General features: G+C 54.9%; 83 protein-coding genes and 2 pseudogenes (1 of these 85 cut by a window edge). 52 read left to right on the top strand and 33 right to left on the bottom strand.

The annotated features are described in order from the left end of the window. Nucleotides 1–86: 86 nt before the first annotated feature. Together DD597_RS04440 and DD597_RS04435 are read left to right on the top strand one after the other, a co-directional pair. Nucleotides 87–326: a DinI family protein gene (locus tag DD597_RS04440; protein WP_003857390.1), complete on the top strand. Its 240-nt coding sequence runs from the start codon at nt 87–89 to the stop codon at nt 324–326. A 149-nt stretch (nt 327–475) separates the two neighbouring features. Further along, a complete protein-coding gene (locus DD597_RS04435; protein WP_023324586.1) occupies nt 476–1159 on the top strand; it encodes an SOS response-associated peptidase in 684 nt (227 codons plus the stop codon). A gap of 59 nt (nt 1160–1218) precedes the next feature. Here DD597_RS04435 and DD597_RS04430 read toward each other — a convergent pair whose 3' ends face one another. Together DD597_RS04430 and DD597_RS04425 are read right to left on the bottom strand one after the other, a co-directional pair. Next, a complete protein-coding gene (locus tag DD597_RS04430; protein WP_003857394.1) occupies nt 1219–1710 on the bottom strand; it encodes a DUF523 domain-containing protein in 492 nt (163 codons plus the stop codon). Between the two features lie 108 nt (nt 1711–1818). Continuing rightward, nucleotides 1819–2622 carry a helix-turn-helix domain-containing protein gene (locus DD597_RS04425; RefSeq protein WP_039268873.1) on the bottom strand — a complete coding sequence of 268 codons (804 nt, stop codon included), beginning with the start codon at nt 2620–2622 and terminating at the stop codon, nt 1819–1821. Between the two features lie 109 nt (nt 2623–2731). Between DD597_RS04425 and DD597_RS04420 the strand changes: the two genes are divergently transcribed. Next, nucleotides 2732–3523, top strand: coding sequence for a sulfite exporter TauE/SafE family protein (locus tag DD597_RS04420; protein ID WP_032645704.1), 792 nt, complete (start codon nt 2732–2734; stop codon nt 3521–3523). 130 nt (nt 3524–3653) lie between these two features. On the opposite strand, the gene dcp is transcribed toward DD597_RS04420, so the two are convergent. Beyond that, nucleotides 3654–5687: a peptidyl-dipeptidase Dcp gene (gene dcp / locus DD597_RS04415; RefSeq protein WP_129255978.1), complete on the bottom strand. Its 2034-nt coding sequence runs from the start codon at nt 5685–5687 to the stop codon at nt 3654–3656. A 143-nt stretch (nt 5688–5830) separates the two neighbouring features. Between dcp and ydfG the strand changes: the two genes are divergently transcribed. Next, a complete protein-coding gene (gene ydfG, locus DD597_RS04410; protein ID WP_015570609.1) occupies nt 5831–6577 on the top strand; it encodes a bifunctional NADP-dependent 3-hydroxy acid dehydrogenase/3-hydroxypropionate dehydrogenase YdfG in 747 nt (248 codons plus the stop codon). A gap of 90 nt (nt 6578–6667) precedes the next feature. After that, complete coding sequence (locus DD597_RS04405) at nt 6668–7354, top strand: GntR family transcriptional regulator (RefSeq protein WP_003857403.1); 687 nt, start codon at nt 6668–6670, stop codon at nt 7352–7354. A 35-nt stretch (nt 7355–7389) separates the two neighbouring features. Here DD597_RS04405 and DD597_RS04400 read toward each other — a convergent pair whose 3' ends face one another. Beyond that, nucleotides 7390–7821: a universal stress protein gene (locus tag DD597_RS04400; RefSeq protein WP_003857404.1), complete on the bottom strand. Its 432-nt coding sequence runs from the start codon at nt 7819–7821 to the stop codon at nt 7390–7392. Nucleotides 7822–8108: 287 nt separating this feature from the next. Here DD597_RS04400 and ydfZ point away from each other — a divergent pair, with 287 nt between their 5' ends. Further along, nucleotides 8109–8312: a putative selenium delivery protein YdfZ gene (gene ydfZ, locus DD597_RS04395; protein WP_003857405.1), complete on the top strand. Its 204-nt coding sequence runs from the start codon at nt 8109–8111 to the stop codon at nt 8310–8312. Between the two features lie 44 nt (nt 8313–8356). On the opposite strand, the gene DD597_RS04390 is transcribed toward ydfZ, so the two are convergent. The 5 genes from DD597_RS04390 to DD597_RS04370 all read right to left on the bottom strand — a co-directional run bounded on the left by DD597_RS04390 (nt 8357) and on the right by DD597_RS04370 (nt 14183). Beyond that, on the bottom strand, nt 8357–9820 hold the full coding sequence (locus DD597_RS04390) for a mannitol dehydrogenase family protein (protein WP_047055550.1): 1464 nt from the start codon (nt 9818–9820) through the stop codon (nt 8357–8359). 223 nt (nt 9821–10043) lie between these two features. Then, the gene (locus tag DD597_RS04385; RefSeq protein WP_058659950.1) at nt 10044–11423 is read right to left on the bottom strand and encodes an MFS transporter; all 1380 of its coding nucleotides are present in this window, start codon (nt 11421–11423) and stop codon (nt 10044–10046) included. Nucleotides 11424–11496: 73 nt separating this feature from the next. Next, complete coding sequence (locus tag DD597_RS04380; RefSeq protein WP_023314072.1) at nt 11497–12516, bottom strand: Zn-dependent oxidoreductase; 1020 nt, start codon at nt 12514–12516, stop codon at nt 11497–11499. Between the two features lie 14 nt (nt 12517–12530). Beyond that, a complete protein-coding gene (gene manD / locus DD597_RS04375) occupies nt 12531–13745 on the bottom strand; it encodes a D-mannonate dehydratase ManD (RefSeq protein WP_129255977.1) in 1215 nt (404 codons plus the stop codon). A 111-nt stretch (nt 13746–13856) separates the two neighbouring features. Beyond that, nucleotides 13857–14183, bottom strand: a complete 327-nt coding sequence (locus DD597_RS04370; protein ID WP_003857412.1) for a YnfA family protein — start codon at nt 14181–14183, stop codon at nt 13857–13859. A gap of 150 nt (nt 14184–14333) precedes the next feature. On the opposite strand from DD597_RS04370, the gene DD597_RS04365 reads away from it, so the two are divergent. Together DD597_RS04365 and speG are read left to right on the top strand one after the other, a co-directional pair. Further along, nucleotides 14334–14672: a DUF1283 family protein gene (locus DD597_RS04365; protein WP_023300007.1), complete on the top strand. Its 339-nt coding sequence runs from the start codon at nt 14334–14336 to the stop codon at nt 14670–14672. Then, nucleotides 14672–15232: a spermidine N1-acetyltransferase gene (gene speG / locus DD597_RS04360; protein ID WP_003857416.1), complete on the top strand. Its 561-nt coding sequence runs from the start codon at nt 14672–14674 to the stop codon at nt 15230–15232. The genes DD597_RS04365 and speG overlap by 1 nt, the downstream gene beginning before the upstream one ends. Before the next feature lie 17 nt (nt 15233–15249). Here the strand turns inward: speG and DD597_RS04355 are convergent, their stop codons facing one another. Then, entirely contained in the window at nt 15250–15960 is a 711-nt protein-coding gene (locus tag DD597_RS04355; RefSeq protein ID WP_003857419.1) for a YnfC family lipoprotein, read from the bottom strand. Between the two features lie 192 nt (nt 15961–16152). Between DD597_RS04355 and DD597_RS04350 the strand changes: the two genes are divergently transcribed. From DD597_RS04350 to DD597_RS04320, 7 genes are all read left to right on the top strand, one after another. Further along, nucleotides 16153–17007: a benzoate transporter gene (locus tag DD597_RS04350; protein WP_003857421.1), complete on the top strand. Its 855-nt coding sequence runs from the start codon at nt 16153–16155 to the stop codon at nt 17005–17007. A 102-nt stretch (nt 17008–17109) separates the two neighbouring features. Continuing rightward, the gene (locus DD597_RS04345) at nt 17110–17415 is read left to right on the top strand and encodes a DUF1161 domain-containing protein (RefSeq protein WP_003857424.1); all 306 of its coding nucleotides are present in this window, start codon (nt 17110–17112) and stop codon (nt 17413–17415) included. Nucleotides 17416–17545: 130 nt separating this feature from the next. After that, the gene (gene ynfE, locus DD597_RS04340; protein WP_047653699.1) at nt 17546–19984 is read left to right on the top strand and encodes a selenate/tellurate reductase subunit YnfE; all 2439 of its coding nucleotides are present in this window, start codon (nt 17546–17548) and stop codon (nt 19982–19984) included. Between the two features lie 10 nt (nt 19985–19994). Beyond that, nucleotides 19995–20612, top strand: coding sequence for a DMSO/selenate family reductase complex B subunit (locus DD597_RS04335; RefSeq protein ID WP_017384545.1), 618 nt, complete (start codon nt 19995–19997; stop codon nt 20610–20612). 1 nt (nt 20613) lies between these two features. After that, nucleotides 20614–21468, top strand: a complete 855-nt coding sequence (locus DD597_RS04330; RefSeq protein ID WP_045343453.1) for a dimethyl sulfoxide reductase anchor subunit family protein — start codon at nt 20614–20616, stop codon at nt 21466–21468. 44 nt (nt 21469–21512) lie between these two features. Next, entirely contained in the window at nt 21513–22127 is a 615-nt protein-coding gene (dmsD, locus tag DD597_RS04325) for a Tat proofreading chaperone DmsD (RefSeq protein WP_015570619.1), read from the top strand. Nucleotides 22128–22236: 109 nt separating this feature from the next. Beyond that, nucleotides 22237–22548 (top strand): YebG family protein, encoded by a 312-nt coding sequence (locus tag DD597_RS04320; protein ID WP_032634159.1) that lies wholly within the window; start codon nt 22237–22239, stop codon nt 22546–22548. A gap of 175 nt (nt 22549–22723) precedes the next feature. On the opposite strand, the gene catA is transcribed toward DD597_RS04320, so the two are convergent. Both catA and DD597_RS04310 read right to left on the bottom strand, forming a co-directional pair. After that, nucleotides 22724–23401 (bottom strand): type A chloramphenicol O-acetyltransferase, encoded by a 678-nt coding sequence (catA, locus tag DD597_RS04315; protein WP_022651054.1) that lies wholly within the window; start codon nt 23399–23401, stop codon nt 22724–22726. An 85-nt stretch (nt 23402–23486) separates the two neighbouring features. Continuing rightward, nucleotides 23487–23934 (bottom strand): annotated as a pseudogene (locus DD597_RS04310) (LysR substrate-binding domain-containing protein); the annotation flags it as partial. Nucleotides 23935–23996: 62 nt separating this feature from the next. Here DD597_RS04310 and DD597_RS25095 point away from each other — a divergent pair. The 6 genes and pseudogenes from DD597_RS25095 to osmV form a co-directional block, all read left to right on the top strand. Then, nucleotides 23997–24188 (top strand): annotated as a pseudogene (locus DD597_RS25095) (alpha/beta hydrolase); the annotation flags it as partial. A 257-nt stretch (nt 24189–24445) separates the two neighbouring features. Continuing rightward, entirely contained in the window at nt 24446–25195 is a 750-nt protein-coding gene (locus tag DD597_RS04300) for a YoaK family protein (RefSeq protein WP_050871162.1), read from the top strand. Between the two features lie 250 nt (nt 25196–25445). Next, on the top strand, nt 25446–26156 hold the full coding sequence (gene osmY, locus DD597_RS04295) for an osmoprotectant ABC transporter permease OsmY (protein ID WP_003857442.1): 711 nt from the start codon (nt 25446–25448) through the stop codon (nt 26154–26156). Nucleotides 26157–26174: 18 nt separating this feature from the next. Beyond that, complete coding sequence (osmX, locus tag DD597_RS04290; RefSeq protein ID WP_129255976.1) at nt 26175–27074, top strand: osmoprotectant ABC transporter substrate-binding protein OsmX; 900 nt, start codon at nt 26175–26177, stop codon at nt 27072–27074. Nucleotides 27075–27082: 8 nt separating this feature from the next. Continuing rightward, nucleotides 27083–27730, top strand: coding sequence for an osmoprotectant ABC transporter permease OsmW (gene osmW, locus DD597_RS04285; protein WP_022647970.1), 648 nt, complete (start codon nt 27083–27085; stop codon nt 27728–27730). Then, nucleotides 27730–28878, top strand: a complete 1149-nt coding sequence (gene osmV, locus DD597_RS04280; RefSeq protein WP_062932622.1) for an osmoprotectant ABC transporter ATP-binding protein OsmV — start codon at nt 27730–27732, stop codon at nt 28876–28878. The genes osmW and osmV overlap by 1 nt, the downstream gene beginning before the upstream one ends. Nucleotides 28879–28962: 84 nt before the next feature. Here osmV and DD597_RS04275 read toward each other — a convergent pair whose 3' ends face one another. The 3 genes from DD597_RS04275 to DD597_RS04265 form a co-directional block, all read right to left on the bottom strand. Continuing rightward, entirely contained in the window at nt 28963–29217 is a 255-nt protein-coding gene (locus DD597_RS04275) for a hypothetical protein (protein ID WP_045332233.1), read from the bottom strand. 64 nt (nt 29218–29281) lie between these two features. Next, the gene (locus DD597_RS04270) at nt 29282–29749 is read right to left on the bottom strand and encodes a DUF6392 family protein (protein WP_045332231.1); all 468 of its coding nucleotides are present in this window, start codon (nt 29747–29749) and stop codon (nt 29282–29284) included. Continuing rightward, nucleotides 29746–31422, bottom strand: a complete 1677-nt coding sequence (locus DD597_RS04265) for an S-type pyocin domain-containing protein (protein WP_129255975.1) — start codon at nt 31420–31422, stop codon at nt 29746–29748. Before DD597_RS04265 ends, DD597_RS04270 begins: the two co-directional genes overlap by 4 nt. A gap of 231 nt (nt 31423–31653) precedes the next feature. On the opposite strand from DD597_RS04265, the gene clcB reads away from it, so the two are divergent. Continuing rightward, nucleotides 31654–32964: a voltage-gated ClC-type chloride channel ClcB gene (gene clcB, locus DD597_RS04260; protein ID WP_129255974.1), complete on the top strand. Its 1311-nt coding sequence runs from the start codon at nt 31654–31656 to the stop codon at nt 32962–32964. On the opposite strand, the gene bioD is transcribed toward clcB, so the two are convergent. The 3 genes from bioD to DD597_RS04245 all read right to left on the bottom strand — a co-directional run bounded on the left by bioD (nt 32899) and on the right by DD597_RS04245 (nt 35971). Further along, nucleotides 32899–33594: a dethiobiotin synthase gene (gene bioD / locus DD597_RS04255; RefSeq protein ID WP_015570628.1), complete on the bottom strand. Its 696-nt coding sequence runs from the start codon at nt 33592–33594 to the stop codon at nt 32899–32901. The genes clcB and bioD overlap by 66 nt on opposite strands. Before the next feature lie 129 nt (nt 33595–33723). Beyond that, on the bottom strand, nt 33724–34944 hold the full coding sequence (gene mlc / locus DD597_RS04250; protein WP_003857451.1) for a sugar metabolism global transcriptional regulator Mlc: 1221 nt from the start codon (nt 34942–34944) through the stop codon (nt 33724–33726). A gap of 121 nt (nt 34945–35065) precedes the next feature. Beyond that, nucleotides 35066–35971: a LysR family transcriptional regulator gene (locus DD597_RS04245; protein WP_003857454.1), complete on the bottom strand. Its 906-nt coding sequence runs from the start codon at nt 35969–35971 to the stop codon at nt 35066–35068. Nucleotides 35972–36092: 121 nt separating this feature from the next. Here DD597_RS04245 and DD597_RS04240 point away from each other — a divergent pair, with 121 nt between their 5' ends. From DD597_RS04240 to DD597_RS04220, 5 genes are all read left to right on the top strand, one after another. After that, entirely contained in the window at nt 36093–37346 is a 1254-nt protein-coding gene (locus DD597_RS04240) for an MFS transporter (protein WP_003857455.1), read from the top strand. A 74-nt stretch (nt 37347–37420) separates the two neighbouring features. Beyond that, the gene (locus DD597_RS04235; protein ID WP_129255973.1) at nt 37421–38905 is read left to right on the top strand and encodes a carboxypeptidase M32; all 1485 of its coding nucleotides are present in this window, start codon (nt 37421–37423) and stop codon (nt 38903–38905) included. Nucleotides 38906–39054: 149 nt separating this feature from the next. Continuing rightward, complete coding sequence (asr, locus tag DD597_RS04230) at nt 39055–39360, top strand: acid resistance repetitive basic protein Asr (RefSeq protein WP_003857459.1); 306 nt, start codon at nt 39055–39057, stop codon at nt 39358–39360. Nucleotides 39361–39452: 92 nt separating this feature from the next. After that, nucleotides 39453–39536, top strand: coding sequence for a hypothetical protein (locus tag DD597_RS25305; protein WP_057979992.1), 84 nt, complete (start codon nt 39453–39455; stop codon nt 39534–39536). A gap of 103 nt (nt 39537–39639) precedes the next feature. Next, nucleotides 39640–40461 (top strand): serine protease, encoded by an 822-nt coding sequence (locus tag DD597_RS04220; RefSeq protein WP_003857461.1) that lies wholly within the window; start codon nt 39640–39642, stop codon nt 40459–40461. Between the two features lie 5 nt (nt 40462–40466). Here the strand turns inward: DD597_RS04220 and mdtI are convergent, their stop codons facing one another. After that, nucleotides 40467–40796, bottom strand: coding sequence for a multidrug/spermidine efflux SMR transporter subunit MdtI (mdtI, locus tag DD597_RS04215; RefSeq protein ID WP_003857463.1), 330 nt, complete (start codon nt 40794–40796; stop codon nt 40467–40469). Continuing rightward, nucleotides 40783–41145 (bottom strand): multidrug/spermidine efflux SMR transporter subunit MdtJ, encoded by a 363-nt coding sequence (gene mdtJ, locus DD597_RS04210; protein WP_003857465.1) that lies wholly within the window; start codon nt 41143–41145, stop codon nt 40783–40785. Before mdtJ ends, mdtI begins: the two co-directional genes overlap by 14 nt. 421 nt (nt 41146–41566) lie before the next feature. Here mdtJ and DD597_RS04205 point away from each other — a divergent pair, with 421 nt between their 5' ends. Next, nucleotides 41567–42607, top strand: a complete 1041-nt coding sequence (locus tag DD597_RS04205; RefSeq protein ID WP_032609090.1) for an AI-2E family transporter — start codon at nt 41567–41569, stop codon at nt 42605–42607. On the opposite strand, the gene DD597_RS04200 is transcribed toward DD597_RS04205, so the two are convergent. After that, nucleotides 42604–43551, bottom strand: coding sequence for a zinc-dependent alcohol dehydrogenase family protein (locus DD597_RS04200; RefSeq protein WP_058658193.1), 948 nt, complete (start codon nt 43549–43551; stop codon nt 42604–42606). The two genes, DD597_RS04205 and DD597_RS04200, sit on opposite strands and share 4 nt — an antisense overlap. Next, entirely contained in the window at nt 43544–44578 is a 1035-nt protein-coding gene (locus DD597_RS04195; RefSeq protein WP_003857470.1) for an LLM class flavin-dependent oxidoreductase, read from the bottom strand. The genes DD597_RS04200 and DD597_RS04195 overlap by 8 nt, the downstream gene beginning before the upstream one ends. 207 nt (nt 44579–44785) lie before the next feature. On the opposite strand from DD597_RS04195, the gene yajD reads away from it, so the two are divergent. From yajD to pqqF, 9 genes are all read left to right on the top strand, one after another. Beyond that, nucleotides 44786–45133: an HNH nuclease YajD gene (yajD, locus tag DD597_RS04190; RefSeq protein ID WP_003857471.1), complete on the top strand. Its 348-nt coding sequence runs from the start codon at nt 44786–44788 to the stop codon at nt 45131–45133. Between the two features lie 259 nt (nt 45134–45392). Further along, nucleotides 45393–46658, top strand: a complete 1266-nt coding sequence (locus tag DD597_RS04185) for a Y-family DNA polymerase (protein WP_129255972.1) — start codon at nt 45393–45395, stop codon at nt 46656–46658. 104 nt (nt 46659–46762) lie between these two features. Then, nucleotides 46763–47782 carry a dipeptidase gene (locus DD597_RS04180; protein WP_048210390.1) on the top strand — a complete coding sequence of 340 codons (1020 nt, stop codon included), beginning with the start codon at nt 46763–46765 and terminating at the stop codon, nt 47780–47782. A gap of 138 nt (nt 47783–47920) precedes the next feature. After that, nucleotides 47921–47992: a pyrroloquinoline quinone precursor peptide PqqA gene (gene pqqA, locus DD597_RS04175; RefSeq protein WP_002905689.1), complete on the top strand. Its 72-nt coding sequence runs from the start codon at nt 47921–47923 to the stop codon at nt 47990–47992. A 55-nt stretch (nt 47993–48047) separates the two neighbouring features. Then, on the top strand, nt 48048–48965 hold the full coding sequence (gene pqqB / locus DD597_RS04170; protein ID WP_003857504.1) for a pyrroloquinoline quinone biosynthesis protein PqqB: 918 nt from the start codon (nt 48048–48050) through the stop codon (nt 48963–48965). Nucleotides 48966–48967: 2 nt separating this feature from the next. Continuing rightward, entirely contained in the window at nt 48968–49723 is a 756-nt protein-coding gene (gene pqqC, locus DD597_RS04165; protein WP_003857506.1) for a pyrroloquinoline-quinone synthase PqqC, read from the top strand. A 2-nt stretch (nt 49724–49725) separates the two neighbouring features. Continuing rightward, the gene (pqqD, locus tag DD597_RS04160) at nt 49726–50004 is read left to right on the top strand and encodes a pyrroloquinoline quinone biosynthesis peptide chaperone PqqD (protein ID WP_003857508.1); all 279 of its coding nucleotides are present in this window, start codon (nt 49726–49728) and stop codon (nt 50002–50004) included. Then, complete coding sequence (pqqE, locus tag DD597_RS04155) at nt 49991–51133, top strand: pyrroloquinoline quinone biosynthesis protein PqqE (protein ID WP_022651046.1); 1143 nt, start codon at nt 49991–49993, stop codon at nt 51131–51133. Before pqqD ends, pqqE begins: the two co-directional genes overlap by 14 nt. A 5-nt stretch (nt 51134–51138) precedes the next feature. Beyond that, a complete protein-coding gene (gene pqqF, locus DD597_RS04150; RefSeq protein WP_129255971.1) occupies nt 51139–53415 on the top strand; it encodes a pyrroloquinoline quinone biosynthesis protein PqqF in 2277 nt (758 codons plus the stop codon). A gap of 86 nt (nt 53416–53501) precedes the next feature. Here the strand turns inward: pqqF and DD597_RS04145 are convergent, their stop codons facing one another. Both DD597_RS04145 and DD597_RS04140 read right to left on the bottom strand, forming a co-directional pair. Further along, nucleotides 53502–55931 (bottom strand): glucose/quinate/shikimate family membrane-bound PQQ-dependent dehydrogenase, encoded by a 2430-nt coding sequence (locus DD597_RS04145; protein WP_129255970.1) that lies wholly within the window; start codon nt 55929–55931, stop codon nt 53502–53504. Between the two features lie 347 nt (nt 55932–56278). After that, nucleotides 56279–56698, bottom strand: coding sequence for a translesion error-prone DNA polymerase V autoproteolytic subunit (locus DD597_RS04140; RefSeq protein ID WP_003857514.1), 420 nt, complete (start codon nt 56696–56698; stop codon nt 56279–56281). Between the two features lie 325 nt (nt 56699–57023). On the opposite strand from DD597_RS04140, the gene DD597_RS04135 reads away from it, so the two are divergent. Then, nucleotides 57024–57224, top strand: a complete 201-nt coding sequence (locus DD597_RS04135) for a hypothetical protein (protein WP_003857516.1) — start codon at nt 57024–57026, stop codon at nt 57222–57224. A 46-nt stretch (nt 57225–57270) separates the two neighbouring features. On the opposite strand, the gene DD597_RS04130 is transcribed toward DD597_RS04135, so the two are convergent. After that, nucleotides 57271–58137 (bottom strand): aldo/keto reductase family oxidoreductase, encoded by an 867-nt coding sequence (locus DD597_RS04130; RefSeq protein ID WP_003857518.1) that lies wholly within the window; start codon nt 58135–58137, stop codon nt 57271–57273. 145 nt (nt 58138–58282) lie between these two features. Between DD597_RS04130 and DD597_RS04125 the strand changes: the two genes are divergently transcribed. Further along, nucleotides 58283–59944: a methyl-accepting chemotaxis protein gene (locus DD597_RS04125; RefSeq protein ID WP_023314051.1), complete on the top strand. Its 1662-nt coding sequence runs from the start codon at nt 58283–58285 to the stop codon at nt 59942–59944. Nucleotides 59945–59976: 32 nt separating this feature from the next. On the opposite strand, the gene smrA is transcribed toward DD597_RS04125, so the two are convergent. Together smrA and DD597_RS04115 are read right to left on the bottom strand one after the other, a co-directional pair. Next, nucleotides 59977–60540, bottom strand: coding sequence for a DNA endonuclease SmrA (gene smrA, locus DD597_RS04120; RefSeq protein ID WP_003857522.1), 564 nt, complete (start codon nt 60538–60540; stop codon nt 59977–59979). 348 nt (nt 60541–60888) lie between these two features. Then, nucleotides 60889–61794, bottom strand: a complete 906-nt coding sequence (locus DD597_RS04115; protein ID WP_003857524.1) for a LysR family transcriptional regulator — start codon at nt 61792–61794, stop codon at nt 60889–60891. Between the two features lie 175 nt (nt 61795–61969). Here DD597_RS04115 and DD597_RS04110 point away from each other — a divergent pair, with 175 nt between their 5' ends. The 6 genes from DD597_RS04110 to uspE all read left to right on the top strand — a co-directional run bounded on the left by DD597_RS04110 (nt 61970) and on the right by uspE (nt 68845). Next, nucleotides 61970–63280 carry a M20 family metallo-hydrolase gene (locus DD597_RS04110; RefSeq protein ID WP_003857525.1) on the top strand — a complete coding sequence of 437 codons (1311 nt, stop codon included), beginning with the start codon at nt 61970–61972 and terminating at the stop codon, nt 63278–63280. Further along, nucleotides 63280–64725 carry a M20 family metallopeptidase gene (locus tag DD597_RS04105; protein ID WP_023296514.1) on the top strand — a complete coding sequence of 482 codons (1446 nt, stop codon included), beginning with the start codon at nt 63280–63282 and terminating at the stop codon, nt 64723–64725. The genes DD597_RS04110 and DD597_RS04105 overlap by 1 nt, the downstream gene beginning before the upstream one ends. A gap of 44 nt (nt 64726–64769) precedes the next feature. Beyond that, nucleotides 64770–66296, top strand: coding sequence for a p-aminobenzoyl-glutamate transporter (gene abgT / locus DD597_RS04100; protein WP_022651040.1), 1527 nt, complete (start codon nt 64770–64772; stop codon nt 66294–66296). A gap of 9 nt (nt 66297–66305) precedes the next feature. Beyond that, nucleotides 66306–66821 carry a methylated-DNA--[protein]-cysteine S-methyltransferase gene (gene ogt, locus DD597_RS04095; RefSeq protein WP_003857532.1) on the top strand — a complete coding sequence of 172 codons (516 nt, stop codon included), beginning with the start codon at nt 66306–66308 and terminating at the stop codon, nt 66819–66821. Nucleotides 66822–67004: 183 nt separating this feature from the next. Then, complete coding sequence (gene fnr, locus DD597_RS04090) at nt 67005–67757, top strand: fumarate/nitrate reduction transcriptional regulator Fnr (RefSeq protein WP_000611906.1); 753 nt, start codon at nt 67005–67007, stop codon at nt 67755–67757. 137 nt (nt 67758–67894) lie between these two features. After that, nucleotides 67895–68845, top strand: coding sequence for a universal stress protein UspE (gene uspE, locus DD597_RS04085; RefSeq protein ID WP_003857535.1), 951 nt, complete (start codon nt 67895–67897; stop codon nt 68843–68845). Nucleotides 68846–68883: 38 nt separating this feature from the next. On the opposite strand, the gene DD597_RS04080 is transcribed toward uspE, so the two are convergent. From DD597_RS04080 to pntA, 3 genes are all read right to left on the bottom strand, one after another. After that, the gene (locus tag DD597_RS04080; RefSeq protein WP_045336534.1) at nt 68884–69996 is read right to left on the bottom strand and encodes a mechanosensitive ion channel family protein; all 1113 of its coding nucleotides are present in this window, start codon (nt 69994–69996) and stop codon (nt 68884–68886) included. Nucleotides 69997–70103: 107 nt separating this feature from the next. Further along, the gene (pntB, locus tag DD597_RS04075; RefSeq protein ID WP_003857541.1) at nt 70104–71492 is read right to left on the bottom strand and encodes a Re/Si-specific NAD(P)(+) transhydrogenase subunit beta; all 1389 of its coding nucleotides are present in this window, start codon (nt 71490–71492) and stop codon (nt 70104–70106) included. A gap of 10 nt (nt 71493–71502) precedes the next feature. Next, entirely contained in the window at nt 71503–73032 is a 1530-nt protein-coding gene (pntA, locus tag DD597_RS04070) for a Re/Si-specific NAD(P)(+) transhydrogenase subunit alpha (protein WP_003857543.1), read from the bottom strand. Nucleotides 73033–73567: 535 nt separating this feature from the next. Here pntA and ydgH point away from each other — a divergent pair. The 3 genes from ydgH to folM all read left to right on the top strand — a co-directional run bounded on the left by ydgH (nt 73568) and on the right by folM (nt 76842). Beyond that, the gene (gene ydgH / locus DD597_RS04065) at nt 73568–74512 is read left to right on the top strand and encodes a DUF1471 family protein YdgH (RefSeq protein WP_000769339.1); all 945 of its coding nucleotides are present in this window, start codon (nt 73568–73570) and stop codon (nt 74510–74512) included. A 185-nt stretch (nt 74513–74697) separates the two neighbouring features. After that, the gene (locus tag DD597_RS04060) at nt 74698–76080 is read left to right on the top strand and encodes an amino acid permease (protein ID WP_003857548.1); all 1383 of its coding nucleotides are present in this window, start codon (nt 74698–74700) and stop codon (nt 76078–76080) included. 39 nt (nt 76081–76119) lie between these two features. Further along, nucleotides 76120–76842 (top strand): dihydromonapterin reductase, encoded by a 723-nt coding sequence (gene folM, locus DD597_RS04055; protein WP_129255969.1) that lies wholly within the window; start codon nt 76120–76122, stop codon nt 76840–76842. On the opposite strand, the gene DD597_RS04050 is transcribed toward folM, so the two are convergent. After that, nucleotides 76839–77174, bottom strand: coding sequence for a GlpM family protein (locus DD597_RS04050; protein ID WP_003857551.1), 336 nt, complete (start codon nt 77172–77174; stop codon nt 76839–76841). The two genes, folM and DD597_RS04050, sit on opposite strands and share 4 nt — an antisense overlap. A 127-nt stretch (nt 77175–77301) precedes the next feature. Here DD597_RS04050 and rstA point away from each other — a divergent pair, with 127 nt between their 5' ends. The 4 genes from rstA to tus all read left to right on the top strand — a co-directional run bounded on the left by rstA (nt 77302) and on the right by tus (nt 81460). Beyond that, complete coding sequence (gene rstA, locus DD597_RS04045) at nt 77302–78021, top strand: two-component system response regulator RstA (protein WP_003857553.1); 720 nt, start codon at nt 77302–77304, stop codon at nt 78019–78021. 392 nt (nt 78022–78413) lie between these two features. Further along, complete coding sequence (iraM, locus tag DD597_RS04040) at nt 78414–78833, top strand: anti-adapter protein IraM (protein ID WP_058659747.1); 420 nt, start codon at nt 78414–78416, stop codon at nt 78831–78833. A 324-nt stretch (nt 78834–79157) separates the two neighbouring features. Then, nucleotides 79158–80456 carry a two-component system sensor histidine kinase RstB gene (gene rstB, locus DD597_RS04035; RefSeq protein ID WP_003857557.1) on the top strand — a complete coding sequence of 433 codons (1299 nt, stop codon included), beginning with the start codon at nt 79158–79160 and terminating at the stop codon, nt 80454–80456. A gap of 74 nt (nt 80457–80530) precedes the next feature. Continuing rightward, nucleotides 80531–81460, top strand: coding sequence for a DNA replication terminus site-binding protein (gene tus / locus DD597_RS04030; protein WP_023314048.1), 930 nt, complete (start codon nt 80531–80533; stop codon nt 81458–81460). Here tus and fumC read toward each other — a convergent pair whose 3' ends face one another. Further along, the gene (gene fumC, locus DD597_RS04025; protein WP_045897796.1) at nt 81461–82855 is read right to left on the bottom strand and encodes a class II fumarate hydratase; all 1395 of its coding nucleotides are present in this window, start codon (nt 82853–82855) and stop codon (nt 81461–81463) included. A gap of 182 nt (nt 82856–83037) precedes the next feature. Beyond that, a protein-coding gene (fumA, locus tag DD597_RS04020; RefSeq protein ID WP_023314046.1) for a class I fumarate hydratase FumA crosses the window boundary here: on the bottom strand, nt 83038–83088 show its 3' portion. Its footprint extends 1596 nt past the window's final position; 51 of the gene's 1647 nt are visible here — the last part of the coding sequence; the start codon falls outside the window, past its right edge — the gene reads right to left on this strand; its stop codon occupies nt 83038–83040.

Genomic DNA, 83088 nt, shown 5'->3' with positions numbered 1-83088 from the left:
CCACAACAAGGGAAGACCCACCCATATACAGTAGTATTTTACGTTCAGGCTGAATCACATGCGTAATATCCATAAGGTAAACAATCATGTTTGTGGAACTGGTTTATGACAAGCGAAACGTACAGGGGCTGGAGGGAGCCAGGGAAATCATCCTGGCCGAGCTGACTAAACGCGTGCACCGGATTTTTCCTGATGCCAGCGTGACGGTTAAGCCAATGCAAGCGAACGGCCTGAACAGCGACGCCAGCAAAAGCGACCGTGAAAAGCTCAACCGCATGCTCGAGGAGATGTTCGAAGAGTCGGATATGTGGTTGATACAAGAGTAACCGGGCGCAAAGCCCGGCTCTGTTTTCAACTAACAATACCCCTGTGTATTCAGGCCGCGATTTTCCAGCATCGGTTCAATCTCAGAAGCATGCCCACGCGACTTTTTCTCCCTGCCCTATACTTTCAGTCTGACTGACTGGAGGTTTCTATGTGTGGACGTTTTGCACAAGCCCAAACCCGTGAAGAATATCTGGCTTACCTGGCCGACGAAGGCGAACGCGATATCGCATATGACCCTGAACCCATTGGCCGCTACAACGTTGCGCCCGGTACCAAAGTGCTGCTGTTAAGCGAACGTGACGAACAACTGCACCTCGATCCGGTATTCTGGGGCTACGCGCCTGGATGGTGGGACAAAGCACCACTGATTAACGCGCGTGTAGAAACCGCAGCCACCAGCAGAATGTTTAAACCTCTTTGGCAGCATGGCCGGGCGATCTGCTTTGCCGATGGGTGGTTCGAATGGAAAAAGGAAGGCGACAAGAAACAGCCGTATTTTATTCATCGGGCCGACGGGCAGCCGATATTCATGGCGGCGATCGGCAGTACGCCGTTTGAGCGCGGCGATGAAGCCGAGGGATTTCTCATAGTGACCTCTGCTGCGGATAAAGGCCTCATTGATATACACGATCGACGGCCGCTGGTTCTGTCGCCAGAAGCAGCAAGAGAATGGATGCGACAGGATGTTGGCGGGAAAAAAGCGGAAGAGATCATTGCCGACGGTACAGTACCCGCCGACGAGTTTATTTGGCATGCTGTAACTCGCGCCGTGGGGAACGTGAAGAATCAGGGGGCGGAGTTAATCGAGGTGGCTCATAAAATGGAAAAATGAGCTGCATACCCATTATGACCAGGAAGCGATGCCGCTCGGCGTTAATCCTGGAGAACCGTTCATTCCCTTTCTTCAATCCAGTTCACAAGCTCCGCAAACTGAGTTTCTGAAAATACCGCAATACCATGCTCGGAGAGTAATGACGCTGCCACTCCCATACCCGATTTACGCTGATTACTGAAAGAACCGTTGTAGATAAACTGAGTTCCGCACGTTGGACTACCATCAGTTAACAAAGCAGCAGTACATCCTGCTTCTTGTGCTGCTCGCAGAGCCAGCCAGGCTGCAAGTTGATAATGCCCGGTAACATCTGTTCCGGTGTTTTCAATTATTCTGGCTTGTCCACGCATTACGTCTTTACCCTCAGCAGACATAATCTCAGCGGGTGGTCTCGGAACAGGTAGCCCCGCAGCCAACTCAGGGCAGTGGATCACCAGGCGCTGCTCCTGTTGCCAGCGAGCAAGTTGATGAGTCATCTGCGCTTTCTCTTTCCCGTTATAACGGACTTTAAGGCCCATCAGGCAGGCACTGACCAGTATTTTATTTATCATTATTTAATAGTATTAAGATCCAAAACGCCTACGATTTTAACACCTTAACCCTTCTCATGAATTAAAGAATTTGACGTGGCAGCGTCTTTAGCTGGTACATAGCTGACGCTATGATCGGTGCCCTGTCCCGTGGAACTTTTTGAATAATGCCGGGTGATAATACGAAGGTGGCTGTCCTGTGACACGGCGGAACATCGTTGCGAAGGATGATGCATTATCGTATCCAAGAGTCAAGGCTACTTCATTTACGGGTTTTCCCGTTATCAACAATGCCAGCGCGCTAACCACGCATGCTCGTTGGCGCCAGACAGAAAATGACATGCCCATTTGCTTAAGGAAATGGCGACGAAAGGTGCTGTCGCTCATGAACAGCGCATTTGCCCAGCGCTCTGCTGGATCATGGATTGAGGGATTGAGTAAAAACGCCTGACAAAGAGCCAGTAGGGCCGGATGTCGCGGCAGCGGAATATCGAATTCGCGAACCGGCATAGCCGCCAGCTCCAATATCATCAGATTTATCAGTGCACGGTCACGCGTGCTTTCATACAGTGGCGGTAAATCCACTGACTCAAGCAATAGCTGACGTAATAATGGCGATACGCTAATAACTTCACAACGAGGATATTTTAAGAAGGCATTCACGAAATCTGGTTCTATATACAGACTGCGAGTAGTCACGCCAACAAATTTGACGGCGTGCATAGTTTCGGGTGGGATCCAAACAGCATGTTGTGGAGGAACAATCCACTCTCCATCCTGGGTTATGACATGCATTAATCCGGTCGCGCCATATAGCAGCTGCGCGCGGCGATGTTTGTGCTGTGGCAGCATAAATCCCTGCACATAGTCATTGCCTATCGCTACCACTTCACGATCTAGCTGCTCGACCTCTTCAATCTTTACGTTGCGCACACCCGTCTCCTTATGACCGATTTACAAAGGTAATTGAGCGCGGCGCGAATGGGAAGCAGGACGCTACCGGTATAAGCTGCGAAATCATTTTCAGGTCGAGGGTATGATTTTGAATGATATCGCAATCATTGCGCTGGCAGGCTTTACTACCGGTATTACCACCGTGCTTTTTGGCTTTGGCGGCGGCTTTGTCGTAGTACCATTCGTTTATCAACTAATGCTACGGCAGACCGAACTGGCACTAAACGCCATGCATATCGCGGTTGCTACCTCTACATCGGTGATGATATTTAACGCGGGCTGGGTCACCTATCGAAACTGGCGAGCTTGCGAGCTTTCATCGCAAATGTTATTCCCGTTACTATGGTTTATAGCCATTGGGGCTATCATGGGTTCCTGTCTGGCAGGAATATTTAGTGAGAGTGTTGTTCGCGCGCTGTTCATTTTCTACATGCTGGCAACAATCAGCGATTGTTTGTTGCGTAAGGGTTTTCTCGGAGGAAGTTCTCTGCGTCGCTTGTCATTTCCTGTAGTAACGGGCGGCGGAGTGACCATTGGTATGATAGCCGCATTGCTTGGCGTGGGCGGAAGCGTAATGACGGTACCCCTGTTACGGCGCCATGGTTATGCGATGCGTGAATGCATTAGTGCTTCTAATCCGCTTTCCCTGCCCGTCGCGCTATGTGGTGCCGTGACGTATGCAGTTATTGGCTGGCAAACTATTCCTGTGAATGGATTTCTCGGTTTTATCAATCTGAAAATTTTAGGTATGTTGGTACTAACAGGCTGGGCAGGAATAGTTTTTAGCCGTCGGGTTATACCTGCTGTACCTGATATTTGGCACGCACGAATCTATGTCATGCTGCTGTTCCTGGTGTTACTGGCGATGCTATTTCAGTAACCCTCTTTTATCGCAGCGACTAATGGCCCGTAATTATACCTGTCTCAATGTACCTTTCAGACACAAAGCGGACCAAAGCGTACAAAAAACCGGGCCTCGCGCCCGGTTCTGTTTAAACACTAAAAAAGCCTTACGCACTCAATCCGCGGTTCTCCAGCATCGGTTCGATCTTCGGATCGTGCCCGCGCCAGTTCCGGTAAAGTTCAGCTAGATCAGTGCTGTTGCCGCGGGACAAAATCGCCTCGCGGAATGTCTGTCCGTTTTCGCGGGTCAAACCACCCTGCTCGACAAACCACTGATAGCCATCGTCCGCCAGCATTTGCGTCCACAGGTAAGCGTAATACCCCGCCGCGTACCCGCCGCCGAAGATATGGGCGAAATAGCTGCTGCGATAGCGCGGCGGTACGGCTGGAAGATCCAACCCCTCTTTTTTCAACGCGGCGGCTTCAAAGGCTTCCACGTCTTCAACGGGCTCCTGAATGCCGTGCCAGTTCATATCCAGCAGCGCGGCGCTCAATAGCTCCGTCATGTCATAACCCTTGTTAAACTGGGTCGCAGTGAGCATTTTTTCTCGCAGCGCATCCGGCATCGGTTCGCCGGTTTGATAATGACGAGCAAAGTGCGCAAAAACCTGCGGATGGCTGGCCCAGTGTTCGTTGATCTGCGACGGAAATTCAACGAAATCACGCGGCGTGTTGGTGCCTGAAAGCGTGGCATAGCGCTGGCTGGCAAACAGACCATGCAGGGTATGGCCAAACTCGTGGAACAGGGTAATCACATCATCCCAGGAGATCAGCGCGGTCTGCCCGTTCGCCGGTTTTTGATAGTTGCAGACGTTATAAATCACCGGACGCGCAGCAAACTCGTAAGACTGCTCAACAAAATTCCCCATCCACGCACCGCCCGCTTTGGAATCACGCGCGAAAAAGTCGCCGTAGAACAGCGCCATGCCTTCACCCGTGTGGTCGAAAATCTCCCACACGCGAACATCCGGGTGATAAACCGGAATATCGAAACGCTCGACAAAACGGATACCGAACAGCTGCGTGGCGGTCCAGAATACGCCATCTTCAAGCACGGTATTGAGCGCGAAATAGGGTTTGATCTGCGACTCATCCAGCGCGTATTTCGCTGAGCGCACGCGTTCGGCATAAAACGCCCAGTCCCAGGCCTGCACCGTAAAACCGCCCTGCTCGTCGTCGATGACTTTCTGAATATCCGCCTGCTCCAGCGCAGCCCTGCCGCGCGCCGCAGGCACTATTCCGCGCATGAATTCGAGCGCGGCTTCCGGCGTTTTCGCCATTTGATCGGCAATGCTCCAGCTCGCATAGTTGTCAAAGCCGAGCAGCTGCGCCTGTCTTGCCCGTAACGCGGTAAGCCGACGGATCAGCTCGCGCGTATCGTTTTCGTCGCCTTTCTGAGTGCGTTCCCAGCCCGCGCTGAACAACTTTTTACGGGTCTCGCGCAACGCCAGCGCCGCCAGCGCGGGCTGTTGCGTGGTATTCAAAAGCGGGATCAGCCAGCGCTCCTTCAGCCCTTTTTCTGCGGCAGCGTGAGCCGCGGCAGCCATCTCCTCCGCACTGAGCCCGTCAAGCTGGCGAACATCGTCCACCACCAGCCCTCCCGCCTTATTCGCCGCGAGCAGGCGCTGGTTGAACTGGCTGGTCAGGGTGGCGGCTTCGGTATTCAGAGATTTCAGCTCGGCTTTTTCATCGGCGTTCAGACGCGCGCCCGCAAGAACAAAGTGCTGATACGTCTCCTCCGTCAGTCGGCGGGATTCGGCATCCAGCGCCTCGCGATCCTGCCAGACGGCTTCCACGCGGGCGAAAAGCGTATCGTTTAGCCAGATATCGTTCGCCAGCCCGGCCAGTTCGGTGGAGAACTGCTCGTCCAGTGCCTGAAGATAATCGTTGGTGTGTGCGGACGTCATGGCGAAGAACACGCTGCTGACGCGCGACAGCATGGCCCCGCTCTTTTCCAGCGCCAGCACGGTGTTATCGAAGTCCGGCGCGGCGCGCTGCGCGATAATCGCGTCAATGTCTGCACGCTTCAGGCGCATTGCTTCATCAAACGCCGGGCGATAATGGCTGTCGTTGATCGCATCAAAACGTGGCGCCTGATAAGGCAACAGGCTAATTTCAAAAAAAGGATTGTTGACCGACATCGTTTACTCCTGAGCACGGTATTTCTCCCCAGAGTAGGCCAGCCTGCGCCGGCCTGCAATGGCGTCATACAAATGTTGCCTTAACGACGTGCCGGAGAGCGTGCTATGTTAGTACAACACAAAAAGCGTTGAGGAACAGTGAGATGATTATTTTAGTTACCGGGGCGACAGCGGGTTTTGGTGAAAGCATCACGCGTCGCTTCGTCGCCAACGGACACAAAGTGATTGCAACGGGGCGTCGTCAGGAGCGTTTGCAGGAGCTAAAAGACGAGCTGGGTGACAGCATTCTGACCGCACAGCTGGACGTCCGCAACCGCGCCGCCATTGAAGAGATGATTGCCAACCTGCCTGCCGAATGGCGTGAAATTGACGTGCTGGTCAATAACGCTGGCCTGGCGCTGGGTATGGAGCCTGCCCACAAAGCCAGCGTGGAAGACTGGGAGAACATGATCGACACCAACAACAAAGGCCTGGTGTACATGACCCGCGCCGTGCTGCCGGGCATGGTTGAACGTAACCGTGGTCATATCATTAACATCGGTTCCACCGCCGGAAGCTGGCCTTACGCGGGCGGCAACGTCTATGGCGCGACCAAAGCCTTTGTCCGCCAGTTCAGTCTGAACCTGCGCACCGACCTGCACGGAACCGCGATCCGCGTGACCGATGTTGAACCGGGTCTGGTAGGCGGAACCGAATTCTCCAACGTGCGTTTCAAAGGCGATGACGCGAAAGCGGATAAAACCTATGAAAACGCGAATGCGCTGACGCCGGAAGATATCACCGAAACCGTCTGGTGGGTCGCGAATTTGCCGAAGCATGTCAACATCAACACGGTTGAGATGATGCCCGTCAGCCAGACCTATGCCGGACTCAGCGTGCATCGCGGGTAATTCACCCTTCCCGGCCTGCGGGCCGGGTATGTGATGGCAGGGAAAAGAATGGTAGTATGTTCAGGTTAACTCTCTGAGAAATCACAACCCATGGCCGCTGAATCGCAACTTAATCCTACCCAGCCCGTTAATCAGCAAATATATCGCATCTTACGCCGTGATATTGTTCGCTGCCTGATCCCACCGGGAACGCCACTCTCAGAAAAAGAGGTTTCGGTACGTTTTGACGTTTCCCGTCAGCCCGTGCGCGAGGCGTTTATTAAACTCGCAGAAAACGGCCTTATTCAGATCCGCCCACAGCGCGGCAGCTATGTAAATAAAATTTCGCTTTCGCAGGTACGGAATGGCTGTTTTGTTCGCCAGGCCATCGAGTGCGCCGTGGTGCGTCGCGCCGCGTCGCTCATCAACGATAACCAGTGCTACCTGCTGGAGCAAAACCTGCATCAGCAACGAATCGCCATCGACCGCAAACAGTTAAACGACTTTTTCCAGCTGGACGACGAGTTTCACCAGAAACTGGCGCAGATCGCCGAGTGCCAGCTCGCGTGGGATACCGTTGAAAACATCAAAGCGACCATCGACCGCGTGCGCTACATGAGCCTCGACCATGTTTCTCCGCCAGAGATGTTGCTGCGCCAGCATCATGATATTTTCAGCGCGCTGGAAAAACGCGACGTGGAAGCCGTAGATAAAGCGATGACGCTTCACCTTCAGGAAATTAGTGAGTCAGTTCAGTTAATTCGTCAGGAAAACCGCGAGTGGTTCAGCGAAGAATAAAACCTCGCCGCCCCCTTTCGGTTGCGGCGAAGTAATTAGCGGACCACTAACACCGGAATAGTGGCGTAGCGCAGGATAGTTTCAGCATTTGAACCCAGCAGATGGGTTGTCATGCTCGGATTTCTTGATCCAATAACAATAACGTCATATTTCCCCTCTTTGCTGAGCTTGATGATTTCATCGCGTACGTTGCCGAAGCGAACTTCACAATCAATATTTTCCGGGGACATATCAAAGAGCCGTTTCAGCGCCTTCATCTTCTTATCAGACTCGGCGGTCATATACTCTTCGAACTTCTTAATATCGGCATTGAACCCCCGCAGTAATGAACGGCTGCTGTTAGGGAGAATGTTGACCAGGGTGATCGTCGCGCCTTCCGCCTTCGCGAGGTTGACCGCATGGCGTACCGCTTTATCGCTCAAATCCATTTCAAACACGTCAACAGGCATCAAAATTTTCTTATACATAAGCCTGACTCCTTTTCCGATGAAGGGTTATTTTCTGTCTCCAGAATGACATTGTGGATATAAACAAAGCCTAAACACTTGCATCCGGAAACTATCAATTAAGGAAAATAACTGTCCGCTTTGTAAAGTGGTGTCCTTAACCGTCAACGCCTGCATGAAATAAGAAAAAAGTGTGAGCTTGATCAAAAGCAAATAATTTCGTTAAAGAGAGGCGTATTAATAGTGCCCCGTGAACGGCAGCCGTCGAATTAGCGCCGTAGCGGATAAGTACGAGAGGAGAAAATACCATGATGACATACGACCGTAACCGAAATGCAATCACTACTGGCAGCCGCGTCATGATTAGCGGCACAGGTCAGTTCGGCGTGATTAAAGCGATCCACAGCGACGGCCTTAATGCCGAGCAGGTGCGTCGTGGTAAAACGGTTGAAGTGGAAGGATGCGAAGGTAAGTTCGAACCGATTGAGCTGATTCGCCTGGGGATGCACTAAGCTGCGCCCCGACATGCCGCCGAGGACGGCGGCATGTCATAGCGTTAAAGCCGGGTGGCGTACTCAGCAACCGTGGCCTTCGCGCCTTTTTGCAGCAACGTCTGATAAGCCTGCATGACCGACGCCACAAACACCGCGTCCTTCGGCAGCTCGTTACCGAAAATAGCCTCAATGCCCAACAGCGCATTAACGCGGCTTTCGCCTTCAGCGCTACCGTTTACCGCCGCCTGAATCACCGCCAGCTGCGGGTCACTCACCTCAATCGGGTTACCCTGCTCATCCACACCGCCGACATAACGCATCCAGCCCGCCACACCGAGGGCCAGCAGCGGGAAGGGTTTCTGGTGGACCAGGTGCCAGCGCACGGAATCGAGCATCCGCTGCGGCAATTTCTGGCTACCGTCCATGGCGATTTGCCAGGTGCGGTGACGCAGGGCCGGATTGCTGTAGCGCGCGATCAACAGGTCAGCATAGTGAGCTAAATCCACCCCCTTCACTTTCAGAGTCGGCGCCTGCTCTTTCAGCATCAGCGCATGCGCGGCTGCGCGATAATGTTCATCTTCCATGCAGTCGTTAATGTGCTGATAACCGGCAAGGTAGCCGAGATAGGCCAGGAACGAGTGGCTGCCGTTAAGCATTCGCAGCTTCATCTCTTCAAACGGAATGACATCAGAAACCAGTTCCGCACCGGCCTTTTCCCACTTTGGACGTCCGGCGACGAAATTATCTTCCACCACCCACTGGCGGAACGGCTCGCAGGCGACACCTGCCGGATCGCGTACGCCGGTCAGCTGTTCGATTTTATCCAGCGTGTCAGCCGTGACGGCGGGCACAATACGGTCCACCATGGTTGACGGGAAGGTGACGTTCGCTTCAATCCAGTCGGCCAGTTCGCCGTCAACAGCGCGCGCGTAGGCGCAGGTGACATTGCGCATCACGTGGCCGTTCTCCGGCATGTTATCGCATGACATCACGCTGAATGCTGGCAGCCCCGCCGCCTTACGCCGCGCCAACGCTTCAACCACGACGCCCGGCGCAGATTTCGGCTGATGGGGGTTTTGCAGGTCGGCAACGATTAACGGATGATCGAACATCAGTTGTCCTGATGCCGGGGAATGGCAATACCCTTTCTCGGTGATGGTCAGGGAAACAATGGCGACCTGTGGCTCGCACAGCGCCGCCAACACGGTTTCCAGCCCGTCGACCTGCGCATGCAGCGCGTTTTTGACGACGCCGACCACGCGCGCTGTCCACGCATCGGCAGACATCTCTGCCACGGTATAAAGGTTATCCTGTGCCTTCAGATCGGCGATCTGCTGTTCGCCGCCAATCAGGTTAACTTCGCAGTAACCCCAGTCGCTGCCCTGTTCAGCGGCGAGTATATCGGTGTACACCGCCTGGTGCGCGCGGTGAAACGCGCCAAACCCTAAATGAACAATGCGTGCCTTGAGGCTGTCGCGATCGTACTGAGGACGCGTTGCCTTCGCCTGTAATAACTGGTTTTCCATGATTGAGACTCGTTAATTAATGAAAGCTGTGATCCGCTGCCGCTTCCTTTTAAGAGCGGCAGCGCCTGCTGACTACACCAACTAGAATGGCAGTCGGAGTCAAAAAACGCTGCCATTAACCATACTGATACGTCGTTTTCAGATCTTGATTTACATTAACTTTTCGCCATGTGGTGTGACATCAGTAAAAAGTTGTGTGACAGGTAACACAAGATGTAAACCACTAGCGGCGTGAAGAGAGCGCGCCGTAGGCTACCGCTTCTTTATGCGGCGCTTCGGCTGCATCTTCGGCTTCACTCAGATCGCGGTCGCGCACTTCCGGCATCAGCAAAGCGGAGACCAGCCCAATCAGCGAATACGCTACCAGCATCGCCACAATCGGCCACCAGGACCCGGTCATGTTGCAGAAGATCCCCGCCAGCACCGGACCAAAGCCAACGGCTACCAGCCCGCCCGCCTCTTTCGAAATGGCCATACGGGTAAAGCGGTTCCGCGAACCAAACATCTCTGCCATGGTGATGTTTTCCAGCGCAAACAGCCCGAGGACCGCAAAGTTATGAATAACGATGATAGAGAGCATAATCACGCCCGGCGCGTAACTCTTATCGACGATAATCGACAGCATCGGGTAAGCCAGAATAATGGCTGAAATGTTAAGGAGGATATACGGCAGACGGCGCCCCACTTTATCGGACAGCCAGCCCAGCAGCGGGATGGTGAGGAAGCCGAGAATCGAACTGATCATCAGCGCATCGGTTGGGATCGCCTTATCAAATAACAGCGTCTGCACCAGATACCCGGCAAGGAAGGTCTGGATAAGCCCAGAGTTACCGGCCTGGCCAAAGCGCAGCCCCGTCGCCAGCCAGAACGATTTGCTCTTAAACATCGCGCCTAATGAGGTATCCTGCGCCGCCGCTGGCGCAACGGTTTCGGCGTCGTTAACCTTCTCAAACACCGGGCTCTCTTTAAGGTTCATACGCAGCCAGATGGCGAAGATCATCACCACCACGCTGGCGAGGAATGGCACGCGCCAGCCCCAGGCAATAAGTTCTTCACGATCGAGGGCAAAGAACATCACGGCCCAGATCGCCGTGGCGCTCAGCGTTCCGCAGTTGGTGCCCATGGCCACCAGCGAGGAGATGATGCCGCGTTTACCCTTCGGCGCGTACTCCGCCAGCATGGTGCCCGCACCGGAGATTTCTGCCCCCGCGCCCAGCCCCTGAATAATACGCAGCGTAACCAGCAGCACCGGTGCGAAAATCCCGATCTGCGCGTAGGTCGGCAGCACGCCGATTAAGGTGGTGCAGATCCCCATCATGGTGATGGTGATAAACAGCACTTTTTTACGGCCAATTCTGTCGCCCATTCTGCCGAAAATAAATGCCCCGACGATACGCGCGATGTAGCCTGCGCCGTAGGTGCCCATCGCCAGGATCAGCGCCATGGCCGCCGATTGCTCAGGGAAGAAAATTTCATGAAACACCAGCGCGGCGCCAAGGGAGTAGAGCTGGAAATCCATAAATTCCAGGGCGGTGCCCAGCCAGCCAGATACGGCGGCTTTCACCAAATCTGACGTACTTCTTTGAGGTTGTGCTTGAGTCATAATGGCTATCTCTGAAAGGTAAGATGCGTACCACTTAGAGCCTGTCTTCGCAGGCTCTTTACCGCGTGAATTATTATTGGTCGAACGTGAGCAAGACTTTGCAGCACTGCCGCTGGTCTTTTTCAAACAGTTCGATGGCGTCTGTAACGTGGTGATAGTCAAATGTATGGGTGACCAGTTTTTCAGGGTCGATCAGCCCTTTTTCCAGCCAGTCAATGACCACCGGGAATTTGTTGGCATTCAGGCGCGAAGAGAAGATCGACAGCTCTTTGCCGGTGATCCCCTGCTGCACGATCTGGCTCGGGTCGCTGGAAAATCCCATCAGCACGATGCGCGCCGCCGGAGACGCCAGCGTAATCGCTTCCTGCAAAATGGACGGATGACAGGCAGCATCGATGATTAATGTCGGCTTGATGCCTTTTTCATCCAGCGCAGTCTGTAACGACTGCTCGCCGTTGTTGAAGACCCAGTCTGCGCCGCTGCGTTGCGCCATCTCCAGCCGCTCATCAATGCGGTCTACCACGATGACCTGCTTCACCTTGTAAACGCCCTTCAGCGCCTGCACGGTGACCAGCCCCATCGGGCCTGCGCCGTAGATCAGCGCCACGTCCTGTTCGGTGGGTTTCGCCTGCCCCGTCACGTTGGCGGCAATGGTGAATGGCTCAACCATCACCGCGTGTTTGTCAGGGATCGCATCCGGAATGTGCCAGGCATTTTTCGCCGGCACGACGGCGTATTCGCTGAAACCACCGTCGCGATGGACGCCCAGCACCACCAGCGAGGTGCAAACGTTCGGTTTACCAACGGAACAGGGGTAGCAGTGCCCGCAGCTGATCACCGGATCCACCGAAACGCGCTGGCCGAGTCGGGTGCCCTCCACGCCTTCGCCAACCGCGTCTATTTCGCCAAAGAATTCGTGACCGATTACCCGCGGATATTTTGCAAACGGGTTATGCCCGCGATAGATATGGCTGTCTGAACCGCAGATACCGGCGAGTTTAATTTTGACGCGGACGTCGCCTGCCCCCGGCAACGGGAGAGGACGCTCCGCAATCTCCAGCGCATTCGGCTCTTGGATCACTACGCTTTTCATCATTCGCTCCTCGTTTACCAGTTCCAGAGAGTGCCGTCTTCCAGACGGGCCACCGGCAGATAAGCCGGATCGTACGGGTATTTCGCTGCCAGCTTCTCATCAAACTCAATGCCCAGCCCTGGCTTGTCGCCCGGGTGCATATAGCCGTTATCGAAGCGCCAGCTGTGCGGGAACACTTCCAGCATCTGCTCTGAATAACCCATATACTCCTGCACACCAAAGTTCGGTACCCACAGGTCAAAATGCAGCGCCGCGGCGTGGCAAATCGGCGACAGATCCGACGGGCCGTGTGAGCCGGTACGCACCTGGTAGAGTGAGGCAAAGTCCGCAATGCGACGCATCCCGGTGATGCCGCCCGCATGGGTTATGGTGGCGCGGATATAGTCAATGAGCTGCTCTTCAATCAGCTGCTTGCAGTCCCAGATGCTGTTGAACACTTCCCCCACCGCAATTGGCGTGACGGTGTGCTGGCGGATCAGGCGGAAACACTCCTGGTTTTCAGCGGGAGTCGGATCTTCCATCCAGAACAGGCGGTAATCTTCAATACTTTTGCCGAACCGCGCCGCTTCGATGGGCGTCAGACGGTGGTGCATGTCGTGAAGGAGATGTTCACTGAAACCGAACTGGCTGCGCACTGCGTCGAACAGTTTGGGCGTGAAGTCGAGGTATTTCTCGGTGGACCACAGCTGCTCTTCCGGCCAGGCGCCCTTGGTCGCAGGTTCATACGCCAGCCCTTTGCCTTTGGCCATGCCGTAGGTGGTTTTCATTCCCGGCACGCCGCACTGCACGCGAATTGCCTTGAAGCCCATCTCTTTATGACGGGCATAATCTTCCAGCACGTCGTCAATGGTGTGCCCGGTGGTGTGACAATAAACCATCACCCCTTCCCGGGAAGCCCCGCCCAGAAGCTGATAGAGCGGCATGTTCGCGGCTTTCGCCATAATGTCCCATAGCGCCATATCCACGGCAGAAATCGCTGACATGGTGACCGGACCACGACGCCAGTAAGCGCCTTTATAGAAGAACTGCCAGATATCTTCGATGCGGTGCGCATCGCGGCCAATCAGCTGAGGGCACAGGTGATCTTTCAGGTAAGAGGCAACGGAAAGTTCGCGTCCGTTCAGCGTGGCATCACCCAGGCCGACAATGCCCTCATCGGTCGTAATTTTAAGGGTGACAAAGTTACGCCCCGGGCAGGTGACAAATACTTCAGCCCCGACAATCTTCATAATCCATTTCCTTACATCGCTCGTTGTGATGCAGGAAATTTACGCAACTACACTACTACCATACAAGTATAATGATCGTAAAATCAGCGGGCGATCACACTATAAGGACGCTTATGCGCGTCCCCAACCGGCCACGATGATCAACATGCCGCACAGGGCAATCAGCGCGCCTGCCCAGTCATACAGGCTTAGCCGGACGCCATCGACAACGCGCAGCCACAGCAGCGCGGTACAGACGTACACTCCGCCGTAGGCCGCATATACCCTCCCGCTGGCGGCCGGATGCAGGGTGAGCAGCCAGACAAAAAGGGCCAGGGACACACCCGCCGGGATCAGCAGCAGCGCGGAAGCGCCCCGCTTTAGCCAGAGCCACGGCAAAAAGCATCCGATGATTTCGCACAGCGCGGTCGCGAAAAAAAGCAGCGTCGTTTTGAACATTTTTCTCGTTTCGTGAGGATTGATTTAGACATCATACGCGATAATGTTCACATCGTTCCCATACCTGCCGCGCGGGTATGACACCCTTTCGGATTGGTGTAGAATCCAACGGGGTAATCCGATTGTCTGCACCCGTTTAAAGGAAACGCTATGACTACATTAAGCAAACGCCTTTGTCTGACAGCCGCACTGGCACTGTCCTCGTTCGCCTTCGCCGCAACGGCATCAGCCGAAACCAGCAAACTCATCATTGAGTCTGGTGACAGCGCGCAAAGCCGCCAGAATGCTGCCATGGACAAAGAACAATGGAATGACACCCGCAGCCTGCGTCAGAAAGTGAATAAGCGCGTGGAGAAAGAGTGGGATAAAGAAGACGTCGCGTTTGATGCCCGCGACAAATGCCAGCAAAGTGCCAACGTCAACGCTTACTGGGAGCCTAACACCCTGCGCTGTCTCGATCGTCGCACTGGCCGCACGGTAGCACCGTAATGTCGACGCCGTGTGACGTTAAGCTCCGTCCGCTGGAGCGCGAAGATTTACGCTTTGTTCACCAGCTCGACAACAATGCCAGCGTGATGCGCTACTGGTTTGAAGAGCCTTATGAGGCGTTTGTCGAGCTGTCCGATCTCTACGATAAGCATATCCACGATCAGAGTGAACGCCGGTTTGTGGTGGAGTGCGAAGGTGAAAAAGCCGGGCTGGTTGAACTGGTTGAGATCAACCACGTTCACCGTCGGGCGGAATTTCAGATCATTATCTCACCGGAGCACCAGGGGAAAGGTCTTGCGTCGCGAGCGGCAAAGCTGGCGATGGATTACGGGTTTAACGTCCTGAATCTTTACAAGCTTTACCTTATCGTCGACAAAGAGAACGAAAAAGCGATTCATATCTACCGTAAGCTGGGCTTTATGGTGGAAGGTGAACTGATCCATGAGTTCTTTATTAACGGCGAATACCGTAACACCATACGCATGTGCATTTTCCAGCATCAGCATCTGGCCGGGCATAAGTCCTCCTCCGCCAGCCTGCTTAAACCCACCGCGCAGTAACCTGCGCGGTTTTATTCTCAATAATATTCAATGCTGTTTTTGATGGTGTACTTGCGCTCAACGGCAGGTTTGACGCTGTCATCTGTTATCACCAGCTCACAGTTCACCGGGTTGTTGTGGCGATCGTAATCACAGCTCTGCTTTACATTGCCCATCGGTTTATCGTTCAACAGGCTTACCGCCGTATAATCCATGCGCTTGCGCAGATCTTTCGAAGGCACCGACTTGACCGATAAACGCTGGTCGCCGGAAACCGTAGTTTTACCCAGCGGGTAGCCGTCGGCGTCATACTGGTACTTCACTTCCATCTCTTTACTGTGCGCTGCAACCACAAACCCGTTATCGTCGGTGTCCCACGTCAGGCCGGCAGACGGCAGTTCCGCCAGCTGGCATTTCCCCTGCAACTTTACCTTCTGCTGCTGGGTTTCCGCATCGACGTAGTAGTTAGCATCCAGCACCAGCGCAACGCCCGTATTCGCTTCGAGATCGTGCAGTTCAAGCGTATCGAAACACCCTTCCGTTGACATCGTGCCGGTCACACGTTTAGAGACTTCACCCTTATCGTTAAACAGCGTCTGGGTAAAATCCTTCACCGGCCCGCGCAGAGGATCAAAGTCAAACTCGTTCGAAAAGCTCGCCATCTCTGGCGTAAATGACAGCGGCGCGGTGTTGTTGTCGCATCCCACCAGTACCGTTGCCAGTAGCGTTATCGCTGCGTATTTGTTCACATCATTTACCGTTCAGAGAGAGATACAATCATATTAGCAAATACAGCAACTTACATAACAGCACTTCATTTGACTCTTCGCGCTGTATAAATCCGTCGTTTGCATTGACGAGACCTGCCAAAGTGGCTACTTTGGGCGCGGAAGATTCCACACTATTATAAAATTAGATTCTTAAATTTTCGGGTTAACATCATGATTTACGATTGTTTTTTATACTATGACGAAGATATGTTGCTCGACATCAGATTACATACTCTCGCTGATGTCGTTGACCGTTTTGTCATTGTAGAAGCAACACACTCTTTTACGGGCATACCGCGAGAATTGCATTTCGATATTACGAAGTTTGCCAAATTCAAAGACAAAATCATTTACGTGCCTTTTGACGCGCAGCCTATTTTAAACCGGGCGGATAATAACCAGGTTGATGCATGGGCAAATGAAGCAGCGCTTCGCAACTCCATTATGAACGGGTTAAAAGACGCGGCAGACGACGATCTGATTCTGGTGTCAGACGTTGACGAAATCTTCTCTCCCGACACGGTCAGGGCCATTAATCCGCGCGCGCTCTGCACGACTATTCATCAAAACGTATTCAACTATCAGTTTAATCTCCAGGTTCACAACACGGATGGTACGCCTAGAAAATGTACTTTGCCGCGCGCGACGTCCTATTACAACCTTAAGCATTTCTTCCACGGTGAGCCTGAATCTTTCCGAAACTGGAAGCGTGCGCGCAAAGATAAAAACTGGTCATGGTTTAAATGGAACTGGCTAAAAATCAATAATAAGATTGTGAAAGATGGCGGCTGGCATTTCTCCTGGGTAATGACCCCAGAAAGAATTTCTGAAAAAATGTCTACCATTTCTCATACCGAATACGATCTGCCGGAATTCAATAACCCGGAACATATTATGAAGGTTATCACCAACGCCGAAGATATCTGGGGACGAGACCGAAAACTGGTCAGGCAAGAGGTATCAAAACGCACCCTGCCTTCTTATCTGGTAGACAATCAGCACCATTATTCGCAATTTATTTTATGACGCAGGCAGGGCTCCAGGACAATTCAGAAAGACAGACCCAAAAACAAAAGCTTACCCTAGCCCTGCTATGCTTACAGTCTACACAGTGAAAAGGAGCTACAGATGAAACGGTTACCCTGGATTACCGCCCTGCTGTTAATGAGTGCTTCACCCGCTCTTCTTGCGGCCCCGGACTCCTGCGAGCGCGTGAAAAGCGACATTCAGCAGAAGATTATCAACAACGGCGTACCGGAGTCTGGCTTTACCCTGAACATCGTCCCGAACGATCAGGCCGATCAGCCGGATGCGCAGGTCGTTGGGCATTGTGCCAACGATACTTTCAAAATTTTGTACACCCGCACCAGTAGCGGCAACTACCCGGTGAGCGGCGCAGGTACGCAGGAGAATGCGCCCGCTGAGCCGCAATGATTTCCCCACTCAATTCACCTGATTTGACGAGGATTAATATTTAATACCTCTAAATAAGTAACACTCCCCCCATCATTAGCCCGGTTGTAGTCACGGGTGAAAATAATTATTAACAATGATGGGGTGAGTCATGTCCGAAGTTGAACATCACGGCGGGATAAGCCGTCGAACTCTGGTTAAATCTACTGCCATAGGATCTCTGGCGCTTGCCGCCGGTGGGATCGCATTACCTTTTGGTCTGAAAAGCGCCGCCGCCGCTGTGCAGTCCGCTATTCAGCCCGCAGAAGACAAAGTCGTCTGGGGCGCCTGCTCGGTAAACTGCGGTAGCCGCTGCGCGCTGCGTCTGCACGTTCGCGATGACGAAGTCTATTGGGTTGAAACGGATAATACCGGCGAGGATGTTTACGGCAACCATCAGGTTCGCGCCTGCCTGCGAGGCCGTTCAATTCGCCGTCGCATCAATCACCCAGACCGTCTGAACTATCCGATGAAACGCGTGGGCAAACGCGGAGAAGGCAAGTTTGAGCGTATCACCTGGGAAGAAGCGCTGGACACCATCGCCGCGAGTCTGAAAAGCGTGGTCGAAAAATACGGCAACGAAGCGGTCTACATTAACTACTCCTCCGGAATTGTAGGCGGCAACATCACCCGTTCCTCCCCTTACGCCTCGCTGGTCGCGCGCCTGATGAACTGCTACGGCGGCTTCCTCAGCCACTACGGCACCTACAGCACCGCGCAGATCGCCTGCGCAATGCCCTACACCTACGGCAGCAACGACGGCAACAGCACATCGGATATCGAAAACACCAAACTGGTGGTGATGTTCGGCAATAATCCGGCGGAAACGCGCATGAGCGGCGGCGGGATCACATACTTCCTTGAGCAGGCGCGCGAACGGTCAAACGCGCGGATGATCGTTATCGATCCGCGTTATACCGACACTGCCGCAGGGCGTGAAGACGAGTGGATCCCGATTCGTCCGGGCACCGATGCCGCGCTGGTGGCAGGTATTGCGTGGGTGCTGATTAATGAAAATCTGGTCGATCAACCTTTCCTCGATAAATACTGCGTGGGTTATGACGAAAAAACCCTGCCGGAAGGCGCACCGGCTAATGGTCATTACAAAGCCTATATTCTCGGCCAGGGTGATGACAAAACCGCGAAAACTCCGGATTGGGCGTCTCGCATAACGGGCATCCCTGCCGAACGCATCATTAAGCTGGCCCGTGAAATCGGTTCGGCGAAACCGGCCTACATTTGCCAGGGCTGGGGCCCGCAGCGTCAGGCAAACGGGGAGCAAACGTCCCGCGCCATCGCCATGCTGCCGATCCTGACCGGCAACGTCGGCATTAACGGCGGTAACAGCGGCGCACGCGAATCGACCTACACCATCACCATCGAACGCATGCCGCTGCCGGAAAATCCGGTGAAAACGCAAATCTCCTGCTTCAGCTGGACGGATGCCATCGTGCGTGGACCGGAGATGACCGCCCTGCGCGACGGCGTACGCGGCAAAGATAAGCTCGATGTGCCGATCAAGTTCATCTGGAACTACGCGGGTAATACCATCATCAACCAGCACTCCGATATCAACAAAACTCACGACATTTTGCAGGATGAGAGCAAGTGCGAAACGATCGTCGTCATTGATAACTTCATGACCTCGTCTGCGAAGTATGCCGATATTGTTCTGCCGGATCTGATGACCGTCGAGCAGGAAGATATCATCCCCAACGATTACGCCGGCAACATGGGATACCTGATTTTCCTCCAGCCGGTTACCGCCCCGAAGTTCGAGCGCAAGCCCATTTACTGGATCATGAGCGAAGTGGCGAAACGCCTCGGACCGGATATCCATCAGAAATTCACCGAAGGCCGTACGCAGGAGCAGTGGCTGCGCTACCTGTACGCCAAAATGGTCGCCAAAGATCCGCTGCTGCCGTCCTACGACGCGCTGAAAAAAATGGGTATTTATAAGCGCAAAGATCCAAATGGACATTTTGTGGCCTATAAAAAATTCCGTGACGATCCGGATGCCAATCCGCTGAAAACCCCGTCGGGCAAAATCGAGATCTACTCCAGCAAGCTGGCGGATATTGCGGCAACCTGGGAACTGCAAAAAGACGAAACCATCACCCCGCTGCCGGTCTATACCTCAACCTTTGAAGGCTGGGACGCGCCCGAGCGCAGCAAATTCCCGCTGCAACTGTTCGGTTTCCACTTTAAAGCCCGTACCCACTCCAGTTACGGCAACGTAGATGTGCTCCAGGCCGCCTGTCGCCAGGAGGTGTGGCTTAACCCTGTGGATGCAGAGCAACGAGGTATCAAAAATGGGGATATGGTGCGCGTCTTCAACGACCGCGGCGAAGTGCGCATTGCTGCGAAAGTCACCCCGCGCATCATGCCCGGCGTAAGCGCGATGGGCCAGGGCGCCTGGCATGACGCCAACATGAACGGCGATCGTGTCGATCACGGCTCCTGCATCAATACCCTGACCACGCACCGCCCGTCACCGCTGGCGAAAGGCAACCCGCAGCACACGAACCTGGTGCAGATCGAGAAGGCATAAGGATTAACCGATGACAACCCAGTATGGATTTTTTATTGATTCCAGCCGCTGCACCGGGTGCAAAACCTGCGAGCTGGCCTGCAAGGATTACAAAGACCTGACCCCGGACGTTAGCTTCCGTCGTATTTATGAATATGCGGGCGGCGACTGGCAGGAGGATAACGGCGTCTGGCATCAGAATGTCTTCGCCTATTACCTGTCGATTGCCTGCAACCACTGCGAAGATCCGGCCTGCACCAAGGTCTGCCCGAGCGGGGCAATGCACAAGCGCGACGACGGTTTTGTGGTGGTGGACGAGGATGTCTGCATCGGCTGTCGCTACTGCCACATGGCCTGCCCGTACGGCGCGCCGCAGTACAATGCCGCCAAAGGCCACATGACCAAGTGCGACGGCTGCCACAGCCGGGTGGCGGACGGCAAAAAGCCCATCTGCGTCGAATCCTGCCCGCTGCGCGCGCTGGACTTTGGCCCGATTGAGGAGCTGCGCAAAAAACACGGCCAGCTTGCTGCCGTCGCGCCGCTGCCGTCTGCGCACTTCACAAAGCCGAGTATTGTGATTAAACCTAACGCCAACAGCCGTCCGACGGGTGACACCACCGGCTACCTGGCAAACCCGAAGGAGGTGTGAGATGGGAAGTGGATGGCATGAATGGCCGCTGGTGATCTTCACCGTTTTCGGGCAGTGCGTGGCCGGCGCGTTAATCGTGATGGGCTTCGTCTGGCTTAAGGAAAATGATGACAAGGCCAGAATGCGCATCGTGCGCAGCCTGTTTTTTCTCTGGCTGGTAATGGGTATTGGGTTTATGGCTTCGGTGCTGCATCTTGGCTCCCCGCTGCGTGCCTTCAACTCGCTTAACCGCGTGGGCGCGTCAGCGCTGAGTAATGAGATCGCGGCGGGTTCGATCTTCTTTGCCGTGGGCGGTTTCTGGTGGCTGGTGTCGGTTATCGGTAAAATGCCTCCAGCTTTGGGCAAAATCTGGCTGGTTGTCAGCCAGCTTCTGGGTATCGTTTTTGTCTGGGCGATGACCCGGGTCTATCAGATAGAGACTGTCCCGACCTGGTATACGGGTTACACCACGCTGAGCTTCTTCCTGACGATGGTCCTTGCTGGTCCTCTGCTGGCCGCGCTGCTGCTACGCGTCGCAAACGTGACATTCAAAGGTACTCTTGCCGCGTCTGTCAGCGTACTGGCAATTATCGTCTGCGTGGCGGTCGTCGTGTTGCAAAGCAATACGCTGGGGACGATACAGAGTTCCATCCAGCAGGCCAGCGCCCTGCTGCCAGATTATGGTTCGCTTCAGGTATGGCGCATCGCGTTGCTGGCGGCGGGTTTAGGCTGCTGGATCTGCCCGCTTATTCGTCGTCAGGAGCCAAAAACGCTCGGCCTGTTTGCAGGTGTCGTTCTGGTGGCGCTGGGTGAACTGATTGGCCGTGGGCTATTTTATGGTCTGCATATGACCGCAGGGTTAGCAATTGCAGGTTAACACAGGTGCGCGGGGCTACCCGCGCGCAAGTAAGGAAAGTTGTAATGAATGATGTCTCACACCGCGAATCGTTCGCGTTCAGCGCCCGGGTACTGGGCGCGCTGTTTTATTTCGCCCCAGACAGCGAGCAGACCGCGCCGCTGGTGAGTGCCCTGACCGCAGGTGACTGGGTTCAGGACTGGCCGCTGGCGGAGGAAAACCTGCTGCCTGTCGCCAGTATGTTTAAGACCCCATCGGATGAAGCGTTGAAAGACGCCTGGCAGCGTCTGTTTATTGGCCCGTATGCCCTGCCCGCCCCCCCGTGGGGCTCGGTCTGGCTTGATCGCGAGTCAGTGCTGTTTGGCGATTCGACCCTCGCGTTGCGTCAGTGGATGCGTGAAAACCATATCGCCTTTGAGATGCAGCAGAATGAGCCTGAAGATCATTTCGGAACGTTGCTGATGCTGGCGGCATGGCTTGCCGAGAACGGTCGCGAAACAGAACGCGACCAGCTTCTTGCCTGGCATCTGCTGCCATGGAGCACGCGTTTCCTTAGCGTATTCGTTGAAAACGCGGCCCATCCGTTCTACACCGCGCTGGGTAAACTTGCCCAGCTGACGCTGGCGGAATGGCAGTCCACTTTGCTGATCCCGATTGCCGAAAAAACGCTGTACCGATAACAGCACCTGGCTTGTCCACCCGTTGTGCAGGCCAGGCTCGCACATTTTTGCTGCAACACAACGTCACAACTGCTATACTGTATATAATTACAGTATACGGGGGTGCACAATGGCTGTTGAAACAAAATTTGTTGTCGTAAGAAAAGGTGAAGAAAAAATGACATTTGCCAGTAAGAAAGAGGCTGACGCTCACGACAAACTGCTCGATATGGCAGAAGCGTTTACCGACTGGCTGTTGCAAAGCGGAATGCAGATGGATGAAACGCAGGCGGAAAACCTTGGTCTGTATCTCGCCGAGCAGAAAGAGTCCGTGCAGCATATCCTGCGTACCAGCAAGCTTCCCGAGCTCAATGCTGCAACGGATAAAACAGCATCAGATGCGGATAGCAGCAAAAAAATCCGGGCCGTCAAAGCCGCCTGATCGTCAGAACGACTCATCACCTGTCATGCCGCCGCGGGCCGGAAACGGCTCGCGGCTTCATCATGCATTATTTCGATCTTCTCGAAAACAATGCGATTGAACATTTTAATCTGTTCTGGCGTAAAATTTGGTTACAGCATTTCCTCTCGTCAGACGTATGTTAAAAACACGTGAATCACACGTTCGGCGCCTCTGAATGGTGTGGTAAATTATCACATAACTCTTGCAACTCGTTGATCATCCTGGCTACATGGAAGCCATCACAAACAGAATGATGGACCTGAACGGCGAAAGGCAACAAGACTTTTTCATCCTGGTTATAGTATTTTCCAAACGTGAACATGGGCGCAAAAAAATTCCGCATGTTAGCGACGTTGACGTTAAAACTGCTAAAACTGACCCACGGAATATCAGATATGAAAAATATATTCTCCCGGGACTCTTCTTTGGGCCAGTAGGCAAGATTATCACCATAGCGAGAAACGTCTTCTGCATAAACGTTCTGAAAGTGATGAATATTCCCGTCGAAGTGACTCCATAATGATGAAAACGTCTCCGTCTCTTTATGGAAAAGGGTATAGCTGGGATGCACCTCATTCCATATTACAAGCTCATTATCCTTCATGGCCATACGGAATTCCGGATGCCGGTTTACGACGTGAGAAATAAGGGAAATAATCGCAGGATAAAATTTCCAGCCAACCTCTTTGATATGCTTTAGCAGCACGGTAATGTCCAGCTGAACCGTTTGGTTAAATGTAGATTGAGCAAAGCCCTGAAATACTTCAAAGTGTTCCTTTCTTGCCCAACGTGATAAGTCAACTACCGTATATTCTGGCGTTATTTTTGTCATTTCAGAGCCTTAGTTGAGCTGCGCTATATAAAATAGTAGCGTATCACAAACGCAGGGGCTGTATAGACCGTAGCGAAGAGGCACCCTAAATTTTCAGCGTATCAATCACCGCTCTCAGCGCCGGGGATACGTTGCGGTGTGGATAATAGAGGTACAGTCCGTCCATCCGCAGGCTGTAGCGCTGTAAGACGCGTATAAGCGTGCCACGCTCCAGATCGTCAGCCACCAGCTCAACCGGGACATAGGCCAGCCCGAGTCCCAGCCGGGCCGCTTCGGCCTCCATGTAGCTGTCGGAAAAGGCCCATTGCCCCTCCGGGCGGTGAGTCACTCGCTTCCCATCCTGCACAAGCTCCCATTGATAGTGGTTACCGTCGGCGAACTGGTAGGCAATGCAGGGATGAGCATCCAGATCGGCGGGCGTCTGCGGAAAACCATAGCGCCGAAAATGCGCCGGAGCGGCAACCACAGCCATCTCCATATCGGGCGTGATGCGCACGGCAATCATCCGGCCCCAGCCGGACGCCAGCGTCGAATGAAAATATTCACCAAACTGTCCGCCGTGCTGCTATGCGCATCATTAAGTTGAGTTAAAACAATGAATTAGTAAGAAACACGAAATCCTGACGCCCGCGTTTCGATGGTGACAACATGAGATAAGACCTTCGCCGAGAGCGATAAAGTCGACCACCGCAAGGTGACTTTCGAGAACCGATACGGGATCACCCTGGCTGGCGATCTGTACATTCCCAGGAACAGCGGCGACCAGATGCTGGCTTCTCTTCTCGTCGTTGTGAATTACATCTATGTCTACACTGAATCAAATCCCATCCCGCTCCAGCGAGCATGCATACTGGGCCGGTATTTATGCCCGCCAGTCTGCTCGCGTCATCAGCAATAAAGCATTATATTAACAAGGTTATTTTATTTAATTACAAAACCTCGCACTCCTCCCGTTGAAATAATAATTAAGCAATATCCTGGTCAGCCAGCGACATCGCTTTGTTAGCTTGAGCGTTCAGGCAAAGCTCAAACCGGAGGTATTCTTTGCTGATTAAATTAAAGAAAGAACGAACGCATCAGGAGGATCGTCGTCTTGCCCTCTGGCTGGCGACCTCTGCGGGACTGCTGAATGCCATTGCGCTGGGCGCGTTCGGCTTTTTTCCCTCGCATATGACGGGCAATACCTCGCAGCTATCCAGCGAAGTTTCCTCCACCGATCTCAGCGATATTCTTTTCTTCGGCACCATTATTCTTTCGTTTGTCTCAGGTGCCATCGCTGCGCGGATTATTGTTATCTGGGGGATTATCCATAACATCAGGCTGGTATTCAGCCAGGTTCTGTTTGTTGAAGGGCTATTACTGGCAGGGGTATCCCTGTACGAAATGTATTTTCACTCCTTTGCCACGAATCAGGAGATTATTATTTTCCTGTGCGGGTTGATGGGAATTCATAATTCCACCTCCACTCAGCTATCCGGTGGACGGGTAAGATCCACACACATCACCGGCACGCTGACCGATGCGGGCATTTCGCTGGCCTCCGTTATGGTCGCCATGATGCGCCGGGATTATTCCAAAGATACGGCCGCGCAAAAGAGTCAGCTCAAAACCCATTTAACTACCCTTTTCTCCTTTATCAGCGGAGGTATCGCGGGGCTGATCCTGTTCAGAGAGTTTGGATTCCACGCGATGCTGGCGCTGGGCCTGCTGCTGGTAGTCGTCACCGCCTTCTCTATCGTCCGCATCTCGTGGCGGGTACGAAAAGTGCGCGCCGCGCTTAGTCGACAGGTTTAATCAGCACGCCTTACGTGACATTGTCACGTAAGGCGTGCTTCTTTAAGACTATTCTGCCTGCCCACTGACAGCCCTTATGCCATAAGGCTTCACCCAGGTTGTCACTAATTTCATAGGGTTACTGTTTTACCCCCTTCGCTGGAACCCTTCCGTTTCGCTTGCTATAGGTGAAGTACCCCTGCCGAAACATGGCATAACAACAGGCAACCGGTGGTTGCTATAACGCATGCGCACAGGGAGACACACCGCAATGCACCCATTACTTAAACGTTCGCTGCTTTTTGTCGGCGCGATTATCGTGGTTCTCGCTCTCCTCACCTGGGGAATTGGACTGGAGACGATTAAGGCGCGCCAGGTTGACCTGATCTACCTCGGGCAACAGCACCTGATTCTGGTCTTTTCATCAATGTTCTTTGCCCTGCTGGTGGGCATTCCAAGCGGTATTTTGCTGAGCCGTCCAGCCGCGCGTGGTATCGCCGAATATGTGATGCAAATCTTTAACGTGGGTAACACCCTGCCGCCGCTGGCCGTTCTGGCGCTGGCGATGGTGGTGATTGGCATCGGTGATAAACCGGCCATTATCGCCCTCTTTCTGGCCTCTCTGCTGCCGATTGTGCGTAACACCTATGCCGGGCTGTGCTCTGTTCCCGCGTCGTTGCTGGAAGCGGCAAACGGTATCGGCATGACCAAATGGCAGCGCCTGCGTCAGGTTGAGATCCCTAACGCGTGGCCGGTGATGCTTTCTGGTATTCGCATTGCCACTGCGATTAACGTCGGTACCGCACCGCTGGCATTCCTGATTGGCGCCAGCAGCTACGGCGAGCTGATTTTCCCTGGGATCTATCTGAATGACTTTCCGACGCTGATCCTGGGCGCGGCGGCCACCGCCCTGTTCGCCCTGATTCTGGATACGCTGCTGGCGGCACTGGGTCGACTACTGAGCCCGCATCTCGCGCGATAATTATAACAAGGAGCTTCTATGAGACTGTTTTCCGGCCTGACGGCGCTATGCGCCGCCGCGCTCTTCACCAGCCAGGCGCTCGCCGCGCCGCTGATCCTGGCAACCAAGAGCTTTACCGAGCAGCACATTCTCTCAGCCATGACCGTGCAGTATCTGCAAAAGAAAGGGTTTCAGGTGCAGCCGCAGACCAATATTGCAACGGTGATTTCCCGTAACGCGATGATCAACAAGCAGATTGATATGACCTGGGAGTACACCGGCACGTCGTTGATCATCTTCAACCACATCAACAAACGCATGTCGCCGCAGGAGTCTTACGAGACGGTGAAACGTCTTGACGCGAAGCACGGTCTGGTGTGGCTCAAACCTGCCGACATGAACAATACCTATGCCTTTGCCATGCAGCGCAAGCGTGCCGAGGCTGAACATATCAACACCATGTCTGAGATGGTGGCGAAGATTGAACAGATCCGTAAAACCGATCCGGATAACAACTGGCTGCTGGGACTTGACCTGGAGTTTGCCGGGCGTAGCGACGGGATGAAACCGTTGCAGGCCGCCTACAACATGACGCTGGACCGCCCGCAGATCCGCCAGATGGATCCGGGACTGGTTTATAACGCGGTACGCGACGGGTTTGTCGATGCGGGGCTGATCTACACCACCGACGGGCGCGTGAAGGGCTTCGACCTCAAAGTGCTGAAAGACGATAAAGGCTTCTTCCCGAGTTATGCCGTGACGCCAGTTGTACGTAAAGACACGCTGGAGGCGAACCCGGGGCTGGAGGAGGCGCTGAACACCCTCTCAGCCCAGCTCAATAACGACGTTATCACCGACCTGAATAAGAAGGTGGATATCGACCATCAGTCACCGCAGCAGGTCGCCCGTGATTTCCTGCGTAGCAAACAGTTGCTGTAGGAGGCGCTATGGAGACGATTCACTATATTCTCGACAACTGGGACTATCTCTTAACCCTGACGCTGCAACACCTGTGGCTGGTGGCGCTCGCCGTCGGCCTGGCGATTGTGATTGGCGTGCCGCTGGGCATTTTAATTGTCCGCCATAAATGGCTGGCAACGCCGGTGCTGGGGATCGCCACCATTGTGCTCACCATCCCGTCAATTGCGCTTTTCGGCCTGATGATCCCGCTCTTTTCGCTGATCGGTCAGGGCATTGGCGCCCTGCCCGCGATTACTGCGGTGTTCCTCTATTCGCTGCTGCCGATTGTGCGTAACACCCATACGGCGCTCGACAGCCTGCCGCCGGGCCTGCGAGAAGCGGGACGCGGTATCGGCATGACCTTCTGGCAGCGTCTGCGCTGGGTGGAAATCCCGATGGCGCTGCCGGTGATTTTTGGCGGCATCCGCACCGCCGTGGTGATGAACATTGGCGTCATGGCGATTGCCGCCGTGATTGGCGCGGGCGGTCTGGGCCTGCTGCTGCTTAACGGTATTGGCGGGAGTGATATTCGTATGTTGATTGCGGGCGCGCTGATGATTTGTCTTTTAGCGATTGTGCTCGACTGGTTGCTGCACCGTTTGCAGGTGGTACTGACTCCGAAGGGGATTCGATAATGATAAAACTGGAAAACCTCACCAAACAATTTTCACAGAAACACGGCCAGACGTTTAAGGCCGTCGACAACGTCAACCTGAACGTGCCTGAAGGGGAAATGTGCGTGCTGCTCGGCCCGTCCGGCTGCGGGAAAACCACTACCCTGAAGATGATCAACCGTCTCATTACGCCAAGTAGCGGGACAATCCTGATTAACGGCGAAGACACCAGCGGAATGGACACCGTGACCCTGCGCCGCAACATTGGCTACGTGATCCAGCAGATTGGCCTGTTCCCGAACATGACCATCGAAGAGAACATTACCGTCGTGCCGCGCATGCTGGGCTGGGACAAAGCACGCTGTAAATCCCGTGCCGAAGAGCTGATGGATATGGTGGCAATGGATCCGCATAAATTCCTTCACCGCTATCCGCGTGAAATGTCCGGCGGCCAGCAGCAGCGCATCGGCGTCATCCGCGCGCTGGCAGCCGATCCTCCGGTCCTGCTGATGGATGAACCGTTCGGCGCGGTCGACCCGATCAACCGTGAGGTGATCCAGAACCAGTTCCTGGAGATGCAGCGCAAGCTGAAAAAGACCGTGATGCTGGTGAGCCACGATATTGACGAAGCGCTGAAGCTGGGCGACCGTATTGCCGTCTTCCGTCAGGGACGTATCGTGCAGTGCGCCAGCCCGGACGAGCTGCTGGCGAAACCGGCGAATGAGTTTGTTGGCTCGTTTGTTGGTCAGGACCGGACGTTGAAACGCCTGCTGCTGGTATCGGCGGGCGACGTCACCGACCAGCAGCCTACCATTACGGTACGCGAATCGACGCCGCTGCCGGAGGCCTTCGCCACCATGGATGACAACGATATTCGCGCCATTACCGTGGTTGATGAGCACGGCAAACCGCTCGGCTTTGTGAAGCGCCGCGAAGCGCGTAACGCCAGCGGCAGCTGCGGGGATATTCTGCATCCGTTCCGCATGACCGGTAAGGCCGAGGATAACCTGCGCGTGGTGCTTTCTCGCCTGTATGAGAGCAACACCAGCTGGATGCCGATTGTGGACGAGGACGGACGCTATAACGGCGAGATATCCCAGGATTATATTGCGGAGTATTTGAGTTCAGGGCGTACGCGCCGGGCGTTGAATATTCATAGCGAAACTTAACCATCAGGACCGAATCAAGGGCTATTAAAACATAATAGCCCTTCGTGCCGCGTAAACATTCTGGAAGGAAAAATAGTTAAGAACTTAAATTCCTCCTCCAGAGATCTGCAAGGTTGCATCATCTGAAACAAAATTTTTTCCGACTAACAATTCGAACCGAGGCGCCTGATTTTTGCTTAGATTATAAGCCCCAATAACACGCATAAACTCCTCTCGCTCTTTAGCCTTTAACCCTAAAATATCTACCATTTCATCTGCTTTTTCAGACGAGACTTCTATTTCGAAAAGTAAATCTTCCGTCTGTTTGCTGTAAATATCAATGGTATATATGTTCTTCATTTTTCTACCTTTCTGGACGGATCGGCAGGTTTCGTCTGTTCACTTGTTACGTTACTGAATACACCTACCAGCGAAGCTCTGACGTTGGCATGAAGGTTATAGACCTCACGCTATCCGCTACGTCATAGTTAATTTGCATACTGGTAGGAATATCGTAATCCTTTACCTCATAAAGGTCTGTCCAGCCATAATCCTTATTCATTACAGCGTAAGGCGGCGCACTTCGTAGAGGCTCACCAAGATTTTCATTAACCCATTTGCGTGACATAGACACCTGCAAAGGTGCTGGTAGTTCATTAGGAAATGTCCAACTGGACGCAGGTTCGTGCTGAATTCTGAGTGTGACAGATTTCAATATCCGCCCCTCCCGCCAGAAAGAAAGAAAAATTCCTTCCTGAGCCATTTCGAGATTAATGGTTGGCGTACCAGAAGCTCCTTTTGGTGGAGATTTATACGGAATTAAATCCTTATCAAGCATATATTGATAAGATTTACCAAGACTATTTATCAGCGCTTCAACGTTTACCGTCATTTGTACAACCTCGTTTCACTGTTTATTTTATGCATTTTTACCCTTGCTTCTTCGATCTGGATTTCAGTTGCTCCATGCTCTTTCAATGCCGGTTTTATGGCATCCAGATTGCGGTCAACTGCTGCCCTGAGGTTCCTCGAGTCAAGCTCAATTTGTGTAGGCGTATTACGTCCACCATATGTCTCGCTTATTTTTTGATGCATCTCTTTCGGGATCACGATGGCAGCAACTTTATCAGTGAGCGCAAGTATTTCATCATCGTCTAACAACGGATAATTAGCTCTCAGATATGCATCAACGGCAGCTCTTGACGGCATATGATCCGCCTCATAAATCCCCTGCCGCGAACGACGTTTAAAGTCACTGTATAACTCGACCTCCAGAAACTCCACCGGCGGTTTGCTCAGGTAGATATAAATTGGCGGCAGGTCAGGGAACGGCAGGATCAGTATGTAATCTGCGAAACTCTTTTCCTCAGGGGTAGGGCTGGTGGTCGCCGTTATACCGGTATTATCCGGCAGCGGGTCAACAACCACCGATTTCGGCAGCACTGGCCGTGTCTGGTTGCCGGTATTCCACGGCGTTTTCTCATCTGTCCGGTCAGGCGTCCAGACGATGGTGATGCGCGGGTCTTCCTCGGTGGTAAACGTGTACGCCTGCACCCTGCTGTCATATTCCATTTTTCTGACGCGCACACTATCCCGGCCAGGCGGTGTGTGCCAGCCATGCGGTACCGGGTTCCCCCTGCTGCCGTTTTCCCACGTATAGCGAACACGGCTTGGGGCTTCGTTCATCTGCTCCAGGCGCATACGGTCAATGAAGTCCTGTTCGCCGTCATTCAGCCTGCCGGGCATCATCCCCACCAGTAGACCTGCCACGGGTGCACCCGGTCCGGCAACAGCGCCACACACAGCCCACGTGCCGTAGGTCAGTGCCCGGCCACTTACCAGCTCCAGCAGGCTTGTGCCTGCCGTGGCCGCCTGCGCCCGTGCAGCTGATGCAGCAGCAGCAACGGTGGCCTGATAATCCATTTCCTCATGGTTACCGTTCCACCATCGCCAGAGAGCGCTGCGCTTCTTCGGTCTGGAAATCTCTTCCGGCTTTTTCTTTATAGCAATCTGTGCGTGCTGCGGAGCATCTGAATCGGTTGCGGAGTCGCTGGCGGGCATGGCCTGAAAAAATGCCATATCGGCAAAATTAGTGTGGGGTTCGCGCTGGTCACCGGCATCATTGCAGCCATCGCCGCGCAGACAGGATTTTGCAAATACCCGGCTACGCTCCCTTTCCTCCTGCCTGCGTTTTTCTTCGGCCAGCTTTTCATCTGCCAGCTTTGCGGCGTGTTCTTCCCTGGCAACATCAACCGGGTCACGTCCACGTCCCAGCCACTGACCGGCCGGGGCAACCACCCTGTTCGAACCCGGTGGACAACCACAATGTACTTCTGACCCATGAACGGCTACGGGTACACCGTGAAAACTTACGCGTGGCTCACCTGTGACGATCACTCCCCGTTTTCCGCATCTGGGACAGGGGGTCGTTTTATCACCTACCCTGAGAATTCTGCGGCCAAATTCAGTGCTGTCCGTGATGGAAGCAATACATCTGGCGCCGGTGGTTGTCTTGTCATTTTCCAGCGCCTGCCCCCGTCCATAATTATCGGTACGGTATCCCATCGGTATATATTCTCTATTCCTTGAAAAATAGATTCAATTCTACCACCTCCACATCAGTATAAAAACAATATATTTCAATATCTTACCCATTGAGAAAGCCTTAAGGTTAATCTGTATTTATTGAGGTAGTAACACTCCGATTTATTTCCTTCCGAATCCGCACGCATACCTTTTGCTAACCTCCCGATTTCCCGCCACAATATTGTATCGTCCCCGTTAAATCACGACTCCATGCAACGTCTTCACGCTTACCCCGACATCCGCGCGATGTTTCGTCGTCTCCTGGTTGCTACCGTCACCGGCGTGCTGGCCGCGCTGGCCGTTGCGGTGTTCCGCCACAGCATGTATCTGCTGGAGTGGCTATTTCTCAGCAACGAAAGCGGAAGTCTGGTGAACGCCGCAGCCGCGTTATCGCCCTGGCGGCGGGCGCTGACGCCTGCGCTGGGTGGTCTGGCCGCGGGGATGCTGCTGTGGGGATGGCAGCGCATGACGGCACAACGTCCCCACGCCCCGACCGATTATATGGAAGCGCTTGAGACGGGTGACGGCCAGTTTGACTACGGCGCCAGCCTGGTGAAATCCCTCGCGTCGTTGCTGGTGGTCGCCAGCGGCAGCGCCATCGGCCGTGAAGGTGCCATGATCCTGCTCGCCGCCCTCGCCGCCTCCTTTTTTGCACAACGTTGTACGCCAAAATCCGAATGGAAACTGTGGATCGCCTGCGGTGCCGCCGCCGGGATGGCCAGCGCCTATCATGCGCCGCTGGCGGGCAGCCTGTTTATCGCAGAGATCCTGTTTGGCACGCTGATGCTGGCCTCCCTCGGCCCGGTGGTGATTGCCGCTGTAGTGGCCCTGCTGACCACCCGCCTGTTAAGTCCCGGCGCGAATACGCTATATGATGTCCATCTCAGCGAGATGCTTACGGCGGTGGATTATTTCCTGATCGTTGGCGTGGGTCTGCTGGCTGGCGTTTGCGGCCCGCTGCTGATGTGGCTGATGGCGGCCAGCCACAGGCTGTTTCTGCGTCTCAAACTCTCACCGCCGTGGCAGCTGGCGCTGGGTGGTCTGATCGTCGGGCTGCTGTCGCTGCTGACGCCGAAGGTATGGGGGAATGGCTATAGCGTGGTTCAGGCGTTTTTGCAGTCGCCGCCGCTGCTGTCGGTAATTGCCGGCGTCTTTATCTGCAAGCTCCTGGCGGTGCTGGCAAGCAGCGGGTCCGGCGCACCGGGAGGCGTGTTTACGCCAACCTTGTTCGTTGGTATGGCAACGGGAATGCTGTTTGCGCAGATCTTTGCGCTGTGGTTTCCTGGCTCTGAGACGGCGATCCTGCTTGGGCTGGCGGGAATGGCGACGCTGCTCGCCGCCACAACGCATGCGCCAATCATGTCGGCCTTGATGGTCTGTGAGATGACCGGGCAGTATTTTTTACTTCCCGGTTTGCTGGTTGCCTGTGTTGTGGCGTCGGTATTGTCGAGAACGCTACGCCACGACTCGATCTACGGCCAGCATACCGCCGAAAGCCGAGAGATCGATATAGTGCGCTAATTCGCGCTGCTCTGCGCGGGGCAGATAAGGCAGTTCGCCTACCAGCGGGCCAGGCAGCTTTTTGCTCAGCACGTCGATGATTTCAGCGTAGTGCGCAAGGCCCGGGTTAATACGATTCGCCACCCAACCAATCAGCGGCAGGCCGTCATTAGCGATAGCCTGCGCCGTCAGCAAGGCATGGTTGATGCACCCTTCCTGGATGCCCACGACCATAATCACCGGCAATTGCTCCTGCACCACCCATTCGGAAAGGGGACGTAAATCGTTCATCAGGCTGCGCCAGCCACCGGTCCCTTCAACGACAACGTGGTCAACCTTTTCACTCAGATTTGCCAGGCCATCAGAAAGCAGGCTGTAGTTGATAAGCCCACTGTGAGCGACGCTGCTTTCCTCTTCGCTTAACGCGATAGGATTGACGGCATCATAAGGCAGTTCCAGAGACGAGACGCTTTGCAGAACCAGGGCGTCCTTATTGCGCAGCCCTTCTGGCGTCTCTTTACTGCCTTTTGCAACCGGCTTGTATCCTGCAACGCGTTTACCGCTTGCCGCCAGGGCCTGGAGTAACGCGCGGGATACGACTGTCTTCCCGACAGACGTATCCGTACCAGTGATAAAGAAACGCTTAAGCATGACTCATTCCACCTCTTGGGTATGCTTCAAAATATAAACCAGGTAAATAATTCAGTGGGGAAAGTCTACGGGATGCGTGCGCTACCGGGCTTGAGATAGCGCAATTTTTCGTACATCTCTGGAAAAGAGTTAGCCCTGTAGCAAACGAATCAGTAACGAGCCGTTGTACATCGCATCTTTTACCAGCGCGGCGCCGGCCATCGTGCCCTGGTTGGAAAATTGCGTACTTTCGACCACGATGTTTTTACTGTACGCGGGAAGCGCCTGCTGATTGATGCAGGCGGAAATCGCCGGAAAGAGGATATCCGCCGCCTGGCTGAGCGGGGAGCCGATCAGTATTTTTTGCGGGTTAAACAGGTTCACCATAATGGCCAGAATGCGCCCGACATTATTGCCCACGCCGGTAATAATGTCCTTCGCCAGCAGATCGCCCTGCCTTGCCGCTGCGCACAGTGCCTCGACGCTCAACGGTTGACCGTGCAGCGTGGAGCTCATCGACTGGCTGAGCCGCACTTGCGCCAGCTCCAGCACGCTTTCGACGCTGGCAATCGTCTCCAGACAGCCATGGTTACCGCAGTAGCAGCGTTTTCCGTACGGATCGACCTGCGTATGGCCGATCTCCACCAGGCTACTGCTGCCAGCATGCAACAGACGCCCGTCGGTAATCACACCAGCGCCAACGTTATGATCAATCACCACCTGAATCACGTCGCGCGCGCCCCGGGAAGCGCCAAACAACGCCTCCGCCATCGTCCAGGCGCTGATATCATGCTGAATGTAGACCGGTACACCGGTGTGGTTTTCCAGCACGTCGCCCAGCGGCATCTCTTTGACGTTTTCATAAAACGGCATGCGGTGCACAATGCCATTTTCGGTATCAATAATTCCCGGCAGGGTGATCGCAATCGCCGTTAAACGTTCAAGACGCTGCTGGTGACGAATAAAGAACTGGTCGATGTGCGTCAGAATGGCATCGAGAAGTGGTTGCTCTGCATTAAGCGGGAGTTCCAGCCGGTCTTCCACCACCAGCTTGCTGCTGAGGTCGCGCAGCGCGAGGAAGATTTCCCCGCGGCTAATCCGCAGCGACAGGTAGTGCCAGGCTTCCGTTTCCACCACAAGCCCTACCGCCGGACGGCCACGACTGCCCGGCTCCTGAATTTCTGTCTCCTGAACCAGATGGGCTTCCAGCATTTCGCGGACAATCTTGGTAATACTGGCGGGTGCCAGTTGTGCCAGGCGCGAAAGATCGATACGCGAAACCGGACCAAGCTGATCAATCAGGCGATAAACGGCACCCGCGTTGGTCTGCTTGATCTGATCGATATGCCCTGGCTGACTATCAGCAACCACCTCGTACTCCCTTATTTTCGAGCTTCGAAATAAACTGAGGGCTATGGTGAAGCACTTCAATGGCTGACGTCAAATTTTTACTTAGCCATGTGATTTACTGCACATTTTCGCCCACTTTTCCCTATAAATAACGCCCGCGAGAAGCGGTAATTAATTGTTCTTTGAAACGCTGTGCCGCATGGCTCTGTTCATGATGTTTAGACCACACCAGCCACATCTCTGAGACTGCATCCTGCTCGGCTATCTTCACCCAGCGCATTTCCGGCAATTGTACCCGTTTAAACGAGGCCGGGAGAATCGACACGCCAAGCCCTGCGGCAACGAGACCAATGATCGTCATGGCTTCCCCCACCTCCTGCGCGATAGTCGGGACAAGGCCATATCGCCGCATCAAACCAAGAATATCGTCATACAACCCGGTTCCCACCTGTGGGTCAAAAAAGACAAATGGCTCTTTCGCCAGTTCAGCCAGCGTGACGCTGTGCTGCGCGGCGAGCGGATGATCCCGGGGGATCATCGCCATCAGCGGTTCGCGCAGGATCACCTGCCACGCCAGGGTATCAGGCAACTGCGTGTTACGCATCAGCCCCAGATCGAGCGATCCTTCGTTAAGCGGCGATATCTGCTCGCGAGTATTTATTTCGCGCGTCTGAATATGCACATCCGGAAAGTTACGGCGAAACGAAGATAGCGTTTGTGAAACAGCGCTGATAAAGGGGGCCGATGAGGTAAACCCGATGCGCAGCTCTCCCGTCTCCCCGAGATAAAGCCGTTCCGCTCTGGCGGCGGCGTCCTCCACCATACTCAGGATTTGTCGGCTATCGGCAAGAAACTGTTTTCCCGCCGCCGTCAGGCTCACGCTGCGGTTGGTTCGCGCCAGCAGACGCGCCCCGACCTGCTGCTCCAGGATCTGTATCTGCTGGCTTAGCGGTGGCTGAGAGATATTCAGCCTTGCCGCCGCACGACCAAAATGCAGCTCTTCGGCGACGGCGACAAAATAGCGTAGATGGCGCAGCTCGATATTCATATTTTTAAAGTATCATTTGAGATTATTAATATATTAGACAGAATATTTACATTTTCCTACCCTAATCTTGTGGTCATACCCGTCACCAGAAACCACGGGGATGTTTAAGCAAGGATTATGTGTGAGCCGTACAACGACCGTTGATATCGCGCCGGCCAGCGACATTGATGATTTACCCGCAGCACCGCAGCCGGTTCAGTTTATTAAACGTGGTACCCCCCAGTTTATGCGCGTCACGCTGGCGCTCTTCTCAGCGGGTCTCGCCACTTTCGCCCTGCTCTACTGCGTTCAGCCGATCCTGCCGGTCCTGTCGCATGAATTTGGCGTGTCGCCAGCCAGCAGCAGTATTTCGCTCTCCATTTCAACCGGGATGCTGGCGATCGGTCTGCTGTTCACCGGGCCACTTTCGGATGCCATCGGGCGTAAGCAGGTCATGGTAACGGCGTTAATGCTGGCCTCCGTGTGTACCTTGTTGTCCACCATGATGACCAGCTGGCACGGCATTCTGATCATGCGCGCGCTGATTGGGTTATCCCTGAGCGGCGTGGCGGCGGTCGGGATGACCTATCTCAGCGAGGAGATCCACCCGAGTTTCGTGGCCTTCTCCATGGGGCTGTACATTAGCGGGAACTCTATCGGCGGGATGAGCGGACGCCTGCTCAGCGGTGTGTTTACTGATTTCTTTAACTGGCGCATTGCGCTGGCCGTTATCGGCTGCTTCGCCCTCGCTTCGGCGCTGATGTTCTGGAAAATCCTGCCGGAATCGCGCCATTTCCGCCCGACCTCCCTGCGTCCGAAAACGTTATTTATCAACTTTCGCCTGCACTGGCGCGATCAAGGGCTGCCCCGTTTGTTCCTGACCGGTTTCCTGCTGATGGGCTCGTTCGTGACGCTGTTCAACTACATTGGCTATCGTCTGATGCTTTCACCGTGGCATCTTAGCCAGGCATTAGTGGGTTTGCTCTCTGTGGCATATCTCACCGGGACATGGAGTTCGCCAAAAGCGGGCGCTATGACCGCGCGCTTCGGCCGTGGTCCGGTGATGCTGGTATCCACCGCCGTGATGCTGTTCGGACTGCTGATGACGCTTTTCTCTTCCCTGTGGCTGATTTTTGCCGGAATGCTGCTCTTCTCTGCGGGCTTCTTTGCCGCGCATTCCGTTGCCAGCAGTTGGATTGGCCCACGCGCGCGCCGCGCTAAAGGTCAGGCTTCGTCACTGTATCTGTTCAGTTACTATCTTGGTTCCAGCATAGCCGGTACGCTCGGCGGGGTGTTCTGGCATAACTACGGCTGGAACGGCGTGGGCGGATTTATCGCGCTGATGCTGTGCGCGGCACTGCTGGTGGGCGCGAGCCTGCATAAACGACTGCATTAACATTCAGCCCTCTTCGTGTTTAAATCGAGCCGATGCTAATTTTTGTCATCGGCTGATTCAGACACGAGGACTTCATGAAAAACAATAACTATCAACAACTCACCCGCACCTTCCAGCGCCTCTCCCGCTTCTCTCACCTCTCCTCCATCGCCAGCTGGGACATGTTCACCATGATGCCGCCAGGCGGCAGCGCCGCGCGCGGTGAAGCGCTGGCGGAGATGAGCGTCCTGCAACATCAGATCCTGACCGATAAAAAAGTGGGTGAATGGCTGGCGGCGGCGGCAGACGAAGATCTGAACGACGTTGAGCTGGCCAACCTGCGTGAAATGACGCGCTACTACCAGCAGGCAACTTTACTGCCGGAATCGCTGGTGGAGGCCAAATCGCTGGCGGGCAGCAGGTGTGAACACGCGTGGCGCACTCAGCGTCCGGCCAACGACTGGCAGGGCTTTTCAGCCAACCTGAAAGAGGTGGTGAAACTCAGTCGTGAAGAAGCCCGCCTGCGCGCTGAGGCTAAAGGCTGCACGCTTTACGACGCGCTGCTGGATATCTTTGAACCCGACATGACCAGCGCTCGCCTGGATGTGCTGTTCGGCGATCTGAAGTCCTGGCTACCGGAGTTGCTGGCAAAGGTTGTGGAAAAACAGGCTCAACGATCGTTCGTTCCGCCACAGGGTCCCTTCCCGACCGCCACGCAGCGCGAGCTGGGCCTGGAAGCGATGAAAATGCTTGGCTTCGATTTTAACGGCGGTCGTCTGGACGTTAGCGCCCACCCGTTCTGCGGCGGCGTGCCGGAAGATGTGCGTATCACCACGCGTTACGATGAAGATGAACTGCTCAGCGCGCTTTTCGGCGTGATCCACGAAACCGGACATGCCCGCTACGAGCAAAACCTTCCGCGAGCATGGGCCGGTCAGCCCGTTGCGCTGGCGCGCTCTACGGCGATCCATGAATCCCAGAGCTTGTTCTTTGAAATGCAGCTAGGCCGCAGCGACGCTTTCCTGAAGCATCTGCTTCCGGCGGTTCATGCCCGTTTCGGCAGCCAGGCGGCATTCAGCGAAGAGAATTTCATTGCCTGGAACCAGCGCGTGAAGCCGGGCTACATCCGCGTTGATGCGGATGAAGTGAGCTATCCGGCGCATGTGGTGCTGCGCTATGAGATCGAGCGCGCGCTAATCAATGGCGAAATTGAAGTCGATGATATTCCCGCGTTATGGGATGAGAAAATGCAGGCCTGGCTTGGGTTATCCACCAAAGATAACTATCGCAACGGCTGTATGCAGGATATCCACTGGACCGACGGCGGTTTTGGCTACTTCCCGTCTTACACGCTGGGGGCAATGTATGCGGCACAGCTGTTCCATGCCGCCAAAACTGCGCTGCCCGGGTTGCAGATATCCATTGCCGGGGGCGATTTCTCAGCACTGTTTGACTGGCTGCGTCAGAATATCTGGCAGCACGGCAGCCGTTTCAGCACATCGCAGCTCATCACCCAGGCCACGGGCGAAGACCTGAATATCCGCTACTTCCGCGAACACCTGACGTCCCGCTATCTGTAACCGAACGCGCCGGGGGTCCACCCCGGCGTTGTACATACGGTTACACGCCGATACCAATCACTCACGGAAACCCCGAATTTACAGGGATATAGTTATTTCAACGGCCCCGCAGTGGGGTTAAATGAAAAACCAAATTCGAGGGTATGAAAATGAAAAAAGTATTAGCTCTGGTTGTTGCCGCTGCTATGGGTCTGTCTTCCGCTGCATTCGCGGCTGAAACTACCGCCACCGCAGCGCCTGCGGCTTCCACCGCTGCTCCGGCCAAAACGGTTCACCATAAAAAACATCACAAAGCGGCTAAACCAGCGGCAGAACAGAAAGCGCAGGCCGCTAAAAAGCACCACAAAAAAGCGGCAAAACCAGCGGTAGAGCAGAAAGCACAGGCGGCTAAAAAGCATCACAAAAAAGCAGCAAAACACGAAGCGGCTAAACCTGCTGCACAGCCAGCAGCGTAAGAGTACAAGCTTAACCGTGCCCTTCGGGGCACGTTGGTAAACCGGCGCTGAACGGGTTTGCGGTCAGCGCCGTTTTTTTATCCGGAGGGCGTATGCTGCGGCGCTATCGGTTTGAGTTCATTCTTATCCTGCTAATTTTATGCGCGCTCATCGCCAGCCACTTTTATCTTTCCTGAATGTAGCACGCTGATTTTACTCCCACTTTCTCGCCGTCGCGTCTATAGTATTTTTATAGGGATCACTTTTAATAATCATAATTACCCCCCACCAGAGTGTGATATGCGTAAATCTGTTGTGTTGTTACTGGGAACGTTTAGCCTTTTTGCTGGCTTTTCACATGCGGATGATGGCGACGATGACGCCATTAGCGCCAAAGAGGTAAAGACGCTGTTTTTTGGTCATGACGATCGTACGCGTGTCACCGATCCTACCGAATCGCCCTGGGATGCCATCGGGCAACTGGAAACCGCCAGCGGCAATTTATGTACTGCAACCCTCATTACGCCACGCCTTGCGCTGACGGCGGGTCATTGCCTGTTAATGCCGCCTGAAGGCAAACCGGATAAAGCGATCGCCCTGCGCTTTGTGTCGCAAAAAGGAATATGGCGCTACGAAATTCACGGTATTGAGGGGCGGGTGGATCCGTCGCTTGGCAAACGCCTGAAACCGGATGGTGATGGCTGGATTGTGCCGCCCGGGGCGGCCTCCTGGGATTTCGGGCTGATCGTTTTACGTTATCCGCCGTCCGGGATCACCCCGCTGCCGCTCTTTGATGGCGATAAAGCCGCGCTCACCGCCGCCCTGAAAGCCGCCGATCGAAAAGTAACGCAGTCAGGCTACCCTGTTGATCACCTCGATTCGCTGTACACCCATACGGACTGCGTGGTGACGGGTTGGGCGCAAAACAGCGTGCTGTCGCATCAGTGCGATACGCTACCGGGTGATAGCGGATCGCCGCTGATGTTAAAAACCGATAACGGCTGGCAGCTGATTGGCGTTCAAAGTTCTGCGCCAGCGGCGAAAGACCGCTGGCGCGCCGATAACCGGGCGTTGTCGGTGACCGGTTTTCGCGACCGGCTGGAAGCCCTGGCGCAGCAGTAGGTCACTCAGGCCAGTTTAATCATGATCATGCCGGCGAGCAGTAATACCAGCCCTATCCAGCCTTTATTGTTTAAACGCTGCCCGAACATAATCCAGCCTGCCGCCAGGGTGGCGGCAATACCGAAGCCACCCCACAGCGCATAGGCCACGGACAGATCGATGCCTTTCACCGCCTGCGACAGGGCGCTAAACGCCCCCAGAACCGCGGCAATCGATAACAGGCCGTAGGCTTTGCGACGAAAACCGTCGGAGAACTTCAGAAAGACGTTCGCAATAATTTCCAGAACGATGGCGAAAGCCAGCCAGGCCGCGTGGATCCATTCAAACTGCTGCATGGGTCTGCTCCTTCTGCTGTTTTGCCGGTTTGCGTGTACCCGATTTAATCAGCACGATACCCGCGACCAGGGTCGTCAGCCCGGCAATTTTCATTGTCGTCAGGGTTTCATCAAATAACATGACGCTAAACAGCGTAATCAATAAAATACCAACACCTTCCCACAATGCGTATGCCACGCCCAGCGCGATTTTTTTAACCGCGAAAGAGAGGAAAATATAGGAAAGCGTAATCATGACCAGCATCAAAATAAAACCGGTGCTGCCATCACTCACGCTCGCCCATTTCATCGACAAGGTGCCGGTAATTTCAGCGACGATCGCCAGAGCTAATAAAATCCAGTAAAACATGTTTTTTCTCCTGCTTGAGAATATAATCCATCGAGGCTCACTGCGGACAGCAAACCAAAAAATTGGGAATTAAATCAGTTAGCTAAGCGCATAGCGCCAGCTCAGGCAGAAGACGTGACTATAGGGCGGAACGCCAGTGTTGCTCACCAGAAAGCAGGCAGAGGGAGGTTGAAAACAGAGCAGAGTTGTTTGAAAAATACGTCCTGAACAAATTGTCCATAAAATTACAATTATCCGCGGTGTTGCTTCTCGTCTTTGCGGATGAAAATTGTCCTCGGTAGTTGAACACGCCTGATTTGTATCATAAGCCGGGAATTTACTCAAAGCCTTTTCATTTCTTTACCCAGTCTGTTTGATTTTGGTTAGTTTTTTTAATCCGCTTTCCCCTCTATTATAAATAAAAAACTGTTCAGGAACGTCCATGGCCAAACCTATTATCACCCTCAACGGGCTTAAGATCGTCATCATGCTGGGCATGCTGGTGATCATTCTGACCGGCGTTCGTTTTGCGGCCGATATCATCGTGCCTTTTATCCTGGCGCTTTTTATCGCGGTGATCCTCAATCCACTGGTGCAGCGAATGGCGCGGCTGCGCATCCCGCGTGTGCTGGCGATAAGCCTGCTTATCAGTATTATTATCGTTGCGATGGTGCTGTTAGTCGCCTATCTGGGAACCTCCCTGAACGAGCTGGCGCGGACGCTACCGACATACCGCTCTTCCCTGGCGACCCCGCTGCTGCAAATTGAACCCTGGCTGCAACGCGCGGGTATCGAAGTCTCGGTTGAGGAACTGCTTAAATACATCGATCCGAATGCCGCCATGACGATTGTCACCAGCCTGCTGGCACAACTCTCCAACGCCATGACCTCGATTTTCCTGCTGTTCCTGACGGTTGTGTTTATGCTGCTGGAAGTTCCACAGCTGCCTGCAAAGCTCCAGCACATCATGGTGCGTCCGGTAGAGGGAATGGGCGCCATTCAGCGCGCGCTCGACAGCGTTTCACGCTATCTGGTGCTGAAAACGGCCATCAGCCTGGTGACGGGATTAGTGGTCTGGGGGATGCTCGCCGCGCTGGATGTGCGTTTTGCCTTCGTCTGGGGGCTGCTGGCCTTTGCGCTCAACTATATTCCTAACATCGGCTCCGTGCTGGCGGCGATCCCCCCTATCCTTCAGGTGCTGGTTTTCAGCGGTTTGTATGATGCCCTGATTCTGCTGGCAGGCTATCTGGTGATTAACCTTGTCTTCGGGAACATTCTTGAACCACGGATAATGGGACGCGGGCTGGGGCTTTCAACCCTTGTAGTGTTCCTGTCCCTGATTTTCTGGGGCTGGCTGCTCGGGCCTGTCGGCATGCTGCTCTCCGTTCCGCTGACAATTATTGTCAAAATTGGCCTCGAGCAGACCGCCGGTGGACAAAGTATCGCTGTACTGCTGAGCGACATGAGCCATAAGGCCGATTAATTGTCCATCGACAGCATGGGCTTGCCCGTTCTTCCCGCTTCGCGATAGTTGCCTACTGCCCGCTGCCATTCCGACAGCGGGTAGAGGGTGACATCGCTGCACTGACTGGCGCGCAGTTTAGGCCAGATGCGCCGAAACTCCGCCTGCCACGCCTCAGCGCTCAGCGCGTCCAGATAGTTACGAATGTGAAACCACGCCACGCGCGGCAACGGCCGCTGCTGCCGGAAGGTCTGCCCGGAGAGCAGCCCGTAGCAGACAAAGGTGCCGGTTTCGGGCATCACGCTCAGGATCGTCTCCGCCAGGCTGCCGCCCGTGGCGTCGTACACCACGTCTGCGCGCGCGGCGGCAGCGTTGACGGCGGCCATATCGTGTTGCGCAATCGGGACGATCCCCTTTTCAGCCAGACGTTGAGCGTGCACGGGCGAGCGATGGATCCCGTAAACCGCCTCTGCACCCGCCTGGCGTGCCCATTGCCCGAGCAGAACGGCGCAGTCAGAACCGGCAGCGGTTAGCAGCACCGTTTTCCTGACCGTAGGATAGCGGTCCAGCATCATCTGTGCGGCAAGCGGGTTGATATACGCCCGCGCGGCAAGTAGCGAGTCGACGTCGTCCGGGACGGGAACCGCATACGCCGCCGGGCAGTCGACATAGCGCTGCCAGGTTCCCTGCCCCCGTAACGGCAGGACCCGCTTGCCCAGCAGCGCCGGATAAGCGGCGGGCGTTTCGGTCACTATTCCGACCCCTTCATAACCGGCTATCGCAGGCAGCGGCGTGCGATGGCGATATGCCCCGGTGATGGGGATGAGATCGGAGGCGTTCACCGGAGAAAAAAGCATGCGCACACGTATCTCTCCCGGCTGTCGCGGGGACAATGGTGTGGTTTCTGCTTGCAGTACCGATTCAGGCTCACCAAACCGGCGATACCAGAGGGCCAGATTACGCATTGCGATCGCGCCATCCCATTTCCGGTGCGACATGTTTCAGGATGGACTCGATCACATGTGCGTTGTATTCCACGCCCAGCTGATTCGGCACGGTAAGCAACAGCGTATCCGCTTCCGCGATCGCTTCATCCTTTTTCAACTGTTCAATCAGCTTGTCTGGCTCTGCGGCATAGCTGCGTCCGAAAATGGCCCGCGTTTTCTCATCCAGATAGCCCACGCTGTCGCTCTCATTGCGGCTTGAGCCGAAATACATCCGGTCGCGTTCGTCCATCAGGGCAAAAATACTGCGGCTGACCGAAACGCGTGGCTGACGGGTATGCCCTGCCTCAGCCCAGGCCTGTCGGTAGGCACGGATCTGTTTTGCCTGCTGAATATGGAACGGCTCGCCGGTTTCATCATCTTTCAGCGTTGAGCTTTGCAGGTTCATCCCCAGTTTTGCCGCCCATACTGCCGTTGCATTAGAGCCAGCCCCCCACCAGATACGATCGCGTAAGCCTTCTGAATGCGGCTCCAGACGCAACAATCCCGGCGGGTTTGGGAACATCGGCTGTGGGTTAGGCTTCGCAAACCCTTCACCGCGTAATACATCAAGCAGTACCTCAGTGTGGCGGCGCGCCATATCAGATTCGGTTTCCCCTTCCTGCGGCACGTAACCAAAATAACGCCAGCCATCAATCACCTGCTCCGGGGAACCCCGGCTGATACCAAGCTGTAATCGCCCGCCGGAGATGAGATCTGCCGCGCCAGCATCTTCCGCCATATACAGCGGATTTTCATACCGCATGTCGATCACGCCCGTCCCGATTTCGATACGTTTGGTTTTCGCGCCTATTGCCGCCAGCAAGGGGAATGGCGAACTGAGCTGGCGGGCAAAGTGGTGCACACGGAAATAAGCCCCGTCCGCGCCCAGCTCTTCGGCTGCGACCGCCAGATCGATGGACTGTAGCAGCGTGTCAGCCGCGGTTCGCGTGCCGGACTGGGGTGACGGCGTCCAGTGACCAAACGACAAAAATCCGATCTTTTTCATAGTGGAGTATCCTGATAAAGCATTGCGTTATCCCTACTCTACGCATTAACGGATGAGAATAAATGGTGATTATTTAACGGAATGCTTCAAATAAACTGACAGAAATACGCAAATCGCAGGCTGCCTTCCCGCAGAGGAGGCATTCTCCTGACATCTCATAATGGGATATAGTGTGAACTATTCTCTTTTTAACAGGTAACATCAGCAATGGCTCTGATCCCCAAAAACTACGCACGGCTGGAAAGCGGCTACCGTGAAAAAGCGCTAAAAATCTACCCCTGGGTTTGTGGACGCTGCTCGCGTGAGTTTGTTTATTCAAATCTTCGTGAACTCACGGTTCACCATATCGACCACGATCACACCAATAACCCGGAAGATGGCAGTAACTGGGAGCTGTTGTGCCTGTTTTGTCACGATCACGAACACTCAAAGTACACCGAAGCGGATCAGTATGGCACCACCGTTGTCGCGGGTGAGGATGCGCAAAAAGACGTGGGTGTCGCCACATTTAACCCCTTTGCCGATCTCAAGGCGATGATGGACAAGAAGAAGTAATATCGACGGCTTCACTGCCCATACCTGCCGTATGGGCACTTATATTCCTTAAACATTTCATTAAATACCCTTTCCGCCAGATTTGCCTCGCCGCCATTCTGGACATAACCCTCGCCCTCCTGCACCCGTACGACGTCACTCCTCGTTCCCCCTTGATCTTTGCTATCAATATACAATACTGTATATAAATACAGTATTTATTAACGGTGATCATAATGCAGTTTTTCACCCCACCTGGCGATACCAGAGCGAGCTGACCATGTTTGCACTGTGTGATGTGAACGCTTTCTATGCTTCCTGTGAAACGGTTTTTCGCCCGGACCTGAAGGGACGACCGGTGGTCGTGTTGTCCAATAACGATGGGTGCGTCATCTCTCGCTCCGCTGAAGCCAAACCCTTTGTGAAAATGGGTGAACCGTACTTCAAACAGAAAGATCGCTTCAGGCATCATGGCGTGGTTTGTTTCAGCAGTAATTATGAACTTTACGCGGATATGTCCAACCGGGTAATGAACACGCTTGAAGAGATGTCGCCTCGTAGCGAAATATACTCCATTGATGAGATCTTTTGCGATCTTACCGGGGTACGTAATTGTCGCGATCTTTCCGATTTTGGGCATGAAATGAGAGCGACCGTACTGCAACGCACCCATCTGACCGTCGGGGTGGGCATCGCACCCACAAAGACGCTGGCGAAACTGGCAAATCACGCGGCAAAACGCTGGCAGCGCCAGACGGGAGGCGTTGTTGATTTATCCAATGTGGATCGTCAGAGAAAGCTGATGGCGGCGCTACCCGTCGAAGACGTTTGGGGTGTAGGACGTCGCATAGCGAAGAAGCTTGAGATGATGGGGATTAAGACCGTCCTGCAACTGGCAGACACCGATATCCGGTTCATAAGAAAACATTTCAATGTCGTGCTGGAGAGAATGGTGCGTGAATTACGGGGCGAACCGTGTCTTGAACTGGAAGAGTTTGCCCCGGTAAAGCAAGAAATCGTCTGTTCGCGCTCGTTTGGCGAACGCATCACCGAATATGACGATGTACGCCAGGCCATCTGTAGTTATGCCGCCCGGGCAGCAGAAAAACTTCGCAATGAGCATCAGCATTGCCGCTTTATCTCCGTATTTGTTAAAACCTCGCCCTTCGCGCTTAACGAGCCATATTATGGCAATAGCGCGTCGGTAAAACTGCTTACCCCAACCCAGGATAGCCGGGATATTATCGGCGCATCAGTTCGTTGTCTGGATGCGGTCTGGAAGAACGGCCATCGGTACCAGAAAGCCGGCGTGATGCTGGGAGATTTTTATAGCCAGGGCGTCGCGCAACTTAATCTGTTTGACGACAACGCACCCAGGAAAAACAGCCAAAAGTTAATGGATGTATTAGACCATCTGAATGCTGAAAATGGCCGTGGCACGCTTTACTTCGCGGGACAGGGTATTCAGCAGCCGTGGCAGATGAAACGGGAAATGCTTTCACCCCGCTACACAACCCGCTTTGCGGATCTCCTCACTGTTAAGTGATATTAACAATTGCTGCTAAGTTGTAATTTTCCCCTTGCTGGACCGGACAAATCGGTTATCGTGCCAGGCAACTTTCACAGCAATAAAAGACAGTGGGATGCGCTATGGCGATTTTTGATGGTCACAATGACCTGTTGCTTAATTTATGGCTTCACCATCGCCAGGATCCGGTAACGGCCTTCTTCTCCGGCATTGAAAACGGACACCTCGATTATCCGCGCATGCAGCAAGGCGGATTTTCCGGCGGGCTGTTCGCGCTGTTCGTGCCGCCGCAGGAGTATATCGCCCGCATGGCGCCACAATACGCCTGCGAGCCGTGGCAGCCGGTCGACATTCTCTGGCAGCAGCTGACGATCCTTAAGCAGCTTGTCGCCCACTCCGACGGCCGGGCGCGATTGTGCCTGAGCGCGGCGGATATCGAACGCTGCCGTCAGGATAAGGTGCTGGCGATGGTAGCGCATATTGAGGGCGCGGGCGGTTTTGACGGCGAGGGAGGCGATCTACAGGCTTTCTATGCCGCCGGGGTGCGTAGCATTGGGCCTTTCTGGAACATTGCTAACCGTTTTGGCACCGGCGTTAACGGGGTGTTTCCCGGCAGCCCGGACAGCGGCCCAGGGCTTACCGCAGAGGGTATCGCCCTCATTAAGCACGCTAATGCCCTGAACATGCTGATTGACGTTTCGCATATGAATGAAAAGGCGTTCTGGGATACCGCTCGTCATTCCTCATCACCGCTGGTCGCCACCCACTCCAACGCCCATACGCTGTGCCCGCAACCGCGCAATCTGACCGATCGGCAGCTGCTGGCTATCCGCGACAGCGGCGGCGTGGCTGGCGTCAATTTCGGCAACGCGTTTCTGCGCGCCGACGGTAAACGCGATAGCGATACCCCGCTGAGTACGATTGTTCGCCATATCGACTATCTTATTAACATCATGGGTGACGATCATGTCGCGCTGGGCTCCGATTTTGACGGCATTACGTTGCCTGATGACTTACACGATGTGAGTGGTTTACCACGGCTAATCAGCGCGTTGCGTGACAGCGGCTATGATCAATTTGTGCTGAATAAGCTGCTGTGGGGTAACTGGCAAAAGGTATTGCAAAATGTTTGGCAACAATAGGTTACGTTGTAAACATTAAGTTAATTCCTTACATCTTTCGGGTTGAGCTTTGCCCTCCTGTGACGCATTATTTGATGACCATCACAAAACTGGCACAAACAATGGCGTTGGTGCTGCATTTTTAAAGAGGAAAAAACGATGTGGAAGAAACCTGCTTTTATTGATTTACGTCTTGGCCTGGAAGTGACCCTGTACATTTCCAACCGCTAATCGCTCTGCCCGCCATCCGTGCGGGCATTTTTGTTTGACTACCTGGCCCATCTTCATGTTTATTAAAGTCCTCGGTTCCGCCGCTGGCGGTGGTTTCCCCCAGTGGAACTGTAACTGCGCCAACTGTCAGGGTTTGCGCGACGGTACCCTTCAGGCGACCCCTCGCACCCAGTCGTCGATCATCGTCAGTGATAACGGCAAAGAGTGGGTGCTGTGTAACGCCTCCCCCGATATCAGCCAGCAGATTGCCCATACGCCAGAACTGAATAAGAAAGAGGTTCTGCGCGGCACGCATATTGGCGGCATTATTCTCACCGATAGCCAGATTGACCACACCACCGGGCTGCTCAGCCTGCGCGAAGGGTGCCCACATCAGGTATGGTGTACGCCGGAGGTGCATGAAGATCTTTCCAGCGGATTCCCGATTTTTACCATGCTCCGGCACTGGAACGGCGGCCTTATTCATCACCCGATTGCGCCGCTCACCGCCTTTAGCGTGGAAGCCTGCCCTGATTTGCAGTTTACCGCTGTCCCCATCGCCAGTAACGCACCGCCCTATTCGCCGTGGCGCGACCGCCCGCTGCCGGGGCATAACGTGGCGCTGTTTATCGAAAACCGCCGCAACGGTCAGACGCTGTTCTACGCGCCGGGTCTCGGTGAACCCGATGACGCTATCCTGCCGTGGCTCAAAAAGGCGGACTGTCTGCTGATTGACGGCACCGTCTGGCAGGACGATGAACTCCAGGCCACCGGCGTCGGGCGCAATACCGGCCGCGACATGGGCCATCTGGCGCTCGGCGATGAACACGGCATGATGGCGCTGCTGGCCTCGCTGCCGGCAAAGCGCAAGATTCTGATCCACATTAATAACACCAACCCGATCCTTAACGAGCAGTCGCCGCAGCGTCACGCCCTTGCGCAGCAGGGAATAGAAGTGAGCTGGGACGGGATGAACATCACGCTTCAGGACTAACTATGCACATTCGCGAAACGCTCTCGCCGCAAGAGTTTGAGCACGCCCTTCGGGCGAAAGGCGCCTACTATCATATTCACCATCCGTACCATATCGCGATGCATAACGGCGAGGCCAGCCGCGAGCAGATCCAGGGCTGGGTGGCGAACCGGTTTTACTACCAGACGACGATCCCACTGAAAGACGCGGCAATTATGGCGAACTGCCCGGATCCGCACACGCGTCGCAAATGGGTGCAGCGGATCCTCGATCACGACGGCAGCAACGGTCATGACGGCGGTATCGAAGCCTGGCTACAGCTGGGCGAAGCCGTGGGGCTCAGCCGCGAGGACTTAATCAGCGAACGCCACGTGCTGCCCGGCGTCCGTTTCGCCGTCGACGCTTACGTTAACTTCGCCCGCCGCGCCAACTGGCAGGAGGCTGCATGCAGTTCGCTCACCGAACTGTTCGCCCCGCAAATCCATCAGTCGCGTCTCGACAGCTGGCCACAGCACTACCCGTGGATCAAAGAGGAAGGCTATTTTTATTTCCGCAGCCGCCTCAGCCAGGCCAGCCGCGACGTTGAACATGGTCTGGAGCTGGCGAAGCGTTATTGCGATAGCGCGGAAAAGCAGAATCGGATGCTGGAGATCCTTCAGTTCAAACTCGATATCCTGTGGTCGATGCTCGACGCGATGACCATGGCCTACGCGCTACAGCGTCCGCCTTATCACACGGTCACCGACAAAGCGGCCTGGCACACAACCCGACTGGTATAAGCATGCAAAAAAACTCCATCGTCGCCTTTCGTCGCGGCTATCGCCTGCAATGGGAAGCCGCTCAGGACAGCCATGTCATCCTCTATCCGGAAGGCATGGCTAAACTCAATGAGACCGCCGCCGCGATCCTCGAACTGGTCGATGGCCAACGCGACGCGGCGGCCATCATTGCCATACTCAACGAACGGTTCCCGGAAGCCGGCGGCGTGGATGACGACGTCGTAGAATTCCTGCAAATTGCTTATCAACAGAAGTGGATTATTTTCCGTGAGCCAGAATAAACCTGCCGTTAATCCACCGCTGTGGCTGCTGGCGGAGCTGACCTATCGCTGTCCGCTACAGTGTCCTTACTGCTCTAACCCGCTGGACTTCGCCCGGCAGGATCAGGAGCTGACCACTGAACAGTGGATTGAGGTTTTCCGCCAGGCGCGGGCGATGGGCAGCGTGCAGATAGGTTTTTCCGGCGGCGAACCGTTGACGCGTAAAGATCTGCCGGAGCTGATCCGCGCCGCCCGCGATCTCGGTTTTTATACCAACCTGATCACCTCGGGAATTGGCCTGACGGAAAGCAAGCTCGACGCATTCAGCGAGGCCGGTCTGGACCATATCCAGATTAGCTTCCAGGCCAGCGATGAAGTGCTCAACGCTGCGCTGGCGGGGAATAAAAAAGCCTTCCAGCAGAAGCTGGCGATGGCCAAAGCGGTTAAAGCGCGCGATTACCCGATGGTGCTGAATTTCGTCCTGCACCGGCATAATATCGATCAGATCGATAAAATCATCGAACTGTGCATCGAGCTGGACGCCGACGACGTCGAACTTGCCACCTGCCAGTTCTACGGTTGGGCATTCCTTAATCGTCAGGGGCTTCTGCCGACGCGGGAACAGATTGCCCGCGCGGAACGCGTGGTTGCCGAATATCGGCAAAAAATGGCCGCCAGCGGCAATCTGACCAACCTGCTGTTCGTCACCCCCGATTATTACGAAGAGCGGCCAAAAGGCTGTATGGGCGGTTGGGGGTCGATTTTCCTCAGCGTGACCCCGGAAGGCACGGCGCTGCCCTGCCACAGCGCGCGCCAGCTGCCGGTGGATTTCCCGTCGGTGCTTGAGCAGAGCCTGGAATCCATCTGGTATGACTCTTTCGGCTTCAACCGCTATCGCGGGTTTGACTGGATGCCGGAGCCGTGCCGCTCCTGCGATGAAAAAGAGAAAGACTTCGGCGGCTGCCGCTGCCAGGCCTTTATGCTCACCGGGAATGCGGATAACGCCGATCCGGTGTGCAGCAAATCGCCGCATCATCATAAAATCCTCGAGGCGCGACGCGAAGCAGCCTGTAGTGATATGAAGATCGGTCAGCTTCAGTTTCGCAACCGAACCCGTTCTCAGCTTATCTATAAAACCCGGGAACTGTAACGATAATGACCATCCGCATCGTGGAACTGGCAGGCGGTTTACGCGCAACGCTGGTGCATCAGCCGCAGGCGACACGCGCGGCGGCGCTGGCGCGCGTGAGTGCCGGAAGCCATCACGAGCCACCGCGATTCGCCGGTCTTGCGCATTTACTTGAGCACCTGCTGTTCCGCGGTAGCCAGCGCTATCAGGGCGATGATCGACTCATGGCCTGGGTCCAGCGCCAGGGCGGCAACGTCAATGCCACCACGCTGGCTCGCCACAGCGCTTTTTTCTTCGACGTTGCCGCCGATAACCTGTCCGACGGCGTCGCGCGACTGCGGGATATGTTGCAGGCGCCGCTGCTTTCCCGGCAGGACATCCAGCGCGAAGTGGCGGTCATTGATGCGGAAAACCGGCTTATCCAGCAGCATGATGCCGCCCGGCGCGAAGCCGCGGCGCGCCACGCGATGGAACAACCGGAGGTTTTTCGCCGTTTTCAGGTTGGTAGCCATGATTCTCTGGGGCAAGACACGGGATCGCTGCACGCCGCGTTGCGCGACTTTCATCGCCGCTATTATGTGGCCGGACACCTGCAATTGTGGCTACAGGGACCGCAAACGCTGGATGCGTTAGCCGAGCTTGCCCATACGTTTTCGACAGGTTTTGCTTCAGGTGGCGTGCCTGAAGCCGCCCCCCCGTTACGCCTTAGCGCTGAAGCATATTATCAGCTGGCAGTGACGGAGCGACCCGCGCTGTGGCGCTGTCCGTTGATCCAAAAAAGTGACAACGTCACCTTTCTTCGGGAATTTTTGCTGGACGAGGCCCCCGGAAGCCTGATTGACGGGCTGCGGGCGCGCGGGCTGGCAGAAGAGGTATCGCTGGACTGGCTTTATCAGGATGACGATTACGGCTGGCTGGCGCTAACGCTTGACGGCGAACGGCCCGAGGCCATAGACGCGCAAATCACGCGCTGGCTGCGGGCCCTACAGCAAACGACGCAAGAGCAACAGCGGCATTATTATCGGCTGGCACAGCAGCGCTTTAACGCCCTGTCGGCCCTTGACCAGCTTCGCCAGCGGGCGTTTGGTTTTGCGCCCGGCGCGGCGCCGGTTGATTTTTCCGCCTTCTGTGCCGACTTACTGGCGGCGCCCACCTCATATCTGGCCTGCAAAAAAATGGAAGCCGCCGGGACAATTTCCAGCCAGGGATTTGCCCTGCCGCTTAGCCACTGGCGTCGCCAGCCGGTTGCGGATGAGAGCCCCACCGCGTTTTCCTTCTACCCGCAGGCTGCCCAATATTCTGCCCCAGCCCTGACGCCAGAAGCCGTTCCGCTGCTGCATTTACCGGCGCAGGCACAAGCGCCGACGCTGATCCTCCGCTGGCCTTTTTATTCGCGCGTAAGCGAGTCACAGGGGGTGGCGATCGGCAAACAATTACGCCCTCTTCTGGCTGAAATGCGCCATATCGGCGGCAGCGGCGAGTGGCAAACGGTTGACGGTAGCTGGCAGCTAACCCTGCGGCTTCCTGACGCCGTGGTGATGGCGGAACCCATCATCGGGGCGATAATCGATCGCCTCTCCCGCCCCACACCGGCTATTACGCCTGCGCCAGATGGCATTGCGATCCGTCAGTTGCTTAAGCAATTGCCTGAACGACTGGCATCGGAACCGTCACGGAATGGCTGGCTGGCGGCGTTAGCTGGCGGCAGCGCCGGACACGCGCACGGGTTAGCCCGGCAGCTTGGCCTGCTCCGGGCGCCGGTTAACGCTAAGCCGTTGCCGTTAAGCGATTGTCCCGGCGGGGTCGAACACATTCCGCACGCCAGCGAGGATTCGGCGCTGCTGGTGTTTATTCCCCTGCCGCCGGGTGCGTCGCTCGCCGCGCTGCGGCTGCTGGCGTTATGCTGCGAACCGCGATTTTTCCAGCGCCTGCGCGTGGAACAGCAGATTGGCTACGTGGTCAGCTGTCGTTATCAGCGTATTGCCGATCGCGATGGCCTGCTGCTGGCGTTACAGTCGCCTGATCGTTCTCCCGTGAACCTGTTGGGTTGCTGCAAACGATTTTTGCGAGAGCTGACGCTGTGCGATGAATCCGAGTTCAGCCTATTGCGACAGCAGCTGGCGACGCAGATCCGCTCACCGATGGATGCCAGCGCCACGGCAGTGGCCGCCCTGCGCCAGCGCTATGGTTTGCCGGTGTTAACGCCGCAGGCTATTGATGCCCTGCAACCTGACGAGATAGTCGCGCTATGGCGCGAGATGACTCGCCGTCGCCGTCGCTGGCGGGTGCTTTTCACGGGCTGACCGGAACCGCAGCTTTCTTCCTGTGCGTGGTTTTCAGTCAAAAAAAAGCCCCGTACTACGACGGGGCCAGGCTGTTTATTTCGCTGTTATTTATCCAGCGCGTAGGCAATCACGTAGTCACCACGATCCGGCGACTGGCGTGCACCGCCGGCAGAGATCAGAATGTACTGTTTGCCGGTTTTCGGTGATACATAGCTGATAGGTCCGCCCTGGCTACCCACCGGGAGACGCGCTTTCCACACTTCTTCCCCCGTAGAGGAATCAAAGGCGCGCAGGTAGTAATCCTGGGTTCCCGCAATGAAGACCAGACCGCCCTGCGTGGCCAGCGTACCGCCCAGCGTCGGCATACCGACAGGCATCTGCATACGCATTTTTACCCCAAACGGACCGGTATCCTGAACGGTACCGACCGGCACCTGCCAGACGATTTTCTGTGTTTTCAGGTCAATCGCAGAGAGAGAGCCAAACGGTGGTTTCTGGCACGGAATACCCAGCGGTGACATGAAACGGTTTTTGTTGACCGAATACGGCGTTCCTTTCATCGGAACAGCGCCCATACCGGCGTTCACGGCTTCACCGCCCGTGTTTGCCACTGCGCTTTGCGGATCTTGTTTAATCAGCTGGACCCACAGACCCAGACGCATGTCGTTGACGAAGATGTACTGGTTGTTCTGATCCGTGGACAGACTACCCCAGTTCATTCCCCCCAGCGAGCCCGGGAAGCTCAGGGAAATATCGGTTCCCGGCATCGTGTACAGACCGTCATAACGCATTGATTTGAAGCTGATACGACAGGCCAGCTGGTCAAACGGCGTCGCCCCCCACATATCCGATTCTTTCAGGGTTTCCGCGCCAATCTGCGGCATCCCCACAGAGCGCGGCTGCGTTGTCGGGTACTGTTCACGTGGAATATCCGCTGGTTTTACCGGAACCTCTTTCACTTCAGTGAGCGGTTTACCCGTCAGGCGATCAAGAACATAAATTTGCCCCGCTTTGGTGCCCACCACCACCGCGGGCTTGTTGCCCTCTTTTGTCGGGAAATCAACCAGGCTCGGCTGCATCGGGATATCGAAATCCCAGAGGTCGTTATGCACGGTCTGGTATACCCACTTCTCTTTCCCGGTAGTCGCATCCAGCGCGAGGATTGAGGTGGCGTATTTATGATCTTCCGGAATACGGTCAGCGCCCCACAGGTCGACGGAGGAACTCCCCATCGGGATAAACACGGTATTCATCGACGCATCCCAGGACATAGGGGCCCAGGAGTTTGCAGAGCTACGTTTGTAGTGTTCGCCCGGCTTCAGAACATAGTTCGGATCCGGATTACGCGGGTCGAACGCCCAGCGCAGCTGGCCGGTGATCACGTCATAACCACGTATAACGCCTCCCGGCATATCGGTGCTGACGTTATCCGCAACGCGGCCACCAACGACAACCGTCGTACCCGCCAGCGTCGGGGCCGACGTCAGCACGTAGGTGGGATCTGACGCGTCGCCCATCCCTTCATGCAGGTTAACGCTGCCGTTAGTACCGAAGTCCGGGCAGAATTTGCCGTTATCGGCGTCTAACGCGATCAGCTTACCGTCAATAGTATTCATCAGGATACGGCGCTGGCATGCAGCGCCCGGTGCGACCTGCGCTGGCAGAACCGGCGTGGAGCCCGCTACCGTTGGCTGTGCCAGCGGTTTGGTGGCATCAAAGTATGCCAGGCCACGGCAGCGCATCCAGATTGCAGATTTGGCGTTGATTTCCGCTTTCCAGATCTCTTTCCCACTATCGGCATCCACGGCGATCACGTTGTTATGCGGCGTACAGAGGAAGACACGATCGCCAACCTGTAGCGGCGTTTGCTGATCTTCTGCGCCATTGCCGTCCGGACTTTCCGGTACGTCACCGGTATGGTAGGTCCAGACCGGTTTCAGGTTTTTCACGTTGTCACGGGTTATCTGGTCCAGCGCCACAAAGCGACTACCGCCGGCCGTATTACCGTAGTGATCCCAGTTCTGCTGTTTCGCATCATCTTTTACCGGTACCAGCGGACGTTTTTCACCGCTAAACGGCACGGTCGGATGGGGTTGAAACATCTGAACAAAGGTGACGCCCATGGCAATAATAAGGACCGCGCAGACCCCCAGGGCCCCTTTTGCACAGGACGGTTTTCCTTCACGTTTACGCAATGCAGGCCAGGTGGCAGCTGCCAGCACCATCAGCCCGGCGGGTACCATTAAACGGGAAACCAGCGGCCAGAAGTCGAGCCCGGCATCGAAAAATGCCCAAATCAGGGTGCCAAGAAACACCAGGGCAAACAGCCCCACGGCAGAGGACTTGCGGCGGAAGAACTGAATCGCAGAGAGCAGAGTGATAACCCCGGCGATGAGAAAATACCAACTCCCCCCCAGGGAAACCAGTTTAAAACCGCCGATAGCAAAAAAGAGCCCCGTTACAAGAAGTATCACACCCACCAGCAGGCACCACGGGCCTAACCAGCCGGATGAGCGGGGATTATTGTCTGACATAAAAATGAATCTCCTGATTACTTTATAACAGCAGGGTTTTATTGACTGCCACGATGCTAAAACCCTGCGTAACATCAATTGTTCGTGTGCGAATCATAAATTAAAATTATAATGTAGACAAAATGTATTCTGTCGGAAGAAAAGAAAACTCACTAAAGTGCAGGAACATAACAAAATAAAAAAAATGGGATATCACTCTGTAATTCGCCAATACCAGAATATTTGACCAGCAAGTTCCGGCTTATGCGATGAATATCAGGTTTGCCGACAAGACAGCTCAGGTGACGTAAGATTTTTGCATGATGAGAATTAACTTATTGCCTATTAATTAAGCTTCACAAACACGATCAGCTCGCGGATTTCACGATATACGTCACTACACCAAAGATATCGAGCGTATCGTCGCTGCCGACAATAATCGGTGAATAGGCGCTGTTCATGGGGTTGAGTTGAATATTGGGACGCAGCTGGAGGCGCTTCACGGTAAATTCGCCCTCTACCGCCGCAATCACGATATCGCCATGCTCAGGCTTGCGGGAACTGTCCACCACCAGCAAATCACCGTTATTGATCCCCCCTTCTATCATCGAGTCACCGGCGGCTTTGACAAAGTAAGTGGAGCTGGGATGGGCCACTAATAACTCGTTTAAATCGATACGCCGCTCTACATAATCCGCTGCCGGGCTGGGGAAGCCGCACTGTACTAAGTCGCTGAAAAGTGGAATAGCAACGATTTCACGCAACTCTGCGGGTCTGAAAAAGATCATGATAAACACCTCCATACTGTTTTTATATACAGCAGTTTTAACTGAGGTATCGATCAAGCCATGTCAGCGTAAGCGGCTGGCTACGCCTTAACCGCTTCGCTTATAACCCCCTATAGCAATGAAGATTATTTGTTTTGTAAATTTTTACGCACAGACAAGCGTAACGCGTCATAAAACATCACTACGCAATGACTTTCAAATGACTATAAAAACAAAACAAAGTAACCACAAATCACTCCACATACACTATACGTTGACTTTATATTTAGACTAGCGCATATTTTACAGCACAAATTAACAAGACAATTTTTGGAGGACGTTTTCTATGCCCGCCCGTGATTATCCCGATAAGCGTGTTGCTCGCGGTGTCGCAAAGGAGGCCGAACTCAGGATGTTAAGTGCGCGCATCGATCCTGCGCTGATGGAGTACATCCGCATTACTGCGTATGAAACACGGAAAAGTAAGCAGGAAATCGTGGCAGAAGCGTTAGCGCTTCACCGCCAAAGAAGTCAGATTGGATCATAAACAGCAAAAGCCCGAAAAATCCTCCGGGCTTTTGCTGGTATCGGGATTACCCCACCAGAGAATTTAACGTCTCCAGCGCCTCAGGCGGCAATACCAGATCGGCTGCCGCCAGGTTTTCACGCAGATGCGCCACCGATGAGGTTCCCGGGATCAAGAGGATATTTGGCGAGCGTTGCAGCAGCCATGCCAGCGCCACCTGCATCGGCGTCGCGCCCAGTGAATCCGCCACCGCCTGTAGTCCGGAAGATTGCAGTGGCGTGAAACCACCCAGCGGGAAGAACGGCACCCAGGCAATCCCCTGCTGCGCCAGCGAATCAACCAGCGCATCGTCACCGCGATTCACAACGTTGTACATGTTCTGTACGCACACCACGGAAACCATCTTCTGCGCTTCAGCAACCTGCGAAGCGGTGACGTTGCTCAGCCCAATATGACGAACCAGCCCCTGCTGTTGCAGCTCCGCAAGGGTGCTCAGCGGCGCGGCAATCGAGCCTTCCGCCGGTCCGTGGGCGCTAAACATGATCCGCAGGTTAACCACGTCCAGCACATCCCGCTTCAGGTTACGCAGGTTATCATGCACCGCCTGCGTCAGCTCCTGCGCGGAAAACGCCGGCAGCCAGGAGGCATCCTCGCCGCGTCGGGCTCCGATCTTGGTCACAATCGTAAGGTCGTCCCGGTACGGATGAAGCGCCTCGCAGATAAGCTGGTTGGTCACATGAGGTCCGTAAAAATCGCTGGTATCAATGTGATTCACACCCAACGCCACCGCTTCACGCAGCACTGCCAGCGCCGCATTTTTATCTTTTGGCGGACCAAAAACGCCAGGCCCGGCAAGCTGCATCGCGCCATAGCCAAATCGTTTAACCGTACGCGTTCCGAGCGTGAACGTTCCGCTTTTATCTATGCTGCTCATGCTGACCTTCCTCATAAAAAATGATCCGGATTTACAACAGGTTCCGCAACGAAACCATTAGTTAAGCAATAGTAAAATTAAAGTTTAAATTCGCTACGACGATAGTATTGATGTAACCCTGCCTCTTCTCTTACGGATGACCGCCATGCTGAAAAATCTGCACGTGATTACCGGTATTATCTTTGCCCTCACCATATTCTGTCTGCTGCAAGTTGTCACGGGAGGGTTGTTCTACTCTGCCGTTAACAACGATCGTCACAACTTTCAGAACTCCGGGTTACTCAATGCCCAACAGGAAAGCCTGAGCGACAGCGTTAACACGCTGGTGAAAACGCGCGTTACCGTTACCCGCGTGGCGATCCGCTACCTGAAAAACCAGCGCGATCCGGCCTCTCTCGCGGCGATCAACACGCTGCTGGGCACCGCCAACGGTTCGCTGGCCAAAGCCGAAGACTATTACAAAAACTGGCTGGTTATTCCGCAGGTGAAGGGCCAGAATGCCGCGCTCACCGAAGAGATGCAGAAAGCCTGGAAGCAAATGCACGAGGTGATGCGCTTGTCCATTGAGTATCTGCGCGCAGATAACTATCAGGCCTATGGCGACCTGGACGCCCAGCAGGCGCAGGATGAGATGGAGGCGGTCTATACCCGCTGGCGCGCTGAAAACAACGTTCTGCTGAAAGCCGCCGCCGAAGAGAACCAGAGCAGCTTTACCCAGATGCAGTGGACGCTGGCGGCGATCTTCCTGACCGTGATCGCCGTGCTGGTGGTGATCTGGCAGGGTTTACAGCACCTGCTCCTGAAACCGCTCAACGCCATCATGAACCATATTCGCACCATCGCGAGCGGCGATCTGACGCAAAATGTCGCGATTACCGGGCGCAACGAGATGGGCCAGCTGGCTGCTGGTCTGCACGAGATGCAGCAGTCGCTGGTGAGCACCGTCAGCGCCGTGCGCGGCAGCACAGATTCTATCTACACGGGCGCAGGAGAAATTGCCGCCGGAAGTAACGACCTTTCCGCCCGAACCGAGCAGCAGGCAGCCTCGCTGGAAGAGACCGCCGCCAGCATGGAAGAGCTGACTGCCACGGTGAAACAGAACTCGGATAACGCCCGCCAGGCGACGCTGCTGGCGAAGAATGCGTCTGAAACCGCCGCACGCGGCGGTCAGGTGGTGGATAACGTGGTGCGTACCATGAATGACATTGCCGACAGTTCTCAGCAAATTGCGCATATCACCGGCGTTATCGATAGTATTGCCTTCCAGACCAATATTCTCGCGCTCAACGCGGCGGTTGAAGCCGCCCGTGCCGGGGAACAAGGTCGCGGCTTTGCGGTCGTGGCAGGTGAAGTACGGACGCTGGCCAGCCGCAGCGCGCAGGCGGCAAAAGAGATCAAAGGGCTTATCGAGAACTCTGTCAGCCGGGTGAATACCGGCTCGGAACAGGTGAGCGAGGCGGGTGCGACCATGAAAGAGATCGTCGCGGCCGTGACGCGCGTAACCGATATTATGGCTGAGATTTCCTCGGCGTCTGACGAGCAGAGCCGCGGTATAGAGCAGGTCAGCCTGGCAGTCTCGCAGATGGACAGCGTCACGCAGCAAAACGCCGCGCTGGTACAGGAGTCGGCAACGGCGGCGGCGGCGCTGGAAGATCAGTCTGAACAGCTGCGTCAGGCCGTGGCGGCATTCCGGCTGAACGCTCAGGCATCGCCGGCGGCTCGCCCTAAAAACGTGAAAACGCCCGTACTGCTGCGCCCGTCAGCGGCAGGCGCGAATACAGCTGACGCGAACTGGGAAACCTTCTGAGTGACAGGCGGGCATATCGCCCGCCTTCATGATTAGCGGCTGCGCTTGGCGTGGCGTTCCCAGTTATCTCGCTTCGCATCCTCTGACTTACGCAACGAGACATAGCATGCTCCGCTGCCGCCGTGATGCGGCTGCGCTTCGCAAAAGGCCTGTACTTCGTCGAACTCGGTCAGCCAGCGCGCAAGATAGCTGCGCACTACGTTAGGGTGCGACTGCTGTTCACGCCCTTTACCATGCACGATGATCAGGTTGCGTAGCCCGTCACGTCCGGCCTGGCGAATAAAGGAATAGACCAGCTGGCGGCATTGCTCCGCAGGCTGGCGTAACAGCGTTAAGCTGGCCTGACGGGAATATTTGCCGGAACGCAGCTTATCAAATACCCCCTGCTGTACCCCTTCACGCTGGAACATCAGCGGCTCGTCAAGGGGCAACAGTTCCAGAAACCCCAGCGTCAGAAAGTTATCGAGCTGCTCAGTATCTATTTCCTGACGCGCCCGCGTGTTGCGGCTCTGCTGCCAGTGAATATCCGCGCAGCGTTTGAGCGGCTGGACATCCTCCATGGCGTCAAGAAAAAGTGATTTGTCGTCAGGGTTCATGGAAATCCTCCGGCTACATCTGAGTGATGTACTATACCTGCGCCCGTTGCGGGTCTCAATCACCCGGGCACGGGTACAAATAATGGCTTAAGGAACAGATAATCGCAGACGCAATAAATTTAATCTAACCTTAACTTAAATTTCAGCCGTAATTAATTAAATAAATACGTTAAAAAATCGTGAAATCAATCACTCAACGTCCTTCTCTTTTAAGAAAAAGCTGTTATAACTTAATAAACCTGCCCAATGGATAATGCATGTAGGATCCGCGAAAGGATGCACGACTGTGTGTTCTGTGGAGTCTGTCTGATGTCGGGCAGACTCTATTTTTTATTGTTGTTATTTTTATTAAATTAATTTCCTGGCCTCTCTTCGAAACTGCGTGATTAATGATTCGGCAAGCGGTGTCTGGCGAGAATCACGACGCTGAATTAAATAATATGCCGCTTTAGGCAGGGTTTCGACAACCGGCAGCATTATCAGACGGTGCGCCAGAAGCGGATCGCAGCCCAACTCCTGCGGTAAAATGCTGATGAAATCGCTTTGTGCGACGAGGCTAATACAGGAGGAAAAGGTCTCACAGACAACGCCAATTCGCGGTATTTGAGAGCGGTGATTAAAAGTATCCTGCAACTGCTTATAATAACTTCCCCGGGGCGTAGGCATTGTCCAGTTATATTGCAGAAGCTCATTAATTGAGGTCGCCCCTGTCGCCGGATGTCCTGCCCGACAAAATACGGCAAAAGGCTTTTCGAACAGCTTTTCAAACGTAAATTCGTGATCGTACGGCCCCTGATAATAGGTATTGATGGTAAAGTCCAGCTCACCCTGACGTAATTCATTAATCATCGACACCAGCTGGCCTTCCATAATCCGGACGTTGACCTGAGGATGCTGCGCATGAAAACGCGTAATGACGGCTGGCATCAGGCTGCGTGAAATGCTGGCTCCCATCCCAATATTGATCTGTCCGGCAAGCTCGCCCTGTCGCTGGCGGATGTCATCCTGCGCCGCGCGCAGCTCTTCCAGAATCAAATTAGCGCGGTGATAAAACCCTTCCCCGCACTCGGTCAGCGCGACGCCTTTACTCCGGCGCACAAATAGCTGGGCCGCCATACCCTCCTCCAGCTCTTTAATGGATTTGGTCAGCGCGGGCTGCGAAAGATTAAGCGTCCGGCTGGCGCCGCGAATGCTGCCCTGACGCGCCACCTCGACAAACGCCCTGATTTGATGAAATTTAATCTGAAATGACATAACGAGACCGATAACCGTTGTTTATCAGAGTAAAGAAACTGTCATCTACTTTAATGGAAACGGATGTGCGAGGGTAATTCCTGAACGGTTAAAACTGTGAAAAAACGATTAGTGATAAGTAAAAACTATCACAGCGTGAAGCAGTTCACATATTTTAATGATGACAGGAAAAGATATGAACGCACTGGCGCAGTACATCCAGACATTAGCCCCACAACTGAGCGCATGGCGTCGCGATTTCCACCATTTCGCGGAATCCGGTTGGGTGGAGTTTCGCACCGCGGCAAAAGTGGCGGAGATCCTCGCCTCACTGGGTTACGAGCTGGCGATGGGTCGCGACGTGGTCGACGCCGAAAGCCGTATGGGACTGCCCGATGACGCCACCCTTTCGCGAGAGTTTGCCCGCGCCCGGGCGCAGGGCGCGCCGGAGAAATGGCTGGCGCCGTTTGAGGGCGGGTTCACCGGCATTGTCGCGACCCTGAATACCGGCCGCCCGGGCCCAACCCTGGCGTTTCGCGTGGACATGGACGCCCTTGATTTAAGCGAAGCGCTCGACGACAGCCATCGCCCGTTCCGCGACGGGTTTGCCTCCTGCAATCCGGGAATGATGCACGCCTGTGGCCACGACGGGCATACCACCATTGGTCTGGGGCTCGCGCAGGTGCTTAAGCAGCATGAAGCGCAGCTCAACGGCACCATCAAACTGATCTTCCAGCCTGCCGAAGAGGGCACGCGCGGCGCGCGCGCTATGGTCGCCGCAGGCGCGCTGGACGGCGTAGACTACTTTACCGCCATTCATATCGGAACCGGCGTTCCGGAAGGGACAGTGATCTGCGGCAGCGATAACTTCATGGCAACCACCAAATTTGACGTGCGCTTTACCGGAGTCGCCGCACACGCTGGCGGTAAACCGGAAGAGGGCCGTAACGCCCTGCTTGCTGCTGCCCAGGCCGCTATCGCGCTGCATGGCATCGCGCCACACAGCGAAGGCGCGTCCCGGGTTAACGTCGGGGTCATGCAGGCGGGCAGCGGACGCAACGTGGTTCCGGCTGATGCGTTACTTAAGGTTGAAACCCGCGGCGAAAGCGAGGCCATTAATCAGTATGTCTTTGAGCGAGCGCAGGCGGTAATTACCGGCGCGGCGGCGCTCTATGGCGTAACAGCCGGGATAAACCTGATGGGGGCGGCGACCTCCAGCGTCCCTTCCCCGGCCTGGGTCGATTATCTGCGCGAGCAGGCAAGCCAGGTGCCCGGTGTGACTCATGCCATTAATAAGGTCAAAGCGCCTGCGGGCTCCGAAGACGCCACGCTAATGATGGCCCGCGTGCAGCAGAACGGCGGCATGGCCTCGTATATGGTTTTCGGCACCCAGCTGAGCGCCGGACATCACAACGAAAAATTCGATTTTGATGAGCAGGTGATGAACGTTGCCATCGAAACGCTGGCGCGAACTGCGCTTAATTTTCCGTGGACGCGAGGTGTGTAATGCAGGAGAACTACGCTTTTATCGCTGATGCCATCGACACGCGATGTCAGACGTTTACCGATATTGCCGACGACATCTGGGATCACCCCGAAACGCGCTTTGAAGAGTTCTGGTCCGCCGAACGCCTCGCCAGCGCGCTGGAAGCCGAGGGCTTTACCCTGACGCGGGAAGCCGGAGGCATTCCCAACGCCTTTATTGCCAGCTACGGCAGCGGCAAGCCCGTTATCGCCCTTCTGGGCGAATACGATGCCCTGGCCGGGCTAAGCCAGCAGGCACACTGCGCGACGGCGCAATCCGCCACCCCGGGGGCGAACGGCCACGGCTGCGGGCATAACCTCTTAGGCACGGCTGCCTTTGCCGGGGCGGTGGCGGTGAAAAGCTGGCTGGAACAGCACGGCGGCAGCGGAACGGTGCGTTTTTACGGCTGTCCCGGCGAGGAAGGCGGCTCCGGTAAAACCTTTATGGTGCGTGAAGGATTATTTGACGACGTGGACGCTGCCGTGACATGGCACCCGGAAGCCTTTGCCGGGATGTTTAACGTCAGCACGCTGGCCAATATTCAGGCCGCCTGGCGGTTTAAGGGGATCGCCGCCCATGCCGCTAACTCCCCACATCTGGGACGCAGCGCGCTGGATGCCGTGACGTTGATGACCACCGGCACAAACTTCCTCAACGAACACATCATTGAAAAAGCGCGCGTTCATTACGCCATCACCGATACCGGCGGAATTTCGCCTAACGTGGTGCAGGCCCAGGCCGAGGTGCTGTACCTGATCCGCGCCCCGGAGATGGCCGATGCGCAGCAGATCTACGCGCGCATCGAGAAAATCGCCCAGGGCGCGGCGATGATGACCGAAACCACCGTCGAGTGCCGCTTTGATAAAGCCTGCTCCAGCTATCTGCCGAACCGAACGCTCGAAGCGGCGATGTACCGCGCATTACAGCATTACGGCACGCCGGCCTGGACGGAAGAGGAACGCGAATTTGCCCGTGAAATCCGCGCTACGCTCACGGCAAACGACCTGCAAAACAGCCTGAAAAACATTGCCGCTACGGGGGCCGAAGAGGGAAAAGCGTTTGCCCGACGCCATCAGGAGACGTTGCTGGTGGATGAAGTTGCCCCTTACGCCATCACCGATAACGTGCTGGCAGGCTCCACCGATGTGGGAGATGTCAGCTGGAAGATGCCTGTCGCACAGTGCTTTAGCCCCTGTTTTACCGTGGGCACCCCGCTGCATACCTGGCAATTAGTGGCGCAGGGGCGTACCTCTATTGCCCATAAAGGCATGTTGCTGGCCGGAAAAGTGATGGGCGCGACCGCGCTGCATCTGCTTCAGGATGCCGACCTGTTGCGAAAATGCCGGGAAGAGTTCGAACAACACATAACAGAAAAACCGTACGAGTGTCCGATCCCGCAGGGCGTGACACCGTCACCTTTAAAATAAAAAAACACAACACAACAACACAACAACAGTCCCGAGGAACGCCCATGAGTATGTCTTCCATACCTTCGCATTCCCCATCCGGTAAGCTCTATGGCTGGGTTGAAAGGATCGGCAATAAAGTGCCGCACCCTTTCCTGCTTTTTATCTATTTAATTGTCATCCTGATGGTCGCGACGGCCGTGCTGTCCGCCTTTGAGGTGAGCGTGCGCAGCCCGGCCGACGGCAGCATGGTGGCAGTGAAAAACCTGCTCAGCGTTGAAGGGTTGCACTGGTTTTTGCCGAACGTGATTAAAAACTTCAGCGGTTTTGCGCCGCTGGGCGCCATCCTGGCGCTGGTGTTAGGCGCGGGACTGGCCGAGCGCGTGGGTCTCCTGCCCGCGCTGATGGTCAAAATGGCCTCGCACGTCAGCGCGCGTTATGCCAGCTATATGGTGCTGTTTATTGCCTTCTTCAGCCATATCTCGTCCGACGCGGCACTGGTGATCATGCCGCCGATGGGGGCGCTGATTTTCCTCGCCGTTGGTCGTCATCCTGTTGCGGGCCTGCTGTCGGCGATTGCGGGCGTCGGCTGTGGGTTTACCGCTAACCTGCTTATCGTGACCACCGATGTGCTGCTCTCCGGCATCAGCACAGAGGCAGCCAGCACCATCGATGCGACCATGCACGTCAGCGTGATCGACAACTGGTACTTTATGGCCAGTTCAGTGATTGTCCTGACGATTGTCGGGGGTCTGATTACCGATAAAATCATTGAGCCGCGCCTGGGTAAATGGGAAGGCCGGAGCGATGAAAAGCTGGAGACGCTGAGCAAAGAGCAGCAGTTCGGCCTGCGCGTAGCCGGGATCGTCTCGCTGGCGTTCATTGCGGTGGTGGCGCTGATGGTGGTACCGGAAAATGGCGTGCTGCGCGATCCGATCAAACACACCGTACTGCCCTCGCCGTTTATTCAGGGCATTGTGCCGCTGATAATTCTCTTCTTCTTCGTCGTTTCGCTCGCGTACGGCATCGCCACCGGCAAAATCCGCCGTCAGGGAGATCTGCCGCACCTGATGATCGAGCCGATGAAGGAGATGGCGGGTTTTATCGTGATGGTGTTCCCGCTGGCGCAGTTTGTCGCCATGTTTAACTGGAGCAACATGGGCAAGTTTATGGCCGTGAGCCTGACGGACGCGCTGGAGGCGGCGGGGTTGAGCGGTGTTCCGGCGTTTGTCGGCCTGGCGCTGCTGTCGTCCCTGCTGTGCATGTTTATTGCCAGCGGGTCGGCCATCTGGTCGATTCTGGCGCCCATCTTTGTCCCCATGTTTATGATGCTCGGCTTCCATCCGGCGTTCGCCCAGATCCTGTTCCGTGTCGCCGATTCCTCGGTGATCCCGCTGGCGCCCGTGTCACCCTTCGTTCCGCTGTTTTTAGGCTTCCTGCAACGCTACAGACCGGAGGCTAAGCTGGGTACCTACTATTCGCTGGTTCTGCCCTATCCGCTTATCTTCTTAGGGGTATGGCTGGTGATGCTGGTGGCGTGGTATCTTGTCGGCCTGCCGATTGGACCGGGTGTTTACCCGAGGCTGAACTAAGGAGTACTGATGCTGAGATTACTCGAAGATAAGATTGCGACGCCGCTGGGGCCGCTGTGGGTTATCGCGGATGAAGCGTTCAATCTGCGCGCGGTTGAATGGGAAGAGCACAGCGACCGGATGGTTGAGCTGCTCAACATCCATTATCGCGCCGAGGGATACGAGCGTGTTACTGCCCGTAATCCTGGCGGGCTGAGCGATAAACTGACGGCCTACTTCGAGGGCGATCTCAGCATTATTAATACCCTGCCAACCGCCACGGCGGGCACCCCTTTCCAGCGCGAGGTGTGGCAGGCGCTGCGTAATATTCCCTGCGGGCAGGTGATGCACTACGGTCAGCTGGCAGAACAGCTTGGTCGTGCCGGCGCGGCGCGCGCGGTCGGTGCGGCAAATGGCTCTAACCCCGTCAGCATTGTGGTGCCTTGCCATCGCGTGATTGGGCGCAACGGCACCCTCACCGGCTATGCCGGGGGCGTACAGCGCAAAGAGTGGCTGCTGCGTCACGAAGGGTATTTTCTGCTGTAATTCCCAGGCTTTTTGTGCTTAATTTTCTTCCTGTTAGGTTCATAATCCTTAATCATTCTGTGGAATTTCAAGGAGATGGCAACACGCTGCCGTCTCTTGTCTTTATTGGGGGTTTGCCAGACTTACGTCCTTACCAAAAAGATGTTAAAATTGACCAATATCAATTAAGGCTTGAGCAAACCTATGATCCCGGAAAAGCGAATTATACGACGCATTCAGTCTGGCGGTTGTGCTATCCATTGCCAGGATTGCAGCATCAGCCAGCTCTGTATCCCGTTTACTCTGAATGAGCACGAACTCGATCAGCTTGACAATATCATCGAGCGCAAAAAGCCTATTCAGAAAGGGCAGACGCTGTTTAAGGCGGGAGACGAACTGAAGTCGCTCTATGCTATCCGTTCTGGCACCATCAAAAGCTACACCATTACCGAACAGGGCGACGAGCAGATCACCGGCTTCCATCTGGCAGGCGATTTAGTCGGCTTTGACGCCATCGGCAGTGGCCATCACCCGAGCTTTGCTCAGGCGCTGGAAACCTCTATGGTCTGCGAAATTCCGTTTGAGACGCTGGACGATCTGTCCGGTAAGATGCCGAACCTGCGTCAGCAGATGATGCGTCTGATGAGCGGTGAGATCAAAGGCGATCAGGATATGATCCTGCTGCTTTCTAAGAAGAATGCCGAAGAGCGTCTGGCCGCCTTTATCTATAACCTCTCCCGCCGTTTCGCGGAACGTGGCTTCTCCCCGCGTGAATTCCGTCTGACCATGACGCGCGGTGATATTGGTAACTATCTGGGCCTGACCGTGGAAACCATCAGCCGTCTGCTGGGTCGCTTCCAGAAGAGCGGAATGCTGGCGGTTAAAGGTAAGTATATCACCATCGAAAACGGTGAAGCTCTGGCCATTCTGGCGGGTCACTCACGTAACGTGGCATAACTCTCCCGGATATCTTATGCCAGGTCGATAAATTTTCATGATTATTGATCTGGCAAAAACTTCCCCCCTGTTTCATTCAAGATATATAGGTTACTCTTTTACTTACAGACTGTGGTGACAGTAGTAAGGAGACCTGTATGGCAAAGTATCAAAACATGCTGGTGGCTATCGATCCTAATCAGGACGATCAGCCGGCATTACGACGTGCTGTGTATTTACATCAACGGATTGGTGGCAAAATTAAAGCCTTTTTGCCGATTTATGACTTCTCATACGAGATGACCACCCTTCTGTCGCCTGACGAGCGCACCGCTATGCGTCAGGGAGTGATCAGCCAGCGTACCGCGTGGATCCGCGAGCAGGCGAAGTATTACCTGGAAGCGGGCGTACCGATTGATATCAAAGTGGTCTGGCACAACCGACCTTTCGAAGCCATTATTCAGGAAGTGGTGGCCGGTGGGCATGACCTGCTGCTGAAAATGGCGCACCAGCATGACAAACTGGAATCCGTGATTTTCACTCCAACAGACTGGCACCTGCTGCGCAAATGCCCTTGTCCGGTATGGATGGTGAAAGATCAGCCGTGGCCTGAGGGCGGGAAAGCCGTCGTGGCGGTCAATCTGGCCAGCGAAGAGGATTATCACAATTCGCTGAACGAGAAACTGGTGAAGGAGACGCTTCAGCTTGCCGACCAGGTTAACCATACTGAAGTCCATCTGGTGGGCGCCTATCCGGTTACGCCAATCAATATCGCCATCGAGCTGCCTGAATTTGACCCGAGCGTGTATAACGACGCGATTCGCGGTCAGCATCTGCTGGCCATGAAAGCGCTGCGCCAGAAATTCAGTATCGATGAGAACATGACCCACGTAGAAAAAGGGTTACCGGAAGAGGTTATTCCGGATCTGGCGGAGCATTTGCAGGCCGGGATTGTGGTGCTGGGCACCATCGGCCGGACCGGTATTTCTGCCGCGTTCCTGGGAAATACCGCCGAGCAGGTGATCGACCATCTGCGCTGCGACCTTCTGGTCATCAAACCGGATCAATATCAGACGCCGGTTGAGCTGGACGATGAGGAAGACGATTGACCCCAAAATGAAAGCCCGCCGGTAACGGCGGGCTTTTTTTATTGCGCTTCGCTCAACCGTTGCGTCGGTGCCTCGTCGCCGGCATTCATCCAGGGCGCGTGCAGAACCATGCTCGGTAGCGCCAGCTTGATCTCCTGCTGGTTCAGCCCCTCCAGGATACGAATATTGATCTCCTGCTGAATATCCATGTACTTGTTGTAATCCGCCGTATTAACAATATGAACCACCTCGAAGGTCAGGCGATCGCGATCGAAGCCCAGGAAATGGGCGCGGTCAAACTTCGTTTCCCCGACGTCGGTAATGATCTGTTTGACCATCTCACCCACTGAACGCAGTTTTTCCGGCGCCGTGTCGCTGGCGACCCCGAAGGTAAAAACAATCCGCCGCGTTTGCATCCGCTTGTAGTTATGCAGCGTCTGTTGCAGCAGGATGGCGTTCCCGCAGACAATCTGCTCCCCGCTCAGGCTGCGGATACGGGTGGTTTTCAGACCAATGTGCTCTACCGTCCCGGCGACATCGTTAAACACCACAAAATCGCCAATTTCGAACGGCTTATCAAAACCGATGGAGAGCGATGCAAACACGTCGCTCAGGATCGTTTGCACCGCGAGGGCGATAGCAATACCCCCTACCCCAAGGCTGGCAACCAGAGCAGTGATGTTGACGCCCGCGTTAGCAAGAATAGACAGCAGCATCACTGACCAGACAATGGCACGGAGGATAAGCCCCGTGATCACCAGCGTCACCGGGTTTTTATGGCTTCCCGGCGCCAGCATGACGTGACGAAGCCACGACACCACCCCCTGATCCATCCACAGCGCCACCTGGATAGCGAAGACCAGGAACCAGGCGTGGCTCACGGTACCAAAGAGATGATCCGGTAAGTCGACGAAACGCAGGCTGAACAACAGCGCCACGACAAAAAGCAGGACGCGGCTGGTGCGGTTAAGCATATCCGTCAGGATAAAGCGCATCCGGTTGGTGCTGGGGTGCTTGTCGCCCCAGGTGGTGATCCCTTTCTTAACGAAGGCGATCAGGCGCGTCAGCAGCCAGTACACCAGCAGAGTCACAAAGACCACCGTGGCGACGCCGATCCAGAAAGACGGCGTCATCATCAGCTCGATGATGTCGAAGCGGGACAAAAATCGCATTACACCTCCTCGTATTACACAAAGGGTAAAGTATAGACAGAGGAGAAAAGCTGGCCGCAGAAATAAGAAAACCGCCCCAGGGGGCGGTTTGTCAGGATGAAGCGAAATTACAGCGCTTTCAGGATCGCATCCACGCTGGCCTTGGCGTCGCCAAACAGCATGTGGGTGTTATCTTTAAAGAACAGCGGGTTCTGCACGCCAGCATAGCCGGTGTTCATAGAGCGTTTGAAGACAATAACGTTCTGCGCCTTCCACACTTCGAGAACAGGCATACCCGCAATCGGACTACGCGGATCGTCCTGCGCCGCCGGGTTAACGGTGTCGTTGGCGCCAATCACCAGCACGGTGTCGGTGTCGGCGAAATCATCGTTGATCTCGTCCATTTCCAGCACGATGTCGTAAGGCACCTTCGCTTCCGCCAGCAGCACGTTCATGTGGCCTGGCAGACGCCCCGCCACCGGGTGAATACCAAAGCGAACCTTGATACCGCGCGCGCGGAGTTTCTCGGTGATTTCCGCCACCGGATACTGCGCCTGCGCCACCGCCATGCCATAGCCCGGGGTGATGATGACGGAATGCGAGTTTTTCAGCATCTCTGCGGTGTCTTCCGCGCTGATTTCACGGTGTTCACCCACTTCCTCATCAGAACCGGTAGATGAACCGTCAGAACCGAAGCCACCCGCGATGACGCTGATAAACGAACGGTTCATCGCCTTACACATGATGTAAGACAGGATCGCACCGGAAGAACCGACCAGCGCACCGGTGACAATCAGCAGGTCGTTGCTCAGCATAAAGCCTGCCGCCGCCGCCGCCCAACCGGAGTAGGAGTTCAGCATGGAAACGACTACCGGCATATCTGCTCCGCCGATAGACGCCACCAGATGCCAGCCGAACGCCAGCGCGATGATGGTCATCACCAGTAACGCCAGCACCTGCAAGCCTACGCTTTCGGTACGCACGAAGACCACCAGCAGCACAAAGGAAACGACCAGCGCCGCCAGATTCAGCTTGTGGCGGTTAGGCAGCATCAGCGGTTTGGAAGAGATCTTCCCGCGCAGCTTGCCGAACGCCACAATCGACCCGGTGAAGGTCACCGCACCGATGAAGATGCCGAGGAACACTTCGGTCAGATGGATGTTCACCAGAATCGGCTCCAGGCCCGGTTCGTGGTACAGGTAGCTGTTGAAGCCCACCAGCACCGCCGCCAGACCCACGAAGCTGTGCAGAATAGCAACCAGCTCCGGCATCTCGGTCATTTCAACGCGTTTCGCCAGACGAATACCAATCGCGCCGCCGATGATCATCGCCACCAGGATCCACGCCACGTTGCCGGTGTCCGGCCCAAAGATGGTGGCAATCAGCGCAATCGCCATACCGGCGATACCGAAGTTATTTCCCTGCTGAGACGTTTCGTGTTTGGAAAGCCCCGCCAGACTGAAAATAAACAGGATTGCAGCAACAATGTATGCGGCTGTAACTAATCCTCCAGACATATGCTACCCCTTAGCCTTTACGAAACATTTTCAGCATGCGCTGAGTCACGGTGAAACCACCGAAAATATTGATACTGGCGATCAGCACCGCAATGAAGCTCAGGAAGCTGATCCAGCCGCCATGACCAATTTGCAGCAATGCCCCGACCACGATAATCCCGGAGATGGCATTGGTGACCGACATCAGCGGGGTATGCAGCGCATGGGAAACGTTCCACACGACGTAGTAACCCACCACGCAGGAGAGCGCGAAGACGGTGAAGTGGCCAAGGAACTCTTTTGGCGCGACGTCCGCCAGCCAGCCAAACAGGATTATGACCAGCGCCATGATGGCGTATTTGCGCCACGGCGACGCAGGTTTTGCTGGCTCCGCGGGCTCTGGTGCCGCTTTCGGCGCAGCCTGAGGTTGAGCGGAAACCTGAATCGGCGGTGCAGGCCAGGTGATTTCCCCTTCACGCACCACGGTAACGCCACGCACCACCACATCATCAAAATCAACGGTAATGTTGCCGTCTTTCTCTTTGCAGAGCAGCTTCAGCAGGTTAACGAGGTTCGTGCCGTACAGCTGAGAGGACTGGGTTGGCAGACGCCCTGGCAGGTCGGTATAACCGATCACCTTCACGCCGTTCGCGGTCGTCGTGACCTGATTTGGCACGGTATACTCACAGTTACCGCCGTTTTGCGCCGCCAGATCGACTATAACGCTGCCCGGCTGCATGGAATCCACCATCTCACGGGTGATCAGCTTCGGCGCCGGTTTACCCGGAATAAGCGCGGTGGTGACAATGATGTCTACCTCTTTTGCCTGCGCCGCAAAGAGCGCCATTTCCGCCTTGATAAAGGCTTCAGACATGACCTTCGCGTAACCATCACCGCTGCCCGCTTCTTCCTTGAAGTCCAGCTCAAGGAATTCGGCGCCCATACTCTGCACCTGCTCCTTCACTTCCGGCCGGGTATCAAACGCGCGAACAATAGCGCCCAGGCTGTTTGCGGCCCCGATAGCGGCAAGACCTGCCACACCGGCACCAATCACCATCACCTTCGCGGGTGGTACTTTACCTGCCGCCGTAATCTGACCGGTAAAGAAGCGACCAAACTCATGCGCAGCTTCGACAATGGCGCGATAGCCGGCAATGTTCGCCATGGAGCTCAGCGCATCCAGAGACTGCGCGCGCGAAATACGCGGCACGGAGTCCATCGCCATCACGGTGACACCGCGTGCCGCCAGCTTCTCCATCAACTCCGGGTTTTGGGCTGGCCAGACAAAGCTCACCAGCGTAGTGCCCGCGTTCAGCAGTTCAATTTCACTCTCTTCCGGTGCGTTTACCTTCAGAATGATGGGTGATTGCCAGACCTCAGCACCGTCCACGACGTCCGCGCCAGCCTGAGTAAAGGCCTCGTCATCGAAACTCGCCAGTGTGCCCGCGCCGCTTTCAATCGCGACGGTAAAACCCAGTTTAAGCAGTTGCTCCACCGTTTTTGGTGTTGCCGCTACGCGGGTTTCATTGGCTAACCGTTCTTTTGGTACCCCAATACGCATAGTTTTCCCTTCCATCGGTTTTTGATGATGGTTTGTCGATAATTGCCCGCGGTTTGTATCAATTTTCACCATCGAGATAACGACGGAGAATGATTAACCCCGGAAAATAAAACAGTAACAAACTTTCTATAACCTACTGAAAATAGCGCCTGTGATCTACAGCCAGAAAACACTATTTCTTACTTTATCTGTGAAAAATAAGCGATCGGGGTTACTGACAGAGATATTTACCTTAAATTCGCCTTCAGGACCGATAAATCGCGCAAGCGAAGCGGTAAAAACATGATATAGCGCCATAATAGAACAACTCATTAACATTAAATTAACTTGTAAAAGTCATATGCTTAATCAGTTTTTCTTGTGAAACGCCTGTTTTTTCCACATATCACAAAATGTTATCGAATCAGGTCCTTTGGTGAGCACAGGCTGTGAAAAATGCCGCAGACAGCGATGGGTGTTAAATGCCATAATCGGGACCGTCTCAAATTAACAACAACACCAGTACATGGTTTGCGCAAGGCGAAGGATTATTTTTATGAAGCTTAAGAACACACTCCTGGCGTCCGCACTTCTTTCCGCGACCGCCCTGTCTGCGAATGCCGCGACAGAGTTGACGCCGGAGCAAGCGGCAGCGTTAAAACCTTTTGACCATACGGTCATTGTGGGTCGCTATAACTCTATTGGCGATGCCGTCGCCGCCGCATCAAAAGCCGCCGATAAAAACGGCGCTGCCTCGTTTTACGTTGTTGACCAGTCCGATCAAGGCAACAGCGGCAACCAGCGCGTGACGATTGCGCTGTACAAAGAGAATGCCCCAAAAGCAGATGAACAGAAAAACCGCGTGATTAACGGCATTGTTGAACTGCCGAAAGATCAGGCTGTTCAGCTGGAACCGTATGACACCGTGACCGTTCAGGGCTTCTACCGCAGCCAGCCTGAAGTTAACGATGCCATCACCAAAGCCGCGAGAGAAAAAGGCGCTTACGCGTTTTATATCGTGCGTCAGGTTGATGCCAACCAGGGCGGAAACCAGCGCATCACCGCTTTCATCTATAAGCAAGATGCGAAAAAACGCGTAGTGCAAAGCCCGGATGCCATTCCAGCGGATTCAGATGCGGGACGTGCCGCGTTAGCGAAAGGCGGTGAAGAAGCGAAGAAAGTGGAAATTCCGGGCGTAGCAACGTCTGCGGCACCAAGCGCTGAAGTGGGCCGTTTCTTTGAAACCCAATCCACCAAAGGCGGTCGTTATACCGTTACGTTACCAGACGGCACGAAAATTGAAGAGCTGAACAAAGCCACTGCCGCGCAGATGGTGCCGTTCGACAGCATCAAGTTTACGGGCAACTATGGCAACATGACGGAAATCTCCTATCAGGTGGCGAAGCGTGCTGCGAAGAAAGGCGCGAAGTATTACCACATCACCCGTCAGTGGCAGGAACGTGGTAACAACCTGACCATCAGCGCCGATCTGTACAAGTAACAAAACGGTTTCATAAAGGCGGCGCAGTGCCGCCTTTTTTGTTACTTTTTTTCTGATTTCTGCCACACGTCATTGCATGCATCCTTCACACTCCGTAAAATCCCGCGCCTTAGCGTGATCCACCATTTTTATGCGCCTTAGCGAAATAATTATTCTGGATTTGGACTTTTCATAACAGGAAGCCAATGGAAAAGAAACTTGGCCTGAGTGCGTTAACTGCACTTGTATTAAGCTCAATGCTGGGCGCGGGCGTATTCAGTTTGCCGCAGAACATGGCGGCCGTCGCCAGCCCGGCCGCATTACTGATTGGCTGGGGCATTACCGGTGTTGGGATTTTGCTGCTGGCATTCGCCATGCTGCTGCTGACCCGTATCCGACCGGATCTGGACGGCGGAATATTCACTTACGCCCGGGAAGGTTTCGGCGAGCTGATCGGCTTCTGCTCCGCCTGGGGTTACTGGCTGTGCGCGGTGATCGCCAACGTCTCCTATCTGGTTATCGTCTTCTCGGCGCTCAGCTTCTTTACCGATACGCCCGAACTGCGCCTGTTTGGCGACGGTAATACCTGGCAGTCCATCGTCGGCGCCTCGGTACTGCTGTGGATTGTTCACTGGCTGATTTTGCGCGGCGTCCAGACCGCGGCCAGCATTAACCTCGTGGCAACGCTGGCCAAGCTTGTGCCGCTTGGCCTGTTCGTCGTGCTGGCCTTCCTCGCCTTCCGTCTCGATGTCTTTACGCTCGATTTCAGCGGCATTGCGCTGGGCGTTCCCGTCTGGGAACAGGTGAAAAATACCATGCTGATCACCCTGTGGGTGTTCATCGGCGTTGAAGGTGCCGTCGTAGTCTCTGCCCGCGCGCGTAACAAGCGCGACGTGGGACGCGCCACGCTGCTGGCCGTACTGGCGGCGCTGGGCGTTTATCTGCTGGTGACGCTGTTGTCGCTCGGCGTGGTGGCACGCCCTGAACTGGCGGAAATGCGTAACCCGTCCATGGCCGGGCTGATGGTGAAAATGTTGGGTCCCTGGGGAGACGTGATTATCGCGGCGGGTCTGATTGTCTCCGTTTGCGGCGCCTATCTGAGCTGGACCATTATGGCAGCGGAAGTGCCGTTCCTGGCCGCCACGCATAAAGCGTTCCCGCGCCTGTTTGCCCGTCAGAACAAAAACAGTGCGCCATCGGCCTCTTTGTGGCTCACCAACATCAGCGTGCAGGTCTGTCTGGTGCTGATCTGGCTCACAGGATCGGACTATAACACGCTGCTGACCATCGCCTCCGAGATGATTCTGGTACCCTATTTCTTAGTGGGCGCATATCTGTTAAAAATTGCGACCCGCCCGGCACACTATGCGGTAGGTGTCGGCGCCTGTATTTACGGTCTATGGTTGTTGTATGCTTCCGGACCGATGCATCTGCTGCTGTCCGTGGTGCTCTACGCACCGGGCCTGCTGGTGTTTATCTACGCTCGCCGTACGCATCAGCTTGATAATGCCCTTAAGCGCCGCGAAATGGCGTTGATAGGTTTGCTGTTAGTCGCTGCCGTACCGGCAACGTGGATGTTAATGGGATAGCGTCGCCTGTCCCATTGTTGAACTGAAAAGGAGATTACGATGGGACACACGCAGCAACGCCCAATATTGATCACTGGCGCAGGCCGTCGCATCGGCCTCGCCCTCGCCCATCACTTTCTCAACCTTCGCCATCCGGTTATCGTCAGTTACCGCACGGAATATCCCTCCATTGAAGGTCTACGAAATGCCGGAGCAGTATGCATTCAGTCGGATTTCTCCACGGATGAAGGTATACTCGCCTTCGCGGACAAAGTGAAATCGACCACCCACGGGCTGCGGGCGGTTATTCACAATGCCAGTACCTGGCTTCCTGAAAAAGCAGGACATTCGCTCAGCGAAACGCTCGCCTGCATGATGCAGATCCACGTTAATGCGCCTTATCTGCTCAACCATGCCCTACAGGATCTGCTGCGCGGACACGGTCATGCCGCAGGCGACATTATCCATTTCACCGATTACGTGGTAGAGCGAGGAAGCGACAAACACATCGCCTATGCGGCCAGCAAAGCCGCCCTGGATAATATGACCCGCTCTTTCGCACGCAAGCTGGCGCCCGAGGTAAAGGTCAACGCGATTGCTCCGGCGATGATTTTATTTAACGAAGGCGATGATGCCGAGTATCGTCAGCAGGCGCTCAACAAGTCGTTAATGAAAATTGCGCCCGGTGAGAAAGAGGTGATCGACCTGATCGATTATCTGCTGACCAGCTGTTACGTCACGGGCCGAACGTTTGCCGTGGACGGTGGCCGCCCGCTGCGCTAGTGAAAGCGGCTCCAGAAGAAGATAAGCACCCAGGCGCTGAGGCTCCAACAGACCACCGCCCCGCCCAGCGCCAGGGGCAGACGCAGAAAACCGGTGAAGTACCACAGCGACAGCAGATAGATAAAATACGGGATGATCGACCACATCCCGAACACAATGGTGGCGCGCAGCGCCTCAATACCCCGCTCAGAGGCCACAATATAGTGCGCGATTAACGCAAAGGTGGGAAACAGCGGGATCAGCCCGGCAATGTAGTAGTTCTTCGTTTTAGCCAGCACCCCAATCAGCAGCACGACCAGCGCACCCAGCGTGGCTTTTATCACCAGCCCCATTCTTTTCCCTTAACAATCAAATAACATTCCCATGCAGGATAACGGAAGTCCGGCTAATTTTGAAAGATTAATGGAAGGTTAAGATTGCGCGGTGTATGTTGACGTTTTTTGCGATGACAGACGTTGTATGAATAAGATTGTTTATGTTGAAGATGAACCCGAGGTGGGGCAACTGATCGCCGCTTATCTGGGTAAACATGATATGGAAGTGGTTGTCGAGCCTCGTGGCGATCGCGCTGAAGACGTCGTGACCCGCGAAAATCCGGACCTGGTGTTGCTGGACATCATGCTGCCCGGAAAAGATGGTATGACGCTATGCCGGGATCTGCGCACGAAGTGGGACGGTCCGATCGTGCTGCTGACCTCTCTCGACAGCGATATGAATCATATTCTGTCGCTTGAGATGGGCGCGAATGACTACATCCTGAAAACCACGCCGCCGGCAGTCCTGCTTGCCCGTTTGCGCCTCCATCTGCGTCAGCGTGCCAGCGGCGCGGAGCGTGAAGCGTCTGCCCCCTCTTTAACGCCGCACAAAGCGATGCGCTTCGGCACGCTTTCTATCGACCCGGTCAACCGACAGGTTATGCTTTCCGGGGAGCTGATTGCGCTCTCAACCGCAGATTTTGACCTGCTGTGGGAGCTGGCAACCCATGCCGGTCAAATTATGGACCGGGATGCATTACTGAAAAATCTGCGCGGCGTAAGTTACGACGGAATGGATCGTAGCGTTGATGTGGCGATTTCGCGTCTGCGTAAAAAACTGCTGGATAACGCCACGGAACCTTACCGCATTAAAACCGTACGCAATAAGGGCTATCTGTTTGCACCGCACGCCTGGGAAACCTGAAAAAAGGAACAAAACAGGAATATTCGAAAAATAACTCACGATGCATCGGAATTATTATCAGTACCCGTCGAAAGTTATCGATTATATGCATCGTCAGTTATAAAATATCCCTTGTTCTCATTCCTTCCTTGTATGCTATTTCGCTGGGCATTTTTCGCCTAAACAAAAGTATTCCTAATGTATTTCAGTGCTGTAGTACAATATATATTCAGCAGTGCAGGCGCCATCATCGATCAAAAATCCGTCACTTAAAAGCACATTGGTCTAAAAATAATCTTTACAATTGCTTTAATCATTATCTTATCCTTTTGAAAACAAAGGGGATAGTGGCAACCGTATAAATAATATCGATCTTTTTCAATAGCTTACGTGTTTGCAGATATCTAATTCTCATGCTAAACCTTATACTCTCTCAATTATTTAATGAAAGAGGTATAGCAATGTCATGGAGAGTCATTAGCTCGGTAATTTGTCCTAACACGGGAATCGTTTATTCAAGCATCTTGGGCCTCAAGTTCTTGAAACTCATTATTTGGTATGAAAGCGATGTCTATTTGTACCCCGGTGACAGAATATATCCGACAAAAAATGGCGTCTTCATTAATGGTGTGTTCAAGCCTATATCGATATATAACATATCACCTTATAACGAGATGTTGTGGAGTGAAATTAAAAACAAGATGGCATGCCCATACAACCGAAACCAGCAAGAAGAGATATGCACATACGCGGTGCATTGCAACGCGCGGAAATGCCCGCATGGGTTTACCACGAATCCACTGATTGTCAGCACAGCTAAATCCAGACATTAACGAAGATCGATAATGCTCAGGTTACAACGCTAATTATTTCTGTCGCACCGTTTGTGCCGGATCCCTCTCGCTGGTTAACGCCATTAAATAAAGCCACCCGCAGGTGGCCTTTGTCACTGTTATTACGGATCAATAATACGCAATCGTAAATAAACTCGTTTAACTGAAACGTAAACGGATTTTCCGGGCATTGATGGAATAAAGCGATGCCGCGCTGAAATACCTCTCGACAATTACCCTTTTCAACTCATCATGCCTGACTTGCGCCCATGGCGACCCTGCTGGTAAAAGACGTGTAGTGAAGCCCCTGTTTCGGTGAGATTAATGAAAAAGCTGTTTGTGCAGTTTTACCTTCTGCTGTTTGTCTGCTTTCTGGTGATGACCATGCTGGTCGGGCTGGTCTACAAATTCACCGCAGAGCGCGCGGGCAGACAATCCCTCGACGATCTGATGAAAAGCTCGCTCTACCTGATGCGTAGCGAGTTGCGAGAAATACCACCTCATGACTGGGCGCGCACGTTAAAAGAGCTGGATCTGAATCTGTCGTTTGATCTGCGTATCGAACCCATGAAGGATTTTGACTTAGCACCGCCTGCGATGCAGCGTCTGCGCGATGGAGACATCGTCGCGCTGGACGAGAAATATACCTTCATTCAGCGTATTCCGCGCAGCCATTATGTCCTGGCCGTCGGGCCGGTGCCCTATCTCTATTACCTGCACCAGATGCGCCTGCTGGATCTCGCCCTGCTGGGCTTTATTGCCATCTCGCTCGCTTTCCCTGTATTCATCTGGATGCGACCGCACTGGCAAGACATGCTGAAACTGGAATCCGCCGCACAGCGTTTTGGGGAGGGTCATTTAACTGAACGCATACATTTCGACAGTGGTTCCAGTTTTGACCGGCTCGGTATTGCCTTTAACCAGATGGCCGATAACATCAACGCCCTGATTGCCAGCAAGAAGCAGCTGATCGATGGCATTGCGCATGAACTGCGCACTCCGCTGGTACGCCTGCGTTATCGCCTGGAGATGAGCGAGAACCTCACCGGGGCGGAATCGCAGGCGCTCAATCGGGATATTGGCCAGCTTGAAGCGCTAATTGAAGAGCTGCTGACCTATGCCCGCCTCGATCGGCCTCAGACGGAGTTGCACCTCAGTACACCGGATCTCCCCGTCTGGCTACAGACGCATATTAACGATGTGCAGAGCGTTAACCCTCAGCGAAAACTGCTGACAGCCATTACCCCCGGCGCGTACGGCGCACTGGACATGCGCCTGATGGAACGCGTGCTGGATAATCTGATGAACAACGCCATGCGCTACAGCGAAACGACGCTGCGCATAGGTTTAGATTTGCAGGGAAGCCAGGCGATTCTGTGTGTGGAAGACGATGGCCCCGGCATTGAGCCGGCGGAGCGTGAAAAAGTTTTTGAGCCGTTTGTGCGCCTCGATCCCAGCCGCGACAGGGCTACCGGCGGCTGTGGTCTGGGGCTGGCTATTGTCCGTTCTATTGCCCAGGCGATGGGCGGTTCGGTTCGCTGCGAAGCGAGCGAGCTGGGTGGGGCCCGGTTCGTCTTTAGCTGGCCGATCTATCACAACATTCCCCTTCCCGTACCTGCCTGACCTAAACCGCACGCTGGCCTGACCCGGCGTGTTGTGCTATATCAATAGTATGTTGTAACTAATTAAGGGCTGCCATGACAACTTACGATCTCATCGAAAGGCTTAACACCACATTTCGGGAAATAGAGCAGGCGTTACTGACCCTCACGGGGCAACTTCAGGACTGCCGCCTGCTGGCCGCCCGCGTCTTTTCCCTGCCCGAGGTGGCAAAAGGCGCAGAGCACGACCCGCTGAACACCATTGAGGTGACGCAGCATGTTGGCAAGGCGGCGCTGGAAATGACGTTGCAGCACTATCGTCGCCTTTTCATCCAGCAGCAGTCCGAAAATCGCAGCAGTAAGGCCGCCGTTCGCCTGCCCGGCGTCATCTGCTTGCAAACGGATGCCGCAACGCGTGAAGGAATTGAGGCGCAGATTACGCATATCAATACGCTAAAAGCCGCCTTTGAGAAGATTGTAACCGTTGAGTCCGGGCTGGCACCGGCTGCCCGTTTTGAATGGGTGCATCGCCAGCTTCCGGGGCTGATCACCCTGAATGCCTACCGCACGCTGACGGTACTGCGCCATCCCGCCACGCTGCGCTTCGGCTGGGCCAACAAGCACATCATTAAAAATTTCGCGCGGGACGAGATCCTGGCGCAGCTGGAAAAAAGCCTGAAATCGCCGCGAACGGTCGCCCCGTGGTCGCGGGAACAGTGGATTGAACGGCTGGAGCAGGAGTACCACAGCATTGCCTCCCTGCCAGCTGATACCCGTCTTAAAATAAAGCGTCCGGTGAAGGTGCAGCCTATCGCCCGTGTCTGGTATGCCGGTCAACAAAAGCAGGTGCAATACGCCTGCCCGACGCCGCTGATTGCGCTCTATGATGCCGATCAGGGTGCGGTGGTGCCGGATATCGGGGAACTGCTGAACTACGATGCTGAAAACGTTCAGCATCGCTATAAACCCCAGGCGCAGCCGCTACAGCTGATTATTCCGCGGCTGCACCTGTATGTGGCGCAGTGATTATCTGAGGCTGCCCACCATCGCTTCCGGTCGGACCCAGGCATCAAACTCGGCGTCCGTCAGGTAGCCCAGCGCCAGCGCAGAGGCTTTCAGGGTAAGCCCCTCTTTGTGCGCTTTTTTAGCGATTTCGGCCGCTTTGTCATAACCAATATGGGTGTTCAGCGCCGTTACCAGCATCAGAGACTCATTCAGCAGCTGGCTGATTCGCTCGCGATTAGGCTCAATGCCCACCGCGCAGTGCTCGTTAAAGCTCTCCATGCCATCGGCCAGCAGACGAATCGATTGCAGTACGTTGTGGATCACCATCGGACGATAGACGTTAAGCTCGAAGTTACCCGACGCGCCGCCCATGTTAACCGCCACGTCATTACCCATCACCTGACAGCACAGCATGGTCATGGCTTCGCACTGGGTCGGGTTCACTTTGCCCGGCATAATGGAGCTGCCCGGCTCGTTTTCCGGAATGCTGATTTCGCCGATGCCGCAGCGCGGGCCGGAGGCCAGCCAGCGCACGTCGTTGGCGATTTTCATCAGCGAGGCCGCCAGCCCTTTCAGCGCGCCATGGGTATGCACCAGGGCATCACAGGTCGCCAGCGCTTCGAATTTATTCGGAGCGGTAACAAACGGCTGCCCGGTAATCTTCGCGAGCTCTTCGGCCACGCGCACCGCGTACTCGGGATGGGTGTTTAAGCCAGTGCCCACCGCCGTCCCGCCGAGCGCCAGCTCCGCCAGATGCGGCAGGCTGTTGTCGATATGCTTAAGGTTGTGCTCCAGCATCGCCACCCAGCCGGAGATCTCCTGGCCGAGCGTCAGCGGCGTGGCGTCCTGAAGGTGCGTACGACCAATTTTAACGATGTCGCGGAAGGCCTGCGCTTTCTCGTTAAGCGTAGATTTAAGCACGTTGAGCTGCGGGATAAGCTGCTCGCGGATTGCGATGACGGCCGCCACGTGCATGGCCGTCGGGAACACGTCGTTGGAACTCTGGCTTTTGTTCACGTCATCGTTCGGGTGGATCTTGCGCTCCATGCCGCGTAGGCCGCCAAGCAGCTCGCTTGCGCGGTTCGCCAGCACCTCGTTCATGTTCATGTTGCTCTGGGTGCCTGAGCCGGTCTGCCAGATGGCAAGGGGGAATTCGTCGGGATGTTTGCCCGCCAGCACTTCGTCGGCGGCATTGATGATGGCGGTGGCTTTATCGGCATCCAGCAGGCCCAGATCCTGATTGACTTTTGCGGCAGCGCGTTTGGTCAACGCCAGCGCCTGGATTAGCGAGACGGGCATTTTCTCTGTCGAAATGCGGAAATGCTCCAGCGAACGCTGGGTTTGTGCGCCCCATAGCTTGTCGGCCGGGACGTCGATGGCGCCCATGGAGTCTTTCTCGCGGCGATGCATTGTCATTACTTACTCCTTGATAACAAAGATGGGATTGCTCACATGCTTAAGAGATAAGTATTGATGACTTCTGAGAAACGTTATGGCGCTTTGTGCGCTCTTTTTGATGTCGGGTGGTGGCTGCGCCTTACCCGACCTACGAGAATGTAGGCCGGGTAAGCGTCAGCGCTACCCGGCAATTTACAGAATTACTTCACACACGCCGAACACTGGGAAGACTGGATCTGTTTGAAGAAGTC

Source organism: Enterobacter cloacae complex sp. 677-3DZ2D5B (assembly GCF_004136695.1).
Classification (GTDB): domain Bacteria; phylum Pseudomonadota; class Gammaproteobacteria; order Enterobacterales; family Enterobacteriaceae; genus Enterobacter; species Enterobacter hormaechei_C.
The sequence above is the reverse complement of the archived record's forward strand: the minus strand, read 5'-3'. Positions and strand labels throughout refer to the sequence as shown.

Bases quoted from the DNA above. Each gene is read 5' to 3' on its own strand.
- DD597_RS04400 (WP_003857404.1), bottom strand. From the start codon at position 7,821: ATGTATAAGAAAATTTTGATGCCTGTTGACGTGTTTGAAATGGATTTG.
- DD597_RS04350 (WP_003857421.1), top strand. From the start codon at position 16,153: ATGATTTACGATTGTTTTTTATACTATGACGAAGATATGTTGCTCGAC.
- smrA (WP_003857522.1), bottom strand. From the start codon at position 60,540: ATGAACCCTGACGACAAATCACTTTTTCTTGACGCCATGGAGGATGTC.
- uspE (WP_003857535.1), top strand. From the start codon at position 67,895: ATGGCAAAGTATCAAAACATGCTGGTGGCTATCGATCCTAATCAGGAC.
- DD597_RS04105 (WP_023296514.1), top strand. From the start codon at position 63,280: ATGCAGGAGAACTACGCTTTTATCGCTGATGCCATCGACACGCGATGT.
- DD597_RS04125 (WP_023314051.1), top strand. From the start codon at position 58,283: ATGCTGAAAAATCTGCACGTGATTACCGGTATTATCTTTGCCCTCACC.
- mdtJ (WP_003857465.1), bottom strand. From the start codon at position 41,145: ATGTTTTACTGGATTTTATTAGCTCTGGCGATCGTCGCTGAAATTACC.
- abgT (WP_022651040.1), top strand. From the start codon at position 64,770: ATGAGTATGTCTTCCATACCTTCGCATTCCCCATCCGGTAAGCTCTAT.
- yajD (WP_003857471.1), top strand. From the start codon at position 44,786: ATGGCTCTGATCCCCAAAAACTACGCACGGCTGGAAAGCGGCTACCGT.
- pqqB (WP_003857504.1), top strand. From the start codon at position 48,048: ATGTTTATTAAAGTCCTCGGTTCCGCCGCTGGCGGTGGTTTCCCCCAG.
- DD597_RS04435 (WP_023324586.1), top strand. From the start codon at position 476: ATGTGTGGACGTTTTGCACAAGCCCAAACCCGTGAAGAATATCTGGCT.
- DD597_RS04140 (WP_003857514.1), bottom strand. From the start codon at position 56,698: ATGATCTTTTTCAGACCCGCAGAGTTGCGTGAAATCGTTGCTATTCCA.
- DD597_RS04330 (WP_045343453.1), top strand. From the start codon at position 20,614: ATGGGAAGTGGATGGCATGAATGGCCGCTGGTGATCTTCACCGTTTTC.
- fnr (WP_000611906.1), top strand. From the start codon at position 67,005: ATGATCCCGGAAAAGCGAATTATACGACGCATTCAGTCTGGCGGTTGT.
- rstA (WP_003857553.1), top strand. From the start codon at position 77,302: ATGAATAAGATTGTTTATGTTGAAGATGAACCCGAGGTGGGGCAACTG.
- DD597_RS04380 (WP_023314072.1), bottom strand. From the start codon at position 12,516: ATGAAAAGCGTAGTGATCCAAGAGCCGAATGCGCTGGAGATTGCGGAG.
- pntB (WP_003857541.1), bottom strand. From the start codon at position 71,492: ATGTCTGGAGGATTAGTTACAGCCGCATACATTGTTGCTGCAATCCTG.
- ydgH (WP_000769339.1), top strand. From the start codon at position 73,568: ATGAAGCTTAAGAACACACTCCTGGCGTCCGCACTTCTTTCCGCGACC.
- DD597_RS04245 (WP_003857454.1), bottom strand. From the start codon at position 35,971: ATGAATATCGAGCTGCGCCATCTACGCTATTTTGTCGCCGTCGCCGAA.
- DD597_RS04275 (WP_045332233.1), bottom strand. From the start codon at position 29,217: ATGAAGAACATATATACCATTGATATTTACAGCAAACAGACGGAAGAT.
- bioD (WP_015570628.1), bottom strand. From the start codon at position 33,594: ATGCTTAAGCGTTTCTTTATCACTGGTACGGATACGTCTGTCGGGAAG.
- osmY (WP_003857442.1), top strand. From the start codon at position 25,446: ATGCACCCATTACTTAAACGTTCGCTGCTTTTTGTCGGCGCGATTATC.
- DD597_RS04115 (WP_003857524.1), bottom strand. From the start codon at position 61,794: ATGTCATTTCAGATTAAATTTCATCAAATCAGGGCGTTTGTCGAGGTG.
- DD597_RS04390 (WP_047055550.1), bottom strand. From the start codon at position 9,820: ATGGAAAACCAGTTATTACAGGCGAAGGCAACGCGTCCTCAGTACGAT.
- iraM (WP_058659747.1), top strand. From the start codon at position 78,414: ATGCTAAACCTTATACTCTCTCAATTATTTAATGAAAGAGGTATAGCA.
- dmsD (WP_015570619.1), top strand. From the start codon at position 21,513: ATGAATGATGTCTCACACCGCGAATCGTTCGCGTTCAGCGCCCGGGTA.
- catA (WP_022651054.1), bottom strand. From the start codon at position 23,401: ATGACAAAAATAACGCCAGAATATACGGTAGTTGACTTATCACGTTGG.
- DD597_RS04370 (WP_003857412.1), bottom strand. From the start codon at position 14,183: ATGTTCAAAACGACGCTGCTTTTTTTCGCGACCGCGCTGTGCGAAATC.
- pqqF (WP_129255971.1), top strand. From the start codon at position 51,139: ATGACCATCCGCATCGTGGAACTGGCAGGCGGTTTACGCGCAACGCTG.
- DD597_RS04270 (WP_045332231.1), bottom strand. From the start codon at position 29,749: ATGACGGTAAACGTTGAAGCGCTGATAAATAGTCTTGGTAAATCTTAT.
- speG (WP_003857416.1), top strand. From the start codon at position 14,672: ATGTCGACGCCGTGTGACGTTAAGCTCCGTCCGCTGGAGCGCGAAGAT.
- osmW (WP_022647970.1), top strand. From the start codon at position 27,083: ATGGAGACGATTCACTATATTCTCGACAACTGGGACTATCTCTTAACC.
- DD597_RS04385 (WP_058659950.1), bottom strand. From the start codon at position 11,423: ATGACTCAAGCACAACCTCAAAGAAGTACGTCAGATTTGGTGAAAGCC.
- DD597_RS04180 (WP_048210390.1), top strand. From the start codon at position 46,763: ATGGCGATTTTTGATGGTCACAATGACCTGTTGCTTAATTTATGGCTT.
- asr (WP_003857459.1), top strand. From the start codon at position 39,055: ATGAAAAAAGTATTAGCTCTGGTTGTTGCCGCTGCTATGGGTCTGTCT.
- DD597_RS04145 (WP_129255970.1), bottom strand. From the start codon at position 55,931: ATGTCAGACAATAATCCCCGCTCATCCGGCTGGTTAGGCCCGTGGTGC.
- DD597_RS04320 (WP_032634159.1), top strand. From the start codon at position 22,237: ATGGCTGTTGAAACAAAATTTGTTGTCGTAAGAAAAGGTGAAGAAAAA.
- DD597_RS04185 (WP_129255972.1), top strand. From the start codon at position 45,393: ATGTTTGCACTGTGTGATGTGAACGCTTTCTATGCTTCCTGTGAAACG.
- DD597_RS04405 (WP_003857403.1), top strand. From the start codon at position 6,668: ATGGCCGCTGAATCGCAACTTAATCCTACCCAGCCCGTTAATCAGCAA.
- DD597_RS04335 (WP_017384545.1), top strand. From the start codon at position 19,995: ATGACAACCCAGTATGGATTTTTTATTGATTCCAGCCGCTGCACCGGG.
- ynfE (WP_047653699.1), top strand. From the start codon at position 17,546: ATGTCCGAAGTTGAACATCACGGCGGGATAAGCCGTCGAACTCTGGTT.
- DD597_RS04110 (WP_003857525.1), top strand. From the start codon at position 61,970: ATGAACGCACTGGCGCAGTACATCCAGACATTAGCCCCACAACTGAGC.
- DD597_RS04135 (WP_003857516.1), top strand. From the start codon at position 57,024: ATGCCCGCCCGTGATTATCCCGATAAGCGTGTTGCTCGCGGTGTCGCA.
- rstB (WP_003857557.1), top strand. From the start codon at position 79,158: ATGAAAAAGCTGTTTGTGCAGTTTTACCTTCTGCTGTTTGTCTGCTTT.
- DD597_RS04440 (WP_003857390.1), top strand. From the start codon at position 87: ATGTTTGTGGAACTGGTTTATGACAAGCGAAACGTACAGGGGCTGGAG.
- DD597_RS04205 (WP_032609090.1), top strand. From the start codon at position 41,567: ATGGCCAAACCTATTATCACCCTCAACGGGCTTAAGATCGTCATCATG.
- ydfZ (WP_003857405.1), top strand. From the start codon at position 8,109: ATGATGACATACGACCGTAACCGAAATGCAATCACTACTGGCAGCCGC.
- manD (WP_129255977.1), bottom strand. From the start codon at position 13,745: ATGAAGATTGTCGGGGCTGAAGTATTTGTCACCTGCCCGGGGCGTAAC.
- DD597_RS04265 (WP_129255975.1), bottom strand. From the start codon at position 31,422: ATGGGATACCGTACCGATAATTATGGACGGGGGCAGGCGCTGGAAAAT.
- DD597_RS04080 (WP_045336534.1), bottom strand. From the start codon at position 69,996: ATGCGATTTTTGTCCCGCTTCGACATCATCGAGCTGATGATGACGCCG.
- DD597_RS04200 (WP_058658193.1), bottom strand. From the start codon at position 43,551: ATGCGTAATCTGGCCCTCTGGTATCGCCGGTTTGGTGAGCCTGAATCG.
- tus (WP_023314048.1), top strand. From the start codon at position 80,531: ATGACAACTTACGATCTCATCGAAAGGCTTAACACCACATTTCGGGAA.
- DD597_RS04220 (WP_003857461.1), top strand. From the start codon at position 39,640: ATGCGTAAATCTGTTGTGTTGTTACTGGGAACGTTTAGCCTTTTTGCT.
- DD597_RS04430 (WP_003857394.1), bottom strand. From the start codon at position 1,710: ATGATAAATAAAATACTGGTCAGTGCCTGCCTGATGGGCCTTAAAGTC.
- clcB (WP_129255974.1), top strand. From the start codon at position 31,654: ATGCAACGTCTTCACGCTTACCCCGACATCCGCGCGATGTTTCGTCGT.
- DD597_RS04130 (WP_003857518.1), bottom strand. From the start codon at position 58,137: ATGAGCAGCATAGATAAAAGCGGAACGTTCACGCTCGGAACGCGTACG.
- DD597_RS04060 (WP_003857548.1), top strand. From the start codon at position 74,698: ATGGAAAAGAAACTTGGCCTGAGTGCGTTAACTGCACTTGTATTAAGC.
- folM (WP_129255969.1), top strand. From the start codon at position 76,120: ATGGGACACACGCAGCAACGCCCAATATTGATCACTGGCGCAGGCCGT.
- osmV (WP_062932622.1), top strand. From the start codon at position 27,730: ATGATAAAACTGGAAAACCTCACCAAACAATTTTCACAGAAACACGGC.
- DD597_RS25305 (WP_057979992.1), top strand. From the start codon at position 39,453: ATGCTGCGGCGCTATCGGTTTGAGTTCATTCTTATCCTGCTAATTTTA.
- pntA (WP_003857543.1), bottom strand. From the start codon at position 73,032: ATGCGTATTGGGGTACCAAAAGAACGGTTAGCCAATGAAACCCGCGTA.
- DD597_RS04345 (WP_003857424.1), top strand. From the start codon at position 17,110: ATGAAACGGTTACCCTGGATTACCGCCCTGCTGTTAATGAGTGCTTCA.
- ogt (WP_003857532.1), top strand. From the start codon at position 66,306: ATGCTGAGATTACTCGAAGATAAGATTGCGACGCCGCTGGGGCCGCTG.
- pqqD (WP_003857508.1), top strand. From the start codon at position 49,726: ATGCAAAAAAACTCCATCGTCGCCTTTCGTCGCGGCTATCGCCTGCAA.
- DD597_RS04050 (WP_003857551.1), bottom strand. From the start codon at position 77,174: ATGGGGCTGGTGATAAAAGCCACGCTGGGTGCGCTGGTCGTGCTGCTG.
- DD597_RS04195 (WP_003857470.1), bottom strand. From the start codon at position 44,578: ATGAAAAAGATCGGATTTTTGTCGTTTGGTCACTGGACGCCGTCACCC.
- DD597_RS04235 (WP_129255973.1), top strand. From the start codon at position 37,421: ATGAAAAACAATAACTATCAACAACTCACCCGCACCTTCCAGCGCCTC.
- mdtI (WP_003857463.1), bottom strand. From the start codon at position 40,796: ATGCAGCAGTTTGAATGGATCCACGCGGCCTGGCTGGCTTTCGCCATC.
- DD597_RS04365 (WP_023300007.1), top strand. From the start codon at position 14,334: ATGACTACATTAAGCAAACGCCTTTGTCTGACAGCCGCACTGGCACTG.
- pqqC (WP_003857506.1), top strand. From the start codon at position 48,968: ATGCACATTCGCGAAACGCTCTCGCCGCAAGAGTTTGAGCACGCCCTT.
- dcp (WP_129255978.1), bottom strand. From the start codon at position 5,687: ATGTCGGTCAACAATCCTTTTTTTGAAATTAGCCTGTTGCCTTATCAG.
- ydfG (WP_015570609.1), top strand. From the start codon at position 5,831: ATGATTATTTTAGTTACCGGGGCGACAGCGGGTTTTGGTGAAAGCATC.
- fumC (WP_045897796.1), bottom strand. From the start codon at position 82,855: ATGACAATGCATCGCCGCGAGAAAGACTCCATGGGCGCCATCGACGTC.
- osmX (WP_129255976.1), top strand. From the start codon at position 26,175: ATGAGACTGTTTTCCGGCCTGACGGCGCTATGCGCCGCCGCGCTCTTC.